The following is a 109237-nucleotide window of genomic DNA, read 5'->3' as shown; positions in this document are numbered from 1 at the left end:
CACTTTCTGCTTGTTCTCCCTCAGCAGGCCGGCTTCGGTGCAGTGTTCCTTGACCTCGGAGAGGGCCTTTTCCAGGCCGGCCACCTGGCCTTCGTTGGCGAACGAGCGGGCCGTTTCCAGCTTCGCCTCGATGGCGGCCTGCTTGGCGGCGCAACCGCTGAGTGGGGCGCCTTTGGCGGCGCCCGGCTGGGCGGCGGAGAGCGGCAGGGCGACGGCGAGCAGCAGCCCGGCCAGCGGCAGTGAAGGACGAATGGACATCGGTTGGCTCCTTGATCGAACGGCCGGTGCGGTTGCCGGACGACGGCTCGGCCGAGCGTCCTGGCAGGCGGATGAGGCAGGCGGCAGCCGGCGTGACAAAGGCGCAAGTGTGCCAGCAAACGGCACGGTTGTGGTTGTCCGGGAGCAAAGTACGCCGCCCCGGGGTCTCTGGAGAAGGGCCATGGTTCGGGCATCCCGGCGCAACCCGGCCTAACGTTGTCGAAGACACCGAGAACGGGAGAACCGCGATGCGTACGCTGATCCGCCTGGTTCGCACGCTTATCCTGCTGCTGGTCCTGGCGCTGCTCGCCGGCGCCTGGTGGTGGCTGCAGGACGAGGCCCTGCGCGTCCCCGCGCTGGCCGGCCACAGCGAGGACTCGAGCCTCAAGGTCGCGGGTCTGCGCCGGCATTACCTGCTCTATGTGCCGCCGGGCGTATCCGAGGGGGCGCCGTTGCTGGTGGTGCTGCACGGCTCACGGGGCGACGGCGCGCAGATGCGCCGCATCAGCGGCTACGGCTTCGACCGGCTGGCGGCGCAAGAAGGTTTCCTGGTGGCCTACCCGGACGGCTTCGAGGGCCACTGGAACGATTGCCGCAAGGCCGCCAGCTATTCGGCGCGGCTGCGTGACGTCGATGACGTGGCTTTCCTCCGCGCGCTGGTGGCGCGGCTGGCCCAGGAATACCGCGTCGATTCGCAGCGGGTATATGTCGCCGGCTACTCCAATGGCGGCCAGATGGCTTTCCGCCTGGCCGCCGAAGCGCCGGGGTTGCCGGCGGCGATCGCAGCGGTGGCGGCGAGCCTGCCGACCACGGAGAACGATGCCTGTCGGCCGGGCGAGCGGCCGACCGCGGCGTTGCTGATCAACGGCACGCGCGATCCGATCAATCCGTATCTCGGCGGCAAGGTCAGCCTGTTCGGCTTCGGCGACCGGGGCGCGGTACGCTCGACCCTGGACTCGGCACGCTGGTGGGCCGGCCTGAACGGCATCGCAGCGCCGCCGGACGTGGCGCCGCTGACCCGTCCCGGCCCGGTCTGGACCGAGCGCCAGCGCTGGCAGGAAGACGGCCATCCGCCGGTGGAGCTGCTCAGCGTGCATGGCGGCGGTCACGTGCTGGCGCAGCCGGACTATCGCTTCCCGCGGATTCTCGGCAAGAGCGACCCGGAACTGGACGCGCCAGCGGAAATCTGGCGCTTCTTCAGCCAGTTGCCGCGCTGAGGCTCAGACCTCGAAGACGAATTCCGGACGGAACCCGCCTTTCTCGTGGGGATAGCCGCCCGGATTGGCCAGCACCCGTGTCCGGCCGATGCGGTAGTCGAGGGCGTCGTGGACGTGGCCGTGCAGCCAGTAGTCGGCCTGCGCCACCAGTTCGTCGAGGTTGGAAGCGAAGGCTGGCGAGAGCGGGTTGCCGACGAACTGCGGCGGGATCGACAGCGCACTGGGCGCGTGGTGGCTGACCACCAGCGTCGGGCCATCGTGGGGCCGCGCCAGCTGTTCGGCGAGCCAGTCGCGCGAGCCCTGGTGCAGGGCGATGCTCTGCTCGGGGGTGAAGTCGCCACCGAACCAGTCGATGCAGCTGAAGTCCGGCATCGATTGCAGGGCCAGCTCATGGGCGGGCGCATAGCCATCCGCGCCATGGAGCTGGAAATCGGTCCACAGGGTGGCGCCGAGGAAGCGCGCCGGGCCGATCCGCGCTTCGTCGTTTTCCAGGAAGTGGATCTCCAGCGCCCGGGCGATATTGCGCATCGCCTGGGTCAGGTCGGTCATTTCCGAGGAGTAGAACTCATGGTTGCCGGCGACGTAGACGATCTCGCTGTCGGCGAAGGTCTCGCGGGCCCAGTGCAGGCCTTCCAGGTGGCTGTGGATATCGCCGGCCAGCACCACCACGTCGGCCTCGACCTCTGGCAGTTGGCGTCGTCCGTCGAAATGTTCGTGGTGGAGGTCGGACAGCAGGCGGATCTTCATGGCACGGCTCGGCGGTGGACGCGGCGGACCAGCATAGCTCCGCCCTCCCCGGGGTTGAAGGCCGACAACGATTGACGCAGGTCATGGCGGCGCGGGAAAACCTCGCTGGCCTCGCTAATTCCCCCATGAAGTTAAGGGACAATTAAGACTGGACGCGCAGGGTTCATTCCAGCGATTCGCGCGTTCTGTCGGGGAGTGATGCCAATGAAACTGTTATGGGGAGTTCTCGCCGCCGCGCTGGCGGCCTGGGGCCTGACGCTGGCCGTCGATCCGCCGGCGAGCCTGGACATCTGGGTGGTGCGCAAGCAGGCGATCCTGCTTACCGGGGTAGCGTCCTTCGCCCTGATGTCGTTGATCATGCTGCTGGCGGTGCGTCCGGTCTGGCTGGAGAAGCCGCTGGACGGGCTCGACCGCATGTACCGCCTGCACAAGTGGGCGGGCATCCTGGCCATCGTCCTCGGCCTGTTGCACTACCTGCTGGAGTTGGCCGGCCCCTGGCTGGCGGGTATCGTCGGCAAACCGGTGAAAGGCCCGCGGGTGGAAACCTTCCTCGACGTCTTCCGTGGCTCGGCCAAGGAGTTGGGTGAATGGTCGGCGTGGATTCTCGGCGGGATGCTGCTGATCACTCTCTGGCAGCGCTTCCCGTATCACCTCTGGCGTTATGTGCACAAGGCGTTGGCCCTGGTCTACCTGGTACTGGCCTTCCATTCCGTGGTGCTCGCCCCGGCCAGCTACTGGAGCCAGCCGGCCGGTTGGCTGGTGGCGGCCTGCGCACTGCTCGGTTCGGCCTGCGCACTGTTGTCTCTGAGCGGGCGGATCGGTCGCACGCGCCGCCATGCGGGCGTGGTCACCGCCGTCGAGCGGCGCGGCGAAAGCCTGCTCGAAGTGACCTGCCGGCTGCAGGGCGACTGGTCGCACAGGGCCGGGCAGTTCGCCTTTCTCACCTGCGACCGCCTGGAGGGTGCCCATCCGTTCACCATCGCCAGCGCCGACCGCGGCTGCGGCGAGGTGCGCTTCAGCATCAAGGCGTTGGGCGACTACACCCGGCGCCTGCAGGACAACCTGGAGGTCGGCGCCAGGGTCGAGGTGGAGGGGCCATACGGCTGCTTCGACTTCCGCCGTGGCCTGGCCGGGCGGCAGGTCTGGGTCGCCGCCGGGATCGGCGTGACGCCGTTCATCGCCTGGCTGGAGTCGCTGCAGGCCGCGCCGGAAAGCGCGCCGTCGGTGGAGCTGCACTATTGCGTGCGCAATTCCCAGGAAGCGCTGTTCGCCGGGCGCTTGCGCGAGCTTTGCGAACGCCTGCCCAGCGTGACCCTGCACATCCGCTATAGCGACGAGCAGGGCAAGCCGGAGGCGGCGCAACTGGGCGTGCTGAAGAGCGCCGAAGGACGCTGGCCGAGCGTCTGGTTCTGCGGTCCGCAGGGGCTGGCCGACAGCCTGCGCCACGATCTGCGCCGGCAGGGCATGCCGCTGCGGCTGTTCCACCAGGAAGCCTTCCGCATGCGCTGAGCCTGCCGGAAACGAAAAAGCCCCGCCGAAGCGGGGCTTTTTCATCGCGCGGTCGCCTAGAGGCCGGCGGCGTCGCGCAGGAGAGCGGCCTTGTCGGTCTTCTCCCAGGTGAACGCGGTGAAGGTATCGCCGTCCACGGTCAGCTCGAACGGATGACGGCCGAAGTGGCCGTAGGCCGCGGTCGGCTGGTACATCGGGTGGAGCAGGTCGAGCATCTTGGTGATCGCGTACGGGCGCAGGTCGAAGTGCTCGCGGACCAGTTGCACGATCTTCTCGTCGCTGACCTTGCCGGTGCCGAAGGTGTTGATCGAGATCGAGGTCGGCTGGGCCACGCCGATGGCGTAGGAAACCTGGATCTCGCAACGCTCGGCGAGGCCGGCGGCGACGATGTTCTTCGCCACGTAGCGGCCGGCGTAGGCGGCGGAGCGGTCGACCTTGGACGGGTCCTTGCCGGAGAACGCGCCGCCGCCGTGGCGGGCCATGCCGCCGTAGGAGTCGACGATGATCTTGCGTCCGGTCAGGCCGCAGTCGCCGACCGGGCCGCCGATCACGAAGTTGCCGGTCGGGTTGATGTGGAACTGGGTGTCCTTGTGCAGCAGCTCGGCCGGCAGCACCTGCTTGATGATCAGCTCCATCACGCCGTCGCGCAGGTCGTTATAGGAGACTTCCGGGTTGTGCTGGGTGGACAGAACCACCGCATCGATGCCGACCACCTTGCCGCCTTCGTAGCGGCAGGTCACCTGGGACTTGGCGTCCGGGCGCAGCCACGGCAGCAGGCCGGACTTGCGCGCCTCGGCCTGGCGCTCGACCAGGCGGTGGGAGAAGCAGATCGGCGCCGGCATCAGCACGTCGGTCTCGTTGCTGGCGTAGCCGAACATCAGGCCCTGGTCGCCGGCGCCCTGGTCTTCCGGCTTGGCCCGGTCGACGCCCTGGTTGATGTCCACCGACTGCTTGCCGATGATGTTCAGCACACCGCAGGTGGCGCCATCGAAGCCGACGTCGGAGCTGTCGTAGCCGATGTCGATGATGACCTTGCGCACCAGCTCTTCCAAGTCGACCCAGGCGGAGGTGGTGACTTCACCGGCGATGATCGCCACGCCGGTCTTGACCAGGGTTTCGCATGCCACGCGAGCGTACTTGTCCTTGGCGATGATGGCGTCCAGCACCGCGTCGGAGATCTGGTCCGCGATCTTGTCCGGATGGCCTTCGGACACGGACTCGGAGGTGAAAACGGAATATTCGCTCATCAATCGGTTCCTACATTACCGGTGGGTGAGGCGGCTTTCGGATGCATCCCTGGCGAAGTGCCGGACCTGGATCTGGAAGCCATTGCGTAAACCAATGTAAAGACTCTCGCCGGGCGTGAGCCCTGCGGCGTCGGCCCACTGGGCCAGGTCCTCCTGTTCGAAACCCAACCAGAGGTCGCCGCAGGCCTCCCTGGCCCAGCCCTGGTTGTGCCGGCACAAATCCGTCACCAGCAGGCTGCCGCCCGGATGGACCAGGCGGGCCAACTGTTTCAGCGCCTCCGCCGGCGCGGCGAAGTGGTGCAGGACCATGTTCAGTACCACACAATCGGCCGGTTCGGCGGCGTCCTGCAGGGCATCGGCCAATTCCAGGCGGACGTTGCCCAAACCTTCTTCCTTGCAGCGCTGGCGCGCCAGTTCCAGCATCGCCGCGCTGTTGTCCAGCGCCGTGACCTGGCGGAAACGCCTGGCGAGTTCCGGCAGGAACCCGCCGTCCCCCGGGCCGACCTCCAGCGCCGTGGCGCCGGGGGCGAAGGCCAGTGCGTCGAGCAAGGCCAACACGCTCTCACGATATTGCGGCAGTCCTGCGATCAGGTCCTGCTGGGCCTGGAACTTGTCCGCCGCGCGGGCGAAGAAGTCCTGGCTGACCGCCGCGCGCTGGGCGTGCACGGCATCGATCCGCGCCCGCACGTCGTCGGGTAGCGCCCGTTCGTCCACTTCCTCCAGCAGCGCCGCGTGCAACGCGCCGCCGGTGCGTTCGGCCAGGGGCAGCGAACGCCGGTAGAAGATCGCGTTGCCTTCGCGGCGCGTCGCCACCAGTCCGGCCTGGGCCAGCACCTTGAGGTGGTGGCTCATGCCCGACTGGCCGATGGCGAAGATCTGCGCCAGCTCCAGCACGCCGAACGAATCGTTGGCCAGGGCGCGCAACACGTTCAGTCGCAGCGAGTCGCCAGCCGCCTTGCACAGCGCGGCGAGCGGGTCGTAGTCGTCTGGTCGTATCGAAGGCACGCGAAGGCTCATGGAGGCGCAGTCTAGTACCGGGTCCGAACCCCGGCAATGCCTGTATCAAAAATTTTTGATATTGATGACGGGTGGCCGTCGCGCAATTGCAATCCGGCTGCGCCAGGCTTCTGGCAAAACCGGTCGGCAGCGACATACTGTCCCCCTGCCGATCTGTCATTGCCCCTTGGGCCTTCGGTGGGCGAAAATGGCGCCCTTTTTTTCACTCCTGGTCTTCCGACCAGCAACCCCCGTAGGAGAATTGCGATGCCCAGCCGTCGTGAGCGAGCCAATGCCATCCGTGCACTGAGCATGGATGCCGTGCAGAAAGCCAACAGCGGCCACCCGGGCGCCCCGATGGGCATGGCCGATATCGCCGAGGTCCTCTGGCGCGACTACATGCAGCACAACCCGAGCAACCCGCAGTGGGCCAACCGCGACCGCTTCGTGCTGTCCAACGGCCACGGCTCGATGCTGATCTACTCCCTGCTGCACCTCACCGGGTACGACCTCGGCATCGAGGACCTGAAGAACTTCCGCCAGCTCAACTCGCGCACCCCGGGCCACCCGGAGTACGGCTACACCGCCGGCGTCGAGACCACCACCGGTCCGCTCGGCCAGGGTATCGCCAATGCGGTGGGCATGGCGCTGGCGGAGAAGGTCCTGGCCGCCCAGTTCAACCGCGACGGCCACGCGGTTGTCGACCACTACACCTACGCCTTCCTCGGCGACGGTTGCATGATGGAAGGCATTTCCCATGAGGTCGCCTCGCTGGCCGGCACCCTGCGCCTGAACAAGCTGATCGCCTTCTACGACGACAACGGCATTTCCATCGACGGCGAGGTCCACGGCTGGTTCACCGACGACACCCCGAAGCGCTTCGAGGCCTATGGCTGGCAAGTGATCCGCAACGTCGACGGGCATGACGCCGACGAGATCAAGACCGCCATCGATACCGCGCGCAAGAGCGACCAGCCGACCCTGATCTGCTGCAAGACCGTGATCGGTTTCGGTTCGCCGAACAAGCAGGGCAAGGAAGAGTGCCACGGCGCGCCGCTGGGCGCCGACGAGATCGCCGCGACCCGCGCCGCGCTGGGCTGGGAGCACGCTCCGTTCGAGATCCCGGCGGAGATCTACGCCGAGTGGGACGCCAAGGAAACCGGCGCCGCCCAGGAAGCCGAGTGGAACAAGCGTTTCGCCGCCTACCAGGCTGCCCATCCGGAACTGGCCGCCGAATTGCTGCGTCGCCTGAAGGGCGAGCTGCCGGCCGACTTCGCCGAGAAGGCCGCGGCCTACGTCGCCGATGTTGCCAACAAGGGTGAGACCATCGCCAGCCGCAAGGCCAGCCAGAACGCGCTGAACGCCTTCGGCCCGCTGCTGCCGGAGCTGCTCGGCGGTTCCGCCGACCTGGCCGGCTCCAACCTGACCCTGTGGAAGGGCTGCAAGGGCGTCAGCGCCGACGACGCCGCCGGCAACTACGTGTTCTACGGCGTGCGCGAATTCGGCATGAGCGCGATCATGAATGGCGTCGCCCTGCACGGCGGTTTCATTCCCTACGGTGCGACCTTCCTGATCTTCATGGAATACGCGCGCAACGCCGTGCGCATGTCCGCACTGATGAAGCAGCGCGTGCTCTACGTGTTCACCCACGACTCCATCGGCCTCGGCGAGGACGGCCCGACCCACCAGCCGATCGAGCAACTGGCCAGCCTGCGCCTGACCCCGAACCTGGACACCTGGCGCCCGGCCGACGCGGTCGAGTCGGCGGTGGCCTGGAAGCATGCCATCGAGCGTGCCGACGGTCCGTCCGCGCTGATCTTCTCCCGCCAGAACCTGCCGCACCAGGCGCGCGACGTCGCCCAGGTGGCCGACATCGCCCGCGGCGGCTACGTGCTGAAGGACTGCGAAGGCGAGCCGGAACTGATCCTGATCGCCACCGGTTCGGAAGTCGGCCTGGCCGTGCAGGCCTACGACAAGCTCAGCGAGCAGGGCCGCAAGGTCCGTGTGGTATCGATGCCATGCACCAGCGTCTACGAGCAGCAGGACGAGTCCTACAAGCAGTCCGTGCTGCCGGTGGAAGTCGGCGCGCGCATCGCCATCGAGGCCGCCCATGCCGACTACTGGTACAAGTACGTCGGTCTCGACGGGCGCATCATCGGCATGACCAGCTTCGGCGAGTCGGCGCCGGCCCCGGCGCTGTTCGAGCACTTCGGCTTCACCCTGGACAACGTCCTGGCGGTGGCCGAGGAGCTGCTGGAAGACTGATGCACACGCTCTACTGGCGGGACCTCGAAAGCCCCGCCAATGGCGAATGGCTGGGCCTCGCGGTCCAGGTGGAGGGCGCCCATCGGGCGCCCTCTTTCCTTCATCTGCAATCCGGCGGCCAGGCCCGCATCCGCCTGATGCGTGGCGATCAGCCGTTGCTCTGGGCCACCCAGTTGCCGTACCACGATGGCATCTGGCTGGTGAAGAGCCTGATCGCGGCGAGCCCGGCGCAGGCCAGCGTGCCGCCCATCGATTCGCCGACCCTGGAAGCGTTGCGCGGCCTGCGCGGCGAGGCCCGCTACAAGGCTTGGAGCCGCTATTTCGTCGAGACCCTGCGCACCAGCCCGGGCAGTTGCCTGGAGGCCGGGCGCTGGTTGCTGCGCCTGTCGCTCGCCGAGCAGGTGCCCGCCTGGCAGCCGCCGCAGAGCCAAGATCCGCGCGAACGGGTGCTGGAACGCTGGCGCTACCGCAGCGTCGGGCGCGACGCACTGTTGCCGGACTGGCGCTTCTACAGCCTGGAGAAGGTCCTCGACGACGACTGGGTGCAGTGGCTCGACTGGTGGGGGCGCGACAACGACGCCTTGATCGCCCTGCGTCGGGTCGAGGATGACGAGGGGCGGGTCAAGTGGTGGCGCAAGAAGGCCCGCGAAGGCGAGCTGCCGCCGGTGCTGGCGCTGCGCCTGAACTGCCTGGATGCCTGCGTGATCCTCGATGGCCACTGCCGGCTGCGCGCCGGCCTGCTGGAGAACGTCGCGCCGGAGATCCTGGTGCTCTGCGCCTATGACGAGCAGCCGGTGCCGGTGGATACGGCGCAGCGCGAACGGGTGCTGCAATCGCTGGCGCAGCGGGTCGATGCGCCGGTGCGCCGTGGACGCCGGCCGCTGGATAGCGAACAGCTCAACCAGGTGCTGCTGCGCCTGTTCGACGACCGTCCCTGGCCGCGAGTGCTGACCCGTGCCCGCGCGGTGCTGAAGGAAGAGCAGTGGTGTGCGGAAGTGCGCGACTGGCTGGCCGCCCGCGAGCGCCTGGACGCGCTGGAGCCGATCATCCGTCGCGTCGAGTAGCGCGCCAGCGCCGCAGCCATTCCAGGCCTGCCGAGGTGTCGCCGCGTGGACGGTACTCGCAGCCGATCCAGCCCTGGTAGCCGAGCCGGTCGAGTAGCTCGAACAGGTAGGGGTAGTTCACTTCGTTGTCGTCATCCGGCTCGTGGCGGTCGGGTACCCCGGCGATCTGGACGTGGCCGATATTGCCGATGTCGCGACGCAGGGTAGTGGCCAGGTCGCCCTCGACGATCTGGCAGTGGTAGCAGTCGAACTGTACCTGCAGGTTGTCCGCGCCGACCTCGCGGCAGATGGCCTGGGCGTCGTCCTGGCGGGTGAGGAAGAAGCCCGGCATGTCGCGGTTGTTGATCGGCTCTATGAGCACCGTCAGCCCGGCGCCGGCGGCCTCGCGGGCGGCATGGGCGAGGTTGTCGAGGTAGGTCTCGCGATGGCGGATGCGGTCGGCACCGGCCGGCAGCAGTCCGGCCATGACATGGATGTGGCGGTTGCCGAGGACCTGGGCATAGTCGATGGCCTGGACGATGGCGCGGCGGAATTCGGCCTCGCGCCCCGGTAGGCTGGCCAGGCCGCGCTCGCCCTTGTCCCAGTCGCCGGGTGCGGCATTGAACAGCACCTGGCGCAGGCCGTGGTCGTCCAGGCGGGCCTTCAGTTCGGCCGCAGGGTAGGCATAGGGGAACAGGTACTCCACGCCCTCGAAGCCGTCCGCCGCGGCGGCGGCGAAGCGTTCGAGGAAGTCGTGGCGGGGGTAGAGCATGCTGAGGTTGGCGGCGAAGCGGGGCATCTGGCGCTCCTGGCGGTCGGTGGATGCGGGCGAGCCTTGCACAGTGGAGCGCGGTCGCGCCAGCCAGGTGTCGCATGAATCGTTTCAGCGCCTGCGCGCGAGCCGTCGCCGCGGCGCACGCCGCGCCGCGCGGGTCGCGGACGGTTCCCAGGCGGGCCCATCCCCCGCATAATTGGCGCCTTTCACTGGCCCCTTGCCGGAGCTCTCCCTGCCGATGTCCACCCCGCCTTTTCGCGTCGCGCTCAATGGCTATGGCCGTATCGGCCGCTGCGTCCTGCGCGCGCTGCACGAGCGCCCGGAGCAACTGGGCTTCGAGATCGTCGCGCTGAACGACCTGGCCGACCAGGCCAGCGTCGAGTACCTGACCCGCTTCGACTCTACCCATGGCCGCTTTCCCGGCGAAGTGAAGGTCGACGGCGACTGCCTGCACATCAACGGCGATTGCGTGAAGGTGCTGCGCAGCCCGACTCCGGAGGCCATCGACTGGCAGGCGCTGCGGGTCGACCTGGTGCTGGAGTGCTCCGGCCAGTACACCAACCGCGCCCAGGCCGAGCGTTTCCTCCGCGCCGGCGCGCCGCGGGTGCTGTTCTCGCAGCCGATGGCGAGCGAGGCGGACATCGACGCCACCATCGTCTATGGGGTCAACCAGCAGGACCTCAGCGGCCGCGAAACGCTGGTCTCCAACGCCTCCTGCACGACCAATTGCGGGGTGCCGCTGCTCAAGCTGCTGAACGAGGCGATCGGCCTGGAATACGTGTCGATCACCACCATCCACTCGGCGATGAACGACCAGCCGGTGATCGACGCCTACCACCACGAGGACCTGCGCCGTACCCGTTCGGCGTTCCAGTCGGTGATCCCGGTGTCCACCGGTCTGGCGCGCGGCATCGAACGCCTGTTGCCGGAACTTGCCGGGCGCATCCAGGCCAAAGCCATACGCGTGCCCACGGTGAACGTCTCGGCGCTGGACATCACCCTGCAGACTTCCCGCGACACCTCCGCCGCCGAGATCAACCGGGTGCTTCGCGAGGCTGCCGAAAGCGGCCCGCTGCGCGGCCTGCTGGCCTATACCGAGCTGCCGCACGCCAGTTGCGATTTCAACCACGACCCCCATTCGGCCATCGTCGATGGCAGCCAGACCCGCGTTTCCGGGCCTCGCCTGGTCAACTTGCTGGCCTGGTTCGACAACGAATGGGGATTCGCCAACCGTATGCTCGACGTCGCCGGACACTACCTGCGCGCCGCCGTGCCTGATCAACAAGTACCCAAGGACTGATTGTCATGACCGTGTTGAAGATGACTGACCTCGACCTCAAAGGTAAGCGCGTGCTGATCCGCGAGGACCTCAACGTGCCCGTGAAGGACGGCCAGGTGCAGAGCGATGCACGGATCAAGGCCGCCCTGCCGACCCTCAAGCTGGCCCTGGAGAAGGGGGCGGCGGTGATGGTCTGCTCGCACCTGGGTCGTCCGAGCGAGGGCGAGTTCTCCGCCGAGAACAGCCTGAAGCCGGTGGCCGAGTACCTGTCCAAGGCCCTGGGCCGCGAAGTGCCGCTGCTGGCCGACTACCTCGACGGCGTCGAGGTCAAGGCGGGCGACCTGGTGCTGTTCGAGAACGTGCGCTTCAACAAGGGCGAGAAGAAGAACGCCGACGAGCTGGCGCAGAAGTACGCCGCGCTGTGCGACGTGTTCGTGATGGATGCCTTCGGTACCGCCCACCGCGCCGAGGGGTCGACCCACGGCGTGGCCAGGTTCGCCAAGGTCGCCGCCGCCGGCCCGCTGCTGGCCGCCGAACTGGACGCGCTGGGCAAGGCGCTGGGCAACCCGGCGCGGCCGATGGCGGCGATCGTCGCCGGCTCCAAGGTTTCCACCAAGCTCGACGTGCTGAACAGCCTGGCCGGCATCTGCGACCAGTTGATCGTCGGCGGCGGTATCGCCAACACCTTCCTCGCCGCGGCCGGACACAAGGTCGGCAAGTCGCTGTACGAGGCCGACCTGGTCGAGACCGCCAAGGCCATCGCCGCCAAGGTCAAGGTGCCGCTGCCGGTGGACGTGGTGGTGGCCAAGGAATTCGCCGAGAGCGCCGTGGCGACCGTCAAGGCCATCGCCGAGGTCGCCGACGACGACATGATCCTCGACATCGGCCCGCGGACCGCCGCGCAGTTCGCCGAGCTGCTGAAGACCTCGAAGACCATCCTGTGGAACGGTCCGGTCGGGGTGTTCGAGTTCGACCAGTTCGGCGAGGGCACCCGTACCCTGGCCAACGCCATCGCCGATAGCGCGGCGTTCTCCATCGCCGGCGGCGGCGATACCCTGGCGGCGATCGACAAGTACGGCATCGCCGAGCGGATCTCCTATATTTCCACCGGTGGCGGCGCGTTCCTCGAGTTCGTCGAGGGCAAGGTCCTGCCGGCCGTGGAAATCCTGGAGCAGCGCGCCAAGGGCTGACGCAGACGGGGCAAACCATTCGCCGTCCTCGGGGGTCACACCTTTGAGGACGACGAAAAAAGGAGGTGCCCCATGCGTTCCGTAACCTTGCCACTCCTGATGCTCTGCCTGGGCCTGGCCGCCTGTAGCGGCGATGGCGGTCGACGCCCGAGCACCTGCGAGGTGATCAGTCCGCCGGACGTGATGGTGCCGACCGAGCAGAACCGCCAGCGGGTCGAGCAGCAGAGCAGCGGCGATCCGACCGCCGGACAAAAGCCGGTGGAATGCCCGTAGTGCTTTTCTGCCAGTTTCTACGGAAAGGGCTGGGGATTCGCCAGCGTACGCAGTAGCATTGCGCCTTTCCTGTGACAGGCAAGGCCAGCCGGCCGCCGCGCGGGCCGCTTGCGGCCCGGCGAGGTGCGGTGGAGCGTTCCGCACGGATGGAGGATGGACATGAACTACTCGCGTATCGCCCTGTTCGGCGGCTTCGCCGCCGCGGCGCTGCTGGCCGGCTGCTCCGGCTCCTCCGGCAAGCCGGGCGGCAAGGACTGGACCCGCTGGACCTGCGACAGCAAGGCGGTGATCGAATGGCGCTATATCGACGGCAGCAAGAACATCGTCGACCTGCGCCTGAAGGACGAGGACGACGTGGTCCACCATCTGGAGCAGGAACCTGCGGCCGTCGGCGCTTTCTATAGCGACGGACGCCTGGGCTTCCACCTGGAGAACGACGAAGGCCTGGTGTACTGGGTCGAAACCGACGACCTCATCGGTCGCGGTTGCAAGGCGCGCTGAGTCGCGCCGGCAGGGGCGCGGCGCCGCGACCGCTCCTCGCAAGGAACTTGAACCGGGCCTGCCCCTGCGGCAGGCTTCTGAATCACTGAACGACCCCGCGATTGGGAGATACGAGAACCATGGCACTCATCAGCATGCGCCAGATGCTGGATCACGCCGCCGAATTCGGCTACGGCGTGCCGGCCTTCAACGTCAACAACCTCGAGCAGATGCGCGCCATCATGGAAGCGGCCGACAAGACCGATTCGCCCGTGATCGTCCAGGCTTCCGCCGGTGCTCGCAAATACGCCGGCGCGCCCTTCCTGCGCCACCTGATCCTCGCCGCGATCGAAGAATTCCCGCACATCCCGGTGGTCATGCACCAGGATCACGGCACCAGTCCCGACGTCTGCCAGCGTTCCATCCAGCTGGGCTTCAGCTCGGTGATGATGGACGGCTCCCTGCGTGAAGACGGCAAGACCCCTGCCGACTACGACTACAACGTCCGCGTGACCCAGCAGACCGTGGCGTTCGCCCATGCCTGCGGCGTGTCCGTGGAAGGCGAGCTGGGCTGCCTGGGTTCCCTGGAAACCGGCATGGCCGGCGAGGAAGACGGCGTCGGCGCGGAAGGCGTGCTGGACCACAGCCAGTTGCTGACCGACCCGGAAGAAGCCGCCGACTTCGTGAAGAAGACCAAGGTCGATGCCCTGGCCATCGCCATCGGCACCAGCCACGGCGCCTACAAGTTCACCAAGCCGCCGACCGGGGACACCCTGTCGATCCAGCGCATCAAGGAAATCCACGCGCGCATCCCGGACACCCATTTGGTGATGCACGGCTCTTCCTCGGTACCGCAGGACTGGCTGGCGATCATCAACGAGTACGGCGGCGAGATCAAAGAGACCTACGGCGTGCCGGTCGAGGAAATCGTCGAGGGCATCAAGTACGGCGTGCGCAAGGTGAACATCGACACCGACCTGCGCCTGGCTTCCACCGGTGCCATCCGTCGCTTCCTGGCGCAGAACCCGAGCGAGTTCGACCCGCGCAAGTACTTCTCCAAGACCGTCGAGGCCATGCGCGACATCTGCATCGCCCGCTACGAAGCCTTCGGCACCGCCGGCAACGCTTCCAAGATCAAGCCGATCTCCCTGGAAGGCATGTTCCAGCGCTACGCCCGCGGCGAGCTGGATCCGAAGGTCAACTAAGCGCCTTCGTTCGAACGGGAGCCCCGCTGGTCGGGGGCTCTTGCACATCCGCCCCGGGGAAATCCGATGTGCCGCTGGCTCCTGACCCTGCCGTTCCTGCTGCTGGCCGGTTGTGCTGGTCTGCACGCGCCGTCCCGCGACGTCGAGGAGGCCGCGTCGCCGAGCGTAGCGCGCGATCCCGCCGATCCGCAGGATTGCCTGGCGCGCAGCGACTGCACGACCAAGACTTCGCGCACCCTGCTGTTCGTCTTCGACTATGCAGAGGCCGGCGGCGAACTGGTGGTGCGCGACGGTCGCCGACTGGAAACCCCGCCGGCGCCGCAACGCTCCACCTGGCCGGCGTTGCGCATCCAACTGGCCGAGCCGGTCAACGGTCGCTTCGAGTTCGAGAGCCCCTGCCTGCGCAAGAGCGGCAAGGGCTGCCGCTACAGCCAGGCTACGCTGCTGAGGGTCTACCGCAGCTACCTGGCCGGCAAGCCTTGCTCGCTGCTCAGCCCACGCGCAGTGAAACGCTGCGTCGACCCGGCGGCGACCGCCGCGCGGCGCTGAGTCAGGGCTGCAGGTCGAACAGCGCCTTGCCGTCCATGTCGAACGGCGCCGAGAAATGCTCGTGGATCACTTTCCAGCCGTCGCCTTGCTTGCGGTAGCCGGCGCTGACCCGCATCCACGAGGAGTGCGGCTGGCCGTCCGGGCCGGTGCCGCCGCAGTGGCAGAGGTAGTGGGCGAAGGCGACCTGCGGCTCGGCATGGATCTGCAGTTCGGCGATATCGAAGGTCATCGGTCCTTTGCACATCTCGGTGCAGGCCTGCCAGTGCTTCTGGTAGGCGTCGCGCCCCTTGAATTGCAATTGCAGGATGGCGTCGAAGGCGACGATGTCCTCCGCGTAGTACGAGACGATGCGCGGAACATCGCTGGCGCGGACGGCGGCTCGCCAGTCTTCGATCAATTGGCGGATGGCGCTGACTTCGCTGCTCATGGCTGACTCCTGGTTGTGGCGGGGACACCGGCGTGTGCCGGGATGCTTTACCCTGGTCGTCGGGTGGGCCTTCGGATCGACAATAGCCTCTTCCCCGAAAGGTCCACGAAGCCCCTGACCAATGGCTGCGAGGCACGCCACGCAAGGCTTCGAACCTTTCGTCGGGAATTCGAGGGAAAACCGCTGTGCTATACCTCGGGCTTTCCCTGCCGCCCAGGAGGTCCCTCATGTCGTCCGTACACAGCGCCGCCCAGCAAGGTTTCAGCGCCGAGGCCCAGCGTTACGCCCAGGGCCGGCCCGAGTATCCGGAAGCGCTCTCCGACTGGTTGCGCGATGCCCTTGGCCTGCGTCCGCAGACCGTCGCGGTGGATCTCGGCGCCGGTACCGGCAAGTTCACCCGCCTGCTGGCCCGTACCGGCGCGCGGGTGGTCGCGGTGGAACCGGTGGATGCGATGCGCGCCCAGCTCGCCGAAGCCTTGCCGCAGGTCCAGGCGCTGGCCGGTAGCGCCCAGTCGATTCCGCTGGCCAACGGCTTCGCCGACGCCCTGGTATGCGCACAGGCCTTCCATTGGTTCGCCACCGTGGAGGCGCTGGAGGAAATGCGCCGCGTGCTGACGGCGGAAGGCAGGCTGGGGCTGGTGTGGAACGTGCGTGACGAGTCGCTGGACTGGGTCGCCGAGATCACCCGCATCATCACCCCCTACGAAGGCGATGCGCCGCGTTTCTACAAGGGCGACTGGCGTCGGCCGTTCGAGCGCGCGCCCTTCGGACCGCTGCGATTGTCCACCTTCACCTACGAGCATGTCGGCCCGCCGGAGCAGGTGATCGTCTCGCGCTTCCTTTCGGTGAGCTTCATCGCCGCCTTGCCGGAGACGGAAAAGAACGCCGTGGCGGCGCAATTGCGCGAGCTGGTCGCCAGCCACCCGGCGCTCAAGGGGAAGGAGCAGGTAGCGCTGCCCTATCGCACCGAGGCCTATCTGGCCGAGGCGCGCTAGGCGTACTGTCCCGCCGCATAACCCGAGGCCCAGGCCCACTGGAAGTTGAAGCCGCCGAGGTGGCCGCTGACGTCCAGTACTTCGCCGACGAAATACAGCCCCGGCGAGCGCTGCGACTCCATGGTCTTCGACGACACTTCGTCGGTGCTCACCCCACCCAGGGTCACTTCCGCGGTGCGGTAGCCCTCGGTGCCCGAGGGCGTGACCCGCCAGGCCGAAAGCTGCCCGGCGAGACCCGCCAGTTCGGTCGGGGTGTACTGTTTCATCGGCTTGGAGACGAACCAGCGGTCGGCCAGCAGTCCGGCGAGCTTCTTGGTGAACAACTCGGCGAGCAGGGTCTTCAGCTCGCTGTTGGGACGCTCGCGCTGTTGCTGCGCCAGCCATTCGCTGGCGTCGTGGTCCGGCAGCAGGTCGATTTCCAGGGTATCGCCCGGTTGCCAGTAGGAGGAAATCTGCAACATCGCCGGGCCGCTGAGGCCGCGATGGGTGAACAGCAGGTTCTCGCGGAACACCTGGCCGTTGCAGCTCACCCGGCAATCCACCGAGGTGCCGGAAAGCTCGGCGCACAGCTCCTTCAGTTGGTCGGTGATGGTGAACGGCACCAGCCCGGCGCGGGTCGGCAGCACCTCGTGGCCGAACTGACGCGCCACCTGGTAGCCGAAACCGCTGGCGCCGAGGGTCGGGATCGACAGGCCGCCGCTGGCGATCACCAGCGACTCGCAGCGCATCTCGCCGGCGCTGGTACGCAGGCGGTAGCCGGCGTCGTCGCGGGCGATCTCTTCGATCGAGGTGTCCAGCAGGATTTCCGCTCCGGCCTCGGCGCATTCGCGCAGCAGCATCTCGAGGATGTCGCTGGACTTGTTGTCGCAGAACAGCTGGCCGAGTTTCTTCTCGTGGTAGGGCACCTGGTGCTTGGCCACCAGGCCGATGAAGTCCCACTGGGTGTAGCGGGCCAGCGCCGACTTGCAGAAGTGCGGGTTGCGCGAAAGGAAGTTGGCCGGCTCGGTGTACAGGTTGGTGAAATTGCAGCGCCCGCCACCGGACATGAGGATCTTCTTGCCGGCCTTGTTGGCGTGGTCGAGCACCCGCACGCGGCGCCCGCGTCCGGCCGCCGTCATCGCACACATCAGCCCGGCCGCCCCGGCGCCAACGATCAGCACATCTGTACTTGCCACTGTCCCACCCCGCTCATCGGAAACGGCGCGCATCTTACCCGAAGCGCCGGCCGGCCGCCGGAGCTCCCGACGCGGTACACTGGGCGTTTTCCGCGAACCGCCGGACCCGCGCATGATCCCCCTCAAGTACCTCCAGGCTTATCCCGCATCGCTGCAGGACCAGGTTCGCCAGCTGATCGCCGAGAACCGCCTGGGCGAGTACCTCGAGCGCCGCTACCCGGGGCGTCACGATGTGCAGAGCGACAAGGCGCTGTACGCCTACACCATGAACCTCAAGCAGGAACACCTGCGCAACGCGCCGGGCCTGGACAAGGTGCTCTACGACAACAAGCTCGACGTGGTCCAGCGTGCCCTCGGCCTGCACACCGCGATCTCGCGGGTGCAGGGCGGCAAGCTCAAGGCGAAGAAGGAAATCCGCGTGGCTTCCCTGTTCAAGGACGCGGCCCCGGAGTTCCTGCGGATGATCGTCGTCCACGAACTCGCCCACCTGAAGGAAAGCGAGCACAACAAGGCGTTCTACCAGCTCTGCCAGTACATGCTGCCGGACTACCACCAACTTGAGTTCGACCTGCGGGTGTACCTGACCTGGAAGAGTCTCTAGCGGCTGTTACAAGGATGAACTCTCGATGGGAAGCGCTTCGCAACGTTCGGTGCAGGATCTGTATGAGGACGTGGGGGAACACTACCGGATCTTTATCCGGGCGCCATTCTTTCAATTGCTGAAACACAGGGACTACTGGGTTCCCCTGCTGTATTTCTTCTTCGTGTTGATCACGATGTTCTGGGACTTGTATTGCCACTCCGGACAGTACCTCTACGAAGCCAGGAGTCTGCTCCCTTTCTATCTGTTCCCCTTTCTGATCGCTGCGCTACGGATAGGCGATATCGTCGTCGATACGCGCTGTCGCAATGTGGAGAACCTGGGAGGCTTCGAGCGCTCCGCCGAGAGCAGTCGCTACGTCCAGCTTTCCCTCTACGAACGGCAATGGTTCCGGCTGCGGTACCGGGCCTATGGCGGTAACCTCCGCTGCCTGGCTGGCGATCTGGTGGAGAACTGGCGCCTCTGGAAGGAGGTGAATTCGAAGGCCGCGAAGGATATCGACGGCGCAGTGATGCTGCGATTCTTTCTGCCTCCCCGGGACCTTGCTCGTCTGGTCACGCTGTTGGCTGCGCTCATTGCGGTCATCGCCACGCTCATCATTACCCTGGGGGCTGACAGGCAGGGCTATTTCGAGTTTGTCGACAACCTGCCAGCCTATCTGAAACTGTATTGGGGCGTCGTTTTCATCATTGCCTTCAGCGGTCCATACATGATCTTCCTGGGGATGCAGGCGCGCCTGGTACTGCGCGCAATGATCGACGCATTGTCCATTTCCCAACCAAGCGACAAGCTGTTCTATCAATTCATCCAGCGGCTCATATGGGCGGACGGAGTGAAACCGGCGAACCCCAGTGCCAACAGCAGGGTGCTACGGGCGGTCGACTCCATGGTCGACTTCTTCTACGAGGAGTGGAGAAGCGCCATCGGCAAGCTTGTGCTGTGGCTCGTTGCCCTGCTTGCGCTGCTTCTTTGCACGCTTTTGCATTGCCTGCTCCGAGTCTTTTCCTCGGCGAGAACGTTGGGAGAGGCGCTGATGCGGATTCTCTTGGCTGTTCTGGGGGGCGTTTGCCGGATAGTCGCGGCGATCCAGCGCTTGAATCTTGCCGTGCCCTTCCACTGGACCTTCTTCGTGCTGACGGGAACGGGAGCCTTGTTCGCAACCCTCTGCGGGCAGCCCTGACTCAGACTGTCCGGCGCAGGCGCGCCACCGTCTCCGGCAGTTCGCGCATGTGCTCGACGATGGCGATGGCGCCCAGCTCGCGCAGTACCTCGGCGTGCCCGGCGGGAATGTGCCCGGCGCCGACGAAGCCGATCACCCGCATCCCCGCGGCGAGGGCGGCGCGGGTGCCGGTGCTGCTGTCTTCCACCACCAGGCAACGCTCGGGGGCGACGCCGAGCAGGCTGGCGGCGTGCAGGTAGACGTCGGGCGCGGGCTTGGGCAGGGCGACCATATCGGCGCTGGCCAGGCGTTCGCCGATCAGTTCTGTCAGTCCGGCGCGCGCCAGCGAGCGCTCCAGGCTGTGGCGACGGCTATTGGAGGCCACCGCGACGGGCAGGTCCAGGGCCAGCAGCGCCTCGCGTGCGCCGGGAATGGGTTGGACCTGGGCGACCATTTCCTCGCTGCGCTGGCGCACCTCACGGTTGAAGCTGTCGGGGATGCGCAGGCCGAAGTGCTTCTCGACGCGATCGAGGATGTCGCGGCTGGTCAGGCCGAAGGTGCCTTCCAGCAGGCGCTGCAGCTCCTCCAGCGGCGCGTAGGCGCCGAGCGCCTCGTACATCACGCGCTCGGCGATGACCTCGCTGTCGACCAGGACGCCGTCGCAGTCGGAAATCAGTGCGTCGATGGGATGGGGCATGGGCTACCTCGCTGCGGGCGTTGGCGCAGGGCGCCGGAGTGGGAGCGAGGCATTCTAACCCCGGTCAGGGGCGGGAAGGGAAACAGGGAGAGGGAGAACGCCGGGCCGTGCGGCCCGGCGGGAAGGAATCAGGCGATGCCTTTCGGGTTCTGGCCGTACTGGTTCTGGCCGGCGTCGCTGTCCTTGGCCAGCAGGTAGATCAGGTACAGGCCGACGATCGGGATCAGCGCGATCAGCATCCACCAGCCGCTCTTGTTGATGTCGTGCAGACGCCGGGCGGTGACGCCCAGGGCCGGCAGCAGCACGGCGAGCGAGTAGAGATTGGCGATCGGCAGGAGCTTTTCACTGATCAGGCCGAGCACGACGCTCAGCGCGACGGAGATGATGATGTTCACCAGGGTGAACATCCAGTATTCCTTGCGACGGGCACGCCCGTTGAAGTCGAAGTAGTGTTCCTTCACGCATTTCAGAAACCATTCCATGTTTGCCTCCTGGGCGTACTGGTAAAGCGGGAGAGTGGGTGCCGCGACAAGTACCCCCGCGCCTCCTTGCCGGGAAAGCACAGTGTAGCCGTACTGTCAGTGAATTCGTACAGGATGTTGCGAAAATCATTCGCTTTGCATAGCACCGGATCGCCGAAATGTGCGCCGGTAGCGCTTTCAGCGAGCGGAGTTGGCCTGGCGGCGGAAACGGCCCGGCGATTCGCCGAAGGCCTGGCGGAAATTGCGGGAAAACGCCGCCTCCGACTGGTAGCCGGTCTCGGCGGCGATATCCAGCAGGCTCTTCTGCGTTTGTCGCAGCAGGCCGCGGGCCTTTTCCATGCGGATGCGGGTCAGCAGGTTCCACGGCGAGGTCCCGCCGAGGGCGGAGAAGGCGCGGACGAAACTGGCCCGCGACATCGCCGCCTGCTGGGCAAGCTGTTCCAGGGTCCAGGCATGCTCCGGGCGCTCCAGCATGGCCCGCAGGGCTCGTCCCAGGCGGGCGTCGCCCAGCAGGCCGAACAGGCCGTCGCCCAGCGGTTGGCGGTCCAGGTAGGCGCGCAGGGCCAGGGCGAACAGCGCGGTGGCCAGCGCGTCGATGATCGAGCGGGCGCCGCTGCGGGTGCTCTCGGCTTCCTCGCGCATCAGCCCGATCAGCGCGCGCAGGGGCTGCTGGGTCGACTCGTCCATATGCACCAGCAGGCGCTCGGGGAGTGCGCCGAACAGGCTGGCGCCGGCGTGATAGCGGTAGCTGCCGCAGAGCATGTCGAGGGCTTCTCCGGGACCGTTCAACTGGTACAGCGGGATGCTGCCGCGGTGCTCCACGGTGGGGTCGCAGGGTTGCGCCGGGCTGTCGCTGCGCAGCAGGTGTGGGGTGCCGCGTGGCAACAGGAGCAGGTCGCCGGGATGCAGGTCGAGGCGACCACCATCGAGGAATTCGCAATAGCAGGTGCCGGCCATGACGATATGGAAGGTCGCCTCGCCGGGCACCGCTTGCGGGTGCTCCAGCGCCCAGCTGCCCTGTAGCTGGCAGCGCTGGTCGAGGCGGCCCTGCAGGTTGGCGAGCTGGATGAGCCGGTCGAGTGGGTCCATGGGATGAGCCGATCAGGTCGAAAGTAGAGACGCATGGGCAGGCGGCGCGGTCCAGACTGGTCGAGACTGGTAACCCGACGCGCCACTCCCGGCGCGAAAGCAACGGAGAATATCACCATGCTGAACAACTGGACCGAGTTCGTCCCCGCCGTGAAAAAAGCCTTCGGTGCCCTGGGCAAGCAACATCCGAAGATGCTCGCCGCCTATGGCGCGCTGGAGGAGGCCAGCGCCGAGGGCGCCCTGGATGCCAAGACCCGCGAACTGATCTCCATCGCCGTGGCCATTACCACCCGTTGCGACGGTTGCATCGGCGTACACACCGAGGCCGCGCTGAAGGCCGGCGCCAGCGAGGCGGAAATCGCCCAGACCCTGGCCACCGCCATCTCCCTGAATGCCGGCGCCGCCTACGTCTATTCGCTGCGCGCGCTGGAAGCCTACGACCAGTTCAAAAAGTGAGGCCGTACAGGCGCTGCAGGTAGAACAGCAACCCCAGCCAGGCCACCAGGGCCAGCCAGCCCAGCCCCAGCAGGCCCTTGCGCAGCAGCGTCGAGGGCCTGCCGTGGAGCAGGTCGGCCAGGCTCAGCACGCCGCCGAGCAGCAGCAGACCGAGCAGCGCCTGGGTGTATTGGGCGAAACTCGGCGACAACGCCTCGTCGCCGTGGGCGGCATAGTTGTACAGGTTCCAGGCGCAGATCAGCGCCGCCGGCAGCAGCGCCAGCAGCGCGCCGAGCCAGCGCCCGCGGACATGCAGGAGGAAGCCCGCGAGCAGGCCGACCAGCCCGGTACCCAGCGGTAGCAGCGCCAGGCCCTGGCTGAGGTAGACCAGGTCGACGCCGTCGGCGAGCGCCATCGGGGTGACGAAACGGTAGCTGCCGCTGGCGCAGAGCAGCACCGAAAGCAGCAACAGGGCGTAGCCCGGCAGGTACGGCCAGAAGGCGGGACGCGAGGGCAGGTCGGACATGGATGTTCCTTGAGGGTTGGCCGCTCGCATGAGCGTGGGCACAAGCGTACCGCTGCGCGTGACAGGCGGCGAGTGCCGTTGCGGTTGAACCCTCCGCGAATGGCGGGAGTCAGTCATAGGGTGACGCGAAAAAACGCCGGCTCACGCGCCGGACACCGTATCGACCCTGGACCAAGGAGTTCCGTTCATGGACCTGATCCGCATCCTCATCGCCATCCTCCTGCCGCCGCTGGGCGTGTTCCTGCAAGTCGGCTTCGGCGGCGCCTTCTGGCTGAACATCCTGCTCACCCTGCTCGGCTACATTCCGGGCATCGTCCACGCGGTGTACATCATCGCCAAGCGTTGAGGCTCCTGCTCAGGCGTAGTTCCATGGTTCCTTCGCGGTGAAGTCCCGCCACGGGTCTTCGCCGTGGAAGGGGCCGACGTAGAGCACCTCGCCGCCCCGTATGATCCATTCCATACCGTGTTCGCGGTCCCATTCGCAGTTCAGCGACAGGTGGATCACCGCTTCGTCGCCCTGTTCCGGGTCGGGCACGATCAACTCGCCCGGCTCGATCCGTTCCAGCACCGCGCGCGCCGGCGCGACTGTCTCCGCAGACTCGCCCAGCCGCTCCAGGCGCGCGGCGCGGTAGCGCAGGCTGGCGGCACAAAGCCGCTCGATCACGGCGTCATCCAGTTCGTCGAGGGCTCGGGCGCAGCGCCAGGCGTAGGCGTCGTCGGCCTCGTTCTCGATGAACAGGCTGATGTAGCGCCGGTACAGGCGCCAATACACTTCGCCCATGTTCGCATCGTCCAGGTTGCGGATCAGTTCCATGCGCGGTCTCCCTGTTCAGCAGCGTTCGGTGAGGGGAATGCCACGGCCGTCGCCGAAGCCATCGTGTACGTGCAGCCACAGCGGGATCGGCCAGGCCCAGCCGCCGGCCTTCCACCAGCACTCGGCGAACCAGGCTTTCAGCGTATCGGCGAGCAGATCGACGCCGCCGAAGCCGTCGGCGAAATAGGCTTCGTCGAAATCCGGGGCATGTCCCAGGCCGAGCGCCAGGTCCAGCGCCTTGCCGGGAAACAGGCGCGGGTCGCTGGCGTCTACCCGGTTGCTGGCGCCACTCAGGTACAGCCACGCTTCCGCTGCGTCGCGTCCGTCCTCGCCGAGGAACAGTTGGATCTCGCCGTCGCGCAGTCCTTCCTCCAGGGGTTGCCGGAGCAGCTCGCGCAGGCGCTGGATCACGCCCGGCGCGGCGCGTTGCAGGTCGCGGCGGTAGCGCTCGCGGAATTGTTCGGGGCTGAGGCCGAAAGGAATCATGGGCGTTTCTCCGTCATTCGGGGAGGCAGGGCCCGGCTTCCAGCCAGGCCTCCAGGTTGGGTGCCAGGGGTTCGAAGCAGTCCGGCGTCATCGCGCCATGGTCGACCAGGAACAGCGCCTGGCGGTGGCCGCCCAGCGCCATCATCACGGCGCGACCGCCGCTGTCGTCGCCTATGGCCAGGTAGCCGGGGCAGTAGAGAGAGGTCTCGAAGGTCCGGTTGCGTTCCAGCAACTCGTCGGCGGCGTAGAGCAGCAGGCCCGGCTCGACGAGACGACCGCCGTGCTGCTCCAGCGCGGCGACGAAGGCAGCCGGCAACGGTCGTCCGAGCCAGGCTTCGAGGGCATCCAATTCAGGCTTCATCGGTTTCGTCCTGGGCGAACAATGCATGACGGCGGGCATGGGCCAGCAGGCGTTCGCCAAGCGCATCGGCCAGGGCGTAGAAGCGCGTGTCCAGCGCATCCAGGGCCGCTTCGCAGTTGCGGTCGGGTTCATCGGCCCAGGTCGGCATGCGCAACTGGCGTTCGGCCTGGGAGACTGGCACCGGAGCGTCGCCGAACAGCAGGGCGGCGGCTCGCTCCAGCAGGGCCAGGGCGTCCTCCGCCTCCAATTCGCGCAGGCCCGCGCGTGCCGCCTGGTAGTGGTCGCCGGAGGAGTTGCCGAAGTACTGGTCGAAGCCGCCGTTGTGCACTTCGCCGCTGAGCACGCTTACCGCGTAGTAGGTCCGCTCGGCCGGCGACAGCCCGGCGAATCCCTCGCGGCCGTCGTAGACGCGATTCACCAGTGCGCTCCAGTACAGCGTCTGCGGACTCGCCAGGTAGCGCCGTCGGTCCTCATGGAAACGCTTGCCATCCTCGATGTTCTGCCGGTAGCCGCCCTTGCAAGGCATGCACAGTCCGTCGTTCCTCGCCGCCGTGGTCGGGAGGATGAGATGGCCGCAGGCGCGACAGGGAAGGCGGTCGGTCATGAGCGGTCCTTGCTGGTGGAAGGGGCTCATTATTGCGCAGGTGGGTGGCAGGTAGGGCGGGAGTGGGATTTCGGCCTTGCATACCGGAAGCACGGCATTGCTCGCGGGCACGGCCGAACCCCTGTCCCTTCAGGAAGAAGGCGGCGCGAGGTCTGGCTCGGAGCCAGCGCCACCGCGCCGCGCCAGTCCCCCTTTATCTACGGCTCAGGGAAACGGCCACGCCGGCGACCCCTGGCTCATGTCCAGAAGCTTCACCGTGCTGTATTCGTTGGTCCGGTTGTTGGCATAGAAGAACGCCGGCTGCTCGGCGAAACCGTAGGCCGCCACCTGCGCCTGGGCCGTGGCCGAGGTGCGGATGCCCCACAGCGCGAAGGTCGGCCGCTGGTCGCGCTGGGTCAGCCAGGACAGGCCGATCAGCAGGTTGTCGTTGCCGTCGGTGCTGCTGGCGTCGCCGCTGTTGCCCGGGCGCTGCGCGTAGCTGGCGTAGCCGAGAGCGGCCTTGTTGGCGTCCCAGTCGGACTTGTCCACCTGGCGCTGGTGCAGGTAGAGCAGGGTCCAGATGTCCCAACCCTGCAGCGGATCGTTCTTCAGGTCGGCCCAGTAGTGCACCCACTGGGTATAGAAGGCCATCCGCTCGCCATTCAGCGCGTAGGTGCCCGGGTCTTCCCACAGGCGCTTGTATACGCCTGCCAGCGGATCGGACTCGGCGCGCCCGGCGACGATCAGGTCGTAGGCGTTGCGGTAGTTGACCCGCGTATCGTCCAGGTTCTGCCCGAACTCGCGGAGCACGCGCCAGTCCTTGTGCAACGGGAAGATCTGGTTGGAGATCTCGCCCGAGCGTCCACCGTAGACCTTCAGTCGATTCACTTGCAGGTTGTGGCCCAGCTCATGGCTTTCGCCCCAGCCACGCGGGTTCAGACCCCAGGTCTGGTCGTAGGGGTTGCCGCTGCAACCGCCGCCGCACTGGGCGTACTGGTCGACGTTGATGTGCTGGGTGCCGGGCAGCTTGTGCAGGGTCTCGCTGTCGCAGTCCCAGCCGCGCGCCGCGCATTCCTGCTGGATTGCCGGAGTCTTCGCCTGGTTGGGAATGGCGAAGCCGGCCAGGGTGTAGGCGTCGTCGATGAACACCTCGTTCAACTCACGGATGAAGCGCTGGACGTCGCCGCCATAGTCCTTGTCGATCGAGCCACGGACCTTCTCCACCTTGGCGTGGACCTCCACCGAGCCGCTGCGGATCTCCAGCCAGTCGGCCTTGTCGGCGTCCAGCGCCTGGATGAAGTCGGCAATCGCCTGGCTGCTGTCCTCGCCCGGCTGGATGTCGAGGAACGGTTGGCTGGCCGCACCGGTTACCTTGACGGTTACCGTCTGTCCCGGCGTGGCGCCGCTGTAGACCAGTTGCAACAGGCCGCCGTAGGGCGATACCAGCGCCACCGACTGGTTTGCCTGGAGCTTGATGTCCGGACTCTTGAGGAAGCGCGGGCGGTCATACTGGCGGGTATTCCACAGCCGCGTCGAGCCGATGCGCTGGGTGTTCAGCCCGACCGCCAGGCTGGCCTGGCCAGCGTCTTCGATGCGGATGCTCAGGCGCTTGCCCGGCGCCGCCATGCGGCCGATGGCGGTGAAACCCTGGGCCGCCGGCAAGGTGAGGGTCAGGGTTTCCTCCGAGCCCGACACCGGCATCGACTGTTGGCGCTGGCCGGCGTAGCTGCCCAGCTCCTTCTGCGCCGCGCCGGCCTCGCGCACGTAGCCGACGATGGCGTCAGCGACGAAGGTTTCCTGGAAGCGCGCCGTGTCGGCGGCCTTGTCCATCGGGTAGCGGATGTTCTGCCGCACCGCGTCGGCCCACAGCAGCCAGAGCCGCAGCGAGGTGGTGCCGGGCAGGGCGAAGAGGTTCTGCGCCTTCTGGTTGTAGGCGTCGAGGGTGCCTTTCAGTACATCGACGCGCTTGCTGAAGTCGCTCAGTCCCGGCACGTCGTCGCAGGTGGTGCGACCGACGTAGGAGGTGCATTTCGACCAGTCGTAGTCCGTGCGCCAGCTACCGTCGACGATCTGCTGCACCAGCGCCGGATCCTGGCCGTAGGTGCTGCCCAGTTCGACCGAACGTGCACGGGTGCGGCTGGATGGCACCGTGTCCTTGTCCCAGTAGTTGCCGCCGTAGGGGCCTTCCTGCAGGCCCAGGCCGGCGAGGATCTGCTGGCCGGTGCTGCTCTGGTTCCAGCCACTGGTGTGCACGAAGAGGATCGGCAGCCCGGCCTGTAGCCGTGCGCGCACCGTGGCGCTCAGGCTAGCGGCGCTGGCGCCGTTGCCCAGTACCAGCAATTTGCTTGCGCTGGCGCAACTGGCGTCGGTCAGCGCGTTGCAGGCGGCGTCCGCCGGTTGCAGGCCGGCGCTCTTCAGGCCGTTGAGGGTGGCGGTCTTGTCCACCCCGACCACGCTGACCTTGAAGTCCTTCGCAGTGGCCGCGTCCGGGTCACCGTTCACCAGCCACTGCACCGCCCGCTTCAGCAGCGGCGCGTGGGCGGCATTGGTCCCGTTCAACTGGGTGAGTACGTTGGTGCCATAGGCCAGCCCGCGGCCGCCGGCCTCCAGGCTCAGGCTGGCGAGCACGCGGCCCTTGTCGCCGATAAGGAAGGGCAGGGTGTTGTCCGGGTTGGCTGGCACTATCCATTGGCTGGAGGCACCGGGGTCGTAAGCTTGGCTGAGGTTCTGGTAGAGACCGTCGAGCAACTGGGTGCGGGTCTGGCGGATGCGCTCGACCTGCTGCTGCAGGCGCAGGGCGACCAGGTGACTGTCGGTCAGTTGCGAGGAATCCCCGCTGATCAGTGCAGCATCGAGGATTTCTTCCTGGGTGGCTGCCTGGGCGGACAGCGCGCCCGCCAGGCAGAAACCGGCCAGCAACGCTCGGTGGCGTGGGATGGGTGAGCGACTCATGTTCTCTCCTTGCAGTGAGGGAAATGCAGTGGTGGACAGGCTCACAACTGGCGCTATCGGCCCGTGCAGGGCGGCATCTTGTTATGGGTGCGCCGGGTATCGCGTCGAACAGGGAATGGGCCTCGGACAATGCCGGAAATACGCATGGGCGATCCGCTGCATCGAACGAGTCAAGGCGAGAGGAACATGTTGGGAAAGGCGGAAAAACTATCTGTTCTGGTTGTTTTTGAACTGCGTCTGGTTATTTTGATTTTATTTTTACCGATTGTTCTAGGCGCTCTGGAATAGGCGCTCCAGCGTTTCCTGTGACGAAACGATCCAGACTTTGGTTAGGGTTCTTGGAAAATACCGAGGATGTATTTCCAGAGCTGTCGATAGAGTTGGAAGTTGCAGTTTCATGAAGGTTTGGGTACTTCGAAGTTACCGCGTTGGCGATGGAGTCGATATCGTCCGGTAGTGCCTTCGGAAGTGCCTGATAAGTGCCTTCTCACGCTCAGGCGGCGAGCAGAGCCGCCACGTCCACCGGATTCCGCTCCGCCAGCGCCAGTTCGCCTTCGCCGAAACTTGCGATGCTGCCGCCGCCACCCTGCTATTGATCGCGCAGTGGGGGGCGATTCATACCAAAGCCTGTGACCTGCAGCACGGCTCGCCGGTGCAACGGTAGAGACCTATCGGCAGGTGCTGGAAAGCTGCCGCCGGCACAGCTGCGAATTGCTCCTGGCACCGGCCTACGACATCGTCAACACCACGGCTTATATCCCGCAAGATGTACTGGCGCTGGATGTCGTAGGCAACAAGACCCTCTTTGCCTCGCGACAGGGGCTGCTGGAGTTCGCCCAGGTCTGCGATGTAGCTCGGCCAAAAGAAGTGATCCGCGAGCAGTTGCAAACACTGGAGCGGCCGTTGGCCCGCTCGACTGAGCTGAGCGAGCAGGCCCCGCATGTGGTCGCGGCAACCAGGCAATGTGCCGTTCCGTTTATGCAGACGTTTGGCTAGCGCACTCGGAAAGATCAGCGAGCTGACCACGCTCGAAAACGCGGTAAGGGGAGATGGCCAGCTGCTGGAAGGCACTCGGGGCGGGACAGACCAAAAAGCTTGAAGCCGCGCAGTGCGCGGCTTTGAAGGTGGTGGGCCCACACGGACTCGAACCGTGGACCAAAGGATTATGAGTCCTCTGCTCTAACCGACTGAGCTATAGGCCCCCAGAAGGTCGGCGGATTATACCGGCGCTTCTCGGGGAGCGCCAATCGGCTGGCGCGGTTTGAGGAATTTGCTGGCGAACAGCTCGGCGGGCAGCGGCGGACTGAGGACGAAGCCTTGGATCTGCTCGCAGCCTTCGTGGGTGAGGAAGCTCTGCTGGCCTTCGGTTTCCACGCCTTCGGCGATCACCGTGAGCTGCATGCTGCGGCCGAGGGCGATGATGGCGCGGGTGATGGCGGCATCGTGGGGATCGTCGGGGAGGCCGCGGATGAACGACTTGTCGATCTTCAGGATGTCCAGCGGCAGGCGCTTGAGGTAGCTGAGCGAGGAGTAGCCGGTGCCGAAGTCGTCGATCGCCAGTTGTACGCCGAGACGCTTGAGGCCGTGGAGGACGGCGAGGGCCTCCTCGGTCTGGTTCATGATGAAGCTCTCGGTGATTTCCAGTTGCAGCCGCGACGGTTCCAGGCCGGACTGCTCCAGCAGTTGCTCGAGGCGTTCGATCAGTTGCGGCTGGCCGAGCTGGGCGCCGGCGAGGTTGACCGACAGCGGGCCGAACGGCGCGTGCAGCTTTTGCCATTCGCCCATCTGCTGGCAGGCGTGTTCCAGCACCCAGTCGCCAAGGGGCAGGATCAGGCCGCAATCCTCGGCGAGAGGGATGAAGCGCTCCGGGGAAATTTCCCCGAACAGCGGATGGTACCAGCGCACCAGCGCCTCGGCGCCGACCAGCAGGCCGCTCTCCAGGCTCAGCTTGGGTTGGTAGTAGAGCTGCAACTCGTCGCGCTCGAGGGCGCGGCGCAGTTCGGTTTCCAGCGCCATGCGCTCGGTGGCCAGGTAGGTCAGTTCGCGGGTGTAGTACTCGACGCGGCTGCGGCCCCGCGACTTGGCGCGGTACATGGCGGCGTCGGCGTTCTTCACCAGGGTCGGGGCGTCGTCGCCGTCCTTGGGGAACAGGGCGATGCCGACGCTGGCGCTGACGAAGAATTCATGACCGTCGGCCTGGAACGGCGCGGTGAAGGCATTCAGCAGCTTGCGCGCAACGTGCTCGGCGTCGCTTTCCTGGTGCAGGCCGGGGAGCAGGATGATGAATTCGTCGCCCCCCAGGCGGGCCACGGTATCGACGTCGCGCAACTGGTCGCGCAGGCGTTCGGCGATGGCCTTGAGCAGCAGGTCGCCGATGGGATGGCCGAGGCTGTCGTTGATGTGCTTGAAGCGGTCCAGGTCGATGAACAGCACGGCGCCGGGACGGCTCTCTTCGCGGGCCTCGTCGAGGGCGTGATTGAGCCGGCTTTCGAACAGCAGGCGATTGGGCAGGCCGGTGAGCGGATCGTGGTGGGCCTGGTAGTCGAGCCGGGCCTGGGCGTACTTGAGGGTGGAGATATCGGCGAAGACGCCGACGAAGTGGGTGATCTCGCCCTGCGGATTGTGTACCGCGCTGATGGTCAGCCATTCGGGGTACAGCTCGCCGGTCTTGCGTCGGTTCCAGATCTCGCCCTGCCAGTGCCCGTCGCGTTCCAGCTGGTTCCACATGGCGAGGTAGAAGCTGGAGTCGTGTTGTCCGGAGGAGAGCAGGCTGGGCGAGCGTCCCAGCGCCTCCTGCTCGCTGTAGCCGGTGATCTCGCTGAAGGCGCGGTTGACCGCGGTGATGCGTTGGCGGGTATCGGTGATCATCACGCCTTCGGCGGTGCTTTCGAAGACGGTGGCGGCCTGCTGCAGCTTCTCCTGCATGAGCTGGCGCTCGGTGATATCGCGGGCGATGGTCAGCACGCAGTCCTCGCCATCGATGCTGATCCGGTGGGCGGACATCTCGCACTGGCGGATACCGCCGTTGCGGTCCCGTACAGGGGCGGTGAAGCCCTGGGTCAGGGTGTGGTGGCGTACCAGCGAGATCAGGCGCTTGCGGTCCTCGGTGTCGACCCACAGGCCGAGTTCGAGCGTGGAGCGGGAGATGACCTCGTCGCGGTGGTAGCCGCTGAGACGGGTGAAGCCTTCGTTCACGTCGATCAGCGTGCCGTCTTCGAGGCGGCTGATCAGCAGACCGTCGGGGTAGGCATGGAAGGCGTTGGCGAACTTCTCCTCGGAGATCCGCAGCAGTTCCTGGGTTTCCACCAGGTGGGTGATGTCGCGGATCACCACCACCAGCGCCGGGGTCTGGTCGAGGGCCACGTGCTGGGCGCTGAGCAGCGCGCTGAAGGTACTGCCATTGCGGCGCCGCAGGGGCACCTCGAGGTTGGTCAGGTTGCCGTGGCCGAGTTTTTCCAGGACCTGCGGGCCCAGGCCGGGGAGTCCCCAGATGTCCAGCTCGGTGGCGGTCTTGCCGATGGCGTCGTCGGCGGCGATGCCGATCTGCTGCTCGAAGGTACTGTTCACCGCGAGGAAGCGGCCGTCGGCGCCGTTGGCCAGTACCACCATGTCCGGGCAGTGGTGGAACACCGAAGCGAACTTCTGTTCGGACAGGCGCATGGCCTGCTCGGTGAGCTTGGCCTCGGTGATGTCGATCATCAGACCGCGCAGGAGCAGGTCCCGGCCTTGCGTGATCGGGGTGACCAGATCGCGAATCCAGACCACCCGGCCGTCGGCGGCGAGCATCCGGTAGTCGAAGCTGTGGTCGCGTCCGGCCTGGCTTTCGCTCATGCAGTAGTGGATGGCGTACTCGGCGTCCATGGGGTGCAGGGTCCGCTGCCAGAAGCCCGGCTGCAGCCATTCGCCGAGGGGATAGCCGAGCAGGCGTTCGGCGTGGGGCGAGACGTAGGTGAAGCGGTTCTCCTCGAGGCGCATTTCCCAGGCGATGGCATTCAGGCTTTCCACCAGTCCCCGGTAGTGCTGTTCGCTGTCGCGCAATTCGCGTTCCAATTGCCGCCGTCGACTCACCTCGCGGCGCAGGCGGCGGTTCATGGCCAGCAGTATGGCGACCGAGACCAGGATCAGCAGGACGATGGGAAGGCCGTAGGTCGCCATCTCGCGCCAGGCCGGACGTCGGTCGAGCAGGCCGCCGACCCAGGGGGCCTGGAGTTGCTCGATCTCCTCGGCGCTGAGGTCGGCGAGGACCTTGTCGACGATCCCGGCGAGGATCGGTTGTCCGCGCGGCACGGCCATCGCCAGTTGGTAGCGGTATGGCATCTCGCCGCTGATCTCCAGGCCGTTGAGCTTGAGCTGGCGGAGGTTCCATACGCTGGAGGCGAAGTCGCCGACGAAGGCGTCGGCCTGGCCGGTGGCCAGCGTCTGCAGGGCTGCTGCTACCGAAGGCAGAGGCAGCAGGGTGAGGTCGGGATGCTGGGCGATCAGCAGCTCGTGAGGAGCATAGTGGTCGACCACTGCGACCTTGAGCCCGTAGAGCTCGTCGATGCGCTTCGGCATCGGGCCGTTCTTGCGTGCCAGGATGATGATCGGGAAGTCCAGGTAGGGACGGGTGAAGCTCAGGTATTCCTGGCGCTCCGGGGTAGCCATGATGCCGGGCAGCAGGTCCAGCCGACCGTCCTTGGCCTGCTCCAGGACCTGCGTCCAGGTCTTCGGTTCGACAGGCGTCAGGTTGACGCTCAGGCGCTCCTGCAGCAGGCCGACGTAGCCGGCGGCGAGTCCCTGGTAGCGGCCCTGTTCGTCGCGGAACTCGAATGGCGGCCAGGAGGTGTCTACGCCCAGGCGGATGCTCGGGTGCTCGGCCAGCCAGGCCCGTTCCTCGGGCGTGAGCGTGAGGGCGCCGGCCAGCCCCGGCCAGCAGCAGGCCAGACACAGGAGAAGCACGGCCTGCAGACGCTGCATGAGGCGGTCTCGCGGTGGACGGGAATATAAGCGGAAGTGTAGACGCCGGGCGGCGGGGCAAGCGGCAAAGAAAAACCCCCGGCTTTTCAGGCCGGGGGTTCGTTCGTCACTCGTCGAGGAAGGAGCGCAGGTGCTCGCTTCGCGACGGATGGCGCAGCTTGCGCAGCGCCTTGGCTTCGATCTGGCGGATCCGCTCGCGGGTCACATCGAACTGCTTGCCGACTTCCTCGAGGGTGTGGTCGGTGTTCATGTCGATGCCGAAGCGCATGCGCAGCACCTTGGCTTCCCGAGCGGTGAGGCCGGCGAGGACTTCGCGGGTGGATTCCTTGAGGCTCTCGCTGGTCGCCATCTCGATCGGCGACTGCATGGTGGAGTCCTCGATGAAATCGCCCAGGTGCGAATCTTCGTCGTCACCGATCGGGGTTTCCATGGAGATCGGCTCTTTGGCGATCTTCAGTACCTTGCGGATCTTGTCCTCAGGCATGTCCATGCGCTCGCCAAGCTCTTCCGGGGTGGGCTCGCGACCCATTTCCTGGAGCATCTGGCGGGAGATGCGGTTGAGCTTGTTGATCGTCTCGATCATGTGCACCGGGATGCGGATGGTGCGTGCCTGGTCGGCGATCGAACGGGTGATCGCCTGGCGAATCCACCAGGTGGCGTAGGTGGAGAACTTGTAGCCGCGACGGTATTCGAACTTGTCCACCGCCTTCATCAGGCCGATGTTGCCTTCCTGGATCAGGTCGAGGAATTGCAGGCCGCGGTTGGTGTACTTCTTGGCGATGGAAATCACCAGGCGCAGGTTGGCCTCGACCATTTCCTTCTTCGCCCGGCGAGCCTTGGCTTCGCCGATCGACATCGCGCGGTTGATTTCCTTGATCTCGGCGACGGTCAGCTCGACCTCGCTTTCCAGGGCCGCCAGCTTCTGCTGGTTGCGCAGGATGTCGTCGCGCAGGCGCTCGATGGCCTCGGCGTACTTCGGCTTGCTCTTCAGGACGCTGTCGACCCACTTCTCGTCGGTCTCGTGGTTCGGGAACAGGCGCAGGAAGTCGGCACGCGGCATGCGTGCGTCACGCACGCAGAGCTGCATGATGGCGCGTTCCTGGGCGCGCACGCCTTCCAGGGCGGAACGCACGCGGGCGACCAGGGCGTCGAACTGCTTGGGCACCAGCTTGATCGGCATGAACAGCTCGGCCAGGCCGGTGAGTTCGGCGGTGGCCTGCTTGCTGCCGCGACCGTGCTTCTTCAGGGCCTTCTTGGCCTTGTCGAGCTGCTCGGAGACCGCGGTGAAACGCAGGCGGGCTTCTTCCGGATCCGGACCGCCGTCGCCTTCGTCGTCGCTGTCACTGCTGTCGTCGCTTTCTTCTTCCTCGTCGTCCTTCTCTTTCGAGTCGGCGGAATCGTCCTTCAGGTTGACCGGCTCCACCTCTTCGGCGGGCAGGCTGCCATCATCGGGATCGATATAGCCGCTGAGGACGTCGGAGAGGCGACCGCCCTCGGCGACGATACGGTTGTAGTCGGCCAGGATGCTGTCCACCGTGCCCGGGAACTGGGCGATGGCGCTCATCACTTCGCGGATGCCTTCCTCGATGCGCTTGGCGATTTCGATCTCGCCTTCGCGGGTCAGCAGTTCCACGGTACCCATTTCACGCATGTACATGCGCACCGGGTCGGTGGTGCGACCGATGTCGCTTTCCACCGCGGCCAGGGCCGCTGCGGCTTCTTCCGCTGCGGCTTCGTCGGTATCCGCCTCGGCCAGCAACAGGGCATCCGCATCCGGGGCTGTCTCGAATACGTTGATCCCCATGTCGTTGATCATGCGGATGATGTCTTCCACCTGTTCCGGATCGGAAATATCCTCCGGCAGGTGGTCGTTGACCTCCGCGTAAGTCAGGTATCCCTGCTCACGGCCTCGGGCGATCAACTCTTTCAGACGAGATTGCTGTTGCGCTTTTCCGGACATAACACCCTATCCACTGAAGGTCTTGGCGGGCAAAAAATAAGCAGAGGATTATACCTGATGCCTGGGCTGAGGCGCCAGTTCAGCTCTGGGAAGGCGATGAAGCGGCAACACTGTAGTGCTCTCTGAGCAAGGCTTTCTCTTCATCGGTCAGTTCACTGTAGCTCTTCTGCATGACGCTGCGTAAACGCTCCTCCCGCTCGCCGAAACGCTGGCTCTCGGAGAGTTTAGTAATGGTGTCGAAGAACTGCTTTTCAAGGTTCTCCTGGACGATCAGCCACTCCTTCTCGCCCAGGGCCTGCAGCAGGCGGCCCTGGGGCGTGCCGTGCCAGCGCGCGATGAGTTGCATCGAGCTCTGCCGCGGGTTCTTCTGCAGGGCTTCCAGTAGGGACACCAGCAACTGGGCGTAGGTATCCTGCTCCCTGGCGAGGGTGCCCGCATCGTCGACCTTCAAGGCCAGCTGCGGATGATGCAGCAAGGTGCGCAGGGCGTTGAGGGTGGTGGACTCCACGCTTACCGGCGTTCGTTGCGGAGCCTTGAAGTCGCCGCGGCCGCCTTTGTCCCACTTCCTCTTGCCATCCCACTTCTTGCCGTCCCAGGGCTTCTTGTCCTTGTTCCAGCTCTTGCGCGGTTGCGCCTCGCCATAGCCTGGCGCGGCGTCGAACGGCGCGTGGGAGGGCTCGCTCTCGTAGTAGGCGCTGGCGGCGAAATAGTCGTCGCCGTCGAAGGTGCCGCTCGCTCCGTGATCCATGGGCGACGGCGGCGGGCTGTGGTGCGCCAGCTGTCCGATGTTTTCGCCGGACAGACCGGTGATTTCCGACAGCCGTTGCCGCATCAGCAGGCGCAGGTTGTTCCCGGGAATCTTCTCCAGCAGCGGCGCGGCGAGGGTCGCCAGGTGGGCCTTGCCTTCCAGGGTGGCGGGGTCGGCCTCGAGCATCAGTTGCTGGAAGAAGTACTCCGCCAGCGGCTGGGCCTGCTGGGTGATGCGTGCGCGGAAGGCGTCCTCGCCCTCGGCGCGTACCAGGCTGTCCGGGTCCTCGCCCTCGGGGAGGAACAGGAAGCGCACGCGCTTGCCGTCCTGCAGGTTCGGCAACACCGACTCCAGGGCGCGCCAGGCCGCCTTGCGGCCGGCCTGGTCGCCGTCGAAACAGAACAGGATGCTCGGTACCAGGCGGAACAGGCGCTTGATGTGTTCCTCGCTGGTCGCCGTGCCGAGGGTCGCCACCGCGTTGCGGATGCCTTGCTGGGCCAGGGCGATGACATCCATGTAGCCCTCGACCACCATGATCTCGTCGAGGTCGCGATTCTTCTGCCGGGCTTCGTAGAGTCCGTAGAGTTCCTGGCCCTTGTGGAAGACCGGAGTCTCCGGGGAGTTCAGGTACTTCGGCTTGTCGTCGCCGAGCACCCGGCCGCCGAAGGCGATGATCCGCCCGCGGCTGTCGCGGATCGGGAACATCACGCGATCGCGGAAGCGGTCGTAGCGCTTGCCGGTGTCGCTGTTCTCCACCAGCAGGCCGGCGTCGAGCATGGCCTTGAGTTGCAGGTTGTCTCCGCCCAGGTGCTTGAGCAGGTTGTCCCAGCCGGGCGGGGCGAAACCGAGGCCGAAGTCGCGGGCGATCTCGCCGGTCAGGCCGCGGCCCTTCAGGTAGTTCACCGCGGCCTTGCGCGCCGGGTGGCTTTTCAGCGCCTGCTTGTAGAACTCGGCGGCGGCGCTGAGCAGCGGGTAGAGCGGCGAGTCGGTCGGCTGGCGCGGCGTGTGCCCGCGTCCGCCGCGTTCCTCGCGCGGCACGTCCATGCCGGCGCGCTTGGCCAGTTCCTCGACCGCCTGGGGGAACTCCAGCTGGTCGTGGTCCATGACGAAGCCGAGCGCGTTGCCGCCGGCGCCGCAGCCGAAGCAGTAGTAGAACTGCTTGTCCGGGCTGACGGTGAACGAGGGAGTCTTTTCCTTGTGGAACGGGCAGCAGGCGCTGTAGTTCTTGCCGGTTTTCTTCAGTTGGATGCGCGAACTCACCACCTCGACGATGTCGGTGCGGTTCAGCAGGTCATCGATGAAGCTTTGCGGAATCAGGCCGGCCATGGTGTTCTCGAAAACGACGGCGCGTGGGCGCAGAGCGGCAGCATAGCAATTATCGCCGGGCCGATCAGGCCGGCGCGGTGTTTCAGGAGGAGAGGCGCGCCTTCAGGCGCTGGCTGACCTGTGCCATGTCGACGCGACCCTGGACCTGCGGTCGCAGCAGGTTCATCGCCTTGCCCATGTCCTGCGGACCCTGGGCGCCGCTGTCGACGATGCTGCGCTCGATCAGGGCGTCGATCTCGTGGTCGTCCAGGGGCTTGGGCATGAAGTCCTGGAGTACGAGGATCTCGGCGGCCTCGACCTCGGCAAGGTCCTGGCGGCCGGCGTCGCTGAACTGGCGCTGGGCGTCGCGGCGCTGCTTGATCATCCGGTCGAGGATCAGCAGGGCTCGGGCGTCATCCACCTCGATGCGTTCGTCGACCTCGACGCGCTTGATGTCCGCGAGGGCCAGGCGCAACGTGGTCAGCCGCGGCTTGTCCTGGGCGCGCATGGCGACCTTGACGGCGTCGAGGAGGCGGGATTTGATTTCGCTCATGGCGGAAAGCCGAAAGCCCGGCCGGGGCCGGGCTGAGGCACGATCACTGACGCGTGGGCGTCGAGTGGATCAGTACAGGCGCTCGCGACGGCGCTGTTCGCGCTGTACTTTCTTCGCGTGGCGCTTCACTGCGGCAGCGGCCTTGCGCTTGCGCTCGGCAGTGGGCTTCTCGTAGAACTCGCGGCTGCGAACTTCAGCCAGTACACCTGCTTTTTCGCAGGAGCGCTTGAAACGACGCAGGGCTACGTCGAAGGGTTCGTTCTCTTTTACTTTGACGGCTGGCATCCAGGTCGTACCTTCACTGATTACCGGGGGTTGAACGTACTCCGGCAAGGTGGCGCGGATACGTCGGTTTTCAAGGGTTGCGGATATTAACGGTTCGGCCGGAGGAATGCAAAGCCTCCGATCGAAAAACACTGGTCTGACGCAAAGCCGCCGATTATCATGCGCGGCTTCGTATTTGCCAAGCTCTAAGGCTCAAGCCCATGCGCGTGCTGGGACTGGAAACGTCCTGCGACGAAACCGGCGTCGCCCTTTACGACAGCGAACGCGGCCTGCTGGCCGACGCGCTGTTCAGTCAGATCGACCTCCATCGCGTCTACGGCGGCGTCGTGCCCGAGCTGGCCTCGCGCGACCACGTGAAGCGCATGCTGCCGCTGATCCGCCAGGTGCTCGACGAGTCCGGCTGCACGCCGGCGGATATCGACGCGATCGCCTATACCGCCGGCCCCGGCCTGGTCGGCGCCCTGCTGGTGGGGGCTTCCTGTGCCCAGGCGATGGCCTTCGCCTGGGGCGTGCCGGCGGTCGGCGTGCACCACATGGAAGGGCACCTGCTGGCGCCGATGCTGGAAGAGCAGCCTCCGCGGTTCCCGTTCGTCGCCTTGCTGGTTTCCGGCGGTCACACCCAGTTGGTGCGGGTGGACGGTATCGGTCGCTACCAGTTGCTTGGCGAATCGGTGGACGATGCCGCCGGCGAAGCCTTCGACAAGACCGCCAAGCTGATCGGCCTGGGCTATCCCGGCGGTCCGGAAATCGCCCGCCTGGCGGAGCGCGGCACTCCTGGCCGCTTCGTGTTCCCGCGGCCGATGACCGATCGCCCCGGCCTGGACTTCAGCTTTAGCGGGCTCAAGACCTTTACCCTGAACACCTGGCAGCGTTGCGTCGAGGCCGGCGACGACAGCGAGCAGACCCGCTGCGACATCGCCCTGGCGTTCCAGACCGCGGTGGTCGAGACCCTGCTGATCAAGTGCCGTCGCGCCTTGAAGCAGACCGGCCTGAAGAACCTGGTGATCGCCGGCGGCGTCAGCGCCAACCAGGCGTTGCGCAGCGGCCTGGAAAAGATGCTCGGCGAAATGAAGGGGCAGGTGTTCTACGCCCGCCCGCGCTTCTGCACCGACAATGGCGCGATGATCGCCTACGCCGGCTGCCAGCGCCTGCTCGCCGGCCAGCATGACGGCCCGGCGATCAGCGTCCAGCCGCGCTGGCCGATGGAGTCGCTGCCGGCGGTCTGAGTGGCCGCCAGGTCGCAGTCAGGCAGGTGTCGATGACGCAGCTGGGCCAGACTGCATGAAGTTTGTTCCTTTTATGGATTAGAAATGCCGTTCGCGGCCGGCGAACAGATCGCGTAAGTTGGCGCGGTGCCGCCAGACGATCAGGCCGGTCAGCACGGTCATCGGCAGCAGCGCTCCGGGCTGCTGCCAGGCCAGCAACGGCAGGGTCAGCGGGGTGGCCACCAGCGAGGCGAGCGAGCTGGTGCGCGACAGCTTGAAGGTCAGCAGCCAGGCCGCTGCGGCCAGCAGTACGGCCGGCGGATAGAGGCCGAGGAGCATGCCCGCGGCGGTGGCGACTCCCTTGCCGCCGCGGAAGTTGAAGTACAGCGGATACAGGTGGCCGATCACGGCGGCGATGCCGACCCAGGCCTCCTCCATCACGCCGAGCCCCAGCCAGCGGGCGACCAGCACCGGCAGCAGGCCTTTGCCGACGTCGCCGAGCAGGGTCAGGATGGCGAGTTTCTTCCCGGCGACGCGCAGCATGTTGGTCGCGCCGGGGTTGCCGGAACCGCTGGCGCGCGGGTCCTGGGTGCCGAACCAGCGGCTGAGCAGAACGGCGAAGGAGAGGGAACCGAGCAGGTAGGCGAGGATCGCCAGTAGCCAGACCATGGATTCCACCGAGGACGAGGATGTCCTCGATTCTAACGGGGCGGCGCACGCTTGTCGTGGCATCCCTTGGAGCGGGTAGCGAAGTGGACAGAGTTTTTATCGAAGGCTTGGAGGTCGATACCGTCATCGGCGTGTACGACTGGGAGCGCGGCATCCGTCAGTGCCTGCGCCTGGACCTGACCCTGGGCTGGGACAACCGTCCCGCCGCCGCGGGCGACGATCTCGCCCTGGCGCTGGACTATGCCGCGTTGTCCGAGCGAGTGCAGGAGTTCGCCCGGGAATCGCATTTCCAGTTGGTGGAAACCTTCGCCGAGCGCCTCGCCGAGGTACTGATGGGCGAGCGCGGCATTCCCTGGCTGCGCATCCGCGTGACCAAGCCCGGCGCGGTGCCGGCGGCCCGTGGCGTTGGCGTGGAGATCGAACGCGGATGTCGCTGATCCCGGTCTACCTCGGCCTCGGCAGCAATGTCGAGCGTGAGCGCCACCTGCATGCCGGCCTTGATGCGCTGGCCGGTTTCCTTCATGACCTGCGTTGTTCGCCGGTGTTCGAGAGCGAGCCGGTGGGTATCAAGAGCGGGCCGTTCTTCAACCTGGTGGTGTCTGCCCGCACCGATCTGCCGCTGGCCGAACTGAGCCTGCGACTCAAGCACATCGAGGCCGACAATGGCCGCTATGCGCCAGAGCGCAAGGGGCTGCCGCTGGATATCGACGTGCTGTTCTACGGTGACCTGGTCGGCGATTTCGATGGTCTGGTGCTGCCGCGCGCCGAAGTGCTGAAGAACGCTTTCGTGCTCTGGCCCTTGTCCGAGCTGGCGCCGAACCTGGAGCATCCGGTCGCCCGCCAGCCGCTGGGCGATCTCTGGCGCGAGGCGAGGATCCAGCAGAAGCTCTGGCCGGCGCCATTCGAATGGCGTGGCCGGGCGTTGACTCCCGAAGCGCTGCTTCAGGCCTTTCCGCGTTCTTCCTTGTAGGCCTTGAGGGCGGCGAGGCGCGCACGCTTCAGCGCCTCGCCCAGTTCCGCGCCCTTCAAGCCCTTTTCCACCAGCGGCTTCACGCTGACTGCCCGCGCTGCCTGCGCCGCGCCGAGCAGGTAGGCGGCCTGCGGATAGTCCCGCTGTTCCAGGCCGAGGCGGCCGCGCGCGTCCATCTCGCTGGCGGCGACGAACTCCTCGAAACGCTGCGGGCGGCGATACACGTCGAAGCTCTGCAACAGCTCCAGCAGTGTATTCGGGCGCAGCTCCAGCGCCCGATGGGCGTGGGTGTGGTACTCGCCCACCAGGCGCGCCAGTTCCTGGCAGTCGCGCGGCACCCTGAAGCGCTGGTTCACCGCATCGATCAACGGCACGCCGCGAGCCTCGTGGGCGATATGGCGGGGCCAGTCCGCTTCGCTGGTGAGTCCCTTGCCCAGGTCGTGCAGCAGGCAGGCCCAGCGTACGCTGAGTGGCTGCCGGTGGCGGGCGCATTGCTGCAATACCGACAGGACATGGACGCCGGTATCGATTTCCGGATGGTGGGCCGCCGGCTGCGGTACGCCGAACAGCGCCTCGACTTCCGGGATCAGTTCGGCCAGGGCGTTGCAGTCGTGCAGGACCTGGATGAAGACCTCGGGGTTGGGTTCCATCAGGGCGCGGGAAATTTCCTTCCAACTGCGCTCCGGGGTCAGCGCCTGCAACTCGCCGGATTCCGCCAGTTGGCGCATCAGGGCGAGGGTTTCGGCGGCGACCCGGAAGCCCAGGCCGGCGTAGCGGGCGGCGAAGCGCGCTACGCGCAGGACCCGCAGGGGATCCTCGGCGAACGCCGGGGAAACGTGGCGCAGCAGGCGCGCCTCGAGGTCGGCCTGGCCGCCGTAGGGGTCTATTACCCGGCCCTGTTCATCCTCGGCCATGGCGTTGATGGTCAGGTCACGGCGAGTCAGGTCTTCCTCCAGGGTCACCTCGGGGCTGGCATGGAAGGTGAAGCCACCGTAGCCGCGCCCGCTCTTTCGCTCGGTGCGCGCCAGGGCGTATTCCTCGCCGCTCTGCGGATGAAGGAAGACCGGGAAGTCGGCGCCCACCGGGCGGTAGCCGCGGGCGAGCATCTCGTCGCTGCTGGCACCGACCACCACCCAGTCGATATCGGTGACCGGACGGCCGAGAAGGCGATCGCGCACGGCGCCGCCGACCTTGTAAATCTGCATGGGAATCCTCCGCGTGATAGGCGGAAGTCTACCCCAGGGTTTCCTAGCGGGCGCGTGGAAGCTGCCGGAGCAGGGCGCCGACCGCCAGTTCGAGCTGTTCCGGATTGGCCCTGGCGGGGCTGAGGCCGGTGCTCACCATACCCTCCCAGAGAACGCGCTCCTCCAGGTCGACCAGGCGCACGCGCAATGTTCCGGTTTCGTCGCGCAGGCGGTGGATCGCCAGATAAGGCCCCATGCCGGAGGTGGGCGGAAGGTCGGGGCGGAATTCCAGCGGTGCGTCGCGCAGCGCCAGCCAGTAGTAGACGCGGAATTGCGGGGTGGCGCTCTCGTGGTAGCCGTGGGCCGCCAGTCCCTGGCGCAGCTCTGCGTTTATCAGCGGATAGCGGTTGCGGTAGGGCAGGGCATCGACCGCCTGTTCCGGCGGCATCAACTGGAAACCTTGCAGGCCGGGCAATCCGGTGCTGGCCGGATGGGTAACCCGGGCGCTGGGGATGTGGCTGGCGCAGGTGGCCAGGACGAGGCAGAGCAGGACGATGGCGAACAGGCGCATGGCGGCTCCCGTGGACGGCCGGCTTCTTGTTCTGCTGTGGGCGGCCCCGACCGTGCCGGCATGCTGGCCGGCGGTCGGGGCGGACGTCAACCGATCAAATGGGCGGGATGATCAGGTCCAGGCGCGGGTAGCCTTCCTCGCCCTCGCTGGCGCCCTTGGGCGGCATGTGGTGGGTCTGCACGAGCTGGTCGCCCTGCAGGGTCTCCAGGTGGATATCGAAGCCCCACAAGCGATGCAGGTGCTTGAGTACGTCGGCGGTGGAGTCGCTCAGCGGCTGGCGGTCGAACTGCTGGTGGCGCAGGGTCAGCGAGCGGTCGCCGCGACGGTCGACGTTCCAGATCTGGATATTCGGCTCGCGGTTGCCGAGGTTGTACTGCGCCGCCAGGGTCTCGCGGATGGTGCGGTAGCCGGCTTCGTCGTGGATCGCCGCGACCAGCAGGTCGTCCTTCTGGTCGTCGTCGAGAATGCTGAACAGCTTCAGGTCGCGAATCACCTTGGGCGAGAGGAACTGGAGGATGAAGCTTTCGTCCTTGAAGCTCTTCATGGCGAACTTCAGCGTGGCCAGCCAGTCGCTGCCGGCGATATCCGGGAACCAGCGGCGATCCTCTTCGGTGGGTTCCTCGCAGATGCGGCGGATGTCGCGGTACATGGCGAAGCCCAGGGCGTAGGGGTTGATGCCGCTGTAGTAGGGGCTGTCGAAGGACGGCTGGTAGACCACGCTGGTGTGGTATTGCAGGAACTCCATCATGAAGCCGTCGTTGACCAGGCCTTCGTCGTAGAGGTCGTTGAGCAGCGTGTAGTGCCAGAAGGTCGCCCAGCCTTCGTTCATCACCTGGGTCTGGCGTTGCGGGTAGAAATACTGGGCGATCTTGCGCACGATGCGGATCACCTCGCGCTGCCAGGGCTCCAGCAGCGGCGCGTTCTTCTCGATGAAGTAGAGGATGTTCTCCTGCGGCTCGCTCGGATAGCGCGCCATGGATTGTTCCTTGTCCTTGCCGCCGACGCGCGGGATGGTCCGCCAGAGGTCGTTGACCTGGCGCTGGATCAGTTCCTCGCGCTCCTTCTGCCGCTGCCGCTCCTCTTCCGCGGAAATCGGGTAGGGCCGCTTGTAGCGGTCGACACCGTAGTTCATCAGGGCGTGGCAGGAGTCGAGCAGGTCTTCCACCGCGTCGATCCCGTAGCGCTCCTCGCACTGCATGATGTACTGCTTGGCGAACACCAGGTAATCGATGATCGAACTGGCATCGGTCCAGGTGCGGAACAGGTAGTTGCCCTTGAAGAAACTGTTGTGCCCGTAGCAGGCGTGGGCGATCACCAGCGCCTGCATGCACTGGGTGTTTTCCTCCATCAGGTAGGCGATGCAGGGGTCGGAGTTGATCACGATCTCGTAGGCCAGGCCCATCTGGCCACGCTTGTAGTTCTTTTCCGTACTGAGGAAGTGCTTGCCGTAGGACCAGTGGTTATAGCCGATCGGCATGCCCACCGAGGCGTAGGCGTCCATCATCTGCTCGGCGGTGATCACTTCGATCTGGTTCGGATAGGTATCCAGCGCATAGCGCTCGGCGATCCTGCTGATTTCCCGGTCGTACTGCTGGATCAGCTCGAAGGTCCACTCCGAGCCGGTGGCGATGGGCTGGCGCTTGCTCATGCGACGAGCCTCCTCTGGAACAGCTCGCGGAACACCGGGTAGATGTCCGATGCCGAGACGATCTGCTGCTGGGCGAAGCTGTCTTCGAAGGCTTCGCGCACGCGCTCGTACTCGAACCACAGGGCCTGGTGTTCGCGCGGGGTGATCTCGACGTAGGTGTAGTACTGGACGAACGGCATGATCTGCTTGAGGAGGATGTCCCGGCACACCGGCGAGTCGTCGTTCCAGTTGTCGCCGTCCGAGGCCTGGGCGGCGTAGATGTTCCACTCATGGGTCGGATAACGCTCGGCCATGATCTCCTGCATCATCTTCAGCGCGCTGGAGACGATGGTGCCGCCGGTCTCGCGGGAGTAGAAGAACTCCTCCTCGTCGACCTCGCGGGCGCTGGTGTGGTGGCGGATGAACACCACTTCGATCTTCTCGTAGTTCCGCTTGAGGAACAGGTAGAGCAGGATGAAGAAGCGCTTGGCGATGTCCTTGGTCGCCTGGGTCATCGAGCCGGAGACGTCCATCAGGCAGAACATCACCGCCTTGGAGGTGGGGTTGGGCTGCTTGACCAGCAGGTTGTACTTGAGATCGAAGGTATCGAGGAAGGGTACCCGGTCGATGCGCGCGCGGAGCTTGGCGATTTCCAGCTCGAGTTCCTGGATATCGCCGAGGTTGTCCGGCTCTTCGCGCTTGATCCGCTCCAGTTCCTTCAGCGCCGCGCGCAGCTTGGCCCGGCTGCCGCCGGACAGCGCGATGCGCCGCGCATGGGCCGAGCGCAGGGTGCGGACGATGTTGATGCGCGACGGGTTGCCGTCGTTGCTGATGCCGGCGCGGACGGTCTTGAAGGTGTCGGTGCCGGTGATGTGGCGCTTGACCAGGTTGGGCAGTTCCAGGTCCTCGAACATGAAATCGAGGAATTCCTCCTGGGTGATCTGGAAGACGAAGTCGTCCATGCCTTCGCCGCTGTTGCTGGCCTTGCCGCCGCCGCGGCCGCCCCCGCCGCCGGATGGGCGGGCGATGTGCTCGCCGGCGGTGAACTCCTTGTTGCCGGGGTGGACGACGGTCTGCCGCCCGCCGCGACCATGGTGCAGCACCGGTTCGTCGATATCGCGCCCGGGAATGCTGATCTGCTCGCCGTGCTCCATGTCGGTGATGGAACGCCGGCTGACGGCCTCCTCGACGGCCTTCTTGATGTGTTCACGGTAGCGCCTCAGGAAGCGCTGGCGGTTCACCGTGCTCTTGTTCTTGCCGTTCAGACGCCGGTCGATGACGTAGCTCATGAATGCTCCTCAGGGCCTGTGGCGCCCCGCCGGAGCGGAGGCGCCGAGGTCCGAATGCGACGGCGACCGGTACGGTCGCAGCGACCGTACCGATGGCAGACTACTGCGACTTGCGAACCCGCAGGTACCATTCCGACAGCAGGCGGACCTGCTTCTCGGTGTAGCCGCGCTCGACCATGCGTTTGACGAAGTCGTTGTGCTTCTGCTGGTCCTCCTTGCTGGCCTTGGCGTTGAAGCTGATGACCGGAAGCAGGTCCTCGGTGTTGGAGAACATCTTCTTCTCGATCACCACGCGCAGCTTCTCGTAGGACAGCCAACTCGGGTTCTTGCCGTTGTTGCCGGCGCGGGCGCGCAGCACGAAGTTGACGATCTCGTTGCGGAAGTCCTTCGGGTTGCTGATGCCGGCGGGTTTCTCGATCTTCTCCAGTTCCTCGTTGAGGGCGGCGCGATTGAGGATCTCGCCGGTTTCCGGGTCGCGGTATTCCTGGTCCTGGATCCAGAAGTCGGCGTACAGCACATAGCGGTCGAAGATGTTCTGACCGTATTCGCTGTAGGACTCCAGGTAGGCGGTCTGGATTTCCTTGCCGATGAACTCGACGTAGCGCGGCGCCAGGTATTCCTTGATGAAACGCAGGTAGCGCTCGCGGGTCTCCGGCTGGAACTGCTCCTGTTCGATCTGCTGTTCGAGGACATAGAGCAGGTGCACCGGGTTGGCCGCTACTTCGTGCGGGTCGAAGTTGAATACCTTGGAGAGGATCTTGAAGGCGAAGCGGGTGGAAAGGCCGGCCATGCCTTCGTCGACCCCGGCCGAGTCGCGATATTCCTGGATCGACTTGGCCTTGGGGTCGGTGTCTTTCAGGTTTTCGCCGTCATATACCCGCATCTTCGAGTAGATATTCGAGTTTTCCGGCTCTTTCAGCCTCGACAGCACGGAGAACTGCGAGAGCATCTTCAGGGTGTCCGGGGCGCAGTGGGCGTGCGCCAGCGAGCTGTTGACCAGCAACTTGTCGTAGATCTTGATCTCGTCCGCCACGCGCAGGCAGTACGGCACCTTGACGATGTAGATGCGGTCGATGAACGCCTCGTTGTTCTTGTTGTTACGGAAACTGTGCCATTCCGACTCGTTGGAGTGAGCCAGGATGATGCCGCTGTAGGGCAGGGCGCCGAGGCCTTCGGTGCTGTTGTAGTTGCCTTCCTGGGTCGCGGTCAGCAGCGGGTGCAGGACCTTGATCGGGGCCTTGAACATCTCGACGAATTCCATCAGGCCCTGGTTGGCCCGGCAGAGGGCGCCCGAATAGCTGTAGGCATCCGCGTCGTTCTGCGGGTATTCCTCCAGCTTGCGGATGTCGACCTTGCCGACCAGCGCGGATATGTCCTGGTTGTTCTCGTCGCCGGGCTCGGTCTTGGCGATGGCGATCTGGTTGAGGATCGAGGGGTACAGCTTGACCACGCGGAACTGGCTGATGTCGCCGCCGAACTCGTTGAGGCGCTTGGTTGCCCAGGGCGACATGATCGAGCGCAGGTAGCGCCTCGGGATGCCGTAGTCCTCCTCGAGAATGGCGCCGTCTTCGTCGGGGTTGAACAAGCCCAGCGGCGACTCGAAGACCGGCGAGCCCTTGATCGCGTAGAAGGGCACCTTCTCCATCAGTTGCTTGAGTTTTTCCGCCAGGGAGGACTTACCGCCGCCGACCGGGCCGAGCAGGTAAAGGATCTGCTTCTTCTCCTCCAGGCCCTGGGCCGCATGGCGGAAGAACGCGACGATCTGGTCGATGCATTCCTCCATGCCGTGGAAGTCGGCGAACGCCGGGTAGCGGCGAATCACCTTGTTGGAGAAGATTCGCGACAGCCTGGAGTCCACCGAGGTGTCCAGCAACTCCGGCTCGCCGATCGCCATCAGTAGGCGCTCGGCGGCGGAGGCATAGGCTGTCTTGTCTTGCTTGCAGAGGTCGAGATATTCCTGAAGGGAATATTCCTCTTGGCGGGTCGCTTCGAAGCGTTCCTGGAAGTGACTGAAAATGCTCATGACGTCTCCTCGCTCGATGCAGTGAGCCGGCGCGGGATCGGTCGTGCGGGTGCGGGGGGGCCGCCAGCCAGGCCGGCGAGAATCCCCCAGACTCCGTCGCTGCACGGTGCTTCCCTTTCCGCCAGCGCTCCTAACGGTCACAGCCGATGGCCCGGAAGCCGGTGTGCCGGCTCTCCCCTGTTTTGGATGGCCTGAGGAAAAGAATAGTTCGTTCTGGACGGAGTAAAGGAAGAAAGGCGAGAGAAGTTACAGTTTTTTTGGCGGGGTAGCGGCGCGGCCTACTCCGCTTCGCCGCTGCTGGTATCCGCGGGATAGACGCTGCGCCATAGCTCGAAGCCGCCGTCGAGGCTGTAGACGTCGCTGAAGCCCTGCTGGATGAAATAGGCGGCGGCGCTCTGGCTGGAGTTGCCGTGGTAGCAGACCACCACCAGCGGAGCGTCGAGGTCGGCGGCGGCGATGAAGTCCGCCACCGAGTGGTTGTCGATGTGCCGCGAGCCGCTGATGTGGCCGACAGCGAAGCTCTGCGGGTCGCGGATGTCGACCACCTGGGCGCCGTTTTCGCGGAGCTGGCGGGCCTGTTCGGGGGCGATGCGCTGGAAGGTGTCGCTCATGTCGGGGTACCTGTGTACAGGGCGTCCACCGGACGCCGGGGATTCATGCGGGCGTGGCGGCGGGTCTGGCCGGCGCGCGCTGCTCGGCGCAATCGCAGCTCAGGCGTTCGCCGCTGTCGACGTTCAGCAGGGTCATCCGTGCGCCCCAGACGCAGCCGGTATCCAGGGCGAACAGGCCGGGCTCGTCGCAGTGGCCTTCGAGGGCCGCCCAGTGGCCGAAGATGATCTTCTCGCCGCGGGTCTTGCGCGAAGGGAAGCTGAACCAGGGGGCGTAGCCGGGCGGCGCGGTGTCGAGGCCTTCCTTGCTCTTCAGGTCGAGCTTGCCATCTTCGGTGCAGAAACGCATGCGGGTGAAGTAGTTGGTGATCACCCTCAGGCGGTCGATGCCATGCAGCTTCTTGTCCCACTTGGCCGGCTCGTTGCCGTACATGCCGTCGAGGAACAGCGGCAGGCGCTGGTCGTCGCGCAATGCTTGCTCCACCTCGGCTGCGCGCAGACGGGCTTTTTCCAGGCTCCACTGCGGGGGGATGCCGGCATGCACCAGGGCGACCTTGCGTTGTTCGTCGTAGTGCAGCAGCGGCAGGCGACGCAGCCAGTCGAGCAGTGGCTCGCGGTCCGGCGCCTCGAGGATTTCCCGCAGCGTGTCGGATTTCTTCAGGCGCTCGGACTTATGCGCCACCGCCAGCAGGTGCAGGTCGTGGTTGCCCAGGACGCTGACCACCGACTCGCGCATGGCATAGAGGAAGCGCAACGTTTCCAGGGACTGCGGGCCGCGGTTGACCAGGTCGCCGACCAGCCACAGGCGGTCCTTGGCCGGGTCGAAGGCGACGCGCTCCAGCAGGCATTTCAGGGGATCCAGGCAACCCTGCAGGTCGCCTACCGCGTAGACCGCCATCAGTGCAGCGCTCCCGGTACGGCCAGGCGAAACACCGGGATCGTGGCGTCGAAGGCGATTCCGTCGCTGCCGAGCATCTGGTAACTGCCGCGCATGCTGCCGACCCGGGTCGCCAGCACCGTGCCGCTGGTGTAGGTGTGTTGCGCGCCGGGGGCGATCAGCGGTTGCTCGCCGACCACGCCGGCGCCGCGAACTTCCTGGGTACGGCCGTCGCCGTCGGTGATGATCCAGTGGCGCGACAGCAGTTGGGCCGGAACCTCGCCCTGGTTCTCGATGGTCACCGTGTAGGCGAAGGCGAAACGGTTCTGCTCCGGGGCGGACTGTTCCGGAAGGTAGCGGGTGTCGACCCTGACGTTGACCTGGTGCTGGGTATCGCTCATACGGCTTGCCTGATTCCTGACGAGTGTCTCACCAGACTAACGATTGCCTGGCAGCTCGGCCAGCCGGTTGGCCAGGCGGACGAAAGCGGCCAGGTCGAGTTGTTCGGGGCGGAGGGTCGGATCGACCTCTGCGGCCTCGATGTCCTCGATGCTCAGGAGAGGCTTGAGGGTGTTGCGCAGGGTCTTGCGGCGCTGGTTGAAGGCCTCGCGGACCACCCGCTCGAGCAGTTTCGGATCGCGTGCCGGATGGGGCGGCTCGGCGAAGGGGGTGAGGCGGACGATGGCCGAGTCGACCTTGGGCGGCGGGTTGAACGCGCCGGGGCCGACGTTGAACAGGTGCTCCACCCGACAGTGATACTGGACCATGATCGAGAGCCGGCCCCAGTCCCCGCCGCCCGGCGTGGCCGCCAGGCGCTCGACCACTTCCTTCTGCAGCATGAAGTGCATGTCCTCGATCACCGGCGCGTACTCCAGCAGATGGAAGATCAGTGGCGTGGAGATGTTGTAGGGCAGGTTGCCGACCACTCGCAGCTTCTCGCCGCTCTCCACCAGCGAGGCGAAATCGAACTTGAGGGCGTCGCCCTGGTGCAGGCTGAAGCGCGACTCGAGGCCGAATTTCAGCTTCAACAGGGGGATCAGGTCCTGGTCGAGCTCGATCACGTCCAGGCGTGCGCCGCTGCCCAGCAGTCCCTCGGTCAGGGCACCCTGGCCCGGGCCGATCTCCAGCAGGCGCTGACCCTCGCGGGCATGGATGGCACGGAGGATGCGGTGAATCACCCCGGCATCGTGCAGGAAGTTCTGGCCGAAGCGCTTGCGCGCGCGGTGTTGGTAAAGCTCGGACATTGGAAACGGTTCCAGGCTGCGGGCCCCAGGCCAAGGCGGGAGGCGCGGATGCGAAAGGGCGCCATTTTAACAGCGAAGCGTCGGGCCGGCAGGGCTAAACGATGGCCGACCGCCGTCAGCAGCGGCTGGCCGCCATCTGGTAGGCGGTTTCCAGGGCGACCTGCAGGCTGCCGCTATCGATGCGGCCGCTTCCGGCCAGGTCGAGGGCGGTACCGTGGTCGACAGAGGTGCGGATGATCGGCAGGCCGAGGGTCACGTTCACGGCGGCACCGAAGCCCTTGTACTTGAGCACAGGGAGACCCTGGTCGTGGTACATCGCCAGCACCGCGTCGCAATGCTCCAGGTGCTTGGGAGTGAACAGGGTGTCGGCCGGCAGCGGGCCGACCAGGTCGAGGCCTTCGCCGCGCAGGCGCTCGAGGCAGGGTTCGATCACCTCGATCTCTTCCCGGCCCAGGTGACCGCCCTCGCCGGCGTGCGGGTTGAGTCCGCAGACCAGGATGCGCGGATGGGCAATGCCGAACTTGTCGCGCAGGTCGGCATGGAGGATGCGCGCGACCCGGGACAGGCGCTCGTCGCTAATGGCGTCGGCGACCTCGCGCAGCGGCAGGTGAGTGGTCGCCAGGGCCACGCGCAGGCCGCGGGTGGCCAGCATCATCACCACCTGGGCGGTGTGGGTGAGGTCGGCGAGGAATTCGGTATGGCCGGAAAAGGGGATTCCGGCTTCGTTGATCACGCCCTTGTGCACCGGTGCGGTGATCATCCCGGCGAAGTGCCCGTCGAGGCAGCCCTGGCCGGCGCGGGTCAGGGTTTCCAGGACGTAGGCGGCGTTGGCTCGGTCCAATTGCCCGGGCTGGACCGGGGCGGCCAGCGGCGTATCCCATACGTACAGTTGGCCGGCCTTGGCCGGTCGCTCTGGCCAGGCGGCCGGGGAAACGTCCTTCAGGTCGATCGCCAGGCCCAGTTGGCCGGCGCGCTCTTGCAGGAGCGTGCGGCTGGCGATGGCGATCAGGGGGTGGGGCTGGGCGGAGCGGGCGAGCAGCAGGCACAGATCGGGTCCGATACCTGCCGGCTCGCCTGGAGTGAGCGCGAAGCGCAGGCTCACTGCTTGATTTCCACGTAGGCCTCGTCGCGGATCTGCCGCAGCCAGGCTTGCAGTTCCTCGTCGTACTTGCGGTTGCGCAGTACGCTTACCGCCTGCTGCTCGCGGAACTTCTCGCTGCTGTCGGTGGCGCGACGGCCGAGGACCTGCAGGATGTGCCAGCCGAACTGCGAGCGGAACGGCTTGGACAGCTCGCCCTGCGGGGTATCGTTCATCACCTGGCGGAACTCGGGCACCAGGGCTTCCGGGTCGATCCAGTTCAGGTCGCCGCCGTTGAGGGCGGAACCCGGATCTTCGGAGAAGCTCTTCGCCAGTTCGCCGAAGTCTTCCCCGGACTGGATGCGCTCGTACAGCTTCTGCGCCAGCTTCTCGGTTTCCGCTTCGCTGCGGATTTCGCTGGGCTTGAGCAGGATATGGCGGACATGCACCTCGTCACGGACCATCTTGCTGCCGCCGCGCTTCTCTTCCAGCTTGAGGATGATGAAGCCGCCGGGGGTGCGGACCGGCTCGGTGACGTCGCCGACGGCCAGGGAGCCGATCATGCTGTCGAACGGCTGCGGCAGTTGGGCGGCCTTGCGCCAGCCGATCTCGCCGCCTTCCAGGGCGTTGTCGCCGGCTGAGCGGGAAATCGCCAGTTGGCCGAAGTCGGCGCCCTGCTTGAGCTGCTGGTAGAGCTCCTGGGCCTGCCTCGCGGCGGCCTGGATCACGTCCGAGGACGCGGCTTCCGGTACAGGGATCAGGATATTGGCCAGGCGGTACTCTTCGGAAAGCTGGATCTTGCCCATGTCCGAGGCAAGGAAGTTCTTCACCTCCTGCTCGCTGACCTGGATGCGTTCGGCGACCCGGCGCTGGCGCACACGGCTGATCACCATTTCGCGACGGACCTGCTCGCGGGCGTCGGCGTAGGACAGGCCGTCGCGAGTGAGGGCGGCCTGGAACTGCTCCAGGCTCATGCCGTTGCGCTGGGCGATGGTGCCCATCGCCTGGTTCAGTTCTTCATCGCTGATCCGGATGCCGGAGCGGTCGCCGATCTGCTGCTGGATGTTCTCGATGATCAGGCGTTCCAGCACCTGCTGGGTCAGCACGTGCTCGGGCGGCAGCGGCGCACCGCGCTTGAGCAGCGTCTGGTGCACTTCACGCAGGCGCTGGTCGAGCTGGCTCTGCATGATCACATCGTTGTCGACGATGGCGACGACCCGGTCCAGTGGTACCACTTCGGCATGCGCGAAGGAGCAAAGGAGTGCCGCGCCCAATGCAAGGGGGCGCAGCCGGTTACATAGCTTGATCTTCACGTTGACGATAACCTTGGATGCCTTTGTCGAGGAACATTTCAGCCTTGTTGCCTACGATGCCGCCGAGGCCCTTCAGGACGATCTGCAGGAAGATGCCGCGATCGGCCTTCTCGTTCTGTACGAGGAAGGCGTCATCGTCCACATCCAGCCAGTAGCGGTTGATCAGGCGCAGCTTCCAGCAGCAACTGTCGTATTCGAAGCCGCCGAAGGCCTCGAGTGTGCGGTTCTTGTTGTAGTCGTACTGCCAGCGGGCGAGCACGGACCACTGCGGCACCATCGGCCAGATGACCGAGAAGTCGTGCTGCTTGATGATGTCGTTTTCGCGACCATATTCGAAGCGCCCGGTGGAGCTGTTGAAGCGGCGGGAGTCTTCGCGATAGCGATAGCCCGCATTGACGACCTTGTTCGGATTGTTTTCCGGTTGGTAGTGGAACATTGCACTGCCGGACTCGGTGCGGCTGGTGTTTGGGTTCCAATTGAAATCGGAAGTGACATTCCAGTCACGATTGAAGCGGTACAGACCGGCCAGAGCATAAGGCGACCGCCAACTGTCGGTGTCTGGTCTCTTTACTTCTGGCAGAGCTGGATTTTCCAGCCTATTTTTTTCCAAGAGATCCAGATCTTTTTCGCTCAGGCCTGGCAACTGGACCCGGCGATCGCGGAAGTAGTAGATCTGGCCGGCACTCAGGGTGGCACGTTCAAAACCGTTCGATTCGATGAAGCGAGTCGTCACGCCCAAGGACAGTTGGTTGGCGTCGCCGATGCGGTCGCGGCCGGAGAAGCGGTTCTCACGCCATAGCGAGTCGTAGCTGAATGACGGTTCGCTGGTGTCGAAGACCGGGATATTTTCCTGGTTCTTGTATGGCACGTACAGGTACATGGCGCGCGGTTCCAGGGTCTGGCGGAACTGAGTGCCTGCGAAGCTGGTGTCGCGGTCGAAGTACAGGCCGCTGTCCACCTTGACCAAGGGCAGTGAACGATCCTGGCTGCTGTCAAAAGTCTCATCATAGACGTTGAGGCTGTTCTTGCCCTTGCTGTCCAGATCCAGGTCATATTTGGTGTAAAGATACTTCACCGTAGGCGTCAGGAAACCCCAACTACGCGTCATGGGTAAGCTGACACCGGGCTCGAGATGCATGCGGTCGCCCGTGGCGCGAGCAAGTCCCTGTAAATAGGCGTCTGGGCGCCGTCCGCCGATGCTGCCATCGTCGTTGAAGTATTCGTTCTCATCGAGGTCGCGGTCGAAGCGGACGAACTCGGTACTGTAATTGAACTTTGCGCCACCAGGTTCGTAAGGCAGGAAACCATCGAAACTGATCTGCGGCAGACGTTCGTAAGGCGTCACGTCTGTTGTGGTTGCCAACTGATAACCTTGGGCATTCAGACGGCCAGTGAAGGTATCGCCGCGATAGGTCAGCGTGCCCCGCTGATTGACATAGGTAGTGCTACCCACGCCCAGATCGGTATCCAGATCCTGGAAGTAGTAAGGATCACTGATCCGGGTGTAATCGACCTCGGCCAGCCAGCGCGAATCGAGGCCGGTGGTGTTCTTCAGGCCGTACAGCCAGCGGTCCTTGCTGTAGTCCGGGAAGTTCTCGCGGTGATCGTCTTTGTCGTTCAGGTAGGCGGCGTTGACGGTGCCTTCGCTGCTGTGGGTCAGGTAGCGGAACTCGCCTTCCAGCATCATGCCGCGCTTGGCCATGTAGCGCGGGTACAGCGTGGCGTCGTAGTTCGGCGCCAGGTTGAAGTAGTACGGGGTGACCAGGGTGAAACCGGTGTCGCTGGTGCTGCTGAAGCTTGGCGGCAGGAAGCCGGACTGGCGCCTGTCGTCGATCGGGAAATAGATGTACGGGGTGTAGAACACCGGGAAATCTTTGACCCGCAGGGTCGCGTTGGTCGCGGTGCCGAAGCCGGTGGCCGGGTTCAGCTTGACGTTGTTGCCCTTCAGGGTCCAGGCGTTGCTGCTCGGTTCGCAGCGGGTGTAGGTGCCATCCTTGAGCATGATGATGGCGTTCTCGCTGCGCTTGGCGTAGAGCGCGCTGCCGCGGGCATGGGCCTTGTGGATCACGTACTCGGCGTTGTCGACCTGGGCCTCGCCGTTGTCCAGCTGGACCTGGGCGTGATCGCCGACCACCAGCATGCCTTTGTCGCGCAGCTTGACGTTGCCGACCAGTTCGCCGCGGTTTTCCAGCTGGTGCAGGTTGGCCTCGTCGCCTTCCACCTGCATGCTGCCCTGGCGCAGGACCACGTCACCGGCGAGGGTGGCGATCTGTTTTTCCTGCTCGTAGCGCGAAGCCTTGGCGGATACGTAGGTCGGGCTCTCGTCGTTGGGCGCGCCGTCATCCATGCCCGGACGGACCGGCTCGATGTAGGAGCCGCCGCAATAGGGGCCGATTTCCGCCAACTGGGCGGCGGTCAGCTTTTCCCGAGGAATCCAGTCGAGGTGCGAATAGTCCGCGCTGCGGGACTTCAGCGCGCGACCGCCGGACTCGGTGACCAGGCGCTGGGTCGGCTCTGCCCCGACGGTTTCGCCTCCGCTGCCGGATACGCTGCTGCCCGCCGCGGCGGTGCTGACCGAGGTCGCGGTATGCGCCGGGCGCGGTGGCAGGTTGGCATTGGCGTTCTGCAGCGGGGAGCAATCCCAGCCGCCGGTGGCCGATACCTTGCAGTCGAACTGATCGGCGGCCTGTACAGTCAATGCTGCGACCGGCTGCAGAGCCAGCAGGCTGCCGGTGACCAGCAGGGGAAACTTTCTTCGAAACACGAGGGATTTCACTGCCATCTTGTTAATCCGGGCTTCCTGCGCGCCATCGGCCCGGTGGGCCGCACGCCTCTCGATGGGCTGAAAGTCGGGTGGGAACCAGCCATTACTGGCTGATCCCCCCCTAAGAACCGTACGTGCACCTTTCAGCGCTTACGGCTCAGGCCTATCCAAAACCCCCAAGGGGGCCGGTTTGCTCACATGCAGACCACGTGCGTGGAGCTGTTGGTGACAAATGGGGTGCAATAGTACCCGGTTCTCCAGGGAGTCTCCACCGCCTTGTGAGCGGTAGATAATGTGGTGATCGTGCCACCCGGTTTCCCTGGATATCGGCTGTTTGCATAGCGCGCATAACCCACTTTGGCTGGTGAATAGACTGGCGATTTGCTTCCGGTACTTCAGCTTGTTCAGCATCCGTTCCATGCGCAGTTTTTCGCCTGCCGCCTCCATGGTCGGGTCGTAGGGGTTGTATTCCCCACTCACCTTTTTGTGCCGCTCGATCGGTGTCCCTGCAAGCTGGTACAACTCGACTTCCCGTTTTGTTCCGTTCGCTTCCAGAACCGTGGTGGCGAACACCCATCCGCGTTCCCCTTGTGGACGGAAATACTTCTTCCGTATCCAGTCCAGGGACTTGTTTGGATGCCGCCTTTTGGCCCAGCGCCAGAGCTTAACAAACGCCCTGTTATCCATCCGGCTATACGCCTGTTTGGCCACTACTGGCTGATGGTAAAGCGCCCACCCCCGCAGGATTGGATTTAGCAGTCGGATCAAGTCCTCCTGCTTACTCGTCTTGTGGGTGTCGATCACCTCTCTGACCTTGCCGTAGAACGCCTTGACGTTCTTCTTGCTCGGCTTGATCAACAACGTTCCGTCGTACTTTCGGAAGTTCCATCCAAGGAAGTCGAAGCCTTCGTCGATGTGGACGATGCGGGTTTTCTTGGGAGAAAGCCGCAGCCCGCGTACCGCCAGGAACTGCTCCACCCAGGGTTTGACCTCGTTTTCCAGTACCTCCGGGGAGGCGCCAGTGATCACGAAATCATCCGCGTAACGCACCACGTTGATCTTCAGCCTCTTCGCCCTCGTCACCCCCAAATGTTGCTTGAGGAGTGATTCCAGCCCATCCAGCGCCAGATTTGCCAAGGTTGGGGAGATGATCCCCCCTTGTGGCGTACCTGCATCCGTTGCGTGCAACTGCCCTCGGTGTACAACACCGGCCTTTAACCATTGCCGGAGTACTCGTGTATCCGTGGGGACATTCCTTATCAGCCAATCATGGTTGATGTTGTCGAAGAACCCTTCGATGTCCGCGTCCAGCACCCATTGAGCGGAAGCTCGCTTGGATAGGCATACGAACAACTGCGCCATCGCGTCCGCCGTGGAGCGTTCGATCCTGAAGCCGTAGCTATTCGGATCGCCCCGGGTTTCTGCGACAGGAGACAGCGCCAGCAGATATAGCGCCTGCATGGCTCTATCCGTCATGGTCGGGATACCCAAAGGGCGTTCCCGGCCATCCGACTTCGGGATAAAGACGCGCCGTAGAGGCCGCGCCTTGTATCCCCGCGTCTTCAACTGACCAACCGCTTCCCATTTCGCGTTGGGTGTATCCCAGAGTTGCTTATCGACTCCCGTCGTGCGGCTCCCCTGATTTTCCGTGACTCTCCGTACGGCCAAGTATCTGGCCGACTTCGAGCGGGTCAGCATCCGTTGCAAGGCTTTCACCCTGCGCCATTTGCCTTCCCGGCAAGCCTTCGCAATCCGCACCTGCATTCCCCGGACGTTCCGCTGGACACGACTCCAATCGACGTCGTGCCATTGCTGTGGAGCGCCGGAAAGCGCAGGCCCGGCCTGTTGGCTGAGCTCTTTCATGCTGCTTTCCTCTCAAGTGAACTACCCGAGCGGAAGGTGCACGCCGCCCCTGACGGGGTGGGGCACCCGCCAGGGTAGGTTTGTTAAGGGCCGGTGGAAGCTGGCCCTGGGTTGATTGAGACGGTCTCTGTCAGAGCTGTTGCGACGGAAGACCACGCAGAAGTCTGCCCGGTTTCCCGTGGGGTGATGTCTCAACCCCTATCCAGACCATTACAGCCCGGCATTCGCTTTCTCTGCGATCCCATACCCGCACCACCAACAGTTCGCCTTGCGGCTCCCCTGCCCAGAGGGCGGCGATACGGGCTTACCACGTTCCCTATCTGTCACACGACTGGGTTAGGACTCGCCTTTTCACCGGTGGTCTTGAAGGCGACGTATCCCCACATCCCACGGAGATAACCGACCACATACCTTTTGGTTCATGCCTGACAGCAGTTTTGGCATGGCTATCCTTACGGTGTTTATCAGCGATTCACATGTGTTGCCCATACCAGCCAGCCTGGCGCCTCAACCCGGTACTGCTCCGAGTATCTGCAGTCTGCCTCGCGGAAGGACTGCACCCTGGATAGGGGGCTACGTTGTCGGACGAGCTTCGCACAACGCCGTTACCAGCGATGCACGTCGTCGTAGGCTACCGTTGGTCGCACAACGAGTCCGCTACCGCACCCTGATGGGCGTGGTTGGACAATGACAGACAGAGCTTCCGCCCATGTCTCCAGTTTGATGTGAGCAGGTACTGCGGGCGCAGCGTGCTCTCGGGGAAGGTTTCCTCCTGTTTTGAGGCAGGAGGAACCCCAGCGGGGATTCTCTCCCGCAAGGGTTAGGCCACAAGGGCCGGGGTTAGTGCTTGGAGGGCGGTCGTTTGAGGTAGCTTTTGATCCTCGGCCAATCCGCCCAGGCTGCCATCCCTAAACAGACGAGAAGCAAGCCGGTGAGCATGATTATGCCGAAGGTATCTTGGCTCATCTCATTCATAACACCCTCCATTGGGCATGCACTCCAGAACCGAAAAGAGCCGGTTCGCAGTCGCGCTTCCGAGTGCTAGGCGACCTTGGGGTTGCCACCGCCGCTGCGGCAAGTCCTTGAAGGCAATGGACTTCTGGGCGGGTTTTGGTTCCTGGGGATGGATACCCAAGCGTGCGATTTCCTCTCGGAAATCCTCCAAGCTGGCCCTACAGCTTGGAGTCGGAGACACGCTACGCGTGTCGCACAAGATGCTGGATAATAAAGCATGACCTGCGCAACGGCTAGGGCCGTGGAGAACCCCGTAAATGTCTGATGATGCCCGTTTCCAGCAGCTGAATCGCTGGTTGGACTCTTGTTTGCCCGAGTTGTTCGTTGCCGAAGGTTGGGGGGACGTGCCCTCCGCCGAACTGATCCCGGCCAGTAGCGACGCCAGCTTCCGTCGTTATTTCCGCTGGCAGGGAGGGGACCGCAGCCTGGTGGTGATGGACGCGCCGCCGCCCCAGGAAGACTGCCGACCGTTCGTCAAGGTCGCCGGACTGCTCGCCGGAGCCGGCGTGCATGTGCCGAGGATTCTCGCCCAGGACCTGGAGAACGGTTTCCTGCTGCTCAGTGACCTGGGCCGGCAGACCTACCTCGACGTGCTTCATCCCGGAAATGCCGACGAGCTGTTCGAACCGGCCCTGGATGCGCTGATCGCCTTCCAGAAGGTCGACGTCGCCGGTGTCCTGCCGGCCTACGACGAAGCGGTGCTGCGCCGCGAGCTGCAGCTGTTCCCCGACTGGTACCTGGCCCGCCACCTCGGCGTGGAGCTGGAGGGCGAGGCGCTGGCCCGCTGGCAGCGGATCTGCGACCTGCTGGTACGCAGCGCGCTGGAGCAGCCGCGGGTGTTCGTCCATCGCGACTATATGCCGCGCAACCTGATGCTCAGCGAGCCCAACCCGGGTGTCCTTGACTTCCAGGACGCCCTGTACGGTCCGGTCACCTATGATGTCACCTGCCTGTACAAGGACGCCTTCGTCAGTTGGCCGGAGCCGCGCGTGCATGCCGCGCTGAATCGCTACTGGAAGAAGGCGACCTGGGCCGGCATCCCGCTGCCGCCAAGCTTCGAGGACTTCCTCCGCGCCAGCGACCTGATGGGCGTGCAGCGCCACCTGAAGGTGATTGGCATCTTCGCCCGTATCTGTCACCGCGACGGCAAACCGCGTTACCTGGGCGACGTGCCGCGCTTCTTCCGTTATCTGGAAACCGCCGTGGCGCGCCGTCCCGAGCTGGCCGAACTGGGCGAGCTGCTGGCCTCGCTGCCGCAGGGAGCCGAGGCATGAAGGCGATGATCCTCGCCGCCGGGCGTGGCGAGCGCATGCGGCCGACCACCCTGCACACGCCCAAGCCGCTGATCGAGGCCGCCGGCGTGCCACTGATCGAGCGTCAGTTGCTGGCGCTGCGCCAGGCCGGAGTCGACGACTGGGTGATCAACCATGCCTGGCTTGGCGAGCAGATCGAGGCCTATCTCGGCGACGGTTCGCGCCTGGGCGGGCGGATCGCCTATTCCCCGGAGGGAGAACCGCTGGAAACCGGCGGCGGAATCTTCCGCGCCCTGCCGTTGCTCGGCGAGCAGCCGTTCCTGTTGCTCAACGGCGATGTCTGGAGCGACTTCGACTACTCTCGGCTGCATCTTGCCGACGGCGACCTGGCGCATCTGGTGCTGGTCGACAACCCGGCGCACCATCCCGCCGGCGATTTCCACCTGGATGCCGGCGGGCGGGTGGGCGAGAGCCGCGAAGCGGGCGGCAACCTGACCTACAGCGGGATCGCCGTACTGCATCCCGCGCTGTTCGAGGGCTGCCAGCCGGGTGCCTTCAAGCTGGCGCCGCTATTGCGCAAGGCCATCGCCGCGGGGCGGGTCAGCGGCGAACACCATCGTGGGCAGTGGGTCGACGTCGGTACCCACGAGCGCCTGGCGGAAGTCGAGCGATTGCTGGCGGAGCACGCCTGAGATGCTCTGGCCCGCTACGCTGATCGGAGCCGGAGCCGGCTGGGCCCTGGCCAGCATCCCCGGCGCCCTGCTCGGCGCCCTGCTGGGACAACTGCTGGACCGCAGGTTGCGCCTGGAGTCCTGGCGCGGCCTGCTGGCGCGCTTGCGCGGGCGGGCGGTGAACGATGAGGACGACCTGCTGTTCCAGTTGCTCGGCTATCTGGCCAAGAGCGGCGGGCGGGTGGAGGAGATGCATATCCGCCAGGCGCGCGAGGAGATGGCGTTGCGCAAGCTCGATAGGCGAGCCCAGCGGCGTGCCATCGCGTCCTTCGGCAAGGGCAAGGCCGGCATCGCCCATCTGCAGGAGGAGGTCGCGCGCCTGAAAGGCGAACGTGCGGAGGCGGTATTGCTCGCCTGCTGGCGGATGGCCTGGGCTGGCGGCGTGCTCAGCCAGTCGGCGCGGCAACTGGTGTTGCAATGGGGGCGCTGGCTGGGGTGGTCGGCGGAGCGAACGGAACGCTTGTCGGCGCGGGTCATGCCGAAGCGGGCGCGCGCTGTCGCCCGGGATAGCTACCGCGAGGCCCTGCTGCTGCTCGGCGTGGAGGCCGGAAGCGAGCCGGCGCTGATCAAACGCGCCTATCGCAAGCTGATCAGCCAGCATCATCCGGACAAACTGGCGGGAGCCGGCGCCAGCGTCGAGCGCGTGCGTGCGGCTACCGAGAAAACCCGTGAATTGCAGGCGGCCTACGCCCTGGTCCGAGAGCGTGAGGGGTTCCGCTGATCACTCCGCAGGTTTCTGCGCATCGGCCTGCAGGTGAAGGCTGAGCCAGCCGCGGATTCGTCGGTACAGTTGCTCCTGCTCCGCCTTGGGATCGGCCGGTAGCGCCTGCATCGCGATTTGTACGTAGGCCGGGTGTTTCTGCCGCTTGCCAGCCTGCATGCGCAGCCTGGCCGCCTCGCGGTCGGCACGGGTGTCGCGGTAATAGAAGTCGCCGGTCGCCAGTTTCAGCTTCGGCACCATATCTTCCAGCGCCGGGCGAAAATCGCGCGGTACCTCCGCGGCAACCAGCAGCAGGTTGTGGATTTCCGCAGGCTCCTTCTCCGCCAGGTAGCGTGCCGCCCAATAGGCGCCCGTGCCATGACCGAGCAGGACGACGCTTTTCGGTTCGTGCTGCAGGGCCAGGTCGATGCTCGCCTGCAGGCGCGCCATGACCCGTTCGGCGTGCGCCTTGCGCTGCTCGACCGGATCGATGGCTGGGGGAGGGGCCTGGTCCTCGCTCTGCGCCGGTTCGCCGCTGCCGGCTTCGGCGGTGCTTTCCGGCGCCGGCGCGTTGCCGCTTTCGCCTTTCACGTCAGGCTTGCTTGCGCTGTCCGCGGCGCTGGCGTCCTTGTCGGCGCTGGCGCTGGCGGCGGATTCCGCAGGGCGGGTAAGCGGCGCGGTGCTCTGCGGGTCGGGCAGGGCCAGGCTCAGGGTCTGCCAGCCGGCATCCGGCAGTTTGCGCCTTAGCGGGCCGATGGCTTGCGGCCAGTCCGGACTTTCGCCATCACCGGGAATCAGGATCACTACACCTTCGGCCTCGGCGGTGTTGGCTGGCAACCAGAGGGTGAGGAAGCTTTCGTCGCCGGCCTTGAGGATCTGCTGGCCGTCCTCCGGCAACTGGCGCTCCAGCCCCTTGGCCTCGTCCTGGCTGCGCTCGCTGACCGCCGGGCGTTCCACGGGGGCCGGCGGCTGGTCCTTGGCGGCCTCCTCTTCGGCTTGAACGAAAGCCGGCGGCAGGAAAGCGGCGGCCAATAGCAGCGGCAGCAGGACGGAGGGCTTCGGCAGTAGAGAGAAGGCCGGCATTGGAAATTCCCGATAGACAATTCAGAAGGCAGCCTAAACCCAGAGCACTTCTTTGTCAGGCCGAGCCTTCGCATGGTTCGCCGGTCGCGCTCGCGGTAAGGTATGCCCGCTTTTCCTTCCGTTGCGGTGTATTCCGTGGAGTGTCGCCGGCATGTTGCGTCGTTGCTGTCTGCTCTTCTGCTGTCTGCTGTTGAGCCTGCCCGTGCGAGCGGAGGAGTCGGTCGCCTTGCCGCTGACGGCGGAGCTACGGACCTGGCTGGCGGAGCATCGGGAATTGCGCGTCGGGGTGGTCACCGAAGCGCCCTATGCCCAGTACGACCGCCGCCTGCAACAGTATTCCGGGGCCAACGTGGAGCTGATGGGCTGGCTGGCCACGGCGATGCAGGTGACCTTGCGGTGGCAGGGCTATCCCGACCAGGCGGCGCTCGACGATGCCCTGCGCGCTGGGCGCGTGGATATCGCTCCCGGCCTCAGCCAGACCCCAGCCGGGCTGCGCTTGTGGCTGTTCTCCGATCCCTACCTGCGGGTTTCCCGGCTGGTGGTGGGGAAGCGCGATGGCAGCGGCAGCGTCGAATTGGAGCAACTGGAGCGCGATACCCGGGTTGCCGTGCGGGCCGGCAGTTCGGTGGCTGACTACCTGAGCAGCACCTATAGCGGCCTGCAATGGGTGTCGGCCGATTCCGAACGCGAGGTGCTGCGCGCCGTGCTCGCCGGACAGGCACGCTACGCGGTGATCGACGAAGCGCAACTCAGCCGCCTGACCCGCGAACCGGAGTTCGCCGAGCTAGCGGTGGTTGGCGACATCGGCTACCCGCAACTGCTACGGGTGGCGACCCGCCGCGACTGGCCGGAACTGGCGATGGTGGTCGACCAGGCGTTGCGCTCGCTGCCGCGCAAGTCCCTGGACCAGTTGCACGAGCGCTGGTTGCAACCCAAGTATCCGCGCCTCGGCGAGTCGCCGGGGTTCTGGCAGAACCTGTCGATCCTCCTCGGCCTGCTGCTGGCCGGCGCGCTGGCGGCGGTGTTCCTCCAGCGGCGCCAGCAGCATGCGCTGGAAGCCCGGCTGTACGGCGCCCGCCGCGACCTGGAGCTGCGCCAGGCGGCCGAGGAGGCGCTGCGCCTGACTCAGTTCTCCATCGACAACAGCACCCTGGGCATCCTCTGGGTCAACTGGGACAGCCGCGTACGCTACGCCAACCGCGCCGCCGAACAGATGCTCGGCCATGCCGACGGCCAACTCGTGGACCGTCCGCTGGCCGACTTCGAGCCCGGCCTGGACATGGACCGCTGGTTGAACCTTTGGCGTCGTGCGCGCAATAGCGAGGAGGGCCCGCTCAGCTTCGAGACCCGCTGCCTGCGCGCCGACGGCAGTTGGCTGCCGGCCGACGTCTCGCTTAGCTTCCTGCGCTTCGGCACGTCCGAGTATCTGGTGGTGTTCCTCAGCGACGTCACCGAGCGCCGCCGTGCCCGCGAGGCATTGCAGGAAAGCGAGGCGCGGATGAAGGGCATCGCCTCCAACGTGCCGGGCATGGTCTTCCGCCTGGAGCGCCCGCGGGCCGGCGCGTTTTCCGACTTCGCCTATATCAGCGAGGGCAGCGAGGCGCTGGTCGGCTACAGCGCTCTCGAGCTGATCGAAAGCGGCCGCGGCATTCGCGGCCTGGTCCATCCCGACGACCGCGAGCGCTACTGGTCGAGCCAGATGGCTGCCCTCGACGAGAATCGCGACTGGCATTGGCAGGGCCGCATCCTCACTCGCCAGGGCGAATTGCGCTGGGCCGACATCAAGGCTTCGGCGCGCTGTTTCGAGGATGGTCGCGCGGTCTGGGACGGGGTGGTCTGGGACATCACCGCGAACAAGCAGATCGAACTCGAACTCGGCGAGTCGCGCGCCCAGCTCCGCGAGCTGTCGGCGCACCTGGAGTCGGTGCGGGAGGAGGAGAAGGCGCGTATCGCCCGCGAGGTCCATGATGAGCTGGGCCAGGTGCTGACGGTGCTGAAGCTGGAAACCTCGATGTGCGAGCTGGCCTATGCCGATGCCCAGGAGGGTCTGCGCGAACGCCTGGGCAACATGAAAAAGCTGATCGCCCAGTTGTTCCAGCTGGTGCGCGACGTGGCTACCGCACTGCGCCCGCCGATCCTCGACGCCGGAATCGGCTCGGCGGTGGAGTGGCAGGCGCGGCGCTTCGAGGCACGCACGCAGATTCCCTGCCTGGTGGAGGTGCCGGAGAACTCGCCGCAGTTGGTCGACGCCAAGGCTATCGGCCTGTTCCGCATCCTCCAGGAGGCGTTGACCAATGTCATGCGGCATGCCGAGGCGCATACTGTGCAACTGCGTCTGCGGCGCGAGGGTGACGAGCTGTGCCTGAGCGTCAGCGACGACGGTCGCGGGTTCGATGTCGCCACGGTGGGGCGTGGCAGTTCCTTCGGCCTGGTCGGCATGCGTGAGCGGGTGCTGATGATGGGCGGTACGCTGGACATCGACAGTGCCCCCGGCGAGGGCACCACGCTCAGCGTGAGGATTCCGCTGGGCGTCGCGGGCCCGTGACAAGAACAACCGCCGGCAAGGCGGAACAGCGTGAGGCAGCAAAGAGTGGTGATCCGAGTCCTGGTCGCTGAAGACCACACGATCGTCAGGGAAGGCATCAAGCAACTGATCGGCATGGCCAAGGACCTGCAGGTGGTCGGCGAGGCCACCAATGGCGAGCAGTTGCTGGAAACCCTGCGCGGAACGCCTTGCGAGGTGGTCCTGCTGGATATCTCCATGCCCGGCGTCAATGGCCTCGAGGCGATTCCGCGGATTCGCGCGCTGAACGAGCCGCCGGCGATCCTGGTGCTGTCGATGCACGACGAGGCGCAGATGGCCGCCCGCGCCCTGAAGATAGGTGCTGCCGGCTATGCCACCAAGGACAGCGATCCGGCATTGCTGCTCACCGCGATCCGCAGGGTCGCCGGCGGCGGACGCTACATCGACCCGGACCTTGCCGATCGGATGGTCTTCGAGGTCGGCCTGACCGATTCGCGTCCGCCCCATGCGCTGCTCTCCGAGCGCGAGTTCTCGGTGTTCGAGCGGCTGGTGCAGGGCGCCAACGTCAACGAGATCGCCCAGCAACTGGCGGTCAGCAACAAGACCATCAGTACCCACAAGGCACGCCTGATGCAGAAGCTCAACGCGCATTCGGTAGCCGACCTGGTGCGCTACGCGATGGAGCACCGCCTGCTCTGACAGGGGCGTTCGCCCAGGTTTTGCTCGCGGCTTGTGCGCCAGGTCCGGTTTTCGCGATCTGCTGTCTACCTGGCTTCCGCGCGGCAGGGAATGATGCTCGCCGGCCAACACGATAAGGAGAAGAAACGATGTTGCCAGCCATGAGGACGGGCCTGTTGTGCGCCCTTCTCGGAGTTACCGCGCCCGCCTGGGCGGAATACGTGACCGTGATTTCCTTCGGCGGCGCCAACAAGGAAGCCCAGGAAACCGCGTTCTACAAACCCTTCAAGAGCGCCACCGGCAATCGTGTGGTGCATGGCTCCTACAATGGCGACCTGGCCAAGCTCAAGCGCATGGTGGAGATCAGCCACGTCTCCTGGGACGTGGTGGAAGTCGAGGCGCCGGAGCTGGCGCGCGGTTGCGAGGAAGGTCTGTTCGAGAAGCTGGACATGGCGAAGGTCGGCGATCCCGCGGATTTCGTTCCCGGCGCGGTGCAGCCCTGCGGAGTCGGCATCTTCGTCTGGACCACGCTGCTTGCCTACAACCCCGGCAAGGTTGCGGGCAGCCCGCAGGGCTGGGCGGATTTCTGGGACGTGAAGAAGTTTCCCGGCAAGCGCGGCCTGCGCTGGGGCGCCAAGTACAGCCTGGAGTTCGCCCTGATGGCCGATGGCGTGGCGCCGAAGGACGTCTACCAGACGCTGGCGACGCCCGCCGGCGTCGAGCGGGCGTTCCGCAAGCTCGACGAGCTGAAGCCCTATATCCATTGGTGGAAGTCCGGGCAGGACCCTGTGCGCGACCTGGCCGATGGCACGGTGGTGATGAGTTCGGCCTACAACGGGCGGATCGCCGCGGCGCAGGCCGAGAAGCAGCGCCTGGCAATGGTCTGGAGCGGCGGCGTCTACGATTTCGACTTCTGGGCGCTGCCGGTCGGGGTTTGGAAGAAGCAGTTGGCCGAGGAGTTCATCCGTTTCGCCAGCCAGCCGGAGCAGCAGAAGGCTTTCGCCGAGAACATCGCCTACGGCCCGGCCAACCGCAAGGCGGTAGGCCTGCTCGATCCGCAAGTGGCTGCCAACCTGCCGACCGCGCCACAGAACATGCAGAACGCGGTGGGTATGAACGTGGCCTTCTGGGCGGAGCACGGCGAGGCCCTGGAGCAGCGTTTCCAGAACTGGGCCAAGCGCTGAGGAGGCCGTTGCGCGCCAGCCGGAGAGCGCTGGCGCGCAAACCTTTGCCTTTCTCGAAAGCCCCTTCCCAGAGCGGTCGGACCCATTCCGGGGTGCATCTTTTTTGTAGGGCGATTCCTACAAAGAGCTTTCCTTTCCCCTGATAGAAAACTCTCTTGCCGGCCGATTTGCGTCCTGCGCCGGGTTCTCTAGGCTGTTCGCACAGCATCCATAAAACGAACAAAGGTGCGGTTATGGCCGAGACTCAAGGCGGCGATGTACTGGTCAGCTTCCGTGGCGTGCAGAAGAGCTACGACGGCGAGACCCTCATCGTGAAGGATCTCAACCTGGACATTCGCAAGGGCGAATTCCTCACCCTGCTCGGCCCCTCCGGGTCCGGCAAGACCACCAGCCTGATGATGCTGGCCGGTTTCGAAACCCCCACCGCCGGCGAAATCCTCCTGGCCGGTCGCTCGATCAACAATGTCCCTCCGCACAAGCGCGACATCGGCATGGTGTTCCAGAACTATGCGCTGTTCCCGCACATGACCGTGGCCGAGAACCTGGCCTTTCCCCTCAGCGTCCGCGGCATGAGCAAGACCGACGTGAAGGAAAGGGTCAAGCGCGCGTTGTCGATGGTCCAGCTCGACGCCTTTGCCGGGCGTTATCCGGCGCAGCTTTCCGGTGGCCAGCAGCAGCGCGTGGCGCTGGCCCGCGCGCTGGTCTTCGAGCCGCAACTGGTGCTGATGGACGAGCCCCTGGGAGCGCTGGACAAGCAACTTCGCGAGCACATGCAGATGGAAATCAAGCATCTGCACCAGCGCCTCGGCGTCACCGTGGTCTACGTCACCCACGACCAGGGCGAGGCGCTGACCATGTCCGACCGGGTGGCGGTGTTCCACCAGGGCGAAATCCAGCAGATCGAGCCGCCGCGCAATCTCTACGAGCAGCCGCGCAACACCTTCGTGGCCAACTTCATCGGCGAGAACAACCGTCTATCCGGGCAGTTGCTCAGTTGCGACGGCGAGCGCTGCGTGGTCGGGCTGCCGCGCGGCGAGAAGGTCGAGGCGCTGGCGGTCAACGTCGGCCAGCCGGGCGAGCCGGTGACCTTGTCGATCCGCCCCGAGCGGGTGCGCCTGAACGGTGCCAGCGAGTCTTGCGTCAACCGTTTCTCCGGCCGCGTGGCCGAGTTCGTCTACCTGGGCGACCACGTGCGTGTGCGCCTGGAGGTCTGCGGCCGCGACGACTTCTTCGTCAAGCAGCCGATCGCCGAGCTGGACCCGACGCTGAGCGTCGGTGATGTGGTTCCGCTGGGCTGGCAGGTCGAGCATGTGAGGGCGCTCGACCCTCTGCCGGCGGCGTGAGCGCCGGCAGTCCCGATCCGTACCGAAGCAACCCTGCACTGTGGAGAGAACAATAATGTCGAAATCCCTGAAAGCGGCCAGCCTGAAGTTCGCCACCCTGGCGGCCGGCCTGGCCTGCGCGGCCCAGGCCATGGCGGTGGACCTGACCGTGGTGTCCTTCGGCGGGGCCAACAAGAGCGCCCAGATCAAGGCGTTCTACGAGCCCTACCAGAAAGCCACCGGCAACAGGATCGTCGCCGGCGAATACAACGGCGAGATGGCCAAGGTCAAGGCCATGGTCGACACCAACAGCGTGTCCTGGGACCTGGTGGAAGTGGAGTCGCCGGAGCTGTCGCGCGGCTGCGACGAAGGCCTGTTCGAGGAACTCGACCCGGCGCAGTTCGGCAAGACCGAGGACTTCGTGCCCGGCGCCATCCAACCGTGCGGCGTGGGTTTCTTCGTCTGGTCCACGGTGCTCGCCTACAACGCCGACAAGCTGAAAAACGCGCCGACCAGTTGGGCGGACTTCTGGGACATCAAGAAATTCCCCGGCAAGCGCGGCCTGCGCAAGGGCGCCAAGTACACCCTCGAATTCGCCCTGATGGCCGACGGCGTGGCGCCGAAGGACGTCTACGGCGTGCTCGCCACCAAGGAAGGCCAGGATCGCGCCTTCAAGAAGCTCGACGAGATCAAGTCGAGCATCCAGTGGTGGGAGGCGGGCGCCCAGCCGCCGCAGTACCTGGCTTCCGGCGACGTGGTGATGAGTTCTGCCTACAACGGCCGGATCGCCGCGGTGCAGAAGGAAAGCAACCTGAAGGTGGTATGGAACGGCGGCATCTACGATTTCGACGCCTGGGCCATCCCGAAGGGGGCGAAGAAACGGGAAGAGACCCTGAAGTTCATCGCCTTCTCGGTGCAGCCCCAGCAGCAGAAGACCTATTCGGAAAACATCGCCTACGGTCCGGCCAACAAGCAGGCGGTGCCGCTGCTGGACAAGGCCCTGCTGAAGGACATGCCGACCACTCCGGAAAACATCCAGAACCAGGTGGCAATGGACGTGACCTTCTGGGCCGACTACGGCGAACAACTGGAACAGCGCTTCAACGCCTGGGCGGCCAGGTAATCCTCGCCTGACCCTCCAGAGAGGGCCGGAGGGGCCGCCGCGCGGCGGCTCCTCCTACCGTTCCACACTTTCCAGGGTCGCTCCCGACGGCCCGCTTTTTTTCCGGAGTTCGCTATGGCCACAGCTGTGCCCATGTCCCAGGCCGCCGGCAGCACCCTCAAGCAACGCCTGGCGCGCGCCGAGCGGATGAACCGCCTGAAGTCCCAGGCGCTGATCCTGCCCCTGCTGGCCTTCCTGGTCCTGACCTTCCTGGTGCCGATCGCCGCCCTGCTCTACAAGAGCGTGTCCAACCCGGAAGTGGTTCGCTCGTTGCCGCTGACGGTAGAAGCCATCTCCGCCTGGGACGGCAAGTCGCTGCCGGCCGACGCCGTCTACAAGGCGCTCAGCCAGGATCTCGCCGAGGCTCGTCGCAACCAGACCATCGGCGATCTCTCCAAGCGCCTGAACATGGAACTGGCCGGCTATCGCAGCCTGATGGCGAAGACCGCGCGCAAGCTGCCGTTCAAGGAGGAGCCCGCTTCCTACAAGGACGCCATGGAACAGCTCGACGAGCGCTGGGGCGACCCCGCCTACTGGCAGGTGATCCGCCGCAACGCCAGCAGCTATACGCCCTATTACCTGCTCGCGGCCCTCGACCACCGGATCGACGATCTCGGCGAAGTGGCGCGCGCCACCCCGGACCAGGCCATCTACCTGGATATCTTCGCCCGCACCTTCTGGATGGGCGCGGTGATCACCGTCATCTGCCTGCTGCTGGCCTACCCGCTGGCCTACCTGCTGGCCAACCTGCCGACGCGCAAGAGCAACCTGCTGATGATCCTGGTCCTGCTGCCGTTCTGGACCTCGATCCTGGTACGTGTCGCCGCCTGGATCGTCCTGCTGCAATCGGGTGGCCTGATCAACGGCGCGCTGCTCAAGCTCGGCCTGATCGACCAGCCGCTGCAACTGGTGTTCAACCGCACCGGCGTATACATCGCGATGGTGCACATCATGCTGCCGTTCATGATCCTGCCGATCTACAGCGTGATGAAGGGCATTTCGCCGAGCTACATGCGCGCCGCGATTTCCCTCGGCTGCCACCCGTTCGCCAGCTTCTGGCGGGTGTATTTCCCACAGACCGTCGCGGGCGTCGGCGCCGGTTGCCTGCTGGTGTTCATCCTGTCCATCGGCTACTACATCACCCCGGCGCTGCTGGGCAGCCCGAACGACCAGATGGTCAGCTACTTCGTCGCCTTCTATACCAACAGCACCATCAACTGGGGCATGGCCACCGCCCTCGGCGGCCTGCTGCTGCTCGCTACCCTGGTGCTCTACGTCGTCTACAGCTGGCTGGTGGGCGCCAGCCGCCTGCGCCTGGGATAGAGGGCCTTCCGAGAAGGCCAACCGATTCCCCTCTCCCTTCGGAAAAAAGGTTGCCCGGAGGGCGGGGAGAGGGGGATCCGCACGAAACACATTGGAGAGCGAGTCATGCTGAGTCCCTACATGTCCCCGGTCGAGCGCCTGTGGTTCTACTCCCTGCGCATCCTCTGCGGGCTGGTGCTGCTGTTCCTGGTACTGCCGGTGCTGGTCATCGTGCCGCTGTCGTTCAACTCCGGTACCTTCCTGGTCTACCCGCTGCAAGGGTTCTCCCTGCGCTGGTACGCCGACTTCTTCCAGTCCGCCGAGTGGATGCGCTCGTTGACCAACAGCATGATCGTCGCTCCGGCGGCGACCCTGCTGGCAATGGTCTTCGGCACTCTGGCAGCGATCGGCCTGACCCGCGGCGAGTTCCGCGGCAAGGCACTGGTGATGAGCCTGATGATTTCGCCGATGGTGGTGCCGGTGGTGATCATCGGCGTGGCCAGCTACCTCTTCTTCGCTCCGCTGGGGCTCGGCAACAGCTACCTGTCGCTGATCGTGGTGCATGCGGTGCTCGGCGTGCCGTTCGTGATCATCACCGTCTCCGCGACCCTGCAGGGGTTCAACTACAACCTGGTACGCGCCGCCGCCAGCCTCGGCGCGCCGCCGCTGACCACCTTCTTCCGGGTGACCCTGCCGCTGATCGCTCCGGGGGTGATTTCCGGCGCGCTGTTCGCCTTCGCCACCTCGTTCGACGAAGTGGTAGTGACCCTCTTCCTCGCCGGCCCCGAGCAGGCCACCCTGCCGCGGCAGATGTTCAGCGGAATTCGCGAGAACCTGAGCCCCACCATTGCCGCCGCGGCGACCTTGCTGATCGGTTTCTCCGTACTGCTGTTGCTGACCCTGGAATGGCTGCGCGGGCGCAGCGAGAAGATGCGTACCGCACAACCCGGCGCCTGAGGCGCAGGGCGCGCCCGGCTTGGTCCGGGCGTCGGCTGCTGCGGCGAAAAGTCGTCATTTTCACCGCCAAAAACCGATAACGGCTACAATGCGCGCCTTCCGTGATCCCCTTTGAGGTGCGCCATGCAACCCTTCGCCATCGCTCCGTCGATCCTTTCCGCCGATTTCGCCCGCCTGGGCGAGGACGTGGACAAGGTGCTCGCCGCCGGTGCCGACATCGTTCACTTCGACGTGATGGACAACCACTACGTGCCGAACCTGACCATCGGCCCGATGGTCTGCTCGGCGCTGCGCAAGTACGGCGTGAGCGCGCCGATCGACGTGCACCTGATGGTGTCCCCGGTGGATCGCATCATCGGCGACTTCATCGAAGCTGGCGCCACCTACATCACCTTCCATCCGGAAGCCTCCCAGCACATCGACCGTTCCCTGCAACTGATCCGCGACGGCGGTTGCAAGGCGGGCCTGGTGTTCAACCCGGCCACTCCGCTGGAGGTGCTGAAGTATGTGATGGACAAGGTCGACATGGTCCTGCTGATGAGCGTCAACCCCGGCTTCGGCGGGCAGAAATTCATCCCCGGTACCCTCGGCAAGTTGCGCGAGGCACGCGCCCTGATCGATGCCTCCGGTCGCGAGATCCGCCTGGAGATCGATGGCGGCGTCAACGTCAAGAACATCCGTGAGATCGCCGCGGCGGGCGCCGATACCTTCGTCGCCGGCTCGGCCATCTTCAATGCCCCGGACTACGCCGAGGTCATCCGCGCCATGCATGCCGAACTGGCCCAGGCGCACCCGTAATGAGCGCTGCGGAGCCGTTCTTCGCCACGCGCCTGCCGCGTCTGGTGATGTTCGACCTGGATGGCACGCTGGTCGATTCCGTTCCCGACCTCACCGCCGCGGTCGACAGCATGCTCGCCAGCCTCGGGCGGCCGCCGGCGGGCATCGAGAAGGTCCGCCAGTGGATCGGTAACGGCGCGCGCGTGCTGGTGCGTCGCGCCCTGGCCGGAAGCATCGAGCACGACGGCATCGGTGAGGAGGAAACCGAAGCCGCTCTGGCGTTGTTCATGGAGGCCTATGCCGACAGTCATGCGCTCACCGAGGTCTACCCCGGCGTCGTCGACACCCTCAAGTGGCTCAAGCGCAACGGCGTGGAAATGGCGCTGATCACCAACAAGCCGGAGCGCTTCGTCGCTCCGCTGCTGGATGAGATGAAGCTGGGTCGCTATTTTCGCTGGATCATCGGCGGCGACACCCTGCCGCAGCAGAAGCCCGACCCGGCGGCGCTGCTGTTCGTGATGAAGATGGCCGGCATCGAGCCCGAAGATGCGTTGTTCGTCGGTGACTCGCGCAACGACGTGCTCGCCGCCAAAGCTGCCGGCGTGCGCTGCGCGGCGCTGACCTATGGCTACAACCACGGCCGGCCGATCGCCGAGGAAGCGCCCACCCTGGTCATCGACAACCTGCGCGACCTGCTGCCTTGCGCCGACCAGGCCGCTGAGATAGTGTTGCCGGACGACTCCCTTTCCCCCTCCGACCAGCGAGATCAAGCCGTGGCGGTCAGCAAACTCTGGATGAAGGTCATCAAGGCCCTGGCGCGTTGGCGCTGGCGCGCCTGACATCATCCTCCGCCGGATAGCCGGCGCGCGTTTGCACTCTGTTGACCGTTCTCTCCTCCGATGAGGCTGATCATGAATCGCGAAGATTTCCTGCGGCTGGCCGCCGATGGCTACAACCGCATCCCGCTGTCCTTCGAGACCCTTGCCGACTTCGACACGCCGCTGTCGATCTACCTGAAGCTGGCCGACGCGCCGAACTCCTACCTGCTGGAGTCGGTGCAGGGCGGCGAGAAATGGGGGCGCTATTCGATCATCGGCCTGCCGTGCCGCACGGTGCTGCGGGTATACGACCATCAAGTGCGGATCAGCATCGATGGCGTGGAAACCGAGCGCTTCGATTGCGCCGACCCGCTGGCTTTCGTCGAGGAGTTCAAGGCGCGCTACCAGGTGCCCACCGTGCCGGGCTTGCCACGTTTCGATGGAGGCCTGGTCGGCTACTTCGGTTACGACTGCGTGCGCTACGTGGAAAAGCGCCTGGCCACCTGTCCGAACCCGGACCCGCTGGGCAACCCGGATATCCTGTTGATGGTGTCCGATGCCGTAGTGGTATTCGACAACCTGGCCGGGAAGATCCACGCCATCGTCCTCGCCGATCCCGCCGAGGAAAATGCCTACGAGCGCGGCCAGGCACGTCTGGAGGAGCTGCTGGAGCGTCTACGCCAGCCGATCACCCCGCGTCGCGGCCTCGACCTCGAGGCGGCCCAGGGCCGGGAGCCGGCGTTTCGTGCCAGCTTCACCCGCGAGGACTATGAAAACGCGGTAGGAAGGATCAAGGACTACATCCTGGCCGGCGACTGCATGCAGGTGGTGCCGTCGCAGCGCATGTCCATCGAATTCAAGGCGGCGCCCATCGATCTGTACCGCGCGCTGCGCTGTTTCAATCCGACGCCCTACATGTACTTCTTCAACTTCGGCGACTTCCATGTCGTGGGTAGCTCGCCGGAGGTGCTGGTACGGGTCGAGGACGGCCTGGTCACGGTGCGCCCGATCGCCGGTACCCGTCCGCGCGGGATCAACGAAGAGGCCGACCTGGCGCTGGAGCAGGATCTGCTGTCGGACGCCAAGGAGATCGCCGAGCACCTGATGCTGATCGACCTGGGGCGCAACGACGTGGGGCGGGTGTCCGATATCGGCGCGGTGAAGGTCACCGAAAAAATGGTGATCGAACGTTACTCCAACGTCATGCACATCGTGTCCAACGTCACTGGGCAATTGCGCGAGGGGCTCAGCGCGATGGACGCGCTGCGGGCGATCCTGCCAGCGGGCACTCTATCCGGCGCGCCGAAGATCCGCGCCATGGAGATCATCGACGAGTTGGAGCCGGTCAAGCGTGGAGTCTACGGCGGCGCGGTCGGCTACCTGGCATGGAACGGCAACATGGACACCGCCATTGCCATCCGCACCGCGGTGATCAAGAACGGGGAACTCCACGTGCAGGCCGGCGGCGGTATCGTTGCCGACTCGGTGCCGGCGCTGGAGTGGGAAGAAACCATCAACAAGCGCCGGGCGATGTTCCGCGCCGTGGCGCTGGCCGAGCAGAGCGTCGAATAAGACGGCGCGAGGCGGAAGAAAAGAAGGCGGATGGCGTTTGCGTCATCCGCCTTTTTGTGCCCGGCTGGACCCACGCATTGGCTTCGCCCTACGCGGCACCGCTTTCGTAGGGCGAATATCGCGGCGCGATATCCGCCAGGGGGCAGGACGCCGAACCCGCCTCAAGGTGAAGTGATCGATATGTCCGGTTGGCGGATGACGCCTTCGGCATTACTTGCCCACGCAGAAGGCGCTTTCGTAGGGGGGACATCACCACGCGATATCCGCCAGGCGGAGCATGGTGTCGCTCCCTACGATGCTGGCAACGGCGGGCCGCTCAGGATGCGATGCTGTCAGCGCCTGGCTGTGCTCGACGGGCGCTTCCGGCTTGGTTCGCGCGCTGGTCGACGTAGGCGGCGAGGTGATCGAGGGCCACGAACTGCATGGCCTTGTGGCTATCGTCGAGGGTCGTCACTGGCAGGGCAATCCGCCCGCATGCCAGGGCCTTGCTGAAGTTTTCCTTGTTCAGGTTGCGAAACCAGCGTTCGCGGACCTGCTCCAGCGGCACGAGGACGTCGCCGAAGATGCGGTAGACCAATTCCACGGTTTCCTGGCGTGGAATCGGAGTGCTAGGGGCGATGGATGGCTGCATGGTATTCCCTCCTGCGGCTACACGTCGTTGAGGGAAATATAGCTCAGGTTGTTTTCCTGTTCAATAGCTGAAGTTGTAGAACGGGCGAGCGCCGGGCGCTCATCGTACCAGGGACGGGCCGCGCCGGTGGCGTACGGTGGACCACCAGAAGACCCAGCCGATCATGCTGATCTGGCGGCTGCGCATGTCCTCCGTCGAGTACTCCTCGTCCGGATATTCCTCGCGGTTGAAACTGCGCAGGCGAATGCCGCCGCCGGGCAGGCGATAGACGAACTTCACCCGCAGCATGCCGTCGTGTTCGAGGGCGTAGATCTCGCCATCGGTGATATGGGTGGTGGCGGTGTCCACGCCGATGGTGGAGCCATCCATGATCAGCGGTTCCATGCTGTTGCCGGTTAGTTGGGCGCAGATCGCCGCCGACGGATCGACGCCCGAGGCACGCAGCGTGGCATAGGAAAAACGCAGCTTGCGCCCCTCTATCTCGCGTACCGCAGTGCGTCCGGCGCCGGCGGACATCTCTACTTCCTTGTACAGCGGCAGCTCCACTTCGTCTTCGTCCAGCGGTGTGTCGCTGTCCCACGGATGCAGCGGTTCCAGCACCAATGGGCTGCCATCGGCCACGGACACGGCACTGCGCACGGCTGGAGCGCCTTCGCCGGTCTGCAGCCAGACCGGCGAGACGCCCAGGGCCGCCGCGATCTCGATCAGCTTGCGGGTGCTCTGGGCCTTGCCCGAGGTCAGCTTGTGAATGGTGTTCTGCGAAACCCCTGCCGCTTCGGCGAGGGTTTCCTGCTTCAGGTTGCGCATCGCCATGGCCTGCTTGAGGCGAGCGGCGAAGCTGTCGGGCGGGATCTGGGTGCTCTTGTCCATGTTCGGCAATCTACAGACCGATGGATTTTCTGTAAAGAGCCTAGGTGTTGACGATAAATAGCTTTGGTTGTAATTTTCTTCCGTCAGAAAGCGGAAGGGGTGAGTTCCACAACTTCCCACCCGCCTTTCAAAGATTTCACATGGGTGCAGGGACGCACCCGGTTGTCGGCGACCGACGATGCAGGTGCCGACTGCTTGGGTGCCGGGGCCACGGGAAAGCGCTCCGGCACCTGGAGGGTGGGAGCGCCGTCCATGCAGACGCTCCGTCCCGCTCATTCATTCTGTCGCCGACCTGCTTCAGGTACGGCGGCATCGTACAGGGAGTCATTGCCATGTCGCGAGATACGCACTCGCCATTTCCGCGCAGAGGAACGCAGGTCGCCGAACCGGCGCCGCGCATCTGTCATGTTCCATCCATTCGGCCGTCGGGCGTCGGGCACGCCAGGGAGGTTTTCCATGGCTGACCTTGCCGATCACGCCAACGAACTGGTCCTGGCTCGCCTCGACGGCCTCCTGTCGGCGCGCCCGGCGCTGGCCATCCGCGAGTCCGCGGAAGACTGCGAGGACTGCGGCGAGCCCATTCCCCAGGCGCGCCGCCGGGCGGCACCGGGTTGCAGCCGCTGCATCGACTGCCAGGACCGCCACGAGCGCCGTTGAACCGATCTCATGCCGAGCCCTCGCGGGCAGTGAAAGGAGACACGACCGTGATCAAAGCCATCGATGAAATGCTCAAGCTCTGGGCCGAGGAAATGCACGCGCCAGGCAGCAACGGAGGCGGCTACGCCGGCGGCAACCTGATCGCCATGCTGATCGCCAGCAAGGGCGAGGTGGTCCGCGGCCACCGTGGCAGCCGGGTGATCCTCGACCGTGTGGCGGAGGTCGATCGCCTGGTAAATCGCCTACCCGAGGAACTGAAGAACGTGGTGGTGGAGCACTATCTCAATCGCGACAGCTTCCCCGAGCAGAAGTACCGCCACTGCGGTTGCAGCCGCAACACCTTCTATCTGCGCCTGCATGTGGCGCACCAGGGTATCCAGGACGGCCTGCTGCGACGGGCGGCCTGAGCTCCTGGACCGGATACCGTGTCCCCCCTGGAATTTTCCAACCGGCCTTCGGGCCGGTTTTTTTATGCCTGTCGCCCATAGAGGCGGCGAGTCCCATGCACAGACCCTGCACGGTAGAGGCGGGGTCGGGCTGGCGGAGCCATTCTTTTCGTCAGTCGATGCCGGGCTTTTCCATATCGGAAGTGGGTACGTGCTTGCCCGGATGCCTGGAGAAGGTTCCCAGGGCGGTATATCACCCTCATATCGTGGTGCGTCTCCCGCCTATTGCAGTGGATTGTCGAGAAGGCATTGCCGGGCTGGGAATCGGGCGGTAAAAAGTAGTCATTCTTGTAAAGGTGCGTCCCCAGGGAGGCACTCGTGAAGCACCGGAACCCGGCCCTGGCGCCGGGTTTTTTATTGCCCGGGAAAACGTTCGTGCGGACGTGCCCGGCGCTGCCTGCCAAGGAGGGACCCATGGGCAACGAACCGCAGACACTGACGGAAATGCCGCTCTGGGTACTGATCCTGCTCGCCGCGCTGGGCGGCGTCAGCGGCGAGATGTGGCGTGCCGACAAGGCCGGTCTCGGCGGCTGGGCCTTGTTGCGGCGCCTGGCGCTGCGCTCCGGCGCGTCGATCGTCTGCGGCGTGGCGGTGATGCTGCTGGCGTTGGCTTGCGGCGCCGCGCTGCTGTTCGCCGCGGCGCTGGGCAGCCTGACCGCCGCGGCCGGCGCGGAGATCGCCGTCGGTCTCTACGAACGCTGGGCCGCCCGACGCCTGGGGGTTTGCGAGCTGCCCGAGGAACAGCCGGGCGACCGTGGCCCGCATTGAAACTGATCGAAGGAGTCAACCATGCCTGAACAGGCTGTCACGCTCGAGGCTCTGTACGCGGCCATCGAGCAGGTACTGCGTGAGCGTCTGCCGGAGGCGCAAGTGATCGGCTTCTGGCCAGGCGTGCCGGAAAATACCCCGGCGGTTTCCCTGGAGATAGCCGAGCTGCTGCCCGAGCGCGATCCCGGTACCGGCGAGAGCGCCCTGCTGTGCCGCCTGCAGGCGCGGATAATGGTGCCGCCTGGTGCCGATCGCCAGGCGGTATCCATTGCCTGCGGAATCGTTCGGGCATTGCGCGAGCAGACCTGGAACCTGGTTCTGGAACCGGCGCGCTTCGTACGCTCGGCCGTCGACGGCAGTCGCGATGAGCCGAAGAGCCTGCGTGTGTGGCTGGTCGAGTGGACGCAGTCGCTGCGTCTCGGAGACCCGGAGTGGGCCTGGGAGGACCAGCCGCCGGGCAGCCTGATGCTGGGCTTCGACCCGCAGACCGGCCCCGGCCATGAGCCGGACTACTTCGCTCCGGAGGCGTTGGCATGAGCTATGTCAGTGCGGAGCATGACCGCATGCTCGCCGCGATGATCCTGCCCTGCGTGGTGGTCGCCGTGGACCTGGCAGCGGCGCGGGTACGGGTGCGCTCCGGCGACTGGACCAGCGGCTGGCTGCGCTGGCACTCCCTGGCAGCCGGCAAGGTTCGCCACTGGCGTGCGCCGAGCATAGGCGAACAGGGGATACTGCTCAGCCCGTCGGGCGGAGTGTCAATGGGCACCTTTATTCCCGGTCTGTACGGCGATGCGGGCACGGCGCCGGACAACAGCGCCAGCAGTGAGACCTGGCGTTTCGACGACGGCGCCTCGTTGAGTTACGACTGGGCTGCGCATCGCTACCGCGTCGAGCTGCCCAGCGGCACCGTGGAAGTGAGGGTCGGCGCCAGCGAGGTGCGGGTCAGCGACGGGGCGGTCAGTCTCAAGGCGCCGAAGATCAGCCTGGAAGGACCGGTGGAGATCGCCGGGACACTGACGGTCAGCGGAGACATCCTCGGCGGCGGCTCGATCATCGACACCGCCGGCAACAGCAACCACCACACCCATTGAACATACGACGGGGCTGCCGAAGGGCGGTCCGTCGAACATTCAACCGGCCCGCGCGAGCGGGCCTTTTCGTTTGCGGAGTTCGCCATGGGCAACACTCACAGCCATTCGGAGCCAGGCGCGGCCTGTCTCTGCCGGAGCGGGAGGGCAGGGCGATGATCGGGATGGATCGCCGTAGCGGGCTGCCCCTGTCCGGCCTGGCTCATCTTAAACAGTCCGTCGAGGACATCCTGACCACCCCGTTGGGCAGCAGGTGCATGCGCCCCGAGTACGGCAGCAAGCTGCGGCGGATGGTCGACATGCCGGTGAGCGAAGGCTGGAAAAGCGCCGTGCAGGCCGAGGTAGCCCGTTCCCTGGGGCGCTGGGAACCGCGCATCGCATTGTCTGCCGTGCGAGTCGTCGCGGTCGTCGATGGCCGCGTGGATCTGCTCCTGAGCGGCGTGTTCGAGGGCGAGAACATCAATATGGAGGTCTCGGCGTGATCATCGATCTTTCCCAGTTGCCGGAGCCAGAGGTTATCGAAAACCTCGATTTCGAGACGATTTACCAAGAGCTGTTGGGCGACTTCCGCGAAGCCATGGCTGGCGAATGGACAGCGGAGGTGGAGTCCGATCCGGTTCTCAAACTTCTGCAACTGGCGGCCTATCGAGAACTCCTGCTGCGGGCGCGGATCAACGATGCGGCGCGGGCGGTGATGCTGGCATACGCCAGCGATGCCGATCTCGACCAGATCGGTGCCGGCTTCAATGTGCAGCGTTTGCTGATCAGGCCCGCTCAGCCCGAGGCGGTACCGCCGGTGGAGGCGCAGTACGAGAGCGACAAGTCGCTGCGCAATCGCATCCAGCTCGCGTTCGAGCAGCTATCCGTCGCAGGACCGCGGAACGCCTATATAGCCCATGCGCTGGGCGCGGATGGAAGGGTGGCGGATGCCTCTGCGACCAGTCCGGCGCCCTGCGAAGTGCTGATCAGCGTGCTCGGGGTGGAAGGCAACGGGCAGGCACCGGAAACGGTGTTGCAGGCAGTGCGCCTGGCGCTGAACGCGGAGGACGTGCGTCCTGTCGCGGATCGGGTAACGGTGCGCTCGGCAGGAATCGTTCCCTATCAGGTCAAGGCGCAGCTCTACCTGTTTCCCGGCCCCGAGGCCGAGCTGATCCGTGCCGCCGCCGAGGCTTCGCTGCGCGACTACATTTCCGCCCAGCGCCGCCTGGGCCGCGACATCCGGCGTTCGGCCCTGTTCGCCACCCTGCATGTCGAAGGCGTGCAGCGCGTCGAACTGCAGGAGCCTGCGGCCGACGTGGTCCTGGATGAAACCCAGGCGGCCTATTGCACGGGGTACGCGATCACCTTGGGAGGCGTCGATGAGTAGCCGCCTGCTGCCGCCAAACAGGAGTTCTCTGGAACGCTCTCTGGGTGATGTATTGCCTGCCGAGCTGCCGGTTCCGCTTCGTGAGCTTAACGATCCGGCACGCTGTGAGGCGGCCTTGCTGCCCTACCTGGCCTGGACGCGCTCGGTGGACCGCTGGGACCCGGACTGGAGCGACGAGGCCAAGCGCAATGCGGTAGCGACGTCCTTCGTCCTGCACCAGCGCAAAGGCACGCTGACCGCGTTGCGCCAAGTGGTCGAGCCGATCGGTGCGCTGAGCGAGGTCACCGAATGGTGGCAGCGAAGCCCGGCTGGCGTGCCGGGGACCTTCGAGATCACCGTGGACGTCAGCGACCGTGGCATCGACGAAGGCACCGTACTGGAGCTGGAGCGCTTGCTCGATGATGTCCGCCCGGTGAGCCGACACCTGACCCGCTTGGACCTGCGCATCACCCCGGTCATCCACGCCCATCACAGTGTGGCCCTGACGGATGGCGACACCCTGGAGATCTTTCCCTGGAAGCAATGACATGACGACCAATACCAGTACTCCGAAATACGGCGGCCTGCTGACCGACATCGGCGCTGCGGCGTTGACCGCCGCCAGCGCCGCAGGCAAGAAGTGGCAGCCGACCCACATGCTGATCGGCGATGCCGGCGGCGCACCGGGTGCTACTCCGGATCCGATACCCGCAGCCACGCAGACGAAACTGATCAACCAGCGCTACCGGGCGCAGCTCAATCGCTTGTTCGTGTCGGACAAGAACATCAACACTCTGGTTGCCGAGGTGGTGCTACCAGTTGAGGTAGGTGGCTTCTGGATCCGCGAGATCGGCCTGCAGGATGCCGACGGCAAGTTCGTCGCAGTATCCAACTGCCCGCCCAGCTACAAGGCAGCAATGGAAAGTGGCAGTGCGCGGACCCAGACCATTCGGGTGAACATCGCGCTCTCCGGCCTGGAGAATGTCCAGCTGCTGATCGACAACGGCATCATCTACGCCACCCAGGACTGGGTGAAGGAAAAGGTCGCTGCCGATTTCAAGGGCCGCAAGATCCTGGCTGGCAGTGGCCTGGTCGGTGGGGGAGACCTTTCTGCCGACCGCAGCATTGGCCTGGCGCCTTCCGGCGTGACGGCGGGCAGCTATCGCTCGGTCACGGTGAACGCCAACGGGGTGGTCACCCTGGGCAGCAATCCGACCACCCTGGCCGGCTATGCGATCGGAGATGCCTATACCAAGGCCGATACCGACGGAAAACTGGCGCAGAAGGCGAACAAGGCCACCACCCTGGCCGGCTATGGCATCACCGATGCGCTGCGAGTCGATGGCAACGCCGTGTCATCCAGCAAGCTGGCCGCTCCGCGCAACCTGGCAGCCAGTGGCGATGCCTCCTGGTCGGTGACCTTCGACGGCAGTGCCAACGTTTCGGCGCCGCTGAGTCTTTCCGCTACCGGTGTGGCGGCGGGCAGCTATCCGAAGGTGACCGTGGATACGAAGGGAAGGGTGACTGCTGGAATGGGGCTGGCGGCGACGGACATTCCCGGGCTGGATGCGTCGAAGCTGGTCAGCGGGGTGCTGGCCGAGCAGCGTTTGCCGGTATTCGCGCGCGGGTTGGCTACTGCTGTCTCGACCACTAGCGATCCGAACACCGCGACCGTGCCGTTGATGCTGACCAATCATGCGAACGGACCTGTTGCCGGACGGTACTTCTACATCCAGTCGATGTTCTATCCGGATCAGAACGGCAATGCTTCGCAGATTGCAACGAGCTACAACGCTACATCCGAGATGTATGTACGGGTGTCCTACGCGGCCAACCCTAGCGCCCGGGACTGGCTGCCCTGGAAGCGCTGTGACATAGGTGGTTCGTTCAGCAAGGAGGCGGACGGGGCCTTGGGCGGTGCGGTCAATCTCAACTCGCTGATCACGTCGGGATGGTGGTACCAGACGGCCAATGCACAGGCCGAAAGTGGGGCGAACTATCCGGTCCCCCGGGCCGGCTTGCTTCAAGTGCATAATGCTGGCACCAATTTCATCTACCAGACATACCAGGTCTATGACGGCGAAGGGTTCTATTTCCGTTGCCGCTACACCAACACCTGGTATCCATGGCGGCGTGTATGGCATGGAGCGGACTTCAATCCGAACGACTATCTGCTGAAAAGTGGCTTTACGTGGGCCGCCCTGCCAGGAAAGCCGGCGACCTTTCCGCCTACTGGCCACAACCACGATGCCGCCCAGATCACGTCGGGAATCCTGCCTCTGGCGCGCGGCGGTCTTGGTTCGAATACGGCAGCGGGGGCGCGCAACAATATCGGGGCTGGGGTTCCCGCGACGGCGAACCGATCGCTGAATGGCTGGTGGAAGGATAACGACACAGGACTCATCGTGCAGTGGATGACAGTGAGTGTCGGCGATCATCCGGGTGGAATCGTCAACCGCTCGCTGACCTTTCCGATTGCGTTTCCCACTACCTGCCTGCACGTGGTGCCGAGCGTCAAGGAGCTGGGGCGGCCGGCGACGTCGGCATCGACCGTCACCCTTGCAGATGTCAGCGTCAGCACCACGGGGTGCGTGATCGTCGCTACCGAGTATCACGGCGCGGTCCAGAACTATGCGATCAGGCTTGTGGCCATTGGCTGTTGAGGTGACCCCATGATTTTTTTTCATGCCGCCACTGGCGGTTTCTATTCAAAGGATGTCCACGGCGACCGCATGCCTATCGACGCGCGGATGTATCCCCTCGAGGAAGCTGAGTACCTGGCGCTGTTGGTAGCCCAGAGCGAGGGCAAGCAGATCGTCGCCGACGCCGCCGGCCGTCCGTTCTGCATCGACCCACCGGCCCCGGCAGAAGAGGTCCTGGCCCACCGTGAGCGCATCTGGCGCGATCGCCAGTTGACGCTTACTGATGGCCCCATCGCCCGTCACCGGGATGAGCTCGACCTGGGCAAGACTACGACCCTGAACCAGGCGCAACTGCTCGAACTCACGCTGTACCGCGCCAGCCTTCGAGACTGGCCGGCATCCGCGGCGTTTCCTGGTTTAGGCGCAAGACCCGAGCCGCCGCTGTGGCTCGAACCGCTCATCACCCCCTGAACCCCGCCCCGTGCGGGGTTTTTCATTAATGGAGATCTACCTATGAGTTTCTTCCACGGCGTTACGGTAACCAACGTCGATATCGGTGCGCGCACCATCGCGCTGCCGGCCAGTTCCGTCATCGGCCTCTGCGATGTTTTCACGCCGGGGGCGCAGGCAAGCGCCAAGCCCAACGTTCCGGTGCTGCTCACCAGCAAGAAGGACGCCGCCGCGGCGTTCGGCATCGGCTCGTCGATCTACCTGGCCTGCGAGGCCATCTATAACCGCGCCCAAGCCGTGATCGTGGCGGTGGGCGTGGAAGCCGCGGAGACACCCGAGGCCCAGGCCAGCGCCGTCATAGGCGGTGTCAGCGCTGCCGGCGAGCGCACCGGACTGCAGGCTCTGCTAGACGGCAAGAGCCGTTTCAATGCCCAGCCGCGTCTACTGGTTGCGCCTGGTCATTCGGCCCAGCAAGCGGTGGCCACCGCCATGGACGGGCTGGCCGAGAAACTGCGGGCCATCGCCATTCTCGATGGTCCCAATAGCACCGACGAGGCGGCCGTCGCCTACGCCAAGAACTTCGGCAGCAAGCGCCTGTTCATGGTCGACCCGGGCGTGCAGGTTTGGGACAGCGCCACCAATGCCGCGCGCAACGCCCCGGCTTCGGCCTACGCCGCCGGCCTGTTCGCCTGGACCGACGCCGAGTACGGCTTCTGGTCCTCGCCGTCGAACAAGGAGATCAAGGGCGTCACCGGCACCAGTCGTCCGGTGGAGTTCCTCGACGGCGATGAGACCTGTCGCGCCAACCTGCTCAACAACGCCAATATCGCCACGATCATTCGCGACGATGGCTATCGCCTGTGGGGCAACCGCACCTTGTCCAGCGACAGCAAGTGGGCTTTCGTCACCCGCGTTCGGACCATGGACCTGGTGATGGATGCGATCCTCGCCGGACACAAGTGGGCGGTGGACCGCGGCATCACCAAGACCTACGTGAAGGATGTCACCGAGGGCCTGCGCGCCTTCATGCGCGATCTGAAGAACCAGGGAGCGGTGATCAACTTCGAGGTCTATGCCGACCCGGACCTGAACACCGCCAGCCAGCTGGCCCAGGGCAAGGTGTACTGGAACATCCGCTTCACCGATGTGCCGCCTGCCGAGAACCCCAATTTCCGTGTCGAGGTGACCGATCAGTGGCTCACCGAAGTTCTGGATGTCGCCTAAGGAGCGCCCGTGATGATTCCGCAAACCCTGACCAATACCAACCTGTTCATCGATGGCGTGAGCTTCGCCGGTGACGTGCCATCCCTGACCCTGCCCAAGCTGGCTGTGAAGACCGAGCAATACCGTGCCGGCGGCATGGATGCGCCGGTATCCATCGACATGGGCCTGGAGGCGATGGAGGCCAAGTTCTCCACCAACGGTGCCCGCCGAGAAGCGCTGAATTTCTTCGGCCTGGCCGACCAGAGCGCTTTCAATGGCGTGTTCCGCGGCTCCTTCAAGGGCCAGAAGGGCGCCAGCGTGCCAGTGGTAGCTACCCTGCGCGGCCTGCTCAAGGAGGTCGACCCGGGCGACTGGAAGGCCGGCGAGAAGGCCGAGTTCAAGTACGCCGTTGCGGTCAGCTACTACAAGCTGGAAGTCGATGGCCGCGAGGTCTACGAGATCGATCCGGTCAACGGTGTCCGCGCGATCAACGGTGTCGACCAGTTGGCCGGCATGCGCAACGACCTCGGCCTGTAAGAGGAGCTCCGGACATGACCCAAGAGAATCGACTGCCGGGCTGGCTGACGCTGGATACCGACGCCGCCCTCGTTCGTCTCTCGCGTCCGGCACAGTGCAACGGGGTCAGCGTCGACACGCTGACCCTGCGTGCACCCACCGTGCGTGATATCCGCCTTGCCGGCAAGGTAGCCGGCGACGATGCCGAGGAGCGCGAACTGCAACTGTTCGCCTCGCTGGCGCAGGTCAGCCGCCAGGACCTGGAGGGGCTGAAGCTGAGCGACTACCAGCGGCTGCAAGGCGCCTACTTTCGCCTGGTGCAAGACGACACGGACGACGCCTTCGCGTATGCGGCAACTGGCGAGGCGCCTGGCCATTGAGCTGGGCTTCCAGGCCAGCGAACTGGAGCGCATGACCCTGGGCGACCTGCTCTGGTGGCTCGCCGAGGGCGAGGAGTGAGCGACGGCGCCGTCCGCCAGGCGAGCGGCGCCCGCGCTACTTCAGTAGGTCCGCGGAGGCGGACATCGATAACAGACGAGACGAACCGTCATGAGTAAAGACATGGACCTGGTGGTCTCCATCGGCGGCATCGCCGACCCCTCCTTGGGTAAGGCATTCGAGACCGTCAAGGCACGGCTCGACAGTCTCCAGGAACGTTCTCGCCAGGCGTCCAGCCTGAGGGATGTGCTGGGAGATGCCATACGCCTGGAGCGAGAGCTCGCCGATATGCGCAAGGTCGGGGACCGCGGCGTTGCTGAGCATGCCCGGCAGCTTGGCGAACGCCAGGAGCAACTGAAGCGACTCGGCATCGAGGCCAGGGACGCGGGCGATGCCTACGCTCGACTGGGCGAGATGCAGCGTGGCCTGGATATGCAGGTCCGCGGCCTGCAACGGTTGGAGCAGGCCAACCAGGCAATACCATTGGCTAGCGCATTTTCCGGACTGGTCGTGGAAGCCAGCAAGACGGCTGCCGGTTATCAAGCGCGGTTGCGCGACCTGGCGATCCGCAACGGCCTGGACGCCGGTCGGGAGCCAGCCTTGGCATCCCTGATCCAGGACAGTGCAAGCCAGAGCGGCCTGGGACGCACGGCGACGCTGGACATGCTGGAGCACTTGAACGCCACCGGTATGGGGTTCGCCGCCGCGCAAATGAATCTGGGACTGGCGGGCCGCTTCGGCTTTGGCCAAGGGGTTGCTTCAGCCGAGGCTGCGGGGCTGGTTCGAGCGTTGCAACTGGCCCAGGGTTCGGACTCGCCAGAGCAATTGTCCGCCTCCCTCGACCGCCTGGTCGTCCTGGGTAAAGGCAGAGTCGGTAGTGAGGCCCTGGCGCGTCGCCTGCCTGCCTTGTTGTCAGCGCTGGGCAATGCGGGAGAGGCCACGGCCGGCGATGTCGGTGCACTGGGGGCCTTGCTGGAGATTCAGGCAAAGAACACCGCGCCAGACAAAGCGGACGTGCGGATGAAGGCCTGGCTGGAGTTCGTCAGCAGCGGCAGCTTGAAACGCGCTTATGGCCAGGACTACGACCGGGACCTGGAAGCGCTGCGCAAGGACGGAGCGAGTCTGCTGGAGGCCAACCTGGAGCTGGCTGCGCGCTATCGGGATAAGGGCGGCAAGCTCAGCGCCGGCGTGGCCTCGCCGGCGCTTGAAGCCTATCGAGCGTCGCGCGGCGAGTTCCAGGGCTTGCTCGAATCCCAGCAGTCTTCCGCTGGCTCTTCGGAGCGCGATGCGCAGCGTCGCAAGGGGATGTCCCAGGAGCTGTGGAAGGCTTCCAGCGACAGTTGGGAGAGGGCGCAGACCGCTTTGGGCAGCGCCCTGAATCCATATCTGGACAACCTGGCCAAGGGGAGCGCGGTACTCGGCGAGTCGACTGCGGAACTGCTCGAAGCCTATCCGCGGACGACGGCCGGTCTTACCGCCGCCGCAGGTGCGGTGCTATCCGGGTATCTCGCCTACAAGGGAGGGCGCGGCGCTATCGACGTGTTGCGTGGCGGTCGGCTCGGTCAGCGAGGGATCGCTGCCGTCGGAGATCTGATCGAACAGGGCGCAGGCCGGGTATCGGGTGGTAGTGAAATACAGCGCGTGTTCGTTACCAACTGGCCGGTGCCGGGAGGCGACTCTACGCTGGAGTCCGCGAGGAGGCCAGCACAACGAAAGCGCGGTCAAACACCACGCAGGAAGAGAGGCAAGGGCGGTGGGGTGAAGGCCCGCTCCCTTCCATCCCTTGGCTTCTCGGCTGGAGGAGGCTTGGGGGCGATGGCAGGAAAGCTGCCGCACCTGTCGCGTTTGCCCATACGCAACGCGCCGCTGCAAGTGGCCTCGTCGTTGATCGATGTCGCTGAGGTCTACTCCAGCGACCTGTCGGAGAGCGAAAAGACCATCGCCTATGGCGAGGCCGGCGGCTCCCTGGCTGGTTCCCTGGCTGGCGCCGCTCTGGGAGCGAGCATCGGCTCGGTGGTGCCGGTGGTCGGTACGCTGATCGGTGGATTGGTTGGCGGCGCTATCGGCGCCTGGGGCGGTAGCGAGCTGGGGGGGCGTCTGGGACGCAGTCTGGCTGGCGATCCACCGGCGGCCTCGGACAACAAGCCGGCGGTGCCCGCACCACAGGCCGAGCCCGTCGCGGCTGCGCCCAACTGGACCTTCGCGCCGCAGATCAACCTGACGGTGCAAGGCAACGTACACGAGCCGCAGCGCCTGGCCGACGAGTTGCTGCCCTACCTGCAACGCATGCTTGTCGACTTCGCCGACGAGCGGCAGCGGCGCAGCCTCTACGACCCGGCGATGGTCTAAGGAGTCCCCATGGCATATCTGGAACAATTGCAGGCCGGCCTGAGGTACCTGGGTCGCGCCGGCGAGTCCGGACGCAAGAGTCTGGACAAGGTAGTCGCTCCGGTGAACGGTGCGATCGGCGAGCTCCGCGGCGCAGCCGCGGAGCTGGAGAATCTGCCCGGCGTATCGCCGGAAATGGCTGCCCGGCTGCAGCGTGCCATGCGCGGCATCGGCCAGGCGCAGGGCAAGGTGAACCGCGTGGTCTCCACCTATGACCGGGCAAGCCGGGCGTTGCTTGGTATCGACGAACGCCTGGATGCGCTGAAGGTCCAGGTGAACAGTGCCGCGCAGGCGGTCGGCAAGGTCGCTGGCGACATCAGCCCGACGCTGGCGGGGGTGCTGCCGTCGTGGCTGCTGGCACTCTCGGCGACGCCCTCGAGCGAGGCCGTAGCGCCCTTGCCGCACCTGCTGGTATTGCAGCCGCTGACCGCCAATGCCCAACCGTTCTACTTCAACCTGAATACTGCCGCCTTCGACGCCCTGCAGCGCAACAGTGCCTACAACTGGAGCGGGCAGGTGCGCCTGGGCCGGCGGCCGGCGCTGCAGAGCGTCGGCATGGGCGAGGAGAGCATCCTGCTCAAGGGGGCGGTATTCCCGCTGCGTCGACAGGTAGGTAATCAGGAAAAGGTCGTCGGTCTGGAGCAGCTCGAAGCGCTGCGCCGGTTGGCGGAGCGGCGTGAGCCGCTGATCCTGAGCAGCGGCTACGGCGAGGTGCAGATGGGCCTCTGGTGTCTGGTGCGGATCAGCGAGAACCAGAGCGCCCTGCTGGGCAACGGCGCTCCCCGCAAACAAACCTTCGACCTGGAGTTCAAGCGCTATGGCGACGACCTGCCGAACCGCTGACGGCGACATGCTGGACAGCCTCTGCTACCACGTCTATGGCCATCTGTTGGGCTGCGTCGAGGCGACCCTCGACGCCAATCCCGGGCTGGCCGATGAGCAGCAGCCATTCCGCGCCGGCTTGCTGATCAGTTTCCCTGACATGCCGGTGGTCAATGTCGAACAGGTGCGCCTGTGGGATTGATCGACCGCTCACCCGCAACCCCGCCTTGGCGGGGTTTTTCTTTTCTGGAGAAACCAGGTGCAACCGAGTTTCCGTATCGTTGCCGACGGCACCGACGTCACCCAGCGGCTGAATGACCGCCTGCTCAAGCTGACCTTGCTGGACAAGCCGGGCATGGAGTCCGACAGCCTGACCTTGAGGATCGACGATCGCGATGGACAGGTGGCCTTACCCAGGCGTGGTGCGGTGCTGGAGGTTCATCTCGGCTATGCCGGCGAGCCACTGATGCGCATGGGACGCTTTACCGTGGACACCTTGCAGTGGGCTGGTCCGCCGGACTGCCTGACCGTCACTGCCAAGGCCGGCGACATGCGCGGTAGTGGCAAGACGATACGCAGTGGCGGTTGGGAGGGCACTACCCTGGCTCAGGTCTGCCGCGATGTTGGCGCACGCAACGGCTGGCGCGTGGAATGTCCGTTGCAGGGGGCGATCGCCCGGGTCGACCAGGTCAACGAGTCCGACTACCACTTCGTCACCCGTCTGGCGCGCCAATACGACTGCACCGCCAAGCTGGCCGAGGGCATGCTCATGGTGCTGCCGCGACAGAGCGGGCAGAGCGCCACGGGGCGTCGGATCGAACCTTTGGTGTTGGGACGTGCTGACGTCGGCAGCTTCGACGTTACCTACGACGACCGCAGCCTGATGAGAACGGTGAAGACCCGCTACCAATCGCCCGGAACCGGCGAGGTCAAGAGCGTCGAGCTGAAGAACCCGAAGGCACCGGCTACGGCCACGGGCGAGCATGTCGACCGGCATCTCTATGCCAGCCGTGGAGAGGCCGAGCAGGCGGCGAAGGCTCGCCTGGCGAGCTTCAGCCGCTCCAGTGCCAGTGTGCGCCTGGAACTGCCAGGGCGTGGCGACCTGTTCGCCGAGCGCAGCCTGCTGCTCCAAGGCTTCAAGGCGGGAATCGACGGCGAGTTCCTGATCGACTCGGTGGAGCACACCTACAGCTCCAGCGGATGGATCACTGTCGTGCAATGCAACGGCGGCCGAGGCGGCAAGGGGTGACGCCTGAAACCCATCGGAGTGCAGGAGGATCGATGAAACTGACCGAGCAGCAATTGCTGCGCATTTTCCCAACGCCCGCCTCGTCGCGGGCGTTTTCGTTGCGGCGTTGCAACGGGCCATGGACGAGAGGGAGATCGACACACCGGCGCGGCGTGCCGCGTTTCTCGCCCAGGTAGGCCATGAAAGCAGCCAGTTGACCCGGCTGGTGGAGAACCTCAATTACAGCGCCCAAGGCTTGGCGGCGACCTGGCCGAGCCGCTATCTCGGCCCCGACGGGCAGCCCAACGCGTTGGCCTTGCGACTGGCGCGCAATCCGCAGGCAATTGCCGACAACACCTACGCCACGCGCAACGGCAATGGCGACGAAGCGTCCGGCGATGGCTGGCGCTTCCGCGGGCGTGGCCTGCTACAGATCACCGGGCGTGCCAACTACCGGTTGGTCGGCGAGGCCCTCGGCGAGCCGCTGGAAGCCGAGCCCTGGCGCCTGGAGCAGCCCGTGCCGGCGGCCCGCAGCGCCGCTTGGTGGTGGGCCGGTCACGGGCTCAACGAGCTGGCCGACCGCGGCGAGTTCGCTGCCATCACCCGCCGCATCAACGGCGGCCTGAATGGCCAGGCGGAGCGCCTGGCGTTGTGGCAGCGGACCAGGGCGGTGCTGTCATGAGCCGGCTTGCTCTGCTCCTGCCGGCCGTGTTGCTGGTCCTGCTGGCCGGCGCCTTGCTCGGCGGCGGCCTGGTTGCCCGCCACTATCGTCCGCAACTGGAGGAGGCCCGGGACCAACTCACCGCCAGCCGCGTCGCCAGCGGCCAGCTCGAGGCTTTGCTCGATGAGCAGCAGCGAGCGCTGGCGGCGTTGCAGGCGAGCGCCGAGAGGCGCGCGAAGGACGCCGAGCAGGCACTCGGCGAGGCCAGGGCACAGGCCGCGGAGCAGTACGCCGCGGCCGTGCGTCTGCTCCAGGAGCCCGACATTGGCGTGGACTGCCAGGCGGCAGGTGCGGCGATCGACCGGGAGCTGGGACTATGACCCGTCTCCTGCTGGGGCTTTGTCTGCTCCTCGCGGGCTGCGCAGCCTCGCCGACGACACCTCGCCCCGTGCGCGTCGAGGTTCCCCTGGCAGTGCCCTGCCGTGTACCTGACGTGCGCCCGCCGAGCTGGGCCGGCGCCACGCTGAAGGCCGGCGATTCGCTGCAGGCCAAGGTTCGCGCATTGCTCGCCGAGCGCCGCCAGCGGCAGGGCTACGAACTCGAATTGCAGGCGGCGTTGCGTGCCTGCCGCTAAACCTTTCGGCCGATCCTCTCGGATCGGCCTTCCTTCCGACATCCCGCTGTTGCACCCATCCTCCCCACTGGGCTATGTTCCCCAACATGGCTCCGTGAGACCGCTATCGTGATCCACCTCAGCAGCATCATCACCTCCCTCATCAAGGCATTCGCCCGTTGGCGCTGGCGCGCCTGACTTCTTCTTCGCCGGCCTGGCCGGTCACGTCTCCCTGCGTCCCCCGTTTTCCATAGGCATAATGCCGACGATCCACTCTCCCTTCCTGCGCGAGCGCGCCGGGAACCGGGCGTGGCGAAAGCCGGGTGATGCGAATCGCATAGGAATGAAATCAAGAGGTTACAGCCAGCATGCTGCTGATGATCGATAACTACGACTCCTTCACCTACAACCTGGTGCAGTACTTCGGCGAACTCAAGGCCGAGGTCAAGGTGGTGCGCAACGACGAGCTGAGCGTGGAACAGATCGAGGCCCTGGCGCCCGAGCGCATCGTCCTTTCCCCCGGTCCCTGCACTCCCAACGAGGCCGGCGTCTCGCTGGCCGTGATCGAGCGTTTCGCCGGTAAGCTGCCGCTGCTCGGTGTCTGCCTTGGCCACCAGAGCATCGGCCAGGCCTTCGGCGGCGAAGTGGTGCGGGCGCGGCAGGTGATGCACGGCAAGACCAGCCCGATCCACCACAAGGACCTCGGTGTGTTCGCCGGCCTGGCCAACCCGCTGACGGTGACCCGCTACCACTCGCTGGTGGTGAAGCGCGAGAGCCTGCCGGAGTGCCTGGAGATCACCGCCTGGACCCAACTCGACGATGGCTCGGTCGACGAAATCATGGGGGTGCGGCACAAGACCCTGAATGTCGAGGGCGTGCAGTTCCATCCCGAGTCCATCCTCACCGAGCAGGGCCACGAGTTGCTGGCCAACTTCCTCCGCCAGCAGGGCGGCGTGCGTGGGGAGGGCAACTGAGATGGATATCAAGGGAGCCCTCAATCGCATCGTCAACCAGCTCGACCTGACCACCGAGGAAATGCAGGCGGTCATGCGCCAGATCATGACCGGGCAGTGCACCGACGCGCAGATCGGCGCCTTCCTGATGGGCATGCGGATGAAGAGCGAAACCATCGACGAGATCGTCGGCGCGGTGGCGGTGATGCGCGAGCTGGCCGACGGCGTGCAGTTGCCTACGCTGAAGCATGTGGTCGACGTGGTCGGCACCGGTGGCGATGGCGCGAACATCTTCAACGTATCCTCGGCGGCGTCCTTCGTGGTGGCCGCCGCTGGCGGCAAGGTCGCCAAACACGGTAACCGCGCGGTCTCCGGCAAGAGCGGCAGCGCCGACTTGCTGGAAGCCGCCGGCATCTACCTGGAGCTGACCTCCGAGCAGGTGGCGCGTTGCATCGACACCGTCGGTGTCGGGTTCATGTTCGCCCAGGTCCACCACAAGGCCATGAAGTACGCCGCCGGTCCGCGCCGCGAGCTGGGCTTGCGGACTCTGTTCAACATGCTTGGCCCACTGACCAACCCGGCCGGAGTCAGGCACCAGGTGGTCGGGGTGTTCACCCAGGAACTGTGCAAGCCGCTGGCTGAAGTGCTCAAGCGTCTCGGCAGCGAGCATGTGCTGGTGGTGCATTCGCGCGACGGGCTGGACGAGTTCAGTCTGGCCGCGGCGACCCACATTGCCGAGTTGAAGGACGGCGAGGTACGCGAGTACGAAGTGCGTCCCGAAGACTTCGGGATCAAGAGCCAGACCCTGATGGGCCTGGAGGTCGACAGTCCGCAAGCTTCGCTGGATCTGATCCGCGACGCATTGGGGCGGCGCAAGACCGAGGCCGGGCAGAAGGCCGCTGAATTGATCGTGATGAATGCCGGCCCGGCACTGTACGCTGCCGATCTGGCGACCAGCCTGCACGAGGGCATTCAACTGGCCCACGATGCCCTGCACACAGGGCTGGCGCGGGAGAAGATGGACGAACTGGTGGCCTTCACCGCCGTTTACAGAGAGGAGAACGCACAGTGAGTGTGCCGACGGTTCTGCAGAAGATCCTCGCCCGCAAGGCCGAGGAGGTCGCCGAGCGCCGTGCGCGCGTCAACCTGGCCGAGGTCGAGCGGCTGGCGCATGGCGCCGATGCGCCGCGCGGCTTCGCCAGTGCCCTGCTGGAGCGGGCCAAGCGCAAGGAGCCGGCAGTGATCGCCGAGATCAAGAAGGCATCGCCGAGCAAGGGCGTGCTGCGCGAACACTTCGTCCCGGCGGAGATCGCCCGCAGCTACGAGGCGGGTGGCGCGGCGTGCCTGTCGGTGCTCACCGACGTGGACTTCTTCCAGGGCGCCGATGCCTATCTGAAGGAAGCGCGGGCCGCCTGTGCGCTGCCGGTGATCCGCAAGGACTTCATGATCGATCCGTACCAGATCGTCGAGGCGCGGGCGATCGGTGCCGACTGCATCCTGCTGATCGTCTCGGCGCTGGACGACGTGCTGATGGCCGAACTGGCGGCGACTGCCAAGTCGGTCGGTCTCGACGTACTGGTCGAAGTGCATGACGGCACCGAGCTGGAGCGTGCGCTGAAGACCCTGGACACGCCGTTGGTGGGCATCAACAACCGCAACCTGCACACCTTCGAGGTGAGCCTGGAAACCACCCTAGACCTGTTGCCGGAAATTCCCCGCGACCGCCTGGTGGTCACCGAGAGTGGTATTCTCAACCGGGCCGACGTGGAGCTGATGGAAGTCAGCGAGGTCTACGCCTTCCTGGTTGGCGAGGCGTTCATGCGGGCCGACGATCCTGGCCTGGAGTTGAAGCGCCTGTTCTTCCAGGAGCGTGGCGGCGTGGTGCTGGGCGCCGATCCTGACTGATCCGCGCTGTCGAATCCCATGAAAAAGGCCGGTTGCGACCGGCCTTTTTCATGGGTGCTGTTCAGCGGGTGCCGAAGACCACCATGGTCTTTCCTTTCACATGCACCAGGCCCTGCTCCTCCAGGCTCTTCAGCACGCGTCCGACCATTTCCCGCGAGCAGCCGACGATCCGGCCGATCTCCTGGCGGGTGATCTTGATCTGCATGCCGTCCGGGTGGGTCATGGCGTCCGGTTGCTGGCACAGGTCCAGCAAGGTGCGGGCCACGCGTCCGGTGACGTCGAGGAAGGCCAGGTCGCCCACCTTGCGGGTGGTCTTGCGCAGGCGGTCGGCCATCTGGCTGCCGAGGGTGTAGAGGATCTCCGAGTCCTGCTGTGACAGTTCGCGGAACTTCGCATAGCTGATCTCGGCGACTTCGCATTCCACTTTGGCGCGAACCCAGGCGCTGCGTTCCTGTTCGCTGCCTTCCTTTTCGAACAATCCCAGCTCGCCGAAGAAATCACCGCTGTTGAGGTAGCCGATGATCATTTCGCGGCCGTCGTCGTCCTCGATGAGGATGGTGACCGAACCCTTGATGATGAAGAACAGCGTTTCGCAGCGATCGCCGGCATAGATGATGGTGCTCTTTGCGGTGTAGCGGCGGCGGTGACAGTGTGCGAGCAGCTTGTCTAGGGGTTTGAGTTTGGGTGTGTGGGTAATAGCTACCATGCCCGAGTCCCGAAAGAATAAAGAATATGCCTGACGTACAAGGCGATGTTTTTTTGAGTTCTTATGGAGAGACCTGCCAGGGCCCGGGAGCTCAGCGGAGAGCTCCCCCCAACCGGGCAGATCAGGAAGTGTGCCAGTAAACCGCGTCCAGCTTAACAGACGGACCATGAAGGTCGATGTGATTTTGCGACGCAGCTATCAGGACTGTGATCCCGTACTGTCCTTGGGCCCTGTGCTAAGCTGGCGCCCTTTGCCGGCGGGAGTCTGAACGATGAAAGCGCGTATCCAGTGGGCGGGCGAGGCGATGTTCCTCGGCGAGTCCGGTAGCGGCCACGTGGTGGTCATGGACGGTCCGCCGGACCATGGCGGACGCAACCTCGGGGTGCGCCCTATGGAGATGGTCCTGATCGGCCTCGGCGGCTGCACCAACTTCGATGTGGTCAGCATCCTGAAGAAGGCGCGCCAGCCGGTGGAGAGCTGCGAAGCCTTCCTCGAGGCCGAAAGGGCCGACGAGGAGCCCAAGGTGTTCACGAAGATCCACGTGCACTTCGTGGTCAAGGGCCGCGGTCTCAAGGAGGCCCAGGTCAAGCGCGCGGTGGAGCTGTCGGCGGAGAAATACTGCTCGGCGTCGATCATGCTCGGTCGCGGCGGGGTGGAGATCACCCACGACTACGAGATCGTCGAACTCGGCTGAGACGACATCCGGTCATCATAAAAGGGGCGCAAACTCTGGCGGAGGCTTGATTGGCTCTGCATAATGCGCCCCTTTTTTCGTGCCGCGCGATTTCGTCGGGCGGCCATTCAGTTCGGAAGATTCTTCCGCTCTGATAGACGTTTCCCGAGCCATCCCGGTCGGGTGACCAATGGCGCCAGTCGGCGCCCGTGCAACTCAACAAACCACAATCGCCATCGCGAAGAGGTGTTAACCGTCCTACGCAGGTGCGTCGTTCGCATCTGACGGGCATGCCCCAACCCTGCGGCAGAGCCGCAAGCAACCGAGAGAGTTCCCCACGGTGAAAAGCAAACTCAAGCTCCACGGGTTCAACAACCTGACGAAGACCTTGAGCTTCAACATCTACGACATCTGCTACGCCGAGACGCCCGAAGACCTCCAGGCCTACGTGCAGTACATCGACGAAGAGTATGACGCGGAGCGTCTGACGCAGATTCTTACCGATGTTGTCGACATCATCGGCGCCAATATCCTGAACATCGCGCGTCAGGACTACGACCCCCAGGGCGCCAGCGTGACCATCCTGATCTCCGAGCAGCCGGTCACTCCGACCGACAGCCAGATCGAAGAGTCCCCGGGCCCGCTGCCGGACACCATCCTGGCGCACCTGGATAAGAGCCACATCACCGTGCATACCTACCCGGAAATCCATCCGGTGGACGGCATCGCGACCTTCCGCGTGGACATCGACGTTTCCACCTGCGGAGTGATCTCCCCGCTGAAGGCCCTGAACTACCTGATCCACCAGTTCGACTCGGACATCGTCACGGTCGACTATCGGGTCCGCGGCTTCACCCGCGACATCGAGGGGCGCAAGCATTTCATCGACCACGAGATCAACTCGATCCAGAACTATCTCTCCGACGACACGCGCGAGGCCTACCAGATGACCGACGTGAACGTGTACCAGGAGAACCTGTTCCACACCAAGATGCTGCTCAAGGACTTCGAACTGGAGAACTACCTGTTCGGCGACGCTACCCGGACGCTCTCGGCGGAACAGCGCGAGCAGGTCACGGAACGGCTCAGGCACGAAATGCTGGAGATCTTCTACGCGCGCAACATGCCGCGCTGATCGCACACGAGAAAGAAAAAGCCCGCTTCGAGCGGGCTTTTTCATGCGTGCGATTCAGATGCGGTAGGTGCTCTTGGTCATCACCTTCGCCAGCAGGCTCATGCCCAGCTTTACCGGTGCCGGGAAGCGCAGGCCGCCGGCGGCCAGGGCGTTGCTCGAATGCTGTTCCTCGTCGATACGCATCTGCTCGAGGATGGCACGGGATTTCCGATCTTCCTGGGGAATCTGCGCCAGGTGTTCGTCCAGATGCTTGCACACCTGGTCTTCGGTGGCGGCGACGAAGCCCAGGCTGACCCGGTCGCTGACCAGCCCGGCGGCGGCACCGACGCCGAAGGACAGGCCGTAGAAGATCGGATTGAGCACGCTGGGACGGCTGCCCAACTGGCGGATGCGTTGCTCGCACCAGGCCAGGTGGTCGATCTCCTCCTCGGCGGCTTCCTCCATCGCCTCGCGGACCTCGGGCAGCTTGGCGGTCAGCGACTGGCCCTGGTACAGCGCCTGGGCGCAGACCTCGCCGGTGTGGTTGATGCGCATCAGGCCGGCGATATGGCGGGTGTCTTCCTCGCTCAGTTCGCCATCGGGTTCCACGATGGCCGGCGACGGTCGCGCCGGCTGGCCGCTGAACGGCAGCAGGGTGCGCAGGGCGGAGTCGGCCTGCAGCAGGAAACGGTCGATGGGCGAATAGTGGCGGTCGGCGGACATGGCGCACCTCCGGAAACGAAAGATCGCACCAGTTTACCGGAAGTGCGCTGATAGCAGGATGTTGCGGACGGGCTGCGATGTCGCAGCGCCCGCAGGGTTTCAGCCCGGCGGCCAGTGCATCTGGCGCTGACCCAGTACGTGCATGTGGATGTGGTGCACGGTCTGCCCGCCAAGGTCGTTGCAGTTCATCACCACACGGAAGCCTTCCTCGCAGCCCTGCTCCCGGGCCAGGCGCTGGGCAGTGAAGAGGATATGGCCTGCCAGCGGCCGGTCGGCCTCGGTCAGGTGCTCGAGGGTGGGAATGTGTCTTTTCGGGATGACCAGGAAGTGCACCGGCGCCTGCGGGCCGATATCGTGAAACGCGACAACTTCCTCGTCTTCGTAGAACTTGCGCGCGGGAACTTCCCCCGCCACGATCTTGCAGAACAGACAGTCCATGGGCGATTCCTCCGGCCTCGGGTGCTTTCCCGAGTGTAGCGGTGCCCGTCGCGACCGCCCAAGCGTGAAGGAGCCGCAGTGAAGAACGACATACACGACCTCGGCCTGGTCCTGGATTCCCGGGTCAAGCTGATCCTGATCGAGTCCTGGGACGAGCCGAAGGTGATGGAAACCCTCACCGGCCTGGCGGTCAGGCGCGGCCTTGGCCTGTATGCCTGGTCGGTGACCGAGGGCCGGCAGCGGCTGGGCTTCGGCGGCGAGCCGCTGGGCGGGGAGGAGAGCCGCGACCCGGTCGCGGCGTTGCGCTTGATCAAGCACGATCAGCAGGCGAATCTCTATGTGCTCTGCGACCTGCATCCTTTCCTTGGCGACAGCCCGACCCTGGTGCGCCTGCTCAAGGAAATCGCCATGGCCGAGGGCAACCATCGACCGACCGTTGTGCTGGTGTCCCATGCGCTGAAGCTGCCGGCCGAAGTCCAGCGCTTCGCCGCGCGGTTCTCGCTATCCCTGCCCAGCGAGGACGAACTGCTCGGCATCGTCCGCGAAGAAGCGACGCGCTGGAGCGAGCGCAACCATGGCGCCCGCGTGCGCACCGACAACCGCACCCTGCAGCAGGTGGTGAAGAACCTGCGCGGGCTCAGCCATGCCGAGGCGCGGCTGCTGGCGCGCAACGTGATCTGCAACGATGGGGCGATCACCCAGGAGGACCTGCCCGAGCTGAACCGCACCAAGTTCCAGCTACTCGACCTGGAGGGCGTGCTGAGCTTCGAGTACGACACCGCACGCTTCGCCGAGGTCGGCGGGCTTGCCGCGCTCAAGCGCTGGCTCGGCGAGCGTCAGTCGGCGTTCCTCGCCGGCACGCCTGGCGACCAGCCGAAGGGCATGATGCTGGTCGGCGTGCAGGGCGCCGGCAAGAGCCTGGCGGCCAAGGCGGTGGCCGGCCTCTGGGGCTTGCCGTTGCTGCGTCTGGACTTCGCCCGTCTCTACAACAAGTACTTCGGCGAAACCGAGCGCAACCTGCGCGAGGCGCTGCGCCTGGCCGAACAGATGGCGCCCTGCGTGCTGTGGATGGATGAAGTGGAGAAGGGCATTTCTGGCGGCGACCAGGACAACGGCGTCAGTCAGCGCGTGCTGGGTACCCTGCTGACCTGGATGGCCGAGCGCGAGGCGCCGGTCTTCATGGTCGCCACCGCGAACGCTATCGACCGCCTGCCGCCCGAACTGATCCGCAAGGGACGCTTCGACGAATTGTTCTTCGTCGACCTGCCGACGCCGGAGGTTCGCGCCGAGATCTTCCGCATCCACCTGCAACGCCGCGAGCTGGAGCCGGCACAGTTCGACCTCCTTCTGCTGGCGGCTGCCAGCGAGGGTTTCAGCGGGGCGGAGATCGAGCAGGCGGTGGTGGCGGCACTGTACGCCGGGCAGGCGCGACAGCAGGCGGTGGATCAGGATCTGTTGCTCAGGGAGCTGGCGCGAACCTCGCCGCTGTCGGTGCTGATGGCGGAAAAGCTCGCCGCGCTACGGATATGGGCCAAGGGGCGGGCGGTGCCGGCAGACTGAGCCGACGGCGAACCTCGTTGCCCTGCGAGGAACGGCCGATCAACCCCGTGGGGCGGAGGGCACCGCCGAGGCGTTGATCCGCGCGGCGAGTCGGCGCACCAGCCAGCGTGGCGCCAGGCGTGGGCTCAGCGCCAGCAGGCGATTGCGCCAACCGGGGACGATCAGGGCGCGGTTCTTGTCCAGCCCGCGCAGGGCCAGCAGCGCGACCTCCTCCGGGGTCATCATCAGCTTGCTCCGGTCGAGCCTGCCGAGCCGCATCCCGGCTTCCCGGAAGAATGCCGTGCGGGTTGGCCCAGGGCACAGCACCGAGACCTTGACGCCGCGCTCTTTCAGTTCTTCCCGCAAGCCTTCCGAGAAGTGCAGGACGTAGGCCTTGCTGGCGTAGTAGTTGCTCATCCAGGCGCCGGGCTGGAAGGCGGCCACCGAGGCGATATTGAGTATCTGGCCACCGCCCTGTGCCGCCATCCGCGCGCCGAGGGAGTGGCAAAGGCGTGCCAGGGCCAGGATGTTGAGCTCGATCAGCTCCTGTTCCCGCGCCCATTCCTGATCGATGAAGGGGCCGGAGGTACCGATCCCGGCATTGTTGACCAGCAGGTCGATCTGTCGTTCGCCCTGTTCCAGTTCGTGCAACAACCCTGACAGTTGCAGCGGCTCGGAAAGATCGCAGGTGCGGAACAGTACTTCCACGCCGAAACGCTGCGCCAGTTCATAGGCGATGCTCTCCAGCGCGTCGCGCTGGCGCGCCACCAGGATCAGGGCGCGACCGCGCCGGGCCAGGGCTTCGGCTAGGGCCAGGCCGATACCGCTGGAAGCGCCGGTGATCAAGGCATAACGGGGCATTCGAGACTTCTCCGAAACGGACGGGGAATTGGACCCCGCCCGTCGCGAGGGGTTGCGTGGCTACTGTTGGTCGTCGTCTTCCATGGCCTCTGCCGCCGCTGTGGCGGCTTCATCGGCTTCGGCCGCCGCTGCGGCGGCCTGCTCGTCCGTGGTGTACGGGTCGGCTGGAGCGCTGGCGCCGCCGTCATAGTTCGCTCGCTCCAGGTAACCCTGGTAGGACGGCAGGACGATGGCGGCGATGATACCGGCTATCGGCAGCAGGAAGATCAGACTGGCCAGGACTTTCACCCCGGTGCTGTTCGCCGGCGGCGGCGGACCGTAGCGGTTGGCGCCGGTGCTGCCGGGCAGGACCAGCATCAGGATGCCGAACACGCTGCCGACGAAGGGGACGAAGTTGAGCAGCCAGAGCCAGCCCGACCAGCCGAGGTCATGCAGGCGCTGCACGCCGATCATCACGGCAATGACGATGAAGGCGATCGAGGCCAGGGCGGTGACGGCCACGCCGACGGTTTCGCCGAGCAGGAAGCCCAGGCCCATGATGACCAGGAAGCACAGCGTCATCGCCATCGACCAGCCGAGATAGCGCAGGCGTCCGATCCGGCCGTTGGTGGTGAACACGTTCAGCTCGCCGAATTCGGGGAGGGCGTCGCCGACCTGGGCGCTGGGCGGTGTGTAGGGAGAGGCGCCCGCGACCGCGGAGGCCGCAGGCGCGGCGTTTTCGCCGAGTTGCGCCTGGCGCGCCAGGTACTTCTCGATGATGATTCCGCAGGCCGAGCATTCCGCTCCACTGGGCTGTTCATGGCCGCATTTCGGACAGGTCATGGGAGGCAGGTCTTGCGCTGGGGTTTCCTCCGCGACCTGGGGGTTGTGATCGGGCGTTTCCACCAGGCTCAGGCTGGCCGCCAGGTCGACTTCCTTGTAGGCATTGGCGCCGGCCTGGCGCAGGGCGGTCAGGTAACGCTCCGCCTCGGCCTCTGGAAGTTCGCGTTTCAGCACCACCGGGCGACCGCCGAAGAGGGCATCGATCTTGCCCGGTTCGCTCTTGAACAGGCGGGCGAGATTGTCCTTCACGGTTTCGAGCGATGTGTCGGGCATCAGCTCGCCGGAGAAGACGATCTTGAAGCGTTGGTCGGTCATGCAGGCATCCTTGTCAGCTGGGGTGAGAGAAATGCAGCCGACAGCCTAATCGGCGGCCTTGGCGCCCACAAGCGCGAGATGAGAACTCCCGCACAAGCCGGGGCGCCGTGACCCGGCGGTTTCAGCGCGGCCAGCGGTTGGCCAGGCGATCCATGTTCCGCAGGGCGGCGCGATATTCCCGGTCGAGGCGGGCGACCAACTCGTCGACGCCGGGCAAGTCGTCTATGTTGCCCGCGCCCTGGCCGGCGGACCACACGGTCTTCCAGGCCTTGGCCTCGTCGTTCACCGGCTTGAGTTTCTCGCCGTAGTTCATGTCTGCCTTGTCGGTCAGGCGCTTCAGATCGTAGCCGGCGGCCTCCAGGCTTTGCCGCATGAAGCTGGCCGGTACGCCGGACACCGCCGGGGTGTGCACGATGTCGGCGGCGCGTGCCTCCAGGATCATCTGCTTGTAGGCGTCGGAGGCATTGCTCTCGCGGGTGGCGATGAAGCGAGTGCCGAGATAGGCCAGGTCGGCGCCGAGCATCTGTGCGGCGAGAATCTCGTGGCCGTGGTTGATGCAGCCGGCCAGCAGCAGGGTCTTGTCGAAGAACTGGCGGATTTCCGCGACCAGCGCGAAAGGGCTCCAGGTCCCGGCGTGCCCGCCCGCGCCGGCCGCCACCGCGATCAGGCCGTCGACCCCGGCCTCGGCGGCCTTTTCGGCGTGGCGGCGGGTGGTGACGTCGTGGAACACCAGGCCGCCGTAGCCATGCACAGCGTCTACCACTTCGCGCACTGCGCCGAGGCTGGTGATGACGATCGGTACGCGGTGCTCGACGCAGATCCGCAGGTCGGCCTGCAACCGCGGATTGGTGTTGTGGACGATCAGGTTCACCGCATAGGGCGCGGGATTGTCCAGCGCCTGCAGGCCGGCCCCGATTTCCTCCAGCCATCCCTCGAAGCCGCTGCTCTCGCGCTGGTTGAGCGCCGGGAAGCTGCCGACGATGCCGCTGCGGCAGCAGGCCAGCACCAACTGTGGGTTGGATACCAGGAACATCGGCGCGGCCACCATCGGCAGTCGCAGGCGTTGGTCGAGCAGGGCGGGCAAGGACATGGACAGGACTCCTGGGTCAGAAAGGTTTGAGCACCACCAGTAGGACGATCAGCAGCAGGAACAGTACAGGCACTTCGTTGAACCAGCGGTAGAACACATGGCTGCGCCCCGGCTCGCCGCGGGCGAAGCGCTTGAGCATGGCGCCGCAGGCGTGGTGGTAGCCGATCAGCAGGACCACCAGGGTCAGCTTGGCGTGCAGCCAGCCTTGGCTCAGCCAGCCGGGGGTGAGATAGAGCATCCAGAGGCCAAGGACCAGGGTGGCGAGCATCGAGGGCATCATGATCCCTCGGTAGAGCTTGCGCTCCATGACGCAGAAGCGTTCCCGGCTGGCCTGGTCCTCGCTCATGGCGTGGTAGACGAACAGGCGCGGTAGGTAGAACAGGCCGGCGAACCAGCAGACCATGGCGATGATATGGAAGGCTTTGAGCCACAGGTACATCAGGACATCCTCTTGATCACGGTGCCCCGATAGTAGAGGGATGGCTGGAACGCGTCACCCTGGCGGCTTGCCGCTGTCTGATTTGCCGGCAGATATGGCCGCATAACAGGTAGGAACATTCGGATAGGGCCTCGCGGCAATTTCTGCCCGACGGCCCCGGGGGCTAGACTGCCGACCGAAGGGCCGAACCGGTCGCAAAGCCGGACGCCCAGCGCTGTTCATGCCGGCGCTCGGCTCTTATCATTGGCCTCTTTTGGCTAGCTTGCCTCAGCGCGCGGAGTGATGGATAGATGATCAAGGTCGGCATCGTTGGCGGTACGGGTTATACGGGCGTGGAACTGCTGCGCCTGATGGCGCAGCACCCGCAGGCCCGGGTGGAAGTGATCACGTCGCGTTCCGAGGCGGGGGTGAAGGTCGCCGACATGTACCCGAACCTGCGAGGTCATTATGACGACCTTCAGTTCAGCGTGCCGGACGCGCAGCGCCTCGGTGCCTGCGACGTGGTGTTCTTCGCCACGCCGCACGGCGTGGCGCACGCGCTGGCTGGCGAACTGCTGGACGCCGGGACCCGGGTCATCGATCTGTCCGCTGACTTCCGCCTGGCGGACGCCGAGGAGTGGGCGCGCTGGTACGGCCAGCCGCATGGCGCTCCGGCGCTGCTCGACGAGGCTGTCTACGGCCTGCCGGAAGTGAACCGCGAGAAGATCCGCCAGGCCCGCCTGATCGCCGTGCCGGGTTGCTACCCGACCGCGACCCAACTGGGCCTGATCCCGCTGCTGGAGGCCGGCCTGGCCGATGCCTCGCGGCTGATCGCCGATTGCAAGTCCGGGGTCAGCGGCGCAGGTCGGGGTGCCAAGGTTGGCTCGCTGTTCTGCGAGGCGGGCGAAAGCATGATGGCCTACGCGGTCAAAGGGCATCGGCATCTCCCGGAAATCAGCCAGGGCCTGCGTCGGGCCTCCGGCGGCGACGTCGGGCTGACGTTCGTACCGCACCTGACGCCAATGATCCGCGGCATCCATGCAACCCTCTATGCCCATGTCGCGGATCGTTCGGTCGACCTCCAGGCGTTGTTCGAGAAGCGCTACGCCGACGAACCCTTCGTCGACGTGATGCCGGCCGGCAGCCATCCGGAGACCCGCAGCGTGCGTGGCGCCAATGTCTGCCGAATCGCCGTGCATCGCCCCCAGGGCGGTGACCTGGTAGTGGTGCTGTCGGTGATCGACAACCTGGTCAAGGGCGCCTCGGGTCAGGCGCTCCAGAACATGAACATCCTGTTCGGGCTGGACGAGCGCCTGGGCCTCTCGCATGCGGCCCTGCTCCCCTGATGTCCGGCTGGGAACTCCAGTTCCGTGATCCACGGCGGGCCTGGCTGGTCCGCCTCGGGGTGGGTGCGCTGCTGCTGGCCGTTCCGCTGGCGTTTCTCGGCGGTCGCTGGTCGACCGGGGCGGACGCCGCTCGCAGCGAGGCCGATGCGCAACGCCAGGAAACCCTGATCGGCGAGCAGAAGGCCGAGCTGGAGCGCCTGCGTACCGAAATCGAGGTGTTGCGAAGCGGAGAACGTCTCAGCCAGCAGGCCACCGAACAGAGCCGACAGACTATCAAGCTGCTCGAGGACCAGGTGTTCAAGCAGCAACAGGACATCGCGTTCTACAAGGGGGTAGTCGCGCCGGCCAGCAAGGCGGATGCGCTGGAAATCCGTGCCTTTGAGGTGCAGGGCACGGACGACCCGCAGCGCTTCCGCTATAAGGTGATGCTCAGCCGCCTGGGCAGGGACGATCGCAAGCTGGATGGGCGGCTGAAAGTCCGCATCAGCGGCAAGCTGGCGCGCAAGGACGCTACCTACGACCTCGAACAGCTCTCGCCGGAACTAGGCAAGACAGGGCTGTCGATTTCCCTCCGGCATTTCCAGTCGATCCCAGAAGGGGGGCGTTTCGCCGAGCTGGAACTGCCGAAGAACTTCATCCCGAAGCTGATCGACGTACGTGCGGAGCTGAATGGCCAGTCCAAACCGCTACAGCGCCGTTTCGATTGGCCGAAGCAGTGAGTGAGCATTATGTGGAGCAAGAACAAAGGCCGGGCCGACGTCCAGCGTTTCACCGGGCAGACCAGCCTGATCGCCAGCGGCGCCGAACTGGTCGGTGACATGAACCTCAAGGGCGCGGTGCAGATCGACGGCACCGTCCGCGGAGCGTTGCAGGCGCACGAAGGGCTGGTGCGGGTCAGCGCCGGCGGTCGAGTCGACGGTGAAATCCGGGCCCCCCATGTGATCATCGACGGTCAGGTGGATGGCGACATCCATGCCATCGAACGCCTGGAGCTGGGGGCCCAGGCCCGGGTGAAGGGCAATCTTCACTATGGGCTGATCGAAACCGCCATGGGGGCCCAGATCGAGGGCCGCCTGTGCCCGATGACCGAGGCCAGTCCGCGCCCGCTGGAACTGCCTGCCAGCGTGGAAACTGTGGATTAGTTGACCATTTTTCTGGGACAAGAGGATAATGGGCGTAATGTTGTAACGCACGGCCTCAAGCCGGGAGATTCGGAAACATGAGCATCGAGACCTTCACCCCTACGCCCCTGCTCTTTACCCCAGGCGCAGCCAACAAGGTGAAGACGTTGATTGACGAAGAGGGCAATCCTCGCCTGAAACTGCGTGTATTCGTCACCGGCGGCGGTTGCTCGGGCTTCCAGTATGGCTTCACCTTCGACGAAGATATCGCCGATGACGATACCGTGATCGAGCGCGATGGCGTGGGCCTGGTGGTGGACCCGATGAGCTTCCAGTACCTGGCGGGTTCGGAAGTCGACTACCAGGAAGGCCTGGAAGGTTCGAGGTTCGTCATCAAGAACCCGAATGCCGCCACGACCTGCGGTTGCGGACAGTCGTTCTCGATCTGATGTCGATGGGGGCTGCCACGAAAACGCCGCGCTTATTATGCGCGGCGTTTTCGTTTCAGGCGGGATACAGCGCGCCCAGAGTCCTGGGACCGAGCGCACCGGTCACATCAGGGCAGTTGCCGGGCAGGCGCTCGAGAAACCGATGGGCTAGCCAGGCGAATGCCATACCCTCCATCCAGGCAGGGGGAACGCCGTATTCGTCGGTACTGGCGACCCGGGCTTCGGGCATCAGCATGGCCAGGCGCTTCATCAGCGCCGTATTGAAGGCGCCGCCGCCGCATACCAGCAGCTCTTCGCAGTCCGGCTGGGCGTCCAGCAGCGATTCGCTGATGCTGCGCGCGCTCAGCTCCAGCAGGGTTGCCTGGACATCCGCTGCCGGCAGGGCAGGGTGATGAGCCAGGTGCTCCTGTAGCCAGGACAGGTTGAAGCGCTCGCGCCCGGTGCTCTTGGGGCCGCGCGCGGCGAAGAATTCGTCCGCCAGCAGGCCCGCCAGCAGTGCGTGGTTCACCTGGCCGCTGGCGGCCCACGCACCATCCCGGTCGAAATGTTCGCCGCGCTGGTGATGAATCCAGGCGTCCATCAGCACATTGCCCGGGCCGCAGTCGAAGCCGCGTACCGGCTTTCCGGGACTGAGCAGCGAAACGTTGCTGAAACCACCGATGTTCAGGATCGCCCTGGAGGCGTCGTCATCGCCAAACAGCGCCTGATGGAAGGCCGGTACCAGCGGGGCGCCCTGGCCGCCGGCTGCGACGTCGCGGCGGCGGAAGTCGGCGACGACATCGATGCCGGTCAGCTCCGCCAGCAGGGCGGGGTTACCGATCTGCACCGTGAAGTGGCGAGCGGGTTCATGCCGGATGGTTTGACCGTGACTGCCGATGGCACGGACTTCGTCGGGAGTCATCTGCTGCTGGAGCAGCAGTTCGCGCACGCCCTGTGCTGCGAGGGCGACCCAGCGTTGCTCGACTTCGGCGGCGCGGGCGATTTCATCGGGGCCGGGGATGCACAGGGCGAGGATGTCTTCGCGCAGCCCGGCCGGCATGGGTAGATAATGGGAAGCGAGCAAGGTGGTGCTATCACCTTGCTCGATCAGGACGATGTCCATGCCGTCCAGACTGGTTCCGGACATCAACCCCAGGTAGCGCGGCACGATCAGCGCTGCTTGTTCAGGGCCAGGAGGGTTTTCTTCTCCTGATCCATGCGCGCGATCATCGGCTGGGTCTGCGCCATGAAGCGCTTGCGATCTGCGCCACCGAGCGGATCCGCCATGGGCAGCTTGGCACTCAGCGGATCGACGTGGCGGCCATTGATCTGGAACTCGTAGTGCAGGTGTGGGCCGGTGGCCAGGCCCGTCATGCCCACGTAACCGATGATCTGGCCCTGCTTCACGCTGGTACCGGCGCGGATACCCTTGGCGAAGCGGCTCATGTGTCCGTAGATGGTCCGATAGCGCTGCCCGTGCTGGATCACCACGGCGTTGCCGTAGCCGCCCTTGCGTCCGGCTTCGAGGATCTTACCGTCTCCGGTAGCCTTGATCGGCGTGCCGATGGGGGCAGCGTAGTCGACGCCCTTGTGCGCGCGAATCTTGTTCAGGATCGGGTGCCGGCGGCCCAGGGAGAAGCGCGAGCTGATGCGGGCGAAATCCACCGGCGTACGGATGAATGCCTTGCGCATGCTGGAGCCGTCGGCGCGGTAGTAGCTGGTATTGCCCTGCTTGTTGGTATAGCGCACGGCGGTGTATGTCTTGCCACGGTTGACGAAGCGGGCGGCGAGGATATTGCCGGTCGCCACTTGCTTGCCGTTGACCTTGTGCTGTTCGTAGATCACGTCGAACTCATCGCCCTCACGCAGGTCGAGGGCGAAGTCGATGTCGTAGCCGAAGATGTTCGACAGCGACGTGACCAGGTTATAGGGCAGGCCGGCGTTGCGACCGGCAACGAACAGCGAACTGGTGATGCGGCCATGGGCATAGGCGGTATGCAGGTCGATCTGGGCCTTCTCGCGTTTGAAGGAGTAGCCCTTGTCGGTCTTGTCCAGGCCGATGGTCTCGAGTTCGCTCTGCTTGACTCGCAGCGCCTGCAGCTCTCCTTTGGGGTCGAGCTTGAGCTTGACCTCCTGGCCGACCTTCAGATGGGTGAAGCGCTTGGCATCCTTGCTGCTGGTCAGCATGTCGTGCATGGCCGAGGTGGAAAGGCCTGCCTTGGTGAATACGGTCGACAGCGTATCGCCACTGGCGACGGTGATGGTCTTCCACTCGGGATCGACGGGCTTGGTGTCGGCATCGGCTACAGATGCGCCCGGCTTGTCCGTGTCTTGCTCGGCGGTGTTGTCGTCGGAGGCACCTTCTACCTGAGCGAAAGGTGTGCCTTCGTCGCTGGAATTGGTGACCGATTGCGGCAGGAGGTCGTCTTTCTCCTGAAGGAGGCGATCGGTGTTGCTTTCGAGCTCCAGATTGAGCGTGGTCCTCTTGGCCTCGACTTCGCTCGAGGGGAACACCAGTAGTGCCAAACTGAGGAGCGCTGCAACACCGCTGGCGGCCAACAAGTGGCTTTTCGGGTAATACGGCGGCGCTTTCTGATCGGATTGCGTCATGGCGTGATTGGTGTTTTTGGATTGTGAATAAATAACTGCCTAAAATATAACCAAAATCTCCTTGAATCAAGCCAAAAGTCGCGTCTGGCCTGGCTCCGTCCCCCTGACGGTCGGCAAAATTTGTTTTTAGTCTGCGATCTTGTATGGTTGGTTCCCTTTCGATTTTGGCAATTGGGCAGAACCTGTAAATGAAGTCGGTTGAAGAGCAGCTGGCGCTGATCCAGCGCGGTGCAGACGAGATCCTGGTAGAGGCGGAACTGGTGGCCAAGCTGAAGCGCGGCCAGCCCTTGCGGATCAAGGCCGGCTTCGACCCGACCGCTCCCGATCTGCATCTTGGCCATACCGTGCTTATTAATAAGTTGCGCCAGTTCCAGGACCTGGGGCATCAGGTGATCTTCCTCATCGGTGACTTCACTGGGATGATCGGTGACCCCAGTGGGAAAAGTGTTACCCGTCCTCCCCTGACGCGCGAGCAGGTTCTGGAGAATGCGGAGACATACAAGTCCCAAGTCTTCAAGATCCTCGACCCGGCCAAGACCGAAGTAGCCTTCAATTCCTCCTGGATGGACCAGCTGACCCCGGCTGACTTCATTCGTCTTGCCTCTCAGTACACTGTTGCGCGCATGCTGGAACGCGATGACTTTAGCAAGCGCTATGCCAGCAATCAGCCCATCGCTATCCATGAGTTCCTCTATCCGCTGGTCCAGGGCTATGACTCCGTCGCGTTGAAGGCGGACGTCGAGCTGGGTGGCACTGACCAGAAGTTCAACCTGCTGATGGGGCGCGAGCTGCAGCGTGCCTATGGTCAGGAGGCTCAGGTGATCCTGACCATGCCGTTGCTGGAAGGGCTGGATGGCGTGAAGAAGATGTCCAAGTCGCTGGGCAACTATATTGGTATCCAGGAAGCGCCGGGTGTCATGTACAGCAAGCTGGTCTCCATTCCTGACACGCTGATGTGGCGTTACTTCGAGCTGCTCAGCTTCCGTTCCCTGGATGAGATCGATAGCTTCCGCAAGGATGTCGAGGCGGGCGCCAACCCGCGCGACATCAAGATCAAGCTGGCCGAAGAGATCGTCGCCCGCTTCCATGGCGAGGAGGCGGCGGCGAGCGCGCACAAGTCGGCCGGCAATCGCCTGAAGGATGGCGAGCTGCCGGAAGACCTGCCGGAGATCGAGCTGTCGTCCCCCGAGGATATGCCTGTTGCCTCTGTCCTTAATAAGGCGGGGTTGGTGAAGAATGCGGCGGCGGCTCGCGATCTCCTGGGGGCTGGCAGCGTCAAGGTGGATGGGCAGGTCGTCGACCGTACCTTCATGCTGGCGCTGGGTGAAACCCGGGTGTTCCAGGCTGGGAAGAAGGCTTTCGCGCGCATCACGCTGAAAGCTGAATAATTCTTTCAAATAAGTGTTGACGCCAGTTTCTATCTCC

109 protein-coding genes, 1 tRNA gene and 2 pseudogenes (1 of these 112 cut by a window edge) are annotated in these 109237 nt (G+C 65.3%); 64 read left to right on the top strand and 48 right to left on the bottom strand.

Annotated features, from left to right (window positions below; all coding sequences use genetic code 11):
• Window positions 1-258 carry the 5' portion of a DUF1090 domain-containing protein gene (locus HMPREF2886_RS12510; RefSeq protein WP_003101589.1) on the bottom strand. 162 nt of this gene lie to the left of the window's left edge, so the window shows 258 of its 420 coding nt (coding positions 1-258); its start codon is at window positions 256-258; its stop codon lies off the left edge, out of view.
• Between the two features lie 248 nt (window positions 259-506).
• Between HMPREF2886_RS12510 and HMPREF2886_RS12505 the strand changes: the two genes are divergently transcribed.
• Entirely contained in the window at window positions 507-1475 is a 969-nt protein-coding gene (locus tag HMPREF2886_RS12505) for a CE1 family esterase (protein ID WP_039026902.1), read from the top strand.
• 3 nt (window positions 1476-1478) lie between these two features.
• Here HMPREF2886_RS12505 and HMPREF2886_RS12500 read toward each other — a convergent pair whose 3' ends face one another.
• Entirely contained in the window at window positions 1479-2222 is a 744-nt protein-coding gene (locus HMPREF2886_RS12500) for a metallophosphoesterase (RefSeq protein ID WP_070747458.1), read from the bottom strand.
• 204 nt (window positions 2223-2426) lie between these two features.
• Here HMPREF2886_RS12500 and HMPREF2886_RS12495 point away from each other — a divergent pair, with 204 nt between their 5' ends.
• The gene (locus tag HMPREF2886_RS12495; RefSeq protein WP_058017997.1) at window positions 2427-3731 is read left to right on the top strand and encodes a ferredoxin reductase family protein; all 1305 of its coding nucleotides are present in this window, start codon (window positions 2427-2429) and stop codon (window positions 3729-3731) included.
• 56 nt (window positions 3732-3787) lie between these two features.
• On the opposite strand, the gene metK is transcribed toward HMPREF2886_RS12495, so the two are convergent.
• Both metK and HMPREF2886_RS12485 read right to left on the bottom strand, forming a co-directional pair.
• Entirely contained in the window at window positions 3788-4978 is a 1191-nt protein-coding gene (metK, locus tag HMPREF2886_RS12490) for a methionine adenosyltransferase (protein WP_003084948.1), read from the bottom strand.
• A gap of 15 nt (window positions 4979-4993) precedes the next feature.
• A complete protein-coding gene (locus HMPREF2886_RS12485) occupies window positions 4994-5995 on the bottom strand; it encodes an ArsR/SmtB family transcription factor (protein ID WP_003113231.1) in 1002 nt (333 codons plus the stop codon).
• 246 nt (window positions 5996-6241) lie between these two features.
• Here HMPREF2886_RS12485 and tkt point away from each other — a divergent pair, with 246 nt between their 5' ends.
• Both tkt and HMPREF2886_RS12475 read left to right on the top strand, forming a co-directional pair.
• Entirely contained in the window at window positions 6242-8239 is a 1998-nt protein-coding gene (gene tkt / locus HMPREF2886_RS12480; protein ID WP_033978000.1) for a transketolase, read from the top strand.
• The gene (locus HMPREF2886_RS12475; protein ID WP_070747454.1) at window positions 8239-9303 is read left to right on the top strand and encodes a hypothetical protein; all 1065 of its coding nucleotides are present in this window, start codon (window positions 8239-8241) and stop codon (window positions 9301-9303) included. The genes tkt and HMPREF2886_RS12475 overlap by 1 nt, the downstream gene beginning before the upstream one ends.
• Here the strand turns inward: HMPREF2886_RS12475 and otnI are convergent.
• Entirely contained in the window at window positions 9284-10081 is a 798-nt protein-coding gene (gene otnI, locus HMPREF2886_RS12470; protein WP_033970019.1) for a 2-oxo-tetronate isomerase, read from the bottom strand. The genes HMPREF2886_RS12475 and otnI overlap by 20 nt on opposite strands.
• A gap of 214 nt (window positions 10082-10295) precedes the next feature.
• Between otnI and epd the strand changes: the two genes are divergently transcribed.
• The 6 genes from epd to HMPREF2886_RS12440 all read left to right on the top strand — a co-directional run bounded on the left by epd (window position 10296) and on the right by HMPREF2886_RS12440 (window position 15033).
• Window positions 10296-11357, top strand: a complete 1062-nt coding sequence (gene epd, locus HMPREF2886_RS12465) for an erythrose-4-phosphate dehydrogenase (protein ID WP_003084958.1) — start codon at window positions 10296-10298, stop codon at window positions 11355-11357.
• Window positions 11358-11362: 5 nt separating this feature from the next.
• Entirely contained in the window at window positions 11363-12526 is a 1164-nt protein-coding gene (locus HMPREF2886_RS12460) for a phosphoglycerate kinase (RefSeq protein WP_033970017.1), read from the top strand.
• Between the two features lie 72 nt (window positions 12527-12598).
• Window positions 12599-12799, top strand: a complete 201-nt coding sequence (locus HMPREF2886_RS12455; protein ID WP_024915751.1) for a hypothetical protein — start codon at window positions 12599-12601, stop codon at window positions 12797-12799.
• 159 nt (window positions 12800-12958) lie between these two features.
• Window positions 12959-13300, top strand: a complete 342-nt coding sequence (locus HMPREF2886_RS12450) for an MliC family protein (protein ID WP_033970016.1) — start codon at window positions 12959-12961, stop codon at window positions 13298-13300.
• A gap of 119 nt (window positions 13301-13419) precedes the next feature.
• Entirely contained in the window at window positions 13420-14484 is a 1065-nt protein-coding gene (fba, locus tag HMPREF2886_RS12445; RefSeq protein ID WP_003084964.1) for a class II fructose-bisphosphate aldolase, read from the top strand.
• A gap of 66 nt (window positions 14485-14550) precedes the next feature.
• The gene (locus tag HMPREF2886_RS12440) at window positions 14551-15033 is read left to right on the top strand and encodes a hypothetical protein (RefSeq protein WP_070747451.1); all 483 of its coding nucleotides are present in this window, start codon (window positions 14551-14553) and stop codon (window positions 15031-15033) included.
• A 1-nt stretch (window position 15034) separates the two neighbouring features.
• Here HMPREF2886_RS12440 and HMPREF2886_RS12435 read toward each other — a convergent pair whose 3' ends face one another.
• Window positions 15035-15460 (bottom strand): YybH family protein, encoded by a 426-nt coding sequence (locus tag HMPREF2886_RS12435; RefSeq protein ID WP_033970013.1) that lies wholly within the window; start codon window positions 15458-15460, stop codon window positions 15035-15037.
• Between the two features lie 227 nt (window positions 15461-15687).
• Between HMPREF2886_RS12435 and HMPREF2886_RS12430 the strand changes: the two genes are divergently transcribed.
• The gene (locus HMPREF2886_RS12430; protein ID WP_070747448.1) at window positions 15688-16455 is read left to right on the top strand and encodes a class I SAM-dependent methyltransferase; all 768 of its coding nucleotides are present in this window, start codon (window positions 15688-15690) and stop codon (window positions 16453-16455) included.
• On the opposite strand, the gene HMPREF2886_RS12425 is transcribed toward HMPREF2886_RS12430, so the two are convergent.
• Window positions 16452-17630, bottom strand: a complete 1179-nt coding sequence (locus HMPREF2886_RS12425) for a BaiN/RdsA family NAD(P)/FAD-dependent oxidoreductase (protein WP_057387816.1) — start codon at window positions 17628-17630, stop codon at window positions 16452-16454. The genes HMPREF2886_RS12430 and HMPREF2886_RS12425 overlap by 4 nt on opposite strands.
• Window positions 17631-17742: 112 nt before the next feature.
• On the opposite strand from HMPREF2886_RS12425, the gene HMPREF2886_RS12420 reads away from it, so the two are divergent.
• Together HMPREF2886_RS12420 and HMPREF2886_RS12415 are read left to right on the top strand one after the other, a co-directional pair.
• A complete protein-coding gene (locus tag HMPREF2886_RS12420) occupies window positions 17743-18231 on the top strand; it encodes a M48 metallopeptidase family protein (protein WP_003084971.1) in 489 nt (162 codons plus the stop codon).
• A gap of 25 nt (window positions 18232-18256) precedes the next feature.
• Window positions 18257-19411 carry a hypothetical protein gene (locus HMPREF2886_RS12415; protein ID WP_058017994.1) on the top strand — a complete coding sequence of 385 codons (1155 nt, stop codon included), beginning with the start codon at window positions 18257-18259 and terminating at the stop codon, window positions 19409-19411.
• 1 nt (window position 19412) lies between these two features.
• On the opposite strand, the gene HMPREF2886_RS12410 is transcribed toward HMPREF2886_RS12415, so the two are convergent.
• From HMPREF2886_RS12410 to HMPREF2886_RS12400, 3 genes are all read right to left on the bottom strand, one after another.
• Window positions 19413-20087: an HAD family hydrolase gene (locus tag HMPREF2886_RS12410; protein WP_033977995.1), complete on the bottom strand. Its 675-nt coding sequence runs from the start codon at window positions 20085-20087 to the stop codon at window positions 19413-19415.
• A 128-nt stretch (window positions 20088-20215) separates the two neighbouring features.
• On the bottom strand, window positions 20216-20569 hold the full coding sequence (locus tag HMPREF2886_RS12405) for a DUF805 domain-containing protein (RefSeq protein ID WP_003084974.1): 354 nt from the start codon (window positions 20567-20569) through the stop codon (window positions 20216-20218).
• A 177-nt stretch (window positions 20570-20746) separates the two neighbouring features.
• Window positions 20747-21658 (bottom strand): cupin domain-containing protein, encoded by a 912-nt coding sequence (locus tag HMPREF2886_RS12400; RefSeq protein ID WP_070747446.1) that lies wholly within the window; start codon window positions 21656-21658, stop codon window positions 20747-20749.
• A 117-nt stretch (window positions 21659-21775) separates the two neighbouring features.
• Here HMPREF2886_RS12400 and HMPREF2886_RS12395 point away from each other — a divergent pair, with 117 nt between their 5' ends.
• Window positions 21776-22114, top strand: coding sequence for a carboxymuconolactone decarboxylase family protein (locus HMPREF2886_RS12395; protein WP_003084980.1), 339 nt, complete (start codon window positions 21776-21778; stop codon window positions 22112-22114).
• Here HMPREF2886_RS12395 and HMPREF2886_RS12390 read toward each other — a convergent pair.
• Complete coding sequence (locus tag HMPREF2886_RS12390) at window positions 22104-22619, bottom strand: hypothetical protein (protein WP_033977993.1); 516 nt, start codon at window positions 22617-22619, stop codon at window positions 22104-22106. The genes HMPREF2886_RS12395 and HMPREF2886_RS12390 overlap by 11 nt on opposite strands.
• 187 nt (window positions 22620-22806) lie before the next feature.
• Here HMPREF2886_RS12390 and HMPREF2886_RS12385 point away from each other — a divergent pair, with 187 nt between their 5' ends.
• Complete coding sequence (locus tag HMPREF2886_RS12385) at window positions 22807-22965, top strand: YqaE/Pmp3 family membrane protein (protein ID WP_003084988.1); 159 nt, start codon at window positions 22807-22809, stop codon at window positions 22963-22965.
• A gap of 9 nt (window positions 22966-22974) precedes the next feature.
• On the opposite strand, the gene HMPREF2886_RS12380 is transcribed toward HMPREF2886_RS12385, so the two are convergent.
• The 5 genes from HMPREF2886_RS12380 to impA all read right to left on the bottom strand — a co-directional run bounded on the left by HMPREF2886_RS12380 (window position 22975) and on the right by impA (window position 27860).
• Window positions 22975-23433, bottom strand: a complete 459-nt coding sequence (locus HMPREF2886_RS12380) for a DUF6985 domain-containing protein (protein WP_033970002.1) — start codon at window positions 23431-23433, stop codon at window positions 22975-22977.
• Between the two features lie 15 nt (window positions 23434-23448).
• A complete protein-coding gene (locus HMPREF2886_RS12375; RefSeq protein ID WP_033970001.1) occupies window positions 23449-23919 on the bottom strand; it encodes a hypothetical protein in 471 nt (156 codons plus the stop codon).
• Window positions 23920-23932: 13 nt separating this feature from the next.
• Window positions 23933-24280 (bottom strand): SMI1/KNR4 family protein, encoded by a 348-nt coding sequence (locus HMPREF2886_RS12370; RefSeq protein ID WP_033969999.1) that lies wholly within the window; start codon window positions 24278-24280, stop codon window positions 23933-23935.
• Window positions 24270-24884: a DMP19 family protein gene (locus HMPREF2886_RS12365; RefSeq protein ID WP_033969998.1), complete on the bottom strand. Its 615-nt coding sequence runs from the start codon at window positions 24882-24884 to the stop codon at window positions 24270-24272. The genes HMPREF2886_RS12370 and HMPREF2886_RS12365 overlap by 11 nt, the downstream gene beginning before the upstream one ends.
• Before the next feature lie 204 nt (window positions 24885-25088).
• Entirely contained in the window at window positions 25089-27860 is a 2772-nt protein-coding gene (gene impA, locus HMPREF2886_RS12360) for an ImpA family metalloprotease (RefSeq protein ID WP_083318549.1), read from the bottom strand.
• Between the two features lie 99 nt (window positions 27861-27959).
• On the opposite strand from impA, the gene HMPREF2886_RS34610 reads away from it, so the two are divergent.
• Both HMPREF2886_RS34610 and HMPREF2886_RS12355 read left to right on the top strand, forming a co-directional pair.
• Complete coding sequence (locus tag HMPREF2886_RS34610; protein WP_160330143.1) at window positions 27960-28103, top strand: hypothetical protein; 144 nt, start codon at window positions 27960-27962, stop codon at window positions 28101-28103.
• A gap of 429 nt (window positions 28104-28532) precedes the next feature.
• Window positions 28533-28811, top strand: a pseudogene (locus HMPREF2886_RS12355) (type II toxin-antitoxin system HipA family toxin); the annotation flags it as partial.
• A gap of 129 nt (window positions 28812-28940) precedes the next feature.
• Here the strand turns inward: HMPREF2886_RS12355 and HMPREF2886_RS12350 are convergent.
• From HMPREF2886_RS12350 to rpsU, 6 genes are all read right to left on the bottom strand, one after another.
• Window positions 28941-29017, bottom strand: a tRNA-Ile gene (locus tag HMPREF2886_RS12350).
• 16 nt (window positions 29018-29033) lie between these two features.
• A complete protein-coding gene (locus tag HMPREF2886_RS12345) occupies window positions 29034-32771 on the bottom strand; it encodes an EAL domain-containing protein (protein WP_070747440.1) in 3738 nt (1245 codons plus the stop codon).
• 106 nt (window positions 32772-32877) lie between these two features.
• Window positions 32878-34731, bottom strand: coding sequence for an RNA polymerase sigma factor RpoD (rpoD, locus tag HMPREF2886_RS12340; protein ID WP_003085035.1), 1854 nt, complete (start codon window positions 34729-34731; stop codon window positions 32878-32880).
• A 79-nt stretch (window positions 34732-34810) separates the two neighbouring features.
• Window positions 34811-36805: a DNA primase gene (dnaG, locus tag HMPREF2886_RS12335; protein WP_033972867.1), complete on the bottom strand. Its 1995-nt coding sequence runs from the start codon at window positions 36803-36805 to the stop codon at window positions 34811-34813.
• 82 nt (window positions 36806-36887) lie between these two features.
• On the bottom strand, window positions 36888-37337 hold the full coding sequence (locus tag HMPREF2886_RS12330) for a GatB/YqeY domain-containing protein (protein ID WP_003085042.1): 450 nt from the start codon (window positions 37335-37337) through the stop codon (window positions 36888-36890).
• 69 nt (window positions 37338-37406) lie between these two features.
• Complete coding sequence (gene rpsU / locus HMPREF2886_RS12325) at window positions 37407-37622, bottom strand: 30S ribosomal protein S21 (RefSeq protein ID WP_003085057.1); 216 nt, start codon at window positions 37620-37622, stop codon at window positions 37407-37409.
• A 200-nt stretch (window positions 37623-37822) separates the two neighbouring features.
• Here rpsU and tsaD point away from each other — a divergent pair, with 200 nt between their 5' ends.
• Window positions 37823-38848 carry a tRNA (adenosine(37)-N6)-threonylcarbamoyltransferase complex transferase subunit TsaD gene (gene tsaD / locus HMPREF2886_RS12320; RefSeq protein WP_003109020.1) on the top strand — a complete coding sequence of 342 codons (1026 nt, stop codon included), beginning with the start codon at window positions 37823-37825 and terminating at the stop codon, window positions 38846-38848.
• A gap of 78 nt (window positions 38849-38926) precedes the next feature.
• On the opposite strand, the gene plsY is transcribed toward tsaD, so the two are convergent.
• A complete protein-coding gene (gene plsY / locus HMPREF2886_RS12315; protein ID WP_003085061.1) occupies window positions 38927-39496 on the bottom strand; it encodes a glycerol-3-phosphate 1-O-acyltransferase PlsY in 570 nt (189 codons plus the stop codon).
• An 83-nt stretch (window positions 39497-39579) separates the two neighbouring features.
• Between plsY and folB the strand changes: the two genes are divergently transcribed.
• Entirely contained in the window at window positions 39580-39933 is a 354-nt protein-coding gene (folB, locus tag HMPREF2886_RS12310) for a dihydroneopterin aldolase (RefSeq protein ID WP_003099587.1), read from the top strand.
• Entirely contained in the window at window positions 39924-40466 is a 543-nt protein-coding gene (gene folK, locus HMPREF2886_RS12305; RefSeq protein ID WP_033972869.1) for a 2-amino-4-hydroxy-6-hydroxymethyldihydropteridine diphosphokinase, read from the top strand. The genes folB and folK overlap by 10 nt, the downstream gene beginning before the upstream one ends.
• On the opposite strand, the gene HMPREF2886_RS12300 is transcribed toward folK, so the two are convergent.
• The 13 genes from HMPREF2886_RS12300 to ltrA all read right to left on the bottom strand — a co-directional run bounded on the left by HMPREF2886_RS12300 (window position 40439) and on the right by ltrA (window position 56907).
• Window positions 40439-41671: a multifunctional CCA addition/repair protein gene (locus HMPREF2886_RS12300; RefSeq protein ID WP_033977985.1), complete on the bottom strand. Its 1233-nt coding sequence runs from the start codon at window positions 41669-41671 to the stop codon at window positions 40439-40441. The two genes, folK and HMPREF2886_RS12300, sit on opposite strands and share 28 nt — an antisense overlap.
• A gap of 43 nt (window positions 41672-41714) precedes the next feature.
• Entirely contained in the window at window positions 41715-42221 is a 507-nt protein-coding gene (locus HMPREF2886_RS12295; protein ID WP_033972872.1) for a DUF4136 domain-containing protein, read from the bottom strand.
• A gap of 94 nt (window positions 42222-42315) precedes the next feature.
• A complete protein-coding gene (locus HMPREF2886_RS12290) occupies window positions 42316-43869 on the bottom strand; it encodes a SpoVR family protein (RefSeq protein WP_033972873.1) in 1554 nt (517 codons plus the stop codon).
• Window positions 43866-45137 (bottom strand): YeaH/YhbH family protein, encoded by a 1272-nt coding sequence (locus HMPREF2886_RS12285; protein WP_003099579.1) that lies wholly within the window; start codon window positions 45135-45137, stop codon window positions 43866-43868. The genes HMPREF2886_RS12290 and HMPREF2886_RS12285 overlap by 4 nt, the downstream gene beginning before the upstream one ends.
• 100 nt (window positions 45138-45237) lie before the next feature.
• Entirely contained in the window at window positions 45238-47160 is a 1923-nt protein-coding gene (locus HMPREF2886_RS12280) for a PrkA family serine protein kinase (RefSeq protein ID WP_003085078.1), read from the bottom strand.
• A gap of 278 nt (window positions 47161-47438) precedes the next feature.
• The gene (gene glpE / locus HMPREF2886_RS12275; protein WP_003099577.1) at window positions 47439-47771 is read right to left on the bottom strand and encodes a thiosulfate sulfurtransferase GlpE; all 333 of its coding nucleotides are present in this window, start codon (window positions 47769-47771) and stop codon (window positions 47439-47441) included.
• Window positions 47772-47814: 43 nt separating this feature from the next.
• Entirely contained in the window at window positions 47815-48666 is an 852-nt protein-coding gene (locus HMPREF2886_RS12270; protein ID WP_003113213.1) for a symmetrical bis(5'-nucleosyl)-tetraphosphatase, read from the bottom strand.
• A complete protein-coding gene (apaG, locus tag HMPREF2886_RS12265) occupies window positions 48666-49046 on the bottom strand; it encodes a Co2+/Mg2+ efflux protein ApaG (RefSeq protein ID WP_003121838.1) in 381 nt (126 codons plus the stop codon). The genes HMPREF2886_RS12270 and apaG overlap by 1 nt, the downstream gene beginning before the upstream one ends.
• 36 nt (window positions 49047-49082) lie before the next feature.
• Complete coding sequence (gene rsmA / locus HMPREF2886_RS12260) at window positions 49083-49889, bottom strand: 16S rRNA (adenine(1518)-N(6)/adenine(1519)-N(6))-dimethyltransferase RsmA (RefSeq protein ID WP_070747438.1); 807 nt, start codon at window positions 49887-49889, stop codon at window positions 49083-49085.
• A gap of 115 nt (window positions 49890-50004) precedes the next feature.
• Window positions 50005-50991: a 4-hydroxythreonine-4-phosphate dehydrogenase PdxA gene (gene pdxA / locus HMPREF2886_RS12255; protein WP_070747436.1), complete on the bottom strand. Its 987-nt coding sequence runs from the start codon at window positions 50989-50991 to the stop codon at window positions 50005-50007.
• The gene (locus tag HMPREF2886_RS12250; protein WP_003109024.1) at window positions 50988-52280 is read right to left on the bottom strand and encodes a peptidylprolyl isomerase; all 1293 of its coding nucleotides are present in this window, start codon (window positions 52278-52280) and stop codon (window positions 50988-50990) included. Before HMPREF2886_RS12250 ends, pdxA begins: the two co-directional genes overlap by 4 nt.
• Complete coding sequence (gene lptD, locus HMPREF2886_RS12245) at window positions 52261-55062, bottom strand: LPS-assembly protein LptD (RefSeq protein ID WP_039027739.1); 2802 nt, start codon at window positions 55060-55062, stop codon at window positions 52261-52263. The genes HMPREF2886_RS12250 and lptD overlap by 20 nt, the downstream gene beginning before the upstream one ends.
• 132 nt (window positions 55063-55194) lie before the next feature.
• Complete coding sequence (gene ltrA / locus HMPREF2886_RS12240) at window positions 55195-56907, bottom strand: group II intron reverse transcriptase/maturase (RefSeq protein WP_024128031.1); 1713 nt, start codon at window positions 56905-56907, stop codon at window positions 55195-55197.
• Window positions 56908-58178: 1271 nt separating this feature from the next.
• Between ltrA and HMPREF2886_RS12235 the strand changes: the two genes are divergently transcribed.
• The 3 genes from HMPREF2886_RS12235 to HMPREF2886_RS12225 are packed head-to-tail and all read left to right on the top strand — an operon-like array spanning window position 58179 to window position 60626.
• Window positions 58179-59195 (top strand): aminoglycoside phosphotransferase family protein, encoded by a 1017-nt coding sequence (locus HMPREF2886_RS12235; protein WP_039027738.1) that lies wholly within the window; start codon window positions 58179-58181, stop codon window positions 59193-59195.
• Complete coding sequence (murU, locus tag HMPREF2886_RS12230) at window positions 59192-59866, top strand: N-acetylmuramate alpha-1-phosphate uridylyltransferase MurU (protein ID WP_033977978.1); 675 nt, start codon at window positions 59192-59194, stop codon at window positions 59864-59866. Before HMPREF2886_RS12235 ends, murU begins: the two co-directional genes overlap by 4 nt.
• A 1-nt stretch (window position 59867) precedes the next feature.
• Window positions 59868-60626 carry a DnaJ domain-containing protein gene (locus tag HMPREF2886_RS12225; RefSeq protein ID WP_033977977.1) on the top strand — a complete coding sequence of 253 codons (759 nt, stop codon included), beginning with the start codon at window positions 59868-59870 and terminating at the stop codon, window positions 60624-60626.
• Here the strand turns inward: HMPREF2886_RS12225 and HMPREF2886_RS12220 are convergent, their stop codons facing one another.
• The gene (locus HMPREF2886_RS12220; RefSeq protein ID WP_070747434.1) at window positions 60627-61688 is read right to left on the bottom strand and encodes an alpha/beta hydrolase family protein; all 1062 of its coding nucleotides are present in this window, start codon (window positions 61686-61688) and stop codon (window positions 60627-60629) included.
• A 151-nt stretch (window positions 61689-61839) separates the two neighbouring features.
• Here HMPREF2886_RS12220 and HMPREF2886_RS12215 point away from each other — a divergent pair, with 151 nt between their 5' ends.
• The 10 genes from HMPREF2886_RS12215 to trpE all read left to right on the top strand — a co-directional run bounded on the left by HMPREF2886_RS12215 (window position 61840) and on the right by trpE (window position 73984).
• Complete coding sequence (locus tag HMPREF2886_RS12215) at window positions 61840-64233, top strand: PAS domain-containing sensor histidine kinase (RefSeq protein WP_070747432.1); 2394 nt, start codon at window positions 61840-61842, stop codon at window positions 64231-64233.
• Between the two features lie 45 nt (window positions 64234-64278).
• Window positions 64279-64911 (top strand): response regulator, encoded by a 633-nt coding sequence (locus tag HMPREF2886_RS12210; protein WP_003085103.1) that lies wholly within the window; start codon window positions 64279-64281, stop codon window positions 64909-64911.
• Between the two features lie 128 nt (window positions 64912-65039).
• Complete coding sequence (locus HMPREF2886_RS12205) at window positions 65040-66074, top strand: polyamine ABC transporter substrate-binding protein (protein ID WP_003085106.1); 1035 nt, start codon at window positions 65040-65042, stop codon at window positions 66072-66074.
• Window positions 66075-66307: 233 nt separating this feature from the next.
• Window positions 66308-67417, top strand: a complete 1110-nt coding sequence (locus HMPREF2886_RS12200) for an ABC transporter ATP-binding protein (protein ID WP_003085109.1) — start codon at window positions 66308-66310, stop codon at window positions 67415-67417.
• A 55-nt stretch (window positions 67418-67472) separates the two neighbouring features.
• The gene (locus HMPREF2886_RS12195; protein ID WP_033977971.1) at window positions 67473-68519 is read left to right on the top strand and encodes an ABC transporter substrate-binding protein; all 1047 of its coding nucleotides are present in this window, start codon (window positions 67473-67475) and stop codon (window positions 68517-68519) included.
• Between the two features lie 114 nt (window positions 68520-68633).
• Complete coding sequence (locus HMPREF2886_RS12190) at window positions 68634-69881, top strand: ABC transporter permease (protein ID WP_003109044.1); 1248 nt, start codon at window positions 68634-68636, stop codon at window positions 69879-69881.
• A 105-nt stretch (window positions 69882-69986) separates the two neighbouring features.
• Complete coding sequence (locus HMPREF2886_RS12185) at window positions 69987-70817, top strand: ABC transporter permease (protein ID WP_003085119.1); 831 nt, start codon at window positions 69987-69989, stop codon at window positions 70815-70817.
• Window positions 70818-70940: 123 nt separating this feature from the next.
• A complete protein-coding gene (gene rpe, locus HMPREF2886_RS12180; protein ID WP_033972880.1) occupies window positions 70941-71615 on the top strand; it encodes a ribulose-phosphate 3-epimerase in 675 nt (224 codons plus the stop codon).
• Window positions 71615-72433, top strand: coding sequence for a phosphoglycolate phosphatase (locus tag HMPREF2886_RS12175; protein ID WP_003099532.1), 819 nt, complete (start codon window positions 71615-71617; stop codon window positions 72431-72433). The genes rpe and HMPREF2886_RS12175 overlap by 1 nt, the downstream gene beginning before the upstream one ends.
• A 72-nt stretch (window positions 72434-72505) precedes the next feature.
• Window positions 72506-73984 carry an anthranilate synthase component I gene (gene trpE / locus HMPREF2886_RS12170; protein WP_058017980.1) on the top strand — a complete coding sequence of 493 codons (1479 nt, stop codon included), beginning with the start codon at window positions 72506-72508 and terminating at the stop codon, window positions 73982-73984.
• A gap of 316 nt (window positions 73985-74300) precedes the next feature.
• Here trpE and prtN read toward each other — a convergent pair whose 3' ends face one another.
• Window positions 74301-74615: a pyocin genes transcriptional regulator PrtN gene (gene prtN / locus HMPREF2886_RS12165; RefSeq protein ID WP_003113203.1), complete on the bottom strand. Its 315-nt coding sequence runs from the start codon at window positions 74613-74615 to the stop codon at window positions 74301-74303.
• Window positions 74616-74714: 99 nt separating this feature from the next.
• Entirely contained in the window at window positions 74715-75485 is a 771-nt protein-coding gene (gene prtR / locus HMPREF2886_RS12160) for a transcriptional regulator PrtR (RefSeq protein ID WP_070747429.1), read from the bottom strand.
• Window positions 75486-75941: 456 nt separating this feature from the next.
• Between prtR and HMPREF2886_RS12155 the strand changes: the two genes are divergently transcribed.
• From HMPREF2886_RS12155 to trpC, 23 genes and pseudogenes are all read left to right on the top strand, one after another.
• Window positions 75942-76142: a TraR/DksA C4-type zinc finger protein gene (locus HMPREF2886_RS12155; RefSeq protein ID WP_033972883.1), complete on the top strand. Its 201-nt coding sequence runs from the start codon at window positions 75942-75944 to the stop codon at window positions 76140-76142.
• Window positions 76143-76189: 47 nt separating this feature from the next.
• Window positions 76190-76549: a PA0613 family protein gene (locus HMPREF2886_RS12150; protein WP_003459419.1), complete on the top strand. Its 360-nt coding sequence runs from the start codon at window positions 76190-76192 to the stop codon at window positions 76547-76549.
• Window positions 76550-77002: 453 nt separating this feature from the next.
• Window positions 77003-77356 (top strand): phage holin family protein, encoded by a 354-nt coding sequence (locus HMPREF2886_RS12145; RefSeq protein ID WP_033977965.1) that lies wholly within the window; start codon window positions 77003-77005, stop codon window positions 77354-77356.
• Window positions 77357-77377: 21 nt separating this feature from the next.
• The gene (locus HMPREF2886_RS12140) at window positions 77378-77893 is read left to right on the top strand and encodes a hypothetical protein (protein ID WP_033977962.1); all 516 of its coding nucleotides are present in this window, start codon (window positions 77378-77380) and stop codon (window positions 77891-77893) included.
• On the top strand, window positions 77890-78447 hold the full coding sequence (locus HMPREF2886_RS12135; RefSeq protein WP_003121844.1) for a phage baseplate assembly protein V: 558 nt from the start codon (window positions 77890-77892) through the stop codon (window positions 78445-78447). Before HMPREF2886_RS12140 ends, HMPREF2886_RS12135 begins: the two co-directional genes overlap by 4 nt.
• 152 nt (window positions 78448-78599) lie before the next feature.
• On the top strand, window positions 78600-78926 hold the full coding sequence (locus HMPREF2886_RS12130; protein ID WP_033977959.1) for a GPW/gp25 family protein: 327 nt from the start codon (window positions 78600-78602) through the stop codon (window positions 78924-78926).
• Window positions 78923-79810 carry a baseplate assembly protein gene (locus tag HMPREF2886_RS12125; protein WP_070747427.1) on the top strand — a complete coding sequence of 296 codons (888 nt, stop codon included), beginning with the start codon at window positions 78923-78925 and terminating at the stop codon, window positions 79808-79810. The genes HMPREF2886_RS12130 and HMPREF2886_RS12125 overlap by 4 nt, the downstream gene beginning before the upstream one ends.
• Window positions 79803-80336, top strand: a complete 534-nt coding sequence (locus HMPREF2886_RS12120; RefSeq protein ID WP_033977958.1) for a phage tail protein I — start codon at window positions 79803-79805, stop codon at window positions 80334-80336. Before HMPREF2886_RS12125 ends, HMPREF2886_RS12120 begins: the two co-directional genes overlap by 8 nt.
• A gap of 1 nt (window position 80337) precedes the next feature.
• Window positions 80338-82452, top strand: a complete 2115-nt coding sequence (locus tag HMPREF2886_RS12115) for a phage tail-collar fiber domain-containing protein (protein WP_070747424.1) — start codon at window positions 80338-80340, stop codon at window positions 82450-82452.
• Window positions 82453-82461: 9 nt separating this feature from the next.
• Window positions 82462-82902, top strand: coding sequence for a tail fiber assembly protein (locus HMPREF2886_RS12110; protein WP_033977955.1), 441 nt, complete (start codon window positions 82462-82464; stop codon window positions 82900-82902).
• Between the two features lie 42 nt (window positions 82903-82944).
• Window positions 82945-84105, top strand: coding sequence for a phage tail sheath subtilisin-like domain-containing protein (locus HMPREF2886_RS12105; RefSeq protein ID WP_033977953.1), 1161 nt, complete (start codon window positions 82945-82947; stop codon window positions 84103-84105).
• A 12-nt stretch (window positions 84106-84117) separates the two neighbouring features.
• Window positions 84118-84621 (top strand): phage major tail tube protein, encoded by a 504-nt coding sequence (locus HMPREF2886_RS12100; protein WP_003085175.1) that lies wholly within the window; start codon window positions 84118-84120, stop codon window positions 84619-84621.
• A 14-nt stretch (window positions 84622-84635) separates the two neighbouring features.
• Entirely contained in the window at window positions 84636-84980 is a 345-nt protein-coding gene (locus HMPREF2886_RS12095; protein ID WP_033977952.1) for a phage tail assembly protein, read from the top strand.
• A gap of 169 nt (window positions 84981-85149) precedes the next feature.
• Entirely contained in the window at window positions 85150-87387 is a 2238-nt protein-coding gene (locus tag HMPREF2886_RS12090; RefSeq protein WP_033977951.1) for a phage tail length tape measure protein, read from the top strand.
• Window positions 87388-87396: 9 nt separating this feature from the next.
• Window positions 87397-88269, top strand: a complete 873-nt coding sequence (locus tag HMPREF2886_RS12085) for a phage tail protein (RefSeq protein ID WP_033977949.1) — start codon at window positions 87397-87399, stop codon at window positions 88267-88269.
• Window positions 88244-88450, top strand: a complete 207-nt coding sequence (locus tag HMPREF2886_RS12080; protein WP_003101635.1) for a tail protein X — start codon at window positions 88244-88246, stop codon at window positions 88448-88450. The genes HMPREF2886_RS12085 and HMPREF2886_RS12080 overlap by 26 nt, the downstream gene beginning before the upstream one ends.
• A gap of 57 nt (window positions 88451-88507) precedes the next feature.
• Complete coding sequence (locus tag HMPREF2886_RS12075; RefSeq protein WP_033977947.1) at window positions 88508-89497, top strand: phage late control D family protein; 990 nt, start codon at window positions 88508-88510, stop codon at window positions 89495-89497.
• A gap of 32 nt (window positions 89498-89529) precedes the next feature.
• Window positions 89530-90158, top strand: a pseudogene (locus HMPREF2886_RS12070) (glycoside hydrolase family 19 protein).
• Window positions 90155-90517 carry a hypothetical protein gene (locus HMPREF2886_RS12065; RefSeq protein ID WP_033978078.1) on the top strand — a complete coding sequence of 121 codons (363 nt, stop codon included), beginning with the start codon at window positions 90155-90157 and terminating at the stop codon, window positions 90515-90517. The pseudogene HMPREF2886_RS12070 and the gene HMPREF2886_RS12065 overlap by 4 nt, the downstream one beginning before the upstream one ends.
• Window positions 90514-90771 (top strand): hypothetical protein, encoded by a 258-nt coding sequence (locus HMPREF2886_RS12060; protein WP_033977942.1) that lies wholly within the window; start codon window positions 90514-90516, stop codon window positions 90769-90771. The genes HMPREF2886_RS12065 and HMPREF2886_RS12060 overlap by 4 nt, the downstream gene beginning before the upstream one ends.
• Window positions 90772-91118: 347 nt before the next feature.
• Window positions 91119-91724 carry an aminodeoxychorismate/anthranilate synthase component II gene (locus HMPREF2886_RS12055; protein ID WP_033972893.1) on the top strand — a complete coding sequence of 202 codons (606 nt, stop codon included), beginning with the start codon at window positions 91119-91121 and terminating at the stop codon, window positions 91722-91724.
• Between the two features lies 1 nt (window position 91725).
• Window positions 91726-92775 (top strand): anthranilate phosphoribosyltransferase, encoded by a 1050-nt coding sequence (gene trpD / locus HMPREF2886_RS12050; protein ID WP_033972894.1) that lies wholly within the window; start codon window positions 91726-91728, stop codon window positions 92773-92775.
• Entirely contained in the window at window positions 92772-93608 is an 837-nt protein-coding gene (gene trpC, locus HMPREF2886_RS12045; RefSeq protein ID WP_057387862.1) for an indole-3-glycerol phosphate synthase TrpC, read from the top strand. Before trpD ends, trpC begins: the two co-directional genes overlap by 4 nt.
• A gap of 61 nt (window positions 93609-93669) precedes the next feature.
• Here trpC and crp read toward each other — a convergent pair whose 3' ends face one another.
• Entirely contained in the window at window positions 93670-94314 is a 645-nt protein-coding gene (gene crp / locus HMPREF2886_RS12040; protein WP_070747422.1) for a cAMP-activated global transcriptional regulator CRP, read from the bottom strand.
• 271 nt (window positions 94315-94585) lie between these two features.
• Here crp and HMPREF2886_RS12035 point away from each other — a divergent pair, with 271 nt between their 5' ends.
• A complete protein-coding gene (locus HMPREF2886_RS12035) occupies window positions 94586-95008 on the top strand; it encodes an OsmC family protein (RefSeq protein ID WP_003085219.1) in 423 nt (140 codons plus the stop codon).
• Between the two features lie 319 nt (window positions 95009-95327).
• Entirely contained in the window at window positions 95328-96122 is a 795-nt protein-coding gene (speD, locus tag HMPREF2886_RS12030; RefSeq protein ID WP_033977932.1) for an adenosylmethionine decarboxylase, read from the top strand.
• A 54-nt stretch (window positions 96123-96176) separates the two neighbouring features.
• On the opposite strand, the gene coq7 is transcribed toward speD, so the two are convergent.
• Together coq7 and HMPREF2886_RS12020 are read right to left on the bottom strand one after the other, a co-directional pair.
• A complete protein-coding gene (gene coq7 / locus HMPREF2886_RS12025) occupies window positions 96177-96824 on the bottom strand; it encodes a 2-polyprenyl-3-methyl-6-methoxy-1,4-benzoquinone monooxygenase (protein WP_003085224.1) in 648 nt (215 codons plus the stop codon).
• A 99-nt stretch (window positions 96825-96923) separates the two neighbouring features.
• Window positions 96924-97262: a histidine triad nucleotide-binding protein gene (locus HMPREF2886_RS12020; RefSeq protein WP_003085225.1), complete on the bottom strand. Its 339-nt coding sequence runs from the start codon at window positions 97260-97262 to the stop codon at window positions 96924-96926.
• Window positions 97263-97340: 78 nt separating this feature from the next.
• On the opposite strand from HMPREF2886_RS12020, the gene HMPREF2886_RS12015 reads away from it, so the two are divergent.
• Window positions 97341-98822, top strand: coding sequence for an AAA family ATPase (locus HMPREF2886_RS12015; protein ID WP_070747420.1), 1482 nt, complete (start codon window positions 97341-97343; stop codon window positions 98820-98822).
• A gap of 39 nt (window positions 98823-98861) precedes the next feature.
• Here the strand turns inward: HMPREF2886_RS12015 and HMPREF2886_RS12010 are convergent, their stop codons facing one another.
• The 4 genes from HMPREF2886_RS12010 to hemJ all read right to left on the bottom strand — a co-directional run bounded on the left by HMPREF2886_RS12010 (window position 98862) and on the right by hemJ (window position 102328).
• The gene (locus HMPREF2886_RS12010; protein ID WP_003113172.1) at window positions 98862-99662 is read right to left on the bottom strand and encodes an SDR family NAD(P)-dependent oxidoreductase; all 801 of its coding nucleotides are present in this window, start codon (window positions 99660-99662) and stop codon (window positions 98862-98864) included.
• 60 nt (window positions 99663-99722) lie between these two features.
• Window positions 99723-100799: a DUF805 domain-containing protein gene (locus HMPREF2886_RS12005; protein ID WP_033977926.1), complete on the bottom strand. Its 1077-nt coding sequence runs from the start codon at window positions 100797-100799 to the stop codon at window positions 99723-99725.
• 121 nt (window positions 100800-100920) lie between these two features.
• The gene (locus tag HMPREF2886_RS12000; protein WP_033972898.1) at window positions 100921-101889 is read right to left on the bottom strand and encodes an NAD(P)H-dependent flavin oxidoreductase; all 969 of its coding nucleotides are present in this window, start codon (window positions 101887-101889) and stop codon (window positions 100921-100923) included.
• A 16-nt stretch (window positions 101890-101905) separates the two neighbouring features.
• A complete protein-coding gene (hemJ, locus tag HMPREF2886_RS11995; protein ID WP_079385325.1) occupies window positions 101906-102328 on the bottom strand; it encodes a protoporphyrinogen oxidase HemJ in 423 nt (140 codons plus the stop codon).
• Between the two features lie 290 nt (window positions 102329-102618).
• On the opposite strand from hemJ, the gene argC reads away from it, so the two are divergent.
• The 4 genes from argC to erpA all read left to right on the top strand — a co-directional run bounded on the left by argC (window position 102619) and on the right by erpA (window position 105223).
• On the top strand, window positions 102619-103653 hold the full coding sequence (gene argC, locus HMPREF2886_RS11990; protein WP_033977925.1) for an N-acetyl-gamma-glutamyl-phosphate reductase: 1035 nt from the start codon (window positions 102619-102621) through the stop codon (window positions 103651-103653).
• On the top strand, window positions 103653-104372 hold the full coding sequence (locus tag HMPREF2886_RS11985) for a DUF6776 family protein (RefSeq protein ID WP_003085249.1): 720 nt from the start codon (window positions 103653-103655) through the stop codon (window positions 104370-104372). Before argC ends, HMPREF2886_RS11985 begins: the two co-directional genes overlap by 1 nt.
• Window positions 104373-104795: a bactofilin family protein gene (locus HMPREF2886_RS11980; protein WP_003120826.1), complete on the top strand. Its 423-nt coding sequence runs from the start codon at window positions 104373-104375 to the stop codon at window positions 104793-104795. It abuts the gene before it with no gap.
• Window positions 104796-104872: 77 nt separating this feature from the next.
• On the top strand, window positions 104873-105223 hold the full coding sequence (gene erpA, locus HMPREF2886_RS11975) for an iron-sulfur cluster insertion protein ErpA (protein ID WP_003085254.1): 351 nt from the start codon (window positions 104873-104875) through the stop codon (window positions 105221-105223).
• Window positions 105224-105278: 55 nt separating this feature from the next.
• On the opposite strand, the gene HMPREF2886_RS11970 is transcribed toward erpA, so the two are convergent.
• A complete protein-coding gene (locus HMPREF2886_RS11970; RefSeq protein ID WP_033972906.1) occupies window positions 105279-106370 on the bottom strand; it encodes an anhydro-N-acetylmuramic acid kinase in 1092 nt (363 codons plus the stop codon).
• Between the two features lie 2 nt (window positions 106371-106372).
• Window positions 106373-107812 carry a peptidoglycan DD-metalloendopeptidase family protein gene (locus tag HMPREF2886_RS11965; protein WP_033972908.1) on the bottom strand — a complete coding sequence of 480 codons (1440 nt, stop codon included), beginning with the start codon at window positions 107810-107812 and terminating at the stop codon, window positions 106373-106375.
• A 188-nt stretch (window positions 107813-108000) separates the two neighbouring features.
• Here HMPREF2886_RS11965 and tyrS point away from each other — a divergent pair, with 188 nt between their 5' ends.
• Entirely contained in the window at window positions 108001-109200 is a 1200-nt protein-coding gene (gene tyrS, locus HMPREF2886_RS11960; protein WP_033977922.1) for a tyrosine--tRNA ligase, read from the top strand.
• The last annotated feature ends 37 nt before the right edge of the window (window positions 109201-109237 follow it).

Origin of the sequence: Pseudomonas sp. HMSC066A08, from assembly GCF_001813025.1 — a bacterium.
In the GTDB taxonomy this organism is placed as follows: Bacteria; Pseudomonadota; Gammaproteobacteria; order Pseudomonadales; family Pseudomonadaceae; genus Pseudomonas; species Pseudomonas aeruginosa.
This window is presented reverse-complemented; position numbering and strand designations above follow the sequence as displayed.

Bases quoted from the DNA above. Each gene is read 5' to 3' on its own strand.
- tyrS (WP_033977922.1), top strand. From the start codon at position 108,001: ATGAAGTCGGTTGAAGAGCAGCTGGCGCTGATCCAGCGCGGTGCAGAC.
- HMPREF2886_RS12365 (WP_033969998.1), bottom strand. From the start codon at position 24,884: ATGACCGACCGCCTTCCCTGTCGCGCCTGCGGCCATCTCATCCTCCCG.
- HMPREF2886_RS12390 (WP_033977993.1), bottom strand. From the start codon at position 22,619: ATGTCCGACCTGCCCTCGCGTCCCGCCTTCTGGCCGTACCTGCCGGGC.
- HMPREF2886_RS12110 (WP_033977955.1), top strand. From the start codon at position 82,462: ATGATTTTTTTTCATGCCGCCACTGGCGGTTTCTATTCAAAGGATGTC.
- HMPREF2886_RS12370 (WP_033969999.1), bottom strand. From the start codon at position 24,280: ATGAAGCCTGAATTGGATGCCCTCGAAGCCTGGCTCGGACGACCGTTG.
- HMPREF2886_RS12000 (WP_033972898.1), bottom strand. From the start codon at position 101,889: ATGTCCTTGCCCGCCCTGCTCGACCAACGCCTGCGACTGCCGATGGTG.
- apaG (WP_003121838.1), bottom strand. From the start codon at position 49,046: ATGAGCGATACCCAGCACCAGGTCAACGTCAGGGTCGACACCCGCTAC.
- HMPREF2886_RS12220 (WP_070747434.1), bottom strand. From the start codon at position 61,688: ATGCCGGCCTTCTCTCTACTGCCGAAGCCCTCCGTCCTGCTGCCGCTG.
- HMPREF2886_RS12205 (WP_003085106.1), top strand. From the start codon at position 65,040: ATGTTGCCAGCCATGAGGACGGGCCTGTTGTGCGCCCTTCTCGGAGTT.
- HMPREF2886_RS12175 (WP_003099532.1), top strand. From the start codon at position 71,615: ATGAGCGCTGCGGAGCCGTTCTTCGCCACGCGCCTGCCGCGTCTGGTG.
- argC (WP_033977925.1), top strand. From the start codon at position 102,619: ATGATCAAGGTCGGCATCGTTGGCGGTACGGGTTATACGGGCGTGGAA.
- HMPREF2886_RS12485 (WP_003113231.1), bottom strand. From the start codon at position 5,995: ATGAGCCTTCGCGTGCCTTCGATACGACCAGACGACTACGACCCGCTC.
- trpD (WP_033972894.1), top strand. From the start codon at position 91,726: ATGGATATCAAGGGAGCCCTCAATCGCATCGTCAACCAGCTCGACCTG.
- HMPREF2886_RS12400 (WP_070747446.1), bottom strand. From the start codon at position 21,658: ATGGACCCACTCGACCGGCTCATCCAGCTCGCCAACCTGCAGGGCCGC.
- HMPREF2886_RS12345 (WP_070747440.1), bottom strand. From the start codon at position 32,771: ATGCAGCGTCTGCAGGCCGTGCTTCTCCTGTGTCTGGCCTGCTGCTGG.
- trpE (WP_058017980.1), top strand. From the start codon at position 72,506: ATGAATCGCGAAGATTTCCTGCGGCTGGCCGCCGATGGCTACAACCGC.
- HMPREF2886_RS12270 (WP_003113213.1), bottom strand. From the start codon at position 48,666: ATGGCGGTCTACGCGGTAGGCGACCTGCAGGGTTGCCTGGATCCCCTG.
- fba (WP_003084964.1), top strand. From the start codon at position 13,420: ATGGCACTCATCAGCATGCGCCAGATGCTGGATCACGCCGCCGAATTC.
- dnaG (WP_033972867.1), bottom strand. From the start codon at position 36,805: ATGGCCGGCCTGATTCCGCAAAGCTTCATCGATGACCTGCTGAACCGC.
- HMPREF2886_RS12190 (WP_003109044.1), top strand. From the start codon at position 68,634: ATGGCCACAGCTGTGCCCATGTCCCAGGCCGCCGGCAGCACCCTCAAG.
- HMPREF2886_RS12280 (WP_003085078.1), bottom strand. From the start codon at position 47,160: ATGAGCATTTTCAGTCACTTCCAGGAACGCTTCGAAGCGACCCGCCAA.
- crp (WP_070747422.1), bottom strand. From the start codon at position 94,314: ATGGTAGCTATTACCCACACACCCAAACTCAAACCCCTAGACAAGCTG.
- HMPREF2886_RS12120 (WP_033977958.1), top strand. From the start codon at position 79,803: ATGAGTAGCCGCCTGCTGCCGCCAAACAGGAGTTCTCTGGAACGCTCT.
- HMPREF2886_RS12055 (WP_033972893.1), top strand. From the start codon at position 91,119: ATGCTGCTGATGATCGATAACTACGACTCCTTCACCTACAACCTGGTG.
- HMPREF2886_RS12090 (WP_033977951.1), top strand. From the start codon at position 85,150: ATGAGTAAAGACATGGACCTGGTGGTCTCCATCGGCGGCATCGCCGAC.
- HMPREF2886_RS12440 (WP_070747451.1), top strand. From the start codon at position 14,551: ATGTGCCGCTGGCTCCTGACCCTGCCGTTCCTGCTGCTGGCCGGTTGT.
- HMPREF2886_RS12215 (WP_070747432.1), top strand. From the start codon at position 61,840: ATGTTGCGTCGTTGCTGTCTGCTCTTCTGCTGTCTGCTGTTGAGCCTG.
- HMPREF2886_RS12185 (WP_003085119.1), top strand. From the start codon at position 69,987: ATGCTGAGTCCCTACATGTCCCCGGTCGAGCGCCTGTGGTTCTACTCC.
- HMPREF2886_RS12200 (WP_003085109.1), top strand. From the start codon at position 66,308: ATGGCCGAGACTCAAGGCGGCGATGTACTGGTCAGCTTCCGTGGCGTG.
- HMPREF2886_RS12235 (WP_039027738.1), top strand. From the start codon at position 58,179: ATGTCTGATGATGCCCGTTTCCAGCAGCTGAATCGCTGGTTGGACTCT.
- HMPREF2886_RS11985 (WP_003085249.1), top strand. From the start codon at position 103,653: ATGTCCGGCTGGGAACTCCAGTTCCGTGATCCACGGCGGGCCTGGCTG.
- HMPREF2886_RS12410 (WP_033977995.1), bottom strand. From the start codon at position 20,087: ATGCCCCATCCCATCGACGCACTGATTTCCGACTGCGACGGCGTCCTG.
- HMPREF2886_RS12290 (WP_033972873.1), bottom strand. From the start codon at position 43,869: ATGAGCAAGCGCCAGCCCATCGCCACCGGCTCGGAGTGGACCTTCGAG.
- ltrA (WP_024128031.1), bottom strand. From the start codon at position 56,907: ATGAAAGAGCTCAGCCAACAGGCCGGGCCTGCGCTTTCCGGCGCTCCA.
- rpoD (WP_003085035.1), bottom strand. From the start codon at position 34,731: ATGTCCGGAAAAGCGCAACAGCAATCTCGTCTGAAAGAGTTGATCGCC.
- HMPREF2886_RS12395 (WP_003084980.1), top strand. From the start codon at position 21,776: ATGCTGAACAACTGGACCGAGTTCGTCCCCGCCGTGAAAAAAGCCTTC.
- otnI (WP_033970019.1), bottom strand. From the start codon at position 10,081: ATGCCCCGCTTCGCCGCCAACCTCAGCATGCTCTACCCCCGCCACGAC.
- HMPREF2886_RS12225 (WP_033977977.1), top strand. From the start codon at position 59,868: ATGCTCTGGCCCGCTACGCTGATCGGAGCCGGAGCCGGCTGGGCCCTG.
- HMPREF2886_RS12295 (WP_033972872.1), bottom strand. From the start codon at position 42,221: ATGCGCCTGTTCGCCATCGTCCTGCTCTGCCTCGTCCTGGCCACCTGC.
- HMPREF2886_RS12375 (WP_033970001.1), bottom strand. From the start codon at position 23,919: ATGATTCCTTTCGGCCTCAGCCCCGAACAATTCCGCGAGCGCTACCGC.
- HMPREF2886_RS12005 (WP_033977926.1), bottom strand. From the start codon at position 100,799: ATGACCGACCAACGCTTCAAGATCGTCTTCTCCGGCGAGCTGATGCCC.
- HMPREF2886_RS12155 (WP_033972883.1), top strand. From the start codon at position 75,942: ATGGCTGACCTTGCCGATCACGCCAACGAACTGGTCCTGGCTCGCCTC.
- HMPREF2886_RS12115 (WP_070747424.1), top strand. From the start codon at position 80,338: ATGACGACCAATACCAGTACTCCGAAATACGGCGGCCTGCTGACCGAC.
- HMPREF2886_RS12405 (WP_003084974.1), bottom strand. From the start codon at position 20,569: ATGGAATGGTTTCTGAAATGCGTGAAGGAACACTACTTCGACTTCAAC.
- HMPREF2886_RS12415 (WP_058017994.1), top strand. From the start codon at position 18,257: ATGGGAAGCGCTTCGCAACGTTCGGTGCAGGATCTGTATGAGGACGTG.
- HMPREF2886_RS12475 (WP_070747454.1), top strand. From the start codon at position 8,239: ATGCACACGCTCTACTGGCGGGACCTCGAAAGCCCCGCCAATGGCGAA.
- HMPREF2886_RS12145 (WP_033977965.1), top strand. From the start codon at position 77,003: ATGGGCAACGAACCGCAGACACTGACGGAAATGCCGCTCTGGGTACTG.
- rpsU (WP_003085057.1), bottom strand. From the start codon at position 37,622: ATGCCAGCCGTCAAAGTAAAAGAGAACGAACCCTTCGACGTAGCCCTG.
- coq7 (WP_003085224.1), bottom strand. From the start codon at position 96,824: ATGTCCGCCGACCGCCACTATTCGCCCATCGACCGTTTCCTGCTGCAG.
- HMPREF2886_RS12010 (WP_003113172.1), bottom strand. From the start codon at position 99,662: ATGCCCCGTTATGCCTTGATCACCGGCGCTTCCAGCGGTATCGGCCTG.
- HMPREF2886_RS12385 (WP_003084988.1), top strand. From the start codon at position 22,807: ATGGACCTGATCCGCATCCTCATCGCCATCCTCCTGCCGCCGCTGGGC.
- HMPREF2886_RS12460 (WP_033970017.1), top strand. From the start codon at position 11,363: ATGACCGTGTTGAAGATGACTGACCTCGACCTCAAAGGTAAGCGCGTG.
- murU (WP_033977978.1), top strand. From the start codon at position 59,192: ATGAAGGCGATGATCCTCGCCGCCGGGCGTGGCGAGCGCATGCGGCCG.
- HMPREF2886_RS12065 (WP_033978078.1), top strand. From the start codon at position 90,155: ATGAGCCGGCTTGCTCTGCTCCTGCCGGCCGTGTTGCTGGTCCTGCTG.
- hemJ (WP_079385325.1), bottom strand. From the start codon at position 102,328: ATGTACCTGTGGCTCAAAGCCTTCCATATCATCGCCATGGTCTGCTGG.
- HMPREF2886_RS12285 (WP_003099579.1), bottom strand. From the start codon at position 45,137: ATGAGCTACGTCATCGACCGGCGTCTGAACGGCAAGAACAAGAGCACG.
- rsmA (WP_070747438.1), bottom strand. From the start codon at position 49,889: ATGTCCGAGCTTTACCAACACCGCGCGCGCAAGCGCTTCGGCCAGAAC.
- HMPREF2886_RS12195 (WP_033977971.1), top strand. From the start codon at position 67,473: ATGTCGAAATCCCTGAAAGCGGCCAGCCTGAAGTTCGCCACCCTGGCG.
- HMPREF2886_RS12100 (WP_003085175.1), top strand. From the start codon at position 84,118: ATGATTCCGCAAACCCTGACCAATACCAACCTGTTCATCGATGGCGTG.
- HMPREF2886_RS12080 (WP_003101635.1), top strand. From the start codon at position 88,244: ATGGCGACGACCTGCCGAACCGCTGACGGCGACATGCTGGACAGCCTC.
- HMPREF2886_RS12380 (WP_033970002.1), bottom strand. From the start codon at position 23,433: ATGGAACTGATCCGCAACCTGGACGATGCGAACATGGGCGAAGTGTAT.
- HMPREF2886_RS12455 (WP_024915751.1), top strand. From the start codon at position 12,599: ATGCGTTCCGTAACCTTGCCACTCCTGATGCTCTGCCTGGGCCTGGCC.
- epd (WP_003084958.1), top strand. From the start codon at position 10,296: ATGTCCACCCCGCCTTTTCGCGTCGCGCTCAATGGCTATGGCCGTATC.
- metK (WP_003084948.1), bottom strand. From the start codon at position 4,978: ATGAGCGAATATTCCGTTTTCACCTCCGAGTCCGTGTCCGAAGGCCAT.
- prtR (WP_070747429.1), bottom strand. From the start codon at position 75,485: ATGGACAAGAGCACCCAGATCCCGCCCGACAGCTTCGCCGCTCGCCTC.
- HMPREF2886_RS12020 (WP_003085225.1), bottom strand. From the start codon at position 97,262: ATGGACTGTCTGTTCTGCAAGATCGTGGCGGGGGAAGTTCCCGCGCGC.
- erpA (WP_003085254.1), top strand. From the start codon at position 104,873: ATGAGCATCGAGACCTTCACCCCTACGCCCCTGCTCTTTACCCCAGGC.
- plsY (WP_003085061.1), bottom strand. From the start codon at position 39,496: ATGGTCTGGCTACTGGCGATCCTCGCCTACCTGCTCGGTTCCCTCTCC.
- HMPREF2886_RS12095 (WP_033977952.1), top strand. From the start codon at position 84,636: ATGACCCAAGAGAATCGACTGCCGGGCTGGCTGACGCTGGATACCGAC.
- HMPREF2886_RS12430 (WP_070747448.1), top strand. From the start codon at position 15,688: ATGTCGTCCGTACACAGCGCCGCCCAGCAAGGTTTCAGCGCCGAGGCC.
- HMPREF2886_RS12450 (WP_033970016.1), top strand. From the start codon at position 12,959: ATGAACTACTCGCGTATCGCCCTGTTCGGCGGCTTCGCCGCCGCGGCG.
- folK (WP_033972869.1), top strand. From the start codon at position 39,924: ATGTCGCTGATCCCGGTCTACCTCGGCCTCGGCAGCAATGTCGAGCGT.
- prtN (WP_003113203.1), bottom strand. From the start codon at position 74,615: ATGCAGCCATCCATCGCCCCTAGCACTCCGATTCCACGCCAGGAAACC.
- HMPREF2886_RS12330 (WP_003085042.1), bottom strand. From the start codon at position 37,337: ATGAGCGAAATCAAATCCCGCCTCCTCGACGCCGTCAAGGTCGCCATG.
- HMPREF2886_RS12500 (WP_070747458.1), bottom strand. From the start codon at position 2,222: ATGAAGATCCGCCTGCTGTCCGACCTCCACCACGAACATTTCGACGGA.
- tsaD (WP_003109020.1), top strand. From the start codon at position 37,823: ATGCGCGTGCTGGGACTGGAAACGTCCTGCGACGAAACCGGCGTCGCC.
- HMPREF2886_RS12140 (WP_033977962.1), top strand. From the start codon at position 77,378: ATGCCTGAACAGGCTGTCACGCTCGAGGCTCTGTACGCGGCCATCGAG.
- lptD (WP_039027739.1), bottom strand. From the start codon at position 55,062: ATGGCAGTGAAATCCCTCGTGTTTCGAAGAAAGTTTCCCCTGCTGGTC.
- HMPREF2886_RS12300 (WP_033977985.1), bottom strand. From the start codon at position 41,671: ATGCAGATTTACAAGGTCGGCGGCGCCGTGCGCGATCGCCTTCTCGGC.
- HMPREF2886_RS12505 (WP_039026902.1), top strand. From the start codon at position 507: ATGCGTACGCTGATCCGCCTGGTTCGCACGCTTATCCTGCTGCTGGTC.
- HMPREF2886_RS12035 (WP_003085219.1), top strand. From the start codon at position 94,586: ATGAAAGCGCGTATCCAGTGGGCGGGCGAGGCGATGTTCCTCGGCGAG.
- rpe (WP_033972880.1), top strand. From the start codon at position 70,941: ATGCAACCCTTCGCCATCGCTCCGTCGATCCTTTCCGCCGATTTCGCC.
- HMPREF2886_RS12495 (WP_058017997.1), top strand. From the start codon at position 2,427: ATGAAACTGTTATGGGGAGTTCTCGCCGCCGCGCTGGCGGCCTGGGGC.
- tkt (WP_033978000.1), top strand. From the start codon at position 6,242: ATGCCCAGCCGTCGTGAGCGAGCCAATGCCATCCGTGCACTGAGCATG.
- HMPREF2886_RS11965 (WP_033972908.1), bottom strand. From the start codon at position 107,812: ATGACGCAATCCGATCAGAAAGCGCCGCCGTATTACCCGAAAAGCCAC.
- HMPREF2886_RS12060 (WP_033977942.1), top strand. From the start codon at position 90,514: ATGACCCGTCTCCTGCTGGGGCTTTGTCTGCTCCTCGCGGGCTGCGCA.
- HMPREF2886_RS12420 (WP_003084971.1), top strand. From the start codon at position 17,743: ATGATCCCCCTCAAGTACCTCCAGGCTTATCCCGCATCGCTGCAGGAC.
- HMPREF2886_RS34610 (WP_160330143.1), top strand. From the start codon at position 27,960: ATGGGCGATCCGCTGCATCGAACGAGTCAAGGCGAGAGGAACATGTTG.
- HMPREF2886_RS12135 (WP_003121844.1), top strand. From the start codon at position 77,890: ATGAGCTATGTCAGTGCGGAGCATGACCGCATGCTCGCCGCGATGATC.
- HMPREF2886_RS12085 (WP_033977949.1), top strand. From the start codon at position 87,397: ATGGCATATCTGGAACAATTGCAGGCCGGCCTGAGGTACCTGGGTCGC.
- HMPREF2886_RS12130 (WP_033977959.1), top strand. From the start codon at position 78,600: ATGATCGGGATGGATCGCCGTAGCGGGCTGCCCCTGTCCGGCCTGGCT.
- HMPREF2886_RS12435 (WP_033970013.1), bottom strand. From the start codon at position 15,460: ATGAGCAGCGAAGTCAGCGCCATCCGCCAATTGATCGAAGACTGGCGA.
- HMPREF2886_RS12105 (WP_033977953.1), top strand. From the start codon at position 82,945: ATGAGTTTCTTCCACGGCGTTACGGTAACCAACGTCGATATCGGTGCG.
- glpE (WP_003099577.1), bottom strand. From the start codon at position 47,771: ATGAGCGACACCTTCCAGCGCATCGCCCCCGAACAGGCCCGCCAGCTC.